Origin of the sequence: Streptomyces sp. NPDC048604, from assembly GCF_043199435.1 — a bacterium.
In the GTDB taxonomy this organism is placed as follows: Bacteria; Actinomycetota; Actinomycetes; order Streptomycetales; family Streptomycetaceae; genus Streptomyces.
In genome coordinates this window covers 56,016-166,643 of record NZ_JBICVX010000009.1, presented here as the reverse complement: position 1 = coordinate 166,643, position 110,628 = coordinate 56,016, and the positions used below count along the sequence as shown (strand labels likewise).

The 110,628-nt window shown below is 73.1% G+C and carries 105 protein-coding genes, 1 tRNA gene and 1 pseudogene (2 of these 107 running past the window's edge); 46 read left to right on the top strand and 61 right to left on the bottom strand.

The window, feature by feature from the left end; genetic code table 11:
• The 3 genes from ACGFMM_RS20160 to ACGFMM_RS20150 all read right to left on the bottom strand — a co-directional run.
• Positions 1-405, bottom strand: partial view of an SCO1664 family protein gene (locus tag ACGFMM_RS20160; RefSeq protein ID WP_393647721.1) — the start only. The gene continues 414 nt to the left of window position 1, outside the view; 405 of the gene's 819 nt are visible here — the first part of the coding sequence; the start codon lies at positions 403-405; the stop codon falls past the left edge of the window.
• Complete coding sequence (locus ACGFMM_RS20155) at positions 369-959, bottom strand: DUF3090 domain-containing protein (protein WP_393647720.1); 591 nt, start codon at positions 957-959, stop codon at positions 369-371. The genes ACGFMM_RS20160 and ACGFMM_RS20155 overlap by 37 nt, the downstream gene beginning before the upstream one ends.
• Before the next feature lie 150 nt (positions 960-1,109).
• Positions 1,110-1,811: a histidine phosphatase family protein gene (locus ACGFMM_RS20150; protein ID WP_393647719.1), complete on the bottom strand. Its 702-nt coding sequence runs from the start codon at positions 1,809-1,811 to the stop codon at positions 1,110-1,112.
• Between the two features lie 51 nt (positions 1,812-1,862).
• Here ACGFMM_RS20150 and ACGFMM_RS20145 point away from each other — a divergent pair, with 51 nt between their 5' ends.
• A complete protein-coding gene (locus ACGFMM_RS20145) occupies positions 1,863-2,867 on the top strand; it encodes a magnesium and cobalt transport protein CorA (RefSeq protein ID WP_393647870.1) in 1,005 nt (334 codons plus the stop codon).
• A gap of 28 nt (positions 2,868-2,895) precedes the next feature.
• Here the strand turns inward: ACGFMM_RS20145 and ACGFMM_RS20140 are convergent, their stop codons facing one another.
• Together ACGFMM_RS20140 and ACGFMM_RS20135 are read right to left on the bottom strand one after the other, a co-directional pair.
• A complete protein-coding gene (locus tag ACGFMM_RS20140; RefSeq protein ID WP_393647718.1) occupies positions 2,896-3,681 on the bottom strand; it encodes a ferritin-like domain-containing protein in 786 nt (261 codons plus the stop codon).
• A 225-nt stretch (positions 3,682-3,906) separates the two neighbouring features.
• Positions 3,907-4,956 carry an LLM class F420-dependent oxidoreductase gene (locus ACGFMM_RS20135; RefSeq protein ID WP_393647717.1) on the bottom strand — a complete coding sequence of 350 codons (1,050 nt, stop codon included), beginning with the start codon at positions 4,954-4,956 and terminating at the stop codon, positions 3,907-3,909.
• Between the two features lie 130 nt (positions 4,957-5,086).
• Here ACGFMM_RS20135 and ACGFMM_RS20130 point away from each other — a divergent pair, with 130 nt between their 5' ends.
• Together ACGFMM_RS20130 and ACGFMM_RS20125 are read left to right on the top strand one after the other, a co-directional pair.
• On the top strand, positions 5,087-6,070 hold the full coding sequence (locus ACGFMM_RS20130) for an aldo/keto reductase (protein WP_393647716.1): 984 nt from the start codon (positions 5,087-5,089) through the stop codon (positions 6,068-6,070).
• Positions 6,055-8,223 (top strand): helix-hairpin-helix domain-containing protein, encoded by a 2,169-nt coding sequence (locus ACGFMM_RS20125; protein ID WP_393647869.1) that lies wholly within the window; start codon positions 6,055-6,057, stop codon positions 8,221-8,223. Before ACGFMM_RS20130 ends, ACGFMM_RS20125 begins: the two co-directional genes overlap by 16 nt.
• 108 nt (positions 8,224-8,331) lie before the next feature.
• On the opposite strand, the gene ACGFMM_RS20120 is transcribed toward ACGFMM_RS20125, so the two are convergent.
• Positions 8,332-8,976 carry a hypothetical protein gene (locus tag ACGFMM_RS20120; RefSeq protein WP_393647715.1) on the bottom strand — a complete coding sequence of 215 codons (645 nt, stop codon included), beginning with the start codon at positions 8,974-8,976 and terminating at the stop codon, positions 8,332-8,334.
• Between the two features lie 47 nt (positions 8,977-9,023).
• Between ACGFMM_RS20120 and ACGFMM_RS20115 the strand changes: the two genes are divergently transcribed.
• On the top strand, positions 9,024-9,212 hold the full coding sequence (locus ACGFMM_RS20115; RefSeq protein WP_010472255.1) for a DUF5703 family protein: 189 nt from the start codon (positions 9,024-9,026) through the stop codon (positions 9,210-9,212).
• Positions 9,213-9,263: 51 nt separating this feature from the next.
• Here ACGFMM_RS20115 and ACGFMM_RS20110 read toward each other — a convergent pair whose 3' ends face one another.
• The 3 genes from ACGFMM_RS20110 to ACGFMM_RS20100 form a co-directional block, all read right to left on the bottom strand.
• Positions 9,264-10,016, bottom strand: coding sequence for a chaplin (locus ACGFMM_RS20110; RefSeq protein ID WP_393647714.1), 753 nt, complete (start codon positions 10,014-10,016; stop codon positions 9,264-9,266).
• A gap of 153 nt (positions 10,017-10,169) precedes the next feature.
• Positions 10,170-10,403, bottom strand: a complete 234-nt coding sequence (chpH, locus tag ACGFMM_RS20105) for a chaplin ChpH (RefSeq protein ID WP_393647713.1) — start codon at positions 10,401-10,403, stop codon at positions 10,170-10,172.
• A 177-nt stretch (positions 10,404-10,580) separates the two neighbouring features.
• Positions 10,581-11,906, bottom strand: a complete 1,326-nt coding sequence (locus ACGFMM_RS20100) for a M20/M25/M40 family metallo-hydrolase (protein ID WP_393647712.1) — start codon at positions 11,904-11,906, stop codon at positions 10,581-10,583.
• 142 nt (positions 11,907-12,048) lie between these two features.
• On the opposite strand from ACGFMM_RS20100, the gene ACGFMM_RS20095 reads away from it, so the two are divergent.
• Positions 12,049-12,136, top strand: a tRNA-Leu gene (locus ACGFMM_RS20095).
• 53 nt (positions 12,137-12,189) lie between these two features.
• A complete protein-coding gene (locus tag ACGFMM_RS20090; RefSeq protein WP_393647711.1) occupies positions 12,190-13,119 on the top strand; it encodes an RluA family pseudouridine synthase in 930 nt (309 codons plus the stop codon).
• On the opposite strand, the gene ACGFMM_RS20085 is transcribed toward ACGFMM_RS20090, so the two are convergent.
• The 4 genes from ACGFMM_RS20085 to ACGFMM_RS20070 form a co-directional block, all read right to left on the bottom strand.
• Positions 13,103-13,732: an MBL fold metallo-hydrolase gene (locus ACGFMM_RS20085; protein ID WP_393647710.1), complete on the bottom strand. Its 630-nt coding sequence runs from the start codon at positions 13,730-13,732 to the stop codon at positions 13,103-13,105. The genes ACGFMM_RS20090 and ACGFMM_RS20085 overlap by 17 nt on opposite strands.
• Positions 13,732-14,817, bottom strand: coding sequence for an S-(hydroxymethyl)mycothiol dehydrogenase (locus ACGFMM_RS20080; protein WP_393647709.1), 1,086 nt, complete (start codon positions 14,815-14,817; stop codon positions 13,732-13,734). The genes ACGFMM_RS20085 and ACGFMM_RS20080 overlap by 1 nt, the downstream gene beginning before the upstream one ends.
• Positions 14,818-14,949: 132 nt before the next feature.
• A complete protein-coding gene (locus ACGFMM_RS20075; protein WP_393647708.1) occupies positions 14,950-16,422 on the bottom strand; it encodes an amino acid permease in 1,473 nt (490 codons plus the stop codon).
• 191 nt (positions 16,423-16,613) lie between these two features.
• Positions 16,614-17,315 carry a FadR/GntR family transcriptional regulator gene (locus ACGFMM_RS20070; protein WP_393647707.1) on the bottom strand — a complete coding sequence of 234 codons (702 nt, stop codon included), beginning with the start codon at positions 17,313-17,315 and terminating at the stop codon, positions 16,614-16,616.
• A gap of 144 nt (positions 17,316-17,459) precedes the next feature.
• On the opposite strand from ACGFMM_RS20070, the gene ACGFMM_RS20065 reads away from it, so the two are divergent.
• Together ACGFMM_RS20065 and ACGFMM_RS20060 are read left to right on the top strand one after the other, a co-directional pair.
• Entirely contained in the window at positions 17,460-17,984 is a 525-nt protein-coding gene (locus ACGFMM_RS20065) for a gluconokinase (protein WP_393647706.1), read from the top strand.
• 51 nt (positions 17,985-18,035) lie between these two features.
• A complete protein-coding gene (locus ACGFMM_RS20060) occupies positions 18,036-19,433 on the top strand; it encodes a gluconate:H+ symporter (protein WP_393647705.1) in 1,398 nt (465 codons plus the stop codon).
• 88 nt (positions 19,434-19,521) lie between these two features.
• On the opposite strand, the gene ACGFMM_RS20055 is transcribed toward ACGFMM_RS20060, so the two are convergent.
• Entirely contained in the window at positions 19,522-21,177 is a 1,656-nt protein-coding gene (locus tag ACGFMM_RS20055) for an FAD-binding dehydrogenase (protein ID WP_393647704.1), read from the bottom strand.
• Positions 21,178-21,271: 94 nt separating this feature from the next.
• Here ACGFMM_RS20055 and ACGFMM_RS20050 point away from each other — a divergent pair, with 94 nt between their 5' ends.
• The 9 genes from ACGFMM_RS20050 (at position 21,272) to ACGFMM_RS20010 (ending at position 27,857) form a co-directional block, all read left to right on the top strand.
• On the top strand, positions 21,272-21,913 hold the full coding sequence (locus tag ACGFMM_RS20050; RefSeq protein WP_393647703.1) for a TetR family transcriptional regulator: 642 nt from the start codon (positions 21,272-21,274) through the stop codon (positions 21,911-21,913).
• A complete protein-coding gene (locus ACGFMM_RS20045; RefSeq protein WP_393647702.1) occupies positions 21,910-22,674 on the top strand; it encodes a glucose 1-dehydrogenase in 765 nt (254 codons plus the stop codon). The genes ACGFMM_RS20050 and ACGFMM_RS20045 overlap by 4 nt, the downstream gene beginning before the upstream one ends.
• Positions 22,675-22,692: 18 nt before the next feature.
• Positions 22,693-23,217 (top strand): NUDIX hydrolase, encoded by a 525-nt coding sequence (locus ACGFMM_RS20040; RefSeq protein WP_393647701.1) that lies wholly within the window; start codon positions 22,693-22,695, stop codon positions 23,215-23,217.
• A gap of 9 nt (positions 23,218-23,226) precedes the next feature.
• Positions 23,227-23,619: a YidH family protein gene (locus ACGFMM_RS20035; protein WP_393647700.1), complete on the top strand. Its 393-nt coding sequence runs from the start codon at positions 23,227-23,229 to the stop codon at positions 23,617-23,619.
• A complete protein-coding gene (locus ACGFMM_RS20030) occupies positions 23,619-23,927 on the top strand; it encodes a DUF202 domain-containing protein (protein WP_393647699.1) in 309 nt (102 codons plus the stop codon). Before ACGFMM_RS20035 ends, ACGFMM_RS20030 begins: the two co-directional genes overlap by 1 nt.
• A gap of 204 nt (positions 23,928-24,131) precedes the next feature.
• Positions 24,132-24,428, top strand: a complete 297-nt coding sequence (locus ACGFMM_RS20025) for a hypothetical protein (protein WP_393647698.1) — start codon at positions 24,132-24,134, stop codon at positions 24,426-24,428.
• 94 nt (positions 24,429-24,522) lie between these two features.
• Positions 24,523-25,434, top strand: a complete 912-nt coding sequence (locus ACGFMM_RS20020) for an MBL fold metallo-hydrolase (RefSeq protein WP_393647697.1) — start codon at positions 24,523-24,525, stop codon at positions 25,432-25,434.
• A gap of 180 nt (positions 25,435-25,614) precedes the next feature.
• Positions 25,615-26,637, top strand: coding sequence for a phosphotransferase family protein (locus ACGFMM_RS20015; RefSeq protein ID WP_393647696.1), 1,023 nt, complete (start codon positions 25,615-25,617; stop codon positions 26,635-26,637).
• Between the two features lie 5 nt (positions 26,638-26,642).
• A complete protein-coding gene (locus ACGFMM_RS20010) occupies positions 26,643-27,857 on the top strand; it encodes an acyl-CoA dehydrogenase family protein (RefSeq protein ID WP_393647695.1) in 1,215 nt (404 codons plus the stop codon).
• Positions 27,858-27,906: 49 nt separating this feature from the next.
• Here ACGFMM_RS20010 and ACGFMM_RS20005 read toward each other — a convergent pair whose 3' ends face one another.
• Genes ACGFMM_RS20005 through ACGFMM_RS19995 form a run of 3 tightly spaced genes read right to left on the bottom strand, consistent with a single transcriptional unit; the run spans position 27,907 to position 30,963 of the window.
• Positions 27,907-28,500 (bottom strand): TetR/AcrR family transcriptional regulator, encoded by a 594-nt coding sequence (locus tag ACGFMM_RS20005; RefSeq protein WP_393647694.1) that lies wholly within the window; start codon positions 28,498-28,500, stop codon positions 27,907-27,909.
• A gap of 43 nt (positions 28,501-28,543) precedes the next feature.
• Positions 28,544-30,199, bottom strand: a complete 1,656-nt coding sequence (locus ACGFMM_RS20000; RefSeq protein ID WP_393647693.1) for an AMP-binding protein — start codon at positions 30,197-30,199, stop codon at positions 28,544-28,546.
• Positions 30,196-30,963, bottom strand: coding sequence for an SDR family oxidoreductase (locus ACGFMM_RS19995; protein ID WP_393647692.1), 768 nt, complete (start codon positions 30,961-30,963; stop codon positions 30,196-30,198). Before ACGFMM_RS19995 ends, ACGFMM_RS20000 begins: the two co-directional genes overlap by 4 nt.
• Before the next feature lie 192 nt (positions 30,964-31,155).
• On the opposite strand from ACGFMM_RS19995, the gene ACGFMM_RS19990 reads away from it, so the two are divergent.
• The 4 genes from ACGFMM_RS19990 (at position 31,156) to ACGFMM_RS19975 (ending at position 35,749) form a co-directional block, all read left to right on the top strand.
• Positions 31,156-32,397 (top strand): exo-beta-N-acetylmuramidase NamZ domain-containing protein, encoded by a 1,242-nt coding sequence (locus ACGFMM_RS19990; protein WP_393647691.1) that lies wholly within the window; start codon positions 31,156-31,158, stop codon positions 32,395-32,397.
• A gap of 105 nt (positions 32,398-32,502) precedes the next feature.
• Positions 32,503-33,774 (top strand): serine-threonine protein kinase, encoded by a 1,272-nt coding sequence (locus tag ACGFMM_RS19985; protein ID WP_393647690.1) that lies wholly within the window; start codon positions 32,503-32,505, stop codon positions 33,772-33,774.
• Between the two features lie 148 nt (positions 33,775-33,922).
• Positions 33,923-34,489: a hypothetical protein gene (locus ACGFMM_RS19980; protein ID WP_393647689.1), complete on the top strand. Its 567-nt coding sequence runs from the start codon at positions 33,923-33,925 to the stop codon at positions 34,487-34,489.
• 186 nt (positions 34,490-34,675) lie between these two features.
• Positions 34,676-35,749: an RNA ligase (ATP) gene (locus ACGFMM_RS19975; RefSeq protein ID WP_393647688.1), complete on the top strand. Its 1,074-nt coding sequence runs from the start codon at positions 34,676-34,678 to the stop codon at positions 35,747-35,749.
• A 65-nt stretch (positions 35,750-35,814) separates the two neighbouring features.
• Here ACGFMM_RS19975 and soxR read toward each other — a convergent pair whose 3' ends face one another.
• Positions 35,815-36,291, bottom strand: coding sequence for a redox-sensitive transcriptional activator SoxR (gene soxR, locus ACGFMM_RS19970; protein WP_393647687.1), 477 nt, complete (start codon positions 36,289-36,291; stop codon positions 35,815-35,817).
• A 111-nt stretch (positions 36,292-36,402) separates the two neighbouring features.
• Here soxR and ACGFMM_RS19965 point away from each other — a divergent pair, with 111 nt between their 5' ends.
• Entirely contained in the window at positions 36,403-36,864 is a 462-nt protein-coding gene (locus tag ACGFMM_RS19965; protein ID WP_393647686.1) for a MaoC family dehydratase, read from the top strand.
• 33 nt (positions 36,865-36,897) lie between these two features.
• Here ACGFMM_RS19965 and ACGFMM_RS19960 read toward each other — a convergent pair whose 3' ends face one another.
• The 3 genes from ACGFMM_RS19960 to ACGFMM_RS19950 form a co-directional block, all read right to left on the bottom strand.
• Positions 36,898-37,524: a TetR/AcrR family transcriptional regulator gene (locus ACGFMM_RS19960; RefSeq protein WP_393647685.1), complete on the bottom strand. Its 627-nt coding sequence runs from the start codon at positions 37,522-37,524 to the stop codon at positions 36,898-36,900.
• A gap of 58 nt (positions 37,525-37,582) precedes the next feature.
• The gene (locus ACGFMM_RS19955) at positions 37,583-37,870 is read right to left on the bottom strand and encodes a YiaA/YiaB family inner membrane protein (protein ID WP_393647684.1); all 288 of its coding nucleotides are present in this window, start codon (positions 37,868-37,870) and stop codon (positions 37,583-37,585) included.
• 97 nt (positions 37,871-37,967) lie between these two features.
• Complete coding sequence (locus tag ACGFMM_RS19950) at positions 37,968-39,119, bottom strand: acyl-CoA dehydrogenase family protein (RefSeq protein ID WP_393647868.1); 1,152 nt, start codon at positions 39,117-39,119, stop codon at positions 37,968-37,970.
• Between the two features lie 87 nt (positions 39,120-39,206).
• Here ACGFMM_RS19950 and ACGFMM_RS19945 point away from each other — a divergent pair, with 87 nt between their 5' ends.
• From ACGFMM_RS19945 to ACGFMM_RS19935, 3 genes are read left to right on the top strand one after another with little or no spacing between them, the layout of a single operon-like run.
• The gene (locus tag ACGFMM_RS19945) at positions 39,207-39,872 is read left to right on the top strand and encodes a TetR/AcrR family transcriptional regulator (RefSeq protein WP_393647683.1); all 666 of its coding nucleotides are present in this window, start codon (positions 39,207-39,209) and stop codon (positions 39,870-39,872) included.
• A complete protein-coding gene (locus ACGFMM_RS19940; RefSeq protein ID WP_393647682.1) occupies positions 39,851-41,170 on the top strand; it encodes a HEAT repeat domain-containing protein in 1,320 nt (439 codons plus the stop codon). The genes ACGFMM_RS19945 and ACGFMM_RS19940 overlap by 22 nt, the downstream gene beginning before the upstream one ends.
• Positions 41,171-41,188: 18 nt before the next feature.
• On the top strand, positions 41,189-41,884 hold the full coding sequence (locus tag ACGFMM_RS19935; RefSeq protein ID WP_393647681.1) for an ArsR/SmtB family transcription factor: 696 nt from the start codon (positions 41,189-41,191) through the stop codon (positions 41,882-41,884).
• A 7-nt stretch (positions 41,885-41,891) separates the two neighbouring features.
• Here the strand turns inward: ACGFMM_RS19935 and ACGFMM_RS19930 are convergent, their stop codons facing one another.
• Positions 41,892-42,494 carry a TetR/AcrR family transcriptional regulator gene (locus tag ACGFMM_RS19930; RefSeq protein WP_393647680.1) on the bottom strand — a complete coding sequence of 201 codons (603 nt, stop codon included), beginning with the start codon at positions 42,492-42,494 and terminating at the stop codon, positions 41,892-41,894.
• A gap of 105 nt (positions 42,495-42,599) precedes the next feature.
• Here ACGFMM_RS19930 and ACGFMM_RS19925 point away from each other — a divergent pair, with 105 nt between their 5' ends.
• Positions 42,600-43,289, top strand: a complete 690-nt coding sequence (locus ACGFMM_RS19925) for a DsbA family protein (RefSeq protein ID WP_393647679.1) — start codon at positions 42,600-42,602, stop codon at positions 43,287-43,289.
• A gap of 7 nt (positions 43,290-43,296) precedes the next feature.
• Here the strand turns inward: ACGFMM_RS19925 and ACGFMM_RS19920 are convergent, their stop codons facing one another.
• The 3 genes from ACGFMM_RS19920 to ACGFMM_RS19910 form a co-directional block, all read right to left on the bottom strand.
• The gene (locus ACGFMM_RS19920) at positions 43,297-44,391 is read right to left on the bottom strand and encodes a zinc-binding dehydrogenase (RefSeq protein ID WP_393647678.1); all 1,095 of its coding nucleotides are present in this window, start codon (positions 44,389-44,391) and stop codon (positions 43,297-43,299) included.
• Between the two features lie 103 nt (positions 44,392-44,494).
• Entirely contained in the window at positions 44,495-45,886 is a 1,392-nt protein-coding gene (locus ACGFMM_RS19915; protein ID WP_393647677.1) for an aldehyde dehydrogenase family protein, read from the bottom strand.
• Between the two features lie 148 nt (positions 45,887-46,034).
• Positions 46,035-46,532 carry a DUF3574 domain-containing protein gene (locus ACGFMM_RS19910; protein WP_393647676.1) on the bottom strand — a complete coding sequence of 166 codons (498 nt, stop codon included), beginning with the start codon at positions 46,530-46,532 and terminating at the stop codon, positions 46,035-46,037.
• A gap of 229 nt (positions 46,533-46,761) precedes the next feature.
• Between ACGFMM_RS19910 and ACGFMM_RS19905 the strand changes: the two genes are divergently transcribed.
• Positions 46,762-47,346, top strand: a complete 585-nt coding sequence (locus tag ACGFMM_RS19905; RefSeq protein WP_393647675.1) for a GerW family sporulation protein — start codon at positions 46,762-46,764, stop codon at positions 47,344-47,346.
• Here ACGFMM_RS19905 and ACGFMM_RS19900 read toward each other — a convergent pair.
• From ACGFMM_RS19900 to ACGFMM_RS19865, 8 genes are all read right to left on the bottom strand, one after another.
• Positions 47,330-47,962, bottom strand: coding sequence for a sortase domain-bontaining protein (locus ACGFMM_RS19900; RefSeq protein ID WP_393647674.1), 633 nt, complete (start codon positions 47,960-47,962; stop codon positions 47,330-47,332). The genes ACGFMM_RS19905 and ACGFMM_RS19900 overlap by 17 nt on opposite strands.
• Complete coding sequence (locus ACGFMM_RS19895) at positions 47,949-48,680, bottom strand: hypothetical protein (RefSeq protein WP_393647673.1); 732 nt, start codon at positions 48,678-48,680, stop codon at positions 47,949-47,951. Before ACGFMM_RS19895 ends, ACGFMM_RS19900 begins: the two co-directional genes overlap by 14 nt.
• 153 nt (positions 48,681-48,833) lie before the next feature.
• Positions 48,834-50,240, bottom strand: coding sequence for a CitMHS family transporter (locus ACGFMM_RS19890; protein ID WP_393647672.1), 1,407 nt, complete (start codon positions 50,238-50,240; stop codon positions 48,834-48,836).
• Between the two features lie 133 nt (positions 50,241-50,373).
• Positions 50,374-52,611 carry a molybdopterin oxidoreductase family protein gene (locus ACGFMM_RS19885; protein WP_393647671.1) on the bottom strand — a complete coding sequence of 746 codons (2,238 nt, stop codon included), beginning with the start codon at positions 52,609-52,611 and terminating at the stop codon, positions 50,374-50,376.
• A gap of 115 nt (positions 52,612-52,726) precedes the next feature.
• The gene (locus tag ACGFMM_RS19880) at positions 52,727-53,368 is read right to left on the bottom strand and encodes a TetR family transcriptional regulator (RefSeq protein ID WP_393647867.1); all 642 of its coding nucleotides are present in this window, start codon (positions 53,366-53,368) and stop codon (positions 52,727-52,729) included.
• A gap of 19 nt (positions 53,369-53,387) precedes the next feature.
• Positions 53,388-54,674 carry a hypothetical protein gene (locus tag ACGFMM_RS19875; protein ID WP_393647670.1) on the bottom strand — a complete coding sequence of 429 codons (1,287 nt, stop codon included), beginning with the start codon at positions 54,672-54,674 and terminating at the stop codon, positions 53,388-53,390.
• Entirely contained in the window at positions 54,671-55,552 is an 882-nt protein-coding gene (locus tag ACGFMM_RS19870; RefSeq protein WP_393647669.1) for a hypothetical protein, read from the bottom strand. The genes ACGFMM_RS19875 and ACGFMM_RS19870 overlap by 4 nt, the downstream gene beginning before the upstream one ends.
• On the bottom strand, positions 55,549-57,669 hold the full coding sequence (locus tag ACGFMM_RS19865) for a right-handed parallel beta-helix repeat-containing protein (RefSeq protein ID WP_393647668.1): 2,121 nt from the start codon (positions 57,667-57,669) through the stop codon (positions 55,549-55,551). The genes ACGFMM_RS19870 and ACGFMM_RS19865 overlap by 4 nt, the downstream gene beginning before the upstream one ends.
• 155 nt (positions 57,670-57,824) lie before the next feature.
• Between ACGFMM_RS19865 and hmgA the strand changes: the two genes are divergently transcribed.
• Positions 57,825-59,168: a homogentisate 1,2-dioxygenase gene (hmgA, locus tag ACGFMM_RS19860; protein ID WP_393647667.1), complete on the top strand. Its 1,344-nt coding sequence runs from the start codon at positions 57,825-57,827 to the stop codon at positions 59,166-59,168.
• A 29-nt stretch (positions 59,169-59,197) separates the two neighbouring features.
• A complete protein-coding gene (locus ACGFMM_RS19855) occupies positions 59,198-59,947 on the top strand; it encodes a GntR family transcriptional regulator (protein ID WP_393647666.1) in 750 nt (249 codons plus the stop codon).
• A gap of 17 nt (positions 59,948-59,964) precedes the next feature.
• Here ACGFMM_RS19855 and ACGFMM_RS19850 read toward each other — a convergent pair whose 3' ends face one another.
• Positions 59,965-60,135, bottom strand: a complete 171-nt coding sequence (locus ACGFMM_RS19850) for a hypothetical protein (RefSeq protein WP_393647665.1) — start codon at positions 60,133-60,135, stop codon at positions 59,965-59,967.
• Between the two features lie 156 nt (positions 60,136-60,291).
• Here ACGFMM_RS19850 and ACGFMM_RS19845 point away from each other — a divergent pair, with 156 nt between their 5' ends.
• The gene (locus tag ACGFMM_RS19845) at positions 60,292-61,446 is read left to right on the top strand and encodes a type ISP restriction/modification enzyme (RefSeq protein WP_393647866.1); all 1,155 of its coding nucleotides are present in this window, start codon (positions 60,292-60,294) and stop codon (positions 61,444-61,446) included.
• A gap of 19 nt (positions 61,447-61,465) precedes the next feature.
• Here ACGFMM_RS19845 and ACGFMM_RS19840 read toward each other — a convergent pair whose 3' ends face one another.
• Positions 61,466-62,182 (bottom strand): TetR/AcrR family transcriptional regulator C-terminal domain-containing protein, encoded by a 717-nt coding sequence (locus ACGFMM_RS19840; RefSeq protein WP_393647664.1) that lies wholly within the window; start codon positions 62,180-62,182, stop codon positions 61,466-61,468.
• 63 nt (positions 62,183-62,245) lie between these two features.
• Between ACGFMM_RS19840 and ACGFMM_RS19835 the strand changes: the two genes are divergently transcribed.
• The 3 genes from ACGFMM_RS19835 to ACGFMM_RS19825 are packed head-to-tail and all read left to right on the top strand — an operon-like array spanning position 62,246 to position 65,291.
• A complete protein-coding gene (locus ACGFMM_RS19835) occupies positions 62,246-63,202 on the top strand; it encodes an ATP-binding cassette domain-containing protein (RefSeq protein ID WP_393647663.1) in 957 nt (318 codons plus the stop codon).
• Positions 63,199-64,026 carry an ABC transporter permease gene (locus ACGFMM_RS19830; protein ID WP_393647662.1) on the top strand — a complete coding sequence of 276 codons (828 nt, stop codon included), beginning with the start codon at positions 63,199-63,201 and terminating at the stop codon, positions 64,024-64,026. The genes ACGFMM_RS19835 and ACGFMM_RS19830 overlap by 4 nt, the downstream gene beginning before the upstream one ends.
• A gap of 47 nt (positions 64,027-64,073) precedes the next feature.
• Positions 64,074-65,291, top strand: coding sequence for a CaiB/BaiF CoA transferase family protein (locus tag ACGFMM_RS19825; RefSeq protein ID WP_393647661.1), 1,218 nt, complete (start codon positions 64,074-64,076; stop codon positions 65,289-65,291).
• Between the two features lie 206 nt (positions 65,292-65,497).
• Here the strand turns inward: ACGFMM_RS19825 and ACGFMM_RS19820 are convergent, their stop codons facing one another.
• The gene (locus ACGFMM_RS19820) at positions 65,498-65,770 is read right to left on the bottom strand and encodes a hypothetical protein (RefSeq protein ID WP_393647660.1); all 273 of its coding nucleotides are present in this window, start codon (positions 65,768-65,770) and stop codon (positions 65,498-65,500) included.
• 365 nt (positions 65,771-66,135) lie between these two features.
• Between ACGFMM_RS19820 and ACGFMM_RS19815 the strand changes: the two genes are divergently transcribed.
• On the top strand, positions 66,136-67,755 hold the full coding sequence (locus ACGFMM_RS19815) for a serine/threonine-protein kinase (RefSeq protein WP_393647659.1): 1,620 nt from the start codon (positions 66,136-66,138) through the stop codon (positions 67,753-67,755).
• Here ACGFMM_RS19815 and ACGFMM_RS19810 read toward each other — a convergent pair.
• Positions 67,739-68,545, bottom strand: a complete 807-nt coding sequence (locus ACGFMM_RS19810; RefSeq protein WP_393647658.1) for an SGNH/GDSL hydrolase family protein — start codon at positions 68,543-68,545, stop codon at positions 67,739-67,741. The two genes, ACGFMM_RS19815 and ACGFMM_RS19810, sit on opposite strands and share 17 nt — an antisense overlap.
• Positions 68,546-69,154: 609 nt before the next feature.
• On the opposite strand from ACGFMM_RS19810, the gene ACGFMM_RS19805 reads away from it, so the two are divergent.
• The 4 genes from ACGFMM_RS19805 to ACGFMM_RS19790 all read left to right on the top strand — a co-directional run bounded on the left by ACGFMM_RS19805 (position 69,155) and on the right by ACGFMM_RS19790 (position 73,003).
• Positions 69,155-69,970 (top strand): glycosyltransferase family 2 protein, encoded by an 816-nt coding sequence (locus ACGFMM_RS19805; RefSeq protein ID WP_393647657.1) that lies wholly within the window; start codon positions 69,155-69,157, stop codon positions 69,968-69,970.
• Positions 69,967-71,001 carry a glycosyltransferase family 2 protein gene (locus ACGFMM_RS19800; protein ID WP_393647656.1) on the top strand — a complete coding sequence of 345 codons (1,035 nt, stop codon included), beginning with the start codon at positions 69,967-69,969 and terminating at the stop codon, positions 70,999-71,001. The genes ACGFMM_RS19805 and ACGFMM_RS19800 overlap by 4 nt, the downstream gene beginning before the upstream one ends.
• Positions 70,998-71,789: a polysaccharide deacetylase family protein gene (locus ACGFMM_RS19795; protein WP_393647655.1), complete on the top strand. Its 792-nt coding sequence runs from the start codon at positions 70,998-71,000 to the stop codon at positions 71,787-71,789. Before ACGFMM_RS19800 ends, ACGFMM_RS19795 begins: the two co-directional genes overlap by 4 nt.
• Positions 71,790-71,893: 104 nt before the next feature.
• On the top strand, positions 71,894-73,003 hold the full coding sequence (locus ACGFMM_RS19790; RefSeq protein WP_393647654.1) for a DUF5925 domain-containing protein: 1,110 nt from the start codon (positions 71,894-71,896) through the stop codon (positions 73,001-73,003).
• A gap of 14 nt (positions 73,004-73,017) precedes the next feature.
• On the opposite strand, the gene ACGFMM_RS19785 is transcribed toward ACGFMM_RS19790, so the two are convergent.
• Positions 73,018-73,392, bottom strand: a complete 375-nt coding sequence (locus ACGFMM_RS19785) for a GntR family transcriptional regulator (RefSeq protein WP_393647653.1) — start codon at positions 73,390-73,392, stop codon at positions 73,018-73,020.
• An 83-nt stretch (positions 73,393-73,475) separates the two neighbouring features.
• On the opposite strand from ACGFMM_RS19785, the gene ACGFMM_RS19780 reads away from it, so the two are divergent.
• Both ACGFMM_RS19780 and ACGFMM_RS19775 read left to right on the top strand, forming a co-directional pair.
• Positions 73,476-74,396: a GNAT family N-acetyltransferase gene (locus ACGFMM_RS19780; protein ID WP_393647652.1), complete on the top strand. Its 921-nt coding sequence runs from the start codon at positions 73,476-73,478 to the stop codon at positions 74,394-74,396.
• A complete protein-coding gene (locus ACGFMM_RS19775; RefSeq protein ID WP_393647651.1) occupies positions 74,377-74,862 on the top strand; it encodes a DUF402 domain-containing protein in 486 nt (161 codons plus the stop codon). The genes ACGFMM_RS19780 and ACGFMM_RS19775 overlap by 20 nt, the downstream gene beginning before the upstream one ends.
• Before the next feature lie 53 nt (positions 74,863-74,915).
• Here the strand turns inward: ACGFMM_RS19775 and ACGFMM_RS19770 are convergent, their stop codons facing one another.
• The 5 genes from ACGFMM_RS19770 to ACGFMM_RS19750 form a co-directional block, all read right to left on the bottom strand.
• On the bottom strand, positions 74,916-75,338 hold the full coding sequence (locus tag ACGFMM_RS19770; protein WP_393647650.1) for a DUF6299 family protein: 423 nt from the start codon (positions 75,336-75,338) through the stop codon (positions 74,916-74,918).
• An 89-nt stretch (positions 75,339-75,427) separates the two neighbouring features.
• Positions 75,428-75,904 carry a GNAT family N-acetyltransferase gene (locus tag ACGFMM_RS19765; protein ID WP_393647649.1) on the bottom strand — a complete coding sequence of 159 codons (477 nt, stop codon included), beginning with the start codon at positions 75,902-75,904 and terminating at the stop codon, positions 75,428-75,430.
• On the bottom strand, positions 75,901-77,397 hold the full coding sequence (locus ACGFMM_RS19760) for a tripartite tricarboxylate transporter permease (RefSeq protein ID WP_393647648.1): 1,497 nt from the start codon (positions 77,395-77,397) through the stop codon (positions 75,901-75,903). Before ACGFMM_RS19760 ends, ACGFMM_RS19765 begins: the two co-directional genes overlap by 4 nt.
• Before the next feature lie 3 nt (positions 77,398-77,400).
• The gene (locus ACGFMM_RS19755) at positions 77,401-77,934 is read right to left on the bottom strand and encodes a tripartite tricarboxylate transporter TctB family protein (protein ID WP_393647647.1); all 534 of its coding nucleotides are present in this window, start codon (positions 77,932-77,934) and stop codon (positions 77,401-77,403) included.
• Positions 77,931-78,914 (bottom strand): Bug family tripartite tricarboxylate transporter substrate binding protein, encoded by a 984-nt coding sequence (locus ACGFMM_RS19750; protein WP_393647646.1) that lies wholly within the window; start codon positions 78,912-78,914, stop codon positions 77,931-77,933. Before ACGFMM_RS19750 ends, ACGFMM_RS19755 begins: the two co-directional genes overlap by 4 nt.
• 123 nt (positions 78,915-79,037) lie before the next feature.
• Here ACGFMM_RS19750 and ACGFMM_RS19745 point away from each other — a divergent pair.
• Positions 79,038-79,703 (top strand): annotated as a pseudogene (locus tag ACGFMM_RS19745) (response regulator); the annotation flags it as partial.
• A gap of 7 nt (positions 79,704-79,710) precedes the next feature.
• On the opposite strand, the gene ACGFMM_RS19740 reads toward ACGFMM_RS19745, so the two are convergent.
• From ACGFMM_RS19740 to ACGFMM_RS19730, 3 genes are read right to left on the bottom strand one after another with little or no spacing between them, the layout of a single operon-like run.
• On the bottom strand, positions 79,711-80,232 hold the full coding sequence (locus ACGFMM_RS19740) for a hypothetical protein (protein ID WP_393647645.1): 522 nt from the start codon (positions 80,230-80,232) through the stop codon (positions 79,711-79,713).
• On the bottom strand, positions 80,229-80,864 hold the full coding sequence (locus tag ACGFMM_RS19735) for a hypothetical protein (protein WP_393647644.1): 636 nt from the start codon (positions 80,862-80,864) through the stop codon (positions 80,229-80,231). Before ACGFMM_RS19735 ends, ACGFMM_RS19740 begins: the two co-directional genes overlap by 4 nt.
• Entirely contained in the window at positions 80,861-83,500 is a 2,640-nt protein-coding gene (locus tag ACGFMM_RS19730; protein WP_393647643.1) for a hypothetical protein, read from the bottom strand. The genes ACGFMM_RS19735 and ACGFMM_RS19730 overlap by 4 nt, the downstream gene beginning before the upstream one ends.
• A 238-nt stretch (positions 83,501-83,738) precedes the next feature.
• Between ACGFMM_RS19730 and ACGFMM_RS19725 the strand changes: the two genes are divergently transcribed.
• On the top strand, positions 83,739-84,755 hold the full coding sequence (locus ACGFMM_RS19725; protein ID WP_393647642.1) for a lytic polysaccharide monooxygenase: 1,017 nt from the start codon (positions 83,739-83,741) through the stop codon (positions 84,753-84,755).
• A 36-nt stretch (positions 84,756-84,791) separates the two neighbouring features.
• Here ACGFMM_RS19725 and ACGFMM_RS19720 read toward each other — a convergent pair whose 3' ends face one another.
• The 3 genes from ACGFMM_RS19720 to ACGFMM_RS19710 form a co-directional block, all read right to left on the bottom strand.
• Entirely contained in the window at positions 84,792-85,649 is an 858-nt protein-coding gene (locus ACGFMM_RS19720; protein WP_393647641.1) for an esterase/lipase family protein, read from the bottom strand.
• Between the two features lie 177 nt (positions 85,650-85,826).
• Positions 85,827-86,831 carry a hypothetical protein gene (locus ACGFMM_RS19715; RefSeq protein WP_393647640.1) on the bottom strand — a complete coding sequence of 335 codons (1,005 nt, stop codon included), beginning with the start codon at positions 86,829-86,831 and terminating at the stop codon, positions 85,827-85,829.
• Positions 86,828-90,388: a DNA polymerase III subunit alpha gene (locus ACGFMM_RS19710; protein ID WP_393647639.1), complete on the bottom strand. Its 3,561-nt coding sequence runs from the start codon at positions 90,386-90,388 to the stop codon at positions 86,828-86,830. Before ACGFMM_RS19710 ends, ACGFMM_RS19715 begins: the two co-directional genes overlap by 4 nt.
• A gap of 155 nt (positions 90,389-90,543) precedes the next feature.
• Here ACGFMM_RS19710 and ACGFMM_RS19705 point away from each other — a divergent pair, with 155 nt between their 5' ends.
• Positions 90,544-91,644 (top strand): DUF3533 domain-containing protein, encoded by a 1,101-nt coding sequence (locus ACGFMM_RS19705; RefSeq protein ID WP_393647638.1) that lies wholly within the window; start codon positions 90,544-90,546, stop codon positions 91,642-91,644.
• Between the two features lie 79 nt (positions 91,645-91,723).
• Positions 91,724-92,593, top strand: a complete 870-nt coding sequence (locus ACGFMM_RS19700) for an alpha/beta fold hydrolase (protein ID WP_393647865.1) — start codon at positions 91,724-91,726, stop codon at positions 92,591-92,593.
• Positions 92,594-92,644: 51 nt separating this feature from the next.
• Here ACGFMM_RS19700 and fxsT read toward each other — a convergent pair whose 3' ends face one another.
• From fxsT to fxsA, 5 genes are all read right to left on the bottom strand, one after another.
• Complete coding sequence (gene fxsT / locus ACGFMM_RS19695) at positions 92,645-96,574, bottom strand: FxSxx-COOH system tetratricopeptide repeat protein (RefSeq protein WP_393647637.1); 3,930 nt, start codon at positions 96,572-96,574, stop codon at positions 92,645-92,647.
• Positions 96,558-97,919, bottom strand: a complete 1,362-nt coding sequence (locus ACGFMM_RS19690; RefSeq protein WP_393647636.1) for a TIR-like protein FxsC — start codon at positions 97,917-97,919, stop codon at positions 96,558-96,560. Before ACGFMM_RS19690 ends, fxsT begins: the two co-directional genes overlap by 17 nt.
• A gap of 76 nt (positions 97,920-97,995) precedes the next feature.
• Positions 97,996-98,790 carry an aminoglycoside N(3)-acetyltransferase gene (locus ACGFMM_RS19685; RefSeq protein ID WP_393647635.1) on the bottom strand — a complete coding sequence of 265 codons (795 nt, stop codon included), beginning with the start codon at positions 98,788-98,790 and terminating at the stop codon, positions 97,996-97,998.
• Positions 98,783-101,014, bottom strand: a complete 2,232-nt coding sequence (fxsBH, locus tag ACGFMM_RS19680; RefSeq protein ID WP_393647634.1) for a radical SAM/SPASM protein FxsBH, inactivated beta-hydroxylase extension form — start codon at positions 101,012-101,014, stop codon at positions 98,783-98,785. Before fxsBH ends, ACGFMM_RS19685 begins: the two co-directional genes overlap by 8 nt.
• 9 nt (positions 101,015-101,023) lie before the next feature.
• On the bottom strand, positions 101,024-101,188 hold the full coding sequence (fxsA, locus tag ACGFMM_RS19675; RefSeq protein ID WP_393647633.1) for an FxSxx-COOH cyclophane-containing RiPP peptide: 165 nt from the start codon (positions 101,186-101,188) through the stop codon (positions 101,024-101,026).
• 269 nt (positions 101,189-101,457) lie between these two features.
• Between fxsA and ACGFMM_RS19670 the strand changes: the two genes are divergently transcribed.
• The gene (locus ACGFMM_RS19670) at positions 101,458-102,333 is read left to right on the top strand and encodes a DUF4231 domain-containing protein (RefSeq protein ID WP_393647864.1); all 876 of its coding nucleotides are present in this window, start codon (positions 101,458-101,460) and stop codon (positions 102,331-102,333) included.
• A gap of 7 nt (positions 102,334-102,340) precedes the next feature.
• Here the strand turns inward: ACGFMM_RS19670 and ACGFMM_RS19665 are convergent, their stop codons facing one another.
• The 5 genes from ACGFMM_RS19665 to ACGFMM_RS19645 form a co-directional block, all read right to left on the bottom strand.
• Entirely contained in the window at positions 102,341-102,832 is a 492-nt protein-coding gene (locus ACGFMM_RS19665; protein WP_393647632.1) for a hypothetical protein, read from the bottom strand.
• A gap of 116 nt (positions 102,833-102,948) precedes the next feature.
• Positions 102,949-103,854 carry a S1 family peptidase gene (locus tag ACGFMM_RS19660; RefSeq protein WP_393647631.1) on the bottom strand — a complete coding sequence of 302 codons (906 nt, stop codon included), beginning with the start codon at positions 103,852-103,854 and terminating at the stop codon, positions 102,949-102,951.
• 183 nt (positions 103,855-104,037) lie between these two features.
• Entirely contained in the window at positions 104,038-104,949 is a 912-nt protein-coding gene (locus ACGFMM_RS19655) for a S1 family peptidase (RefSeq protein WP_393647630.1), read from the bottom strand.
• A gap of 146 nt (positions 104,950-105,095) precedes the next feature.
• A complete protein-coding gene (locus ACGFMM_RS19650) occupies positions 105,096-105,884 on the bottom strand; it encodes a DUF1684 domain-containing protein (protein WP_393647629.1) in 789 nt (262 codons plus the stop codon).
• A gap of 45 nt (positions 105,885-105,929) precedes the next feature.
• The gene (locus tag ACGFMM_RS19645) at positions 105,930-107,210 is read right to left on the bottom strand and encodes a DUF5685 family protein (RefSeq protein ID WP_393647628.1); all 1,281 of its coding nucleotides are present in this window, start codon (positions 107,208-107,210) and stop codon (positions 105,930-105,932) included.
• A gap of 308 nt (positions 107,211-107,518) precedes the next feature.
• Between ACGFMM_RS19645 and ACGFMM_RS19640 the strand changes: the two genes are divergently transcribed.
• Entirely contained in the window at positions 107,519-107,953 is a 435-nt protein-coding gene (locus tag ACGFMM_RS19640) for a cell division protein SepF (RefSeq protein WP_393647627.1), read from the top strand.
• 95 nt (positions 107,954-108,048) lie between these two features.
• On the opposite strand, the gene ACGFMM_RS19635 is transcribed toward ACGFMM_RS19640, so the two are convergent.
• On the bottom strand, positions 108,049-109,251 hold the full coding sequence (locus tag ACGFMM_RS19635; protein ID WP_393647626.1) for an acyl-CoA dehydrogenase family protein: 1,203 nt from the start codon (positions 109,249-109,251) through the stop codon (positions 108,049-108,051).
• Positions 109,252-109,342: 91 nt separating this feature from the next.
• On the bottom strand, positions 109,343-110,628 hold the 3' portion of the coding sequence (locus ACGFMM_RS19630) for an MFS transporter (RefSeq protein ID WP_393647625.1). It continues 427 nt past the right edge of the window; 1,286 of the gene's 1,713 nt are visible here — the last part of the coding sequence; its start codon lies beyond the right edge, outside the window; the stop codon is at positions 109,343-109,345.

Genomic DNA, 110,628 nt, shown 5'->3' with positions numbered 1-110,628 from the left:
CTGGGCGAGCCCGACGGCCTTCCAGCCCTCGCCGGGCTCGTCCCGCTCGACGAGGCCGAGCAGCTCGGCGCCGTCGTCGGCGTCGATCCACAGCTGGACCATGCCCTCGCCGTACGGGCCGTCGCGCAGCACGGTGGGCGGCACCAGGCCCCAGCCGGTGGCCTCGGAGATCTCGTACGCGGCGACCTCGCGCCGGGCCAGGTTGCCGTCGGGGAAGTCCCACAGGGGCCGCTCGCCGGCGACCGGTTTGTACACGCAGTCGGCGGACTCGCCCTCGTACGCGGCGGTGCAGAGCAGGACGGCGTTGGACGCCTCGCGGACCTGGCCCTTGACGGTGAGCTCGCCCTTGGCAAGCAGGTCGAGCACCGTCACGCCCCCCGGCGGTATCCGTTCTGGCGCGGGCATACGTGTCCTTCCGGGTCGAGCGGGAGGCTGCACAGCGGGCACGGCGGGCGGCCGGCGTTGACGACGTCGAGGGCTCGCTTGGCGAAGGCGCGGGCCTGCACGCCGGTGAGCCGGACCCGCAGCATCGGCGGGCCGTTCTCCTCGTCCTGGAGCAGCCGCTCCTCGGCCTCGGCAAGGTCCTCCTCGGACTCGACGTCGAGTTCGACCAGGGCCTGCGCCTCGACGATCATCCGCTGTTCCTCGCCGTCCCAGGCGAGAGCCATGGTGCCGACGCGGAACTCCTCCTCGACGGGCGTGTCGAGCGGAGCGGCGTCGGAGACGTCCGGCGGGGCGACGGCGGGCACCGGGGCGTTGCCGCCGGTGCGTCGCACGACCTCGTCGAGGAGTTCGTCCATGCGCTCGGCGAGGGCCGCGACCTGCGTCTTCTCCAGGGCCACGCTGGTGACCCGGCCCGCGGCGGAGGCCTGCAGGAAGAACGTGCGGCGGCCAGGCAGTCCGACCGTGCCGGCCACGAAACGCTCCGGTGGGTCGTAGAGGAACACCTGACGGGCCACGTCCCTGTCTCCCTTGGGTCTCGGCGGCGGATCTCGCGGTGCGGATCGGCGTGCGGGTCGGCGGTGAACAGCGCCGGCAATCGGGCTACGGGGCCACGGGGTTGTCCCGGCGGCAGCCCTCCGGCCCGTCCACCCTACTGCGCGGAGCGATCACGGTGCGCCCGCGCCGCCGCCGACCTCGGCGGCCCCCGAGTCGCGTCGGGCGGAGTCGCCGGGGTGGCGGGGGACGAGTCCGGTGAGGTCGCCGGTGTCGCCGAGGCGGAGGAGGAAGGGCCGCAGCCGGGTGTAGCGGATCGCGGTGACGGAGCAGGGGTCGACGTGGATGCGCTGGAAAAGGTCCAGGTGCATGCCGAGGGCGTCGGCGACGACGGACTTGATGATGTCGCCGTGAGAGCACATCGCGTAGACGGCGTCCTCGCCGTGCTCGGCCTCGATCCGGGCGTTCCAGTCCCGTACCGCCTCGACGGCCCGCTGCTGCATGCCGCGCATCGACTCGCCGCCGGGGAACGCGGCGGCGGAGGCGTGCGTCTGGACGAGCTGCATCAGGGGCTCGTCGTGGAGTTCGGCGAGTTTGCGGCCGGACCAGTCGCCGTAGTCGCACTCGTTGATCCGCTCCTCGAGGTGCAGCGGAAGGTCCGGGCGGGCGTCCAGGAGCGGGCCGAGGGTCTCCCGGCAGCGCTGGAGCGGGCTGCTGACCACGGCGGCCAGCGGCACTCCGGACAGCCGGCCGGGCAGCGCGGCGGCCTGCGCGGCGCCCCGCTCGTCGAGTGCGACGCCGGGGGTCCGCCCGGCGAGGACCGCGGCGGTGTTGGCGGTGGAGCGTCCGTGGCGGACGAGGATCAGCGTGGCCATGGGGGAAGGGTAAGTGCCCAGCAGGTGCACGGGGCGGACGGTCGGGGAAGAATACGCGGCGTGATCGTGGACAGTGCCATCTATCGGGGCGGGCGCCGTACGAAGGGTCCTGCGGACCTCTCGGACGCGCTGGACGAGGCCAGGGCGACGGGGGACGCCTTCCTGTGGGTGGGTCTGTACGAGCCCACCGAGGAGGAGTTCGACCTCGTCACCGAGGAGTTCACGCTGCATCCGCTGGCTGTCGAGGACGCGCTGAAAGCCCATCAGCGGCCGAAGCTGGAGGTCTACGACGACTCGCTGTTCCTGGTCCTCAAGCCGGTGGTGTACGAGCCGGAGAGCGACCGGGTCTCCACGGACGAGCTGATGGTCTTCGTCGGCGACTCGTTCGTGGTGACCGTCCGGCACGGCGTGAGTTCGCCGCTGGCGCAGGTCCGCCGCCGTCTGGAGGCGGAGCCCGAGGTGCTGCGGCACGGGCCGACGGCGGTGATGTACGCGATCAGCGACGCGGTGGTGGACCACTACATCGACGTGGCGGCGGAGCTCCAGGTGGACCTGGAGGAGCTGGAGACGGCGGTGTTCGCGCCGGACGGCACGCCGCAGCTCGGCGACGCCAAGAGCACCGCGGCCCGGATCTACACGGCGAAGCGGCAGGTGCTGGAGTTCCGCCGGGCGAGCACCCCGCTCACCGCGCCGGTCTCGCGGCTCGCGGCCGGGACGGTGCCGTTCGTGCACGCGGAGGCGCAGCCGTTCTTCCGGGACGTGAGCGACCATCTGGCGCGGGCCAACGAGCAGGTGGAGGGCCTGGACCGGCTGCTGTCGGACGTGTTGTCGGCGCATCTGGCGCAGATGGGCGTGCGGCAGAACGACGACGTGCGCAAGATCTCCGCGTGGGCGGCCATGGCCGCAGTCCCCACCATGGTGGCGGGGATCTACGGCATGAACTTCGAGCACATGCCCGAACTGCGGTGGTGGTGGGCGTATCCCGGGGTGATCCTCCTGATGACCGTCGCGGTGCTGGGCCTGCACCGGACGTTCAAGCGGCGCGGCTGGCTGTAACGCACGGGCCGCGGAACCCCGTGGGCGCTCAGAACGCGGGCGCGGGCGTGGCCGGGCCGCCGAGGGCGTCGCGGCGCTCGGGCATCTCGAGGTCGACCATGCGCCGCCAGCCGCCGGCCCGCTCGTACGCGTACATGGCGTGGATGCCGGCCTTCAGGGCGAGCGACTTGGCCTTCGGCCAGCGCAGCAGCCGGCCCATGTGGGTCATCACGGCGAGGCTGACGTCGCGGTAGATCCGGATCTCGGTGAGGGCGGACTCGCGCAGGGTGCGCTGGATGAGCCGGCCGTGTCCGGCGTACGCCAGGCGCAGCAGCTCCTCGTGGCAGTACGCGAGGTGGTTGTCCTCGTCGTTGCAGATCATCCGGATCGCCTTGCCGAGTTCCGGGTGGTCGCCGAAGTACTTGACCAGCATGTCCATCTGGTCGGCGGCCCGCTGCTCGGTGACCCGGCTGTGCGAGAGGTAGACGATGATGTCGCGTTCGGTCAGCGGCTCGTCGCGCTTGAGCTTCTCGTGGGGCAGGCCGATCCCCTGCTTCTCCAGGAGCATCGTGTAGTCGGTCTCGGGCGGGACCTCGACGGACGGCAGGTCGCGCCTCTTGAGCAGCGCCTGGAAGATCCTGCCGTGCTTGTCCTCGTCGGCGCCGTGCCGGGTGATCTTCGGCGCCAGGTCCCGCATGCCCGCGGGGACGAGGGCGGCGATCCGGCCGTTCTCCCAGCCGCCCTGCGCCTCGCCGCTGGCGGCGATGGAGCAGAAGAGCCGGAACGATTCGTCGTCGTCGATGATTTCCTGGAACAGGCTTCGGGCCGAGAGCATTGCTGCCACCTCCACGCGGACGTCCGCACGCCGCACGCCCGCAGAGAAAAAGTCAAATGCGCTCGGCCGGAAGCGGCAACACGAGGACGGGACGACTCCGCCGAACGGCGGAATCGTCCCGGGCCGTAACCGGCGGCGCGGTGGCGCGTTGTGCTGCGTGACGGCCGTGGCGGGGAAGACCCCCCGAGCCCCCACCACGGCCGCAGACTTCCTTCGGTGCGCCCGCTACGCGAGGCCCGCCCGCTCCAGGGCCTCGACGCCGGTACGGAGGGCGGCCAGCCGCTCGTCGAGGGTGAATCCGGCCGGGGACAGCGTCAGCGTGTTGACGCCGGCCGCGGCGTAGGCGGCCATCCGGTCCGCGATGGCGGCCACGTCGCCCAGCAGCGCGGTCTGCTCGATCAGCCGCTGCGGCACGGCCGCGGCCGCCCCGGCCTTGTCGCCGGCCAGGTACTTCTCCTGGATCTCGGCGGCCTCCTTCTCGTAGCCCATGCGCTGCGCGAGCTGGTTGTAGAAGTTCTGCTTGCGGCTGCCCATGCCGCCGACGTACAGGGCGGTGTACGGGCGGAACATGTCCGCCAGCGCGTCGACGTCCGCGCCCAGCGCGATCGGCAGCGTGGGGTGGACGTCGAAGCCCTCCATGGTCAGGCCGGCCTTCTCACGGCCCGCCCGGATGTGGCGGATCGCCGTCTCCTCCAGGTGCTCCGCGGAGGGGAAGATCAGCAGCGCGCCGTCGGCGATCTCGCCTGTCTGCTCCAGGTTCTTCGGGCCGATCGCGGCGATGTAGAGCGGGATGTGCTCGCGCTCCGGGTGCACGGTGAGCTTGAGGGGCTTGCCCGGGCCGTCGGGCAGCGGCAGCGTCCAGTGCTCGCCCGAGTAGCTCAGACGCTCGCGCGTCATGGCCTTGCGGACGATCTCCACGTACTCGCGGGTGCGGGCGAGCGGCTTGTCGAACTTGACGCCGTACCAGCCCTCGGAGACCTGAGGGCCGGAGACGCCGAGGCCGAGGCGGAAACGGCCGCCGGAGAGCGAGTCGAGGGTGGCCGCGGTCATCGCGGTCATGGCGGGCTGGCGGGCCGGGATCTGCATGATCGCGGAGCCGACGTCGATGCGCTCGGTCTGGGCGGCGACCCAGGAGAGCACGGTCGGGGCGTCCGAACCGTACGCCTCCGCGGCCCAGCACACGTCGTAGCCGAGCCGGTCGGCCTCCTGCGCGACGGCGAGGTTGTCGCCGTCCATCCCGGCGCCCCAATAACCGAGGTTGATGCCCAGTCGCATGCCCAACACCCTCTTTACCGATCAGTAACGTCCCTGTGGGCCGGACTCTAGCGCGGTGCGCGGGATCCGTCAGGAGCCGGTTGTCCACAGGCTCTCTCCGCGTGGTGTCTTGGCCAGTAATCTCGCGCTCATGGAGCAGAGGCATCTCGGCCGTACCGGCCTTCGCGTGTCCCGGATCGGGCTCGGCACCCTGACCTGGGGCCGGGACACGGGCGAACACGACGCCGCGGACCAGCTGAAGGCGTTCTGGGAGGCGGGCGGCACGCTGGTCGACACGGCGGACGTGTACGCCGGCGGGGAGGCGGAGTATCTGCTCGGACAGCTCGTGGGCGGCCTGGTGCCGCGGCGGGACCTGGTGATCTCCACGAAGGCGGGCAGCGTGCCCGACCCGGACCGGCGGTGCGACGGCTCGCGGGGGCATCTGCTGGCCGCGCTGGACGCCTCGCTGGCGCGGCTCGGCACCGACTACGTGGACGTGTGGCAGCTGCACGCCTACGACCCGCACACCCCGCTGGAGGAGTCGCTGCAGGCGCTCGACCTGGCGGTGAGCAGCGGGCGGGCGCGGTACGCGGGGGTGGCGAACTTCTGCGGCTGGCAGCTCGCGAAGGCGGCGACCTGGCAGTTCGGCGGGGCGGGGACGCGGACCCGGCTGGCCGGGACGCAGATGGAGTACTCGCTGCTGCAGCGGGGCGTCGAGCGGGAGGTGCTGCCGGCCGCGCGGGACCTCGGCATAGGCCTGCTGCCCTCGTCGCCGCTGGGCCGCGGGGTGCTCACCGGCAAGTACCGGCACGGCACCCCCGCGGACTCGCGGGGCGGCTCGGAGACCATGGCCCCGTTCGTGGAGCCGTATCTGGACGAGACGGCGAGCCGCGTCGTGGAGGCGGTGGCGACGGCCGCGGACGGGCTTGCGGCGACGCCGCTGCAGGTGGCGCTGGCGTGGGTGCGGGACCGGCCTGGTGTGACGGCGCCGATCGTCGGCGCGCGCGACGCGCGGCAGCTCACCGAGGCGTTGTCGGTGGAGACCCTTAGTCTTCCTGACGAGATCTGCCGGGCCCTCGACGACGTCTCGGCGCCCGTGCACCGCTACCCGGACCACGACTGGAGCACCTTGTGACCGTCCCCGACCCCTCGCGGGTTCCCGCCACCCCCGACGCCCCGGAGCCGGACACGGGCGAGGGCGGGCCTGAGGCTGTCGAGGCGGCCGAGGCTGTCGACGAGGCTGCTGAGGCTGTCGAGAACGGCGAGAGTGGCGAGAGCGGCTCCGAGGACTCCAAGGGCGCCGAGGGCACGGAGGATGCCGCGCAGGTGTCCGAGGCGCAGGCCGAGCTGCTGGCGCAGCGGGAGGAGCGGGCGCGGATCGAGCGGCGGAAGGCGGAGAAGGCCGGGCCGCTCGACAGCGGGGCGAAGCTCAGCGGGACGGCGGCCGATCTGCTCGCGGCGGTACGGGCCGTGGAGTCCGGGGAGAAGTCGGGCACGGCGTTCTACGACCGGCCCGCGCCCCGCCGGCCCGCGCCGCAGCCGGCCGCGCCGGTGCGCCCGCAGCAGCAGCCCGAGAGCGTGGCCGCACCGCGGGCCGCCGCGCCGGAGACCGTCGAAGCGGTGCGCGAGGTGCTCACGGCGGGCGGCGCGCCCGAGGGGCTCGCGCCCAAGGTGGCCGCGCTGCTCGGCGAGGGTGCGGCCGAGGCGCTGCGGGAGGACCCCTGGCAGCTGCTCGCGGTGAGCGGCGTGCAGCCGGACCACGCCGACGGCTTCGCCCGGGCGCTGCTCGGTGCGGAGGCGGGGCCGGGCGACACGCGCCGTACGGACGCCCTGGTGGCCTGGTTCCTGGAGCGGGCCGCGCTGCAGGGCCACACGGCCATGGAGCTTCCGGCGGTGCGCGCCGCGCTCGCCGAGCGGGCGGTGCCCGAGCCGGAGGAGGCGGTGCAGCACGCCGTCGCCGAGGGCGTGGTGCTGGTCTTCCAGGAGGAGACCCCGGAGGAAGAGGCCGCCGAGGGCGAGGATGCCCCGGAGCCCGCAGGGGACGCCGGTCCGGCGGCGCCGGTGCTGCTGGGCCTTGACCGGTACGCCCTCGCCGAGGAGAGCCTGGCCGACGGCCTGGCCCGGCTGGCCCGTACGGTCGCCCCGGCCGAGTGGGACGGCCCCGAGCTCGCCCGCGCCTGCGGGACGCACGGTCTCGTCGCGCACACCGGCGGCGAGGCCGCCCGCGCCGAGCCCGTGGCGCTGGTCCGCGCCGCCCGGGAGCGGGGCCTGCGCGCCGCCGTCGCGGTGCACGGCGAGAACGGCCTGGGGCGGCTCGGCCCGGACGCGGCCGCGGTCACCGTCGCCGGCCTGCTGTCCGGCGCTGCGGGCCTGGACCGCGACGAGGACGGCGCGCTCGCGCTCGACCTGCTCGCCGTACTGGACGCCCCCCAGCTGGACGTGGAGACCGCGGCGATGCTGGTGGAGGCGCTGCCCGACGGCTGCCGGCTGCTGCTGAGCGGCGACCCCGGGGTGCTGGGCCCGGCCGGCGCGGGCCGGGTCTTCGGCGACGTCCTGGCCGCCAAGGTGTGTCCGCAGGTCGCCTCCCGCACGCCCGACCCGGGCCCGCTCGGCGAACTGGTCTCCGGCATCGGCGCCGGCGAGCTGGCCCAGGTCGACGCCCCCGGCAAGGAGCTGGTGATCGTCCCCGTGCGGGACGCGGGCGAGGCCGTGCACCGCACGGTCCAGCTGGTCGCGGACTCGGTGCCGCGGGCCATCGGCGTCCCCGCCGAGCAGACGCAGGCGATCACGGTCGGCCACGGCGGCTCGGCCGGCACCCGCGCGCTGAACACGGCGCTGAAGCAGCGGCTCAACCCCGGCCCGGGCCGCTTCGGCGGCTTCGACCCGGGGGACCGCGTGGCCCACTCCCCCGCGCCCGGGCGTAGCAGGACCGGCACGGTGGTCTCGGCCGATTCCGAGGGCCTGCACCTGGACTGCGAGGGCGAGAAGGTCCTGGTACAGAAGGACCGCGTGGACGCCGAGGTCCGGCACGGCTGGGCGCTGACCGCGCACCAGGCGGCCGGGATGCGCTGGCCGGCCGTGGTGGCGGTGCTGCCCGGCGACGCGGCGCAGGGCCTGAGCCGGGCCTGGGTGTACACGGCCTTCGGCCGGGCCGAGCGGCACCTGTCGGTGGTGCACGGCGTGGACCAGGCGCTGCCCCGCGCGGTCGCGGAAGGCCTCACCCCGCCCCGCACGACCCGCCTGCGCCCCCTCCTGGAGTCGCTGCTGGCGGTCCCCGACGAGGAGTGACCCGACCCCGAGCGCCCAAGGCCGGGGCGCCCAGGGCCGGAGATACGCGAGGAGGGGCGGGACACCGGATGTCCCGCCCCTCCTCGTGTACGCGCCGCGCCGGGTGCCTCAGTCGCGGCCTGCGTCCTCGTCGGCCGCCTCGTCGTCGAAGACCGCGCTGACGTCGAAGCGGCACACGATCCGCTCCGGGTCGGCCTGTTCGAAGGGCGCCTCCAGCCACTCCCCCGGATCCGACAGCTCCTCGGCGGCCGAGACCCAGAGCGTGGAGTCGCCCTCCTCCAGGCCGAACTCCTTGTGCCGAGAGGCGATTTCGTCCGGTTCGTACTCCCCGAACAGCACGCCGATCGCCGCATGGGCACTGCCGCCGACCACCGCCGCGGCCTCCGGCCCGTCCTCGTCGGCCTCCAGGTCCGCGATCCGCTGCGCCTGGGCGAGCAGGCGCTGCGGTTCCACCACGGCGTAGTCGCGCCGGATCATCACACTCAGCGCATGTGGCTCCTCCGGCCCCGCGTACGGCGGCAGCGAGTCCTCGGCACCGGGGATCTCGAAGGGCGTGACCTCGTCGTACCGGTCGTAGAGCCGCTCGTCGTAGGCCTCGGCCGCGGCGGCCAGGGCGTTGAAGGCCTCGTAGACAGCAGGGTCGTCGTCACCGTCGCGGGCTTCGACCGCCTGCAGGTGACGGTCCAGTGCGGCTTTGACCGCCTCGGCGGCGGCACGTACCTCGGCAGCGGTGGGCTGCGCAGCATCAGACATAGGACAGACGCTATCCGTACGGGGCCGGTGCCCGCACAATAGATGCGATGCCGGAATACGAATTTGTCGACGTGTACGTGCCGCGAGGCGTCTCCCGCAGGGAGGCCACCCGGCTCCTGACCGATCATGCCGAGTACGGACACTGGGAGTTGGACCGCTTGAGCCTGCACCGGGACGGCAGTCGCAGGGTGCGGCTGCGCCGGAGGATCATCCGCCAGGTCCGCGCCACCTGGTGACGGAGAAGGGGCCCCGCCGTGCGGGGCCCCTGTGCGTCGCGCCGCCGTGCGTCAGGCGGACACGCGAGCGCGGCGGTACAGGATCGCGCCGCCGATCAGCGCGCCCGCGCCGGCCGGGAGGACCAGGCCGAGCGGAAGGCCGGCTCCGGTCTCGGCGAGCTCCGAGGAGCCCTTCGGCGGGGTGACCGTGTGCGTGCCGGGGGTGTTGTTCCCGCCGGACGTGCCGGGGTTGCCGGGCTGACCCGGGTTGCCGGGGTTGCCAGGATTGTTCGGCTCACCCGGATTGCCCGGGTTGTTCGGCTCGCCGGGGTTGCCGGGCTCGCCGGGGTTGCCCGGCTCCTCCGGCTGACCGGGCGGCGACGGCTCGACGCCGTTGCCGCAGTCGTTGCCGTACGCGCTGTTGCCGACGCCGATCACGTCGACGCTGTTGCCGCAGGCGTTCACCGGCACGTCGACCGGCACCTGGACGTTGTTGCCGGAGCCGACGCCCGGGGAGTTGCCGGTGTGCCCGTCCGCGGAGGAACCGTTGTTCCCGCCGCCGTGCTGGGAGCCCGGCTTCGAGACGTTGGCGCACTTGTTGCCGAACGCCGGGTTCAGCACTCCGACCACGTTGACGGTGTTCCCGCAGGCGTTCACCGGCACGTGCACCGGCACCTGGACGGAATTGCCGGACGCGACGCCCGGGGAATTCTGCGCGGTGCCGCCCGCGTTCGCGTCGGCGTGCGCGTAACCGCCGCCCAGCGCGGCGAATACCCCGCCCGCGGCCGCAACGGTGATCAGGCCCTTGCGCGTGACCTGTCGCATAGCTTGTCCTGCCTTCTCGGCTGAAGCCGTCTCGGCTTCTCGGAATCCTCCCGGCGCCTTGGCGGGGAGGCGGAATGCCCACCGGCCCCGGAGTGCATGGCACGCACTCCGGGGCCGGCCTGGCTCAGACCCCCAGGGGGTCGAGGCTCAACGTCAGGCGTTGACGCAGGTGTTGCCGAAGGTGGGGTTCAGCAGCCCGATCACGGAGATCGTGTTGCCACACACGTTCACCGGGACGTGAACCGGCACCTGGACGACGTTGCCCGAGAGCACGCCGGGGGAGTGCACAGCGGCACCCTGGGCGCCCGCATCGGCAACGGCCATGCCCGCGCCCGCGAGAACGAGACCGCCGGTGGCAGCCGCAGCAGCGACGACCTTCTTGATCATTATTCCTCCTTGTTGGCAAGCGGTCCCATCGCTGAAGACCGCAACACCTGTAACGAGGGGGAAGTAATGAGGCTACGAGCCTATGAGTGCATTCACTCTTTCCGGTCACGGACAAACAGACGGGCGAATCCGATGCTCGAATTCGCCCGTCCTGTCACGACGCGTCGGCCCTTTCCGTCACGAGGCGTCGAGGAACCGGTCGAGCACCCGCACGCCGAACTTCAGCCCGTCGACCGGGACTCGCTCGTCGACGCCGTGGAACATCCCGGCGAAGTCCAGCTCCGGCGGCAGCTGCAGCGGCGCGAACCCGAAGCAGCGGATGCCGAGATCGTCGAAGGACTTGGCGTCGGTGCCGCCCGAGAGCATGTACGGGACGGCCCTCGCGATCGGGTCCTCGGCCTGCAGCGCCGACTGCATGGCGTCCACGAGGCTGCCGTCGAAGCTGGTCTCCAGCGCCTTGTCGGCGTGCACGTCCTCGCGCTTCACACGCGGCCCGAGGATCCGGTCCAGATCGGCCAGGAACTCCTGCTCGTAGCCGGGCAGGAAGCGGCCGTCGACGTGCGCGGTGGCCTGGCCCGGGATCACGTTCACCTTGTAGCCGGCGCCGAGCATCGTCGGGGCGGCGGAGTTGCGCAGGGTGGCGCCGACCATCTTGGCGATGCCGCCGAGCTTGGCGAGCGTGGCGTCCATGTCCTCGGGGTCGAGCGGGGTGCCCAGCGCGTCCGAGAGCTCGTCCAGGAAGGACCGCACGGTCTTGGTGACCCGCACCGGCCAGGTGTGCCGGCCGAGCCGGCCCACGGCCTCGCAGAGCTCGGTGATCGCGTTGTCGTCGTTGGTCATCGAGCCGTGCCCGGCGGTGCCCTCGACGGTCAGGCGCATCCAGTGCATGCCCTTCTGCGCCGTCTCCACCAGGTAGAGCCGCAGGTTCTCGTTGACCGTGAACGAGAAGCCGCCGACCTCGCCGATCGCCTCCGTGACGCCGTCGAAGAGGCCCCGGTGCTTGTCGACCAGGTGCCGGGCGCCGTACGTGCCGCCGGCCTCCTCGTCGGCGAGGAAGGCCAGCACGACGTCCCGCGGGGGCTTGCGCCCGCTGCGCATCCGGTCGCGGACGACCGCCAGGGTCATCGCGTCCATGTCCTTCATGTCCACCGCGCCCCGGCCCCAGACGCAGCCGTCGGCGATCTCGCCGGAGAAGGGGTGGTGGGTCCAGTCCTCGGCGTTGGCCGGGACGACGTCGGTGTGGCCGTGGATGAGCAGGGCCGGACGGGACGGGTCCTCGCCCTCGATCCGGGCGACGGTGGAGGCGCGCCCCTTGTGCGACTCGATGATCTTCGGTTCGAGGCCGACCTCGGCGAGCTTCTCGGCCACGTACTCGGCCGCCGCCCGCTCGCCGGGGCCGGAGTGGTCGCCGTAGTTGCTGGTGTCGATGCGGATGAGGTCGCGACAGAGGTCCACGACCTCGTCCTCACCGGTCACGCCCCGGGTCGTGTTCGACTCGCTCACGCTGCTTCCTCCCACTTCACTGCCCCATTCGCTGCCGGTGGTCCCCCTCATCCTCCCGCGCCCCCAGGGTGGTGATCGACCCCCTCGAATGTTTGCTATGGTTTTCCTCGTCGGAACGGCCCAGGCCGAAAGACACCACCTGGTCCGGGTGGCGGAATGGCAGACGCGCTAGCTTGAGGTGCTAGTGCCCTTTATCGGGCGTGGGGGTTCAAGTCCCCCCTCGGACACCAGCGAAGGACCCCACGGCGTGGGGTCCTTCTTGCATGTGAGGGCGGTGGGACCGGTGAGACGGAGAACGAGACCCCCGGCCGCGCCGTTGCCCCAGCGGGACGGGATAGATCCGGTGCGGGTCAGGCTTCCGGAGGACCCGGCGGGGGCCTGGGCGACCGTGGGCGGGCACCTGCTCGACCGGTACGCGGGGGCCGTCGGGGCCGAGCGCGTGGCGGCCATGCTCCGCGAGGGCCGGTTCGTCGGGGCCGACGGGGTCGCCGTGGACGGGAGCGAGTCGTACGCCGCAGGCCGGTATCTCTGGTTCCACCGGGACTTTCCCGACGAGGAGCGGGTGCCGTTCGAGATCGGGATCGTCCACCGGGACGAGCGGATCGTCGTCGTCGACAAGCCGCACTTTCTGGCCACCATGCCGCGCGGGCGGCACGTCACCGAGACGGCGCTGGCCCGGCTGCGGCGCGACCTGGGGCTGCCGGAGCTGCAGCCCGCGCACCGGCTCGACCGGCTCACGGCGGGGCTGGTGCTGTTCGTGGTGCGGCCGGAGGACCGGGGGGCGTACCAGACGCTGTTCCGGGACCGGGCCGTCCACAAGGCGTACGAGGCGGTGGCGCCGTACGACCCGGAGCTGGCACTGCCGGTGACCGTGCGGAGCCGGATCGAGAAGGAGCGGGGCGTGCTGGCGGCCCGGGAGGTGCCGGGCGAGCCGAACGCCGAGAGCCGGGTCGAGCTCCTGGTCCACGCGGGCGGCCTCGCCCGGTACCGGCTGGTGCCGGTGACCGGGCGGACCCATCAGCTGCGGGTGCACATGAACGCGCTCGGGCTGCCGATCCTGAACGATCCGCTGTACCCGGTGGTGCGGGAGGACGGGCCGGAGGACTTCGGGCGGCCGCTGCAGCTGCTCGCGCGGTCGCTGGTCTTCACCGACCCGTTCACCGGCGAGCCCAGGAGGTTCCTGAGCCGGCGGCCTCTCAGTGGCCTCGGCTGAGCCACTCCTCCAGGTGCGGGGCCTCCTCGCCGATCGTGGTCGGGTCGCCGTGGCCGGTGCGGACCACCGTCTCCGGCGGCAGGGTCAGGAGCTTCTCCCGGATCGAGCCGATGATCGTCGGGAAGTCCGAGAAGGACCGGCCCGTCGCGCCGGGACCGCCCCGGAAGAGCGTGTCGCCGGAGAAGACCGTGCCGAGGGCGGGGGCGTGCAGGCAGACCGCGCCGGGGGCGTGGCCGGGGGTGTGCAGGACGGTGAGGTCGACGCCTGCGATGGTGAGGACCTGGCCGTCGGCGAGGTCGCCGTCCGGGGTGTGGTCGGGGTGGGTGAGCTTCCACAGGGCGTGGTCGTCGGGGTGCAGCAGGATCCGCGCGCCGGTGGCGGCGGCGAGGGCCGGGGCGGCGTCGATGTGGTCGTCGTGCGCGTGGGTGCAGACGATGGCGCGCAGGGTGCGGCCGTCGAGGGCGGCGAGGATCGCCTCGGCGTCGTGGGCGGCGTCGATGACGAGGGCCTCGGAGTCGTCGCCGACGATCCAGACGTTGTTGTCCACCTCCCAGGTGCCGCCGTCGAGCGAGAAGGTGCCGGAGGTGACCAGGCGGTCGATACGGGCGGCCATCAGAGGACCACCACCGAGCGCAGCACGTCGCCCTCGTGCATGCGGGCGAAGGCCTTCTCGACGTCGCCGAGTCCGATGGTCTCGGTGACGAAGGCGGCGAGGTCGATGCGGCCCTGCTGGTGCAGGTCGATGAGCATCGGGAAGTCGCGGGACGGCAGACAGTCGCCGTACCAGGAGGACTTGAGCGCGCCGCCGCGGCCGAAGACGTCGAGCAGCGGCAGTTCGAGCTTCATCTCGGGGGTGGGGACGCCGACGAGGACGACGGTGCCGGCGAGATCGCGGGCGTAGAACGCCTGTTGGTACGTCTCCGGGCGGCCGACGGCCTCGATGACGACGTCCGCGCCGAAGCCGCCGGTGAGTTCGCGGATCGCCTCGACCGCGTCGGTGTTACGGGAGTTGACGGTGTGGGTCGCGCCCATGCCGCGGGCGGTCTCCAGCTTGCGGTCGTCGATGTCGACGGCGATGATCCGGGCCGCTCCGGCGAGCCGGGCGCCGACGATCGCGGCGTCGCCGACGCCTCCGCAGCCGATGACGGCGACGGAGTCGCCGCGGCCGACGCCGCCGGTGTTGATCGCGGCGCCGATGCCGGCCATCACGCCGCAGCCAAGGAGGCCGGCGACGGACGGGGCGACGGCGGGGTCGACCTTGGTGCACTGGCCCGCGGCGACCAGGGTCTTCTCGGCGAACGCGCCGATCCCGAGGGCCGGGGAGAGCTCCGTGCCGTCGAGGAGCGTCATCTTCTGCCGCGCGTTGTGGGTGTCGAAGCAGTACCAGGGGCGGCCGCGCAGACAGGCCCGGCAGGCGCCGCAGACGGCGCGCCAGTTGAGGACCACGAAGTCACCGGGGGCGACGTCGGTGACGCCCTCGCCGACGGACTCGACGACGCCCGCGGCCTCGTGGCCGAGGAGGAAGGGGAACTCGTCGTTGATCCCGCCCTGTTTGTAGTGCAGGTCCGTGTGGCAGACGCCGCAGGCCTGGATCTTCACCACGGCCTCGCCCGGTCCTGGGTCGGGGATGACGATCGTCTCGACGCGTACGGGCTCGTTCTTTCCGGGGGCGACGACCCCCTGCACCTGCTGCGGCATCGTGGACTTCCCTTCGTCGGACGGGATCTTGTAAGGCTCTTGGGTACCACTTTGTCCTGACGTAGCGCGAGACCCCCGCAGGCCACGCCTGCGGGGGTCTCGCGGCTCCCGGGGGGGAATCCGGGCGGAACGTCAGTCCTGCGCGGAGCGGGCCGCGGCACGGACCCGGCCGCGGACCAGGAACCAGCCGCCGACCAGGGCCGCCGCGATGAGCGGCAGGCAGTTGACGGTGGTGCGGCCGACGCCGCCGTCCATCCACATCAGGACCACGACGGAGCCGAGGAAGAGCAGCGTCACGATCTGGGTGTACGGGGCCCAGGGCAGCTGGTAGGCCGGGCGGACCAGCTTGCCCTGCTTGGCGCGGCGGACGAACAGCAGCGAACAGAGCATGATCATCGCCCAGGTGCCGATGATGCCGATGGAGGCGAAGTTGAGGACCAGTTCGAAGGCCTCGCCGGGCATCACGAAGTTCAGGAAGACGCCGGCGACGCCGAAGCCCGCGGTGAGCAGGATGCCGCCGTAGGGGACGCCGCCCTTGTTCATGACGCCGGTGAACTTCGGTGCGGAACCGGACAGCGACATGGAGCGCAGGATGCGGCCGGTGGAGTACAGGCCGGAGTTCAGGCTGGAGAGCGCGGCCGTCAGGACGACGAGGTTCATCACGCCGGCGGCGCCGGGGATGCCGAGCTTGTCGAAGACGGTGACGAACGGGCTCTGGTCGCCGGTGTAGGCGGTGTACGGGAGGATCAGCGCGAGCAGGACGACCGAGCCGACGTAGAACAGGCCGACGCGCCACATGATCGAGTTGATCGCCTTCGGCATGATCTTCTCGGGGTTCTCGGTCTCGCCGGCGGCGACGCCGCACAGCTCGACGGAGGCGTAGGCGAACACGACGCCCTGGATCAGCAGCAGCATCGGCATGACGCCGTTGGGGAAGATGCCGCCGTTCTCGGTGATGTTGGCCAGGCCCGGGGTGTGGCCGCCGACGTCGTGCGAGGTCACGACGAGGAAGATGCCGACGACCATGAAGATCACCAGAGCGGCGACCTTGACGATGGCGAACCAGAACTCCATCTCGCCGAAGTACTTCACGGAGATGAGGTTGGCGGCGAGCACGATCGCGAGGGCGATCAGCGCGAGGATCCACTGCGGGACGTCGCTGAACATCGACCAGAAGTGGGCGTAGGTCGCGGCCGCGGTGATGTCGGCGACGGCGGTGGTCGACCAGTTCAGGAAGTACAGCCAGCCGGCCGTGTACGCGCCCTTCTCGCCCATGAACTCACGGGCGTAGGAGACGAAGGCGCCGGAGGACGGGCGGTAGAGCACCAGCTCGCCGAGGGCCCGCACCACGAAGAAGGCGAAGAGGCCGCAGACCGCGTAGGCGATGAAGAGGGAGGGGCCGGCGTTCGCCATGCGGCCGCCGGCGCCGAGGAAGAGGCCCGTGCCGATCGCGCCGCCGATGGCGATCATGTTGATGTGCCGGGACTTGAGGTCCTTGCGGTATCCGGCGTCGCCGGCGTCCACGTGGGCGGCGGTGTTCGACGCCGTGGACGCCGCCGGACCGGCGGACAGCGGGTCGGCCGCAGTGGAGATGCGGTCACTCATGGAGTTGTTCGCCTTCGTGAGGGGGGAGGGTCTGTGCGGTACCCGGCCGGGCTCGGGGTGGTCGTCCCGTCGCGCGGCCAGCGCACATCGTCAGCCAAGAACCCCTCACTGACAGTGAGCAAGGTCACTGAAGGCCCATTTTTGAGCTACTTCTGAGGTTGCGCAGAGGTATTACCAAGGAATCCGTGGGGCTACGGGGCGAGGACGTCCAGTTCCTTCAGCGCGCCCACGGCGATCTCGCGGGTGAGCCGCTCGGCCCGCTCGGCGTCCCGTTCGCGCACCGCCTCGGCCACCTGGACGTGGAGCGTCACCGCGGCCGGGTCGGGGTCCTCGAACATCACCTGGTGGTGGGTGCGGCCGGTGAGGACCTCGGCGACGACGTCGCCGAGCCGGGCGAACATCTCGTTGCCGGAGGCGTTCAGCACGACCCGGTGGAACGCGATGTCGTGCACGAGGTACGCCTCCAGCTGCCGGCCGCGCGACGTGGCGACCATGCCGAGGGCCTCCTCGGTGAGCGCGCGGCACTGCTCGGGGGTGGCGTGGCGGGCGGCGAGCCCGGCGGCGACGGGCTCGACGGCGGAGCGCAGCACGGTGAGCGAGCGGAGCTGCCGGGGCCGGTCGGCGCCGGCCAGCCGCCAGCGGATGACCTGGGGGTCGTACACGTTCCACGCCTCGGTCGGGAGCACGATCACGCCGACCCGGCGGCGGGACTCGACGAGGTGCATGGACTCGAGGACGCGGACGACCTCGCGGACGACGGTGCGGGAGACGTCGAAGCGCTCGGCGAGCTCGTCGCTGCGGAGCACGGTACCGGGCGGGTACTCACCGGCCGTGATCGCGAGGCCCAGCGTGGCCAGAACCTGCGGGTGGAGGCCCGGGGCCGGTGTCGTCATGGGGCTCAGCCTACGGGCGGGCGAGAGCCGGGAACAAAAAGTATGACTTTAATGTCACAGAGCCTTGAATACGTCGTACCCAATGGGTTTCATGAGCGCGACGGAAATCTGTCGACGAAGACAGCGAAGAACGCGAGGCACCCCATGAGCACCACCTCTCGCACGGCCCCCCGGGTCGTCGTCGTGATGGGAGTCGCCGGCACCGGCAAGACCACGATCGGTCCGCTGGTGGCCGAAGCGCTCGGCGTCCCGTACGCCGAGGGCGACGACTTCCACCCCGCGGCGAACGTGGCGAAGATGTCGGCCGGCATCCCGCTGGACGACGACGACCGCGCCCCCTGGCTCGACGCCATCGGGCGCTGGGCGCACGGCCGGGCCGGCCTCGGCGGAGTGGTGAGCAGCTCCGCGCTCAAGCGGATCTACCGCGACCGGCTGCGGGCCGCCGCGCCGGACGTGGTCTTCCTGCATCTGACCGGCGACCGGGAGCTGATCGAGCGGCGGATGACGGCCCGCCAGGGCCACTTCATGCCGACCGCGCTGCTGGACTCGCAGTTCGCCGCCCTGCAGCCGCTGCAGGACGACGAGGCGGGTGTCGCCGTCGACGTTTCCGGCTCCCCCGAGGAGATCACCGAGCGGGCCGTCGCCGCGCTGCGCGGTCCGGCCGCCTGACGCTCCCCGCCCCCTCGTCCCCGCCCCTCCCCCGTTCTCCAAGGAACCCCCGTGACCAGACTCAGCGTCGAGATGCTGGCAGCGGACGCGACCGAGCCGATCACCTCGGCGGGCAACGCCCAGCTCGGCATCGCGGTGCTCGCCGGAATCGCCGTCATCGTCCTGCTCATCACCAAGTTCAAGTTGCACGCCTTCCTGGCGCTGACCATCGGTTCCCTGGCGCTCGGCGCGTTCGCCGGCGCGCCGCTCGGGGCGACCCTCGACTCGTTCACCACGGGTCTGGGCAAGACGGTGGCGAGCGTCGGCGTGCTGATCGCGCTCGGCGCGATCCTCGGCAAGCTGCTCGCCGACTCCGGCGGCGCGGACCAGATCGTCGACACGATCCTGGCCAAGGCCAAGGGGCGGTCCATGCCGTGGGCGATGGTGCTGATCGCCTCGGTGATCGGCCTGCCGCTGTTCTTCGAGGTCGGCATCGTGCTGCTGATCCCGGTGGTGCTGCTGGTCGCCAAGCGCGGCAACTACTCGCTGATGCGGATCGGCGTCCCGGCGCTGGCCGGCCTCTCCGTCATGCACGGCCTGATCCCGCCGCACCCCGGCCCGCTGGTGGCGATCGACGCCCTCAAGGCGAACCTCGGCATCACCCTGGCCCTCGGCCTCCTGGTCGCCATACCGACCGTGATCATCGCGGGTCCGCTGTTCTCCCGGTACGCCGCCCGCTGGGTCGACGTCCACGCCCCGGAGAACCTGATCCCGCAGCGCCCCTCGGAGGACCTGGACAAGCGCCCCGGCTTCGGCGTGACCGTGGCCACCGTGCTGCTGCCGGTCGTCCTGATGCTGGTCAAGGCGCTGGTCGACATCGTCGTGGACGACCCGGAGAACCCGGTCCAGAAGGTCACCGACGTCATCGGCTCGCCGCTGATCGCGCTGCTCGCCGCGGTGCTCGTGGGCATGTTCACGCTGGGCCGCGCGGCCGGCTTCGGCAAGGACCGGATCGCCTCGACCGTCGAGAAGTCCCTCGCCCCGATCGCGGGCGTGCTGCTGATCGTCGGCGCGGGCGGCGGCTTCAAGCAGACCCTGATCGACGTCGGCGTGGGCCAGATGATCCTGGACCTCTCGAAGAACTGGTCGATCCCGGCCCTGCTGCTCGCCTGGCTGATCGCGGTGGCGATCCGGCTCGCGACCGGCTCCGCGACCGTGGCGACGATCTCCGCCGCCGGTCTGGTGGCCCCGCTGGCCGAGGGCATGTCGACGACCGAGACGGCGCTGCTCGTACTCGCCATCGGCGCGGGTTCACTCTTCTTCAGCCACGTCAACGACGCCGGGTTCTGGCTGGTGAAGGAGTACTTCGGCATGAACGTCGGCCAGACCATCAAGACCTGGTCGGTGATGGAGACGATCATCTCGGTGGTCGGCATCGTGTTCGTGCTGCTGCTGTCGCTGGTGTTGTAGGAACGCCGGTTCGTTGTAGGAACGGGGAGCGCATCAGGGCCGGCCGCCTCGGACGAGGCGGCCGGCCCCTGCGCATTCCTGTACGCCGCTACCCGACGGCCCGCGCCGCGGCCCGCCCCGCCGCCCGGCCGGAGAAGATGCAGCCGCCGAGGAAGGTGCCCTCCAGGGAGCGGTAGCCGTGGACGCCGCCGCCGCCGAAGCCGGCCGCCTCGCCCGCCGCGTACACACCCTCCAGGACCTCGCCGCCCTCCCGCAGGACCCGCGAGTCGAGGTCCGTCTCCAGGCCGCCGAGGGACTTGCGGGTGAGGATGTTCAGCCGTACGGCGATGAGCGGCCCGGCCTTCGGGTCGAGGATGCGGTGCGGGGCCGCGGTGCGGATCAGCTTGTCGCCGAGGTACTTGCGGGCCCCTCGGACCGCCATGACCTGGAGGTCCTTGGTGAACGGGTTGGCGATCTCGCGGTCCCGGGCGGTGATCTCGCGGCGCAGTTCCGCCTCGTCGATGAGCGGCTCGTCGGTGAGCGCGTTCATGCCTCGGACCAGCGCGGACAGGTCGTCCTCGACGACGAAGTCGACGCCGTGGTCCATGAACGCCTGCACGGGGCCGGGGACGTCGGCGCGGGCCCGGCCGATCACGTCCCGGACCGACTTGCCGGTGAGGTCGGGGTTCTGCTCGGAGCCGGAGAGCGCGAACTCCTTGCCGATGATGCGCTTGTCGAGGACGAACCAGGTGTGGTCGTACCCGGTCCGCATGATGTGTTCGAGGGTGCCGAGCGTGTCGAAGCCGGGGAACAGCGGCACCGGCAGGCGCCGGCCGCGGGCGTCGAACCAGAGCGACGAGGGGCCGGGCAGGATGCGGATGCCGTGCCGGGCCCAGATCGGATTCCAGTTCTCGATGCCCTCGGTGTAGTGCCACATCCGGTCGCGGTTGATGTGGTGGGCGCCGGCGTCCTCGGCGATGCCGAGCATCAGCCCGTCGACATGCGCGGGCACGCCGGAGAGCATCCGGGCGGGCGGGGTGCCGAGCCGTTCGGGCCACTGCTTGCGCACCAGGTCGTGGTTGCCGCCGATGCCGCCGGAGGTGACGATCACCGCCTGGGCGCGGAGTTCGAAGGCGCCGGTGACCTCGCGGCTGCTCGCGGTGCCGCGCTCGGCGTCGGACGGCGCCAGGATCTCGCCGGTCACGGTGTCCACGGCGCCCGCGGTACGGCCGAGGCCGGTCACCCGGTGCCGGAAGCGGAAGGTCACCAGGCCGCGGGCGGCGCCTTCGCGGACCTTCGCCTCGAAGGGGGCGACGAGGCCGGGGCCGGTGCCCCAGGTGATGTGGAAGCGGGGCACGGAGTTGCCGTGCCCGTTCGCGTCGTAGCCGCCGCGCTCGGCCCAGCCGACCACCGGGAAGAAGCGGACCCCGCGGGCGTGCAGCCAGCTGCGCTTCTCCCCCGCCGCGAAGTCGACGTACGCCTCCGCCCACTTGCGCGGCCAGTGGTCCGCGTCCCGGTCGAAGCCGGCGGTGCCGAGCCAGTCCTGCAGGGCGAGGGCGTGACTGTCCTTGATCCGCATGCGCCGCTGCTCGGGCGAGTCGACGAGGAACAGTCCGCCGAAGGACCAGTGGGCCTGGCCGCCCAGGGACTGTTCGGGCTCCTGGTCGAGCAGGATCACGCTCCGGCCGGCCTCGACCAGCTCCGCGGTGGCGACGAGCCCGGCGAGCCCCGCCCCGATGACGATCACATCAGCGTCGTACGACATGGACCGCATCTTGGATACAGGACTGTATCCAGTCAACCGTTCGGGCCGAGCCCGCTCACTCCCACTTTCTAATGTCGAGCATTACAATGAGTCCATGGCAAGGACATCGGGGCCCGAGACCCGGGAGAAGCTGATCCGCGCGGCGGAGGAGATCTTCGCCGCCCAGGGCGTCCACGGCGGCCAGCTCAGGGACGTCGTCGCCCTGGCCGGACAGGCCAATCCGTCGGCCGTGCAATACCACTTCGGCTCCCGCGAGGGACTCGCGGACGCGATCATGGCCGGCCGCCAGGACCGTACGAACGCGGTCCTCGCGCCGCTGCTCGCGGCAGCCGCGGACGCACTGCCCGAGCTGCTCACCACCCTGGTCACCGCCGAGGCGAGCGAGCTGCGCACCGATCGCGGCCGGCGCTGTCTGCGGATCTCCACCCAGCTCAGCCACGAGAGCGGGGTCCGCACGCGGACGCCCCATCCGACGCTGGCAGGCACCCCCTACTGGGCCCTGTTCGAACGGATCGAGGCCCGACTGGCCGCCGACGCCCTGCCCGGGCCGCTGCGGCTCGAACGGCTCGACCTGGCGCTGACCGTCGTCGGCGCGGCGATGGCCGACCGGGCCCGGCAGTACCTCGACGGGGTCGAGCCGCTCACCGGCGAACCGCTCTTCCTCGCCGACCTCGTCGCCACCACCACCGCACTGCTCCGGGCGCCCCAGCCCGCCATCCGAAGGGACCCCACATGAACGACCTCAGCAACAAGACCGTCCTCGTCACCGGCGGCGCCCGCGGCCTGGGCGCCGAGGCCGCCCGCCAGGCCGTCGCGGCCGGCGCGAACGTCGTGATCACCGATGTGCTCGACGAGGACGGGAAGGCGACCGCGGCCGGGCTGGGCGAGCGGGCCCGGTTCCTGCACCACGACGTGACCTCCGAGGAGGACTGGGCGGCGGCCGTGGCGTACGCCGTCGCCGAGTTCGGCACCCTGCACGGGCTCGTCAACAACGCGGGCATCGCGACCGGCGCGCTCCTGGAGAGCGAGTCCGTCGAGCACTTCCGCCGTGTCCTCGACATCAACCTGACCGGCGTCTTCATCGGCATGAAGACCGCGATACCGGCGATGAAGGAGGCCGGCGGCGGCTCGATCGTCAACATCTCCTCCGCCGCCGGTCTGATGGGCCTGGCGCTCACCGCCGGTTACGGCGCGTCCAAGTGGGGCGTGCGCGGGCTCACGAAGATCGGCGCGGTGGAGCTGGGCACGGCGCGGATCCGCGTCAACTCCGTACACCCGGGCATGACGTACACCCCGATGACCGCCTCGGTGGGCATCGAGCGGGGCGAGGGCAAGTACCCGAACACGCCCATGGGCCGGGTCGGCGAGGCGGACGAGATCGCCGGCGCGGTGGTCTTCCTGCTCTCCGACGCGGCCTCCTACGTGACCGGCGCGGAGCTGGCGGTGGACGGCGGCTGGACCACCGGTCCGACGGTGAAGTACGTCATGGGCGGATGAGGCTGCTTGGATGGCGGCATGAACCCTGCCGATGAGCTGCTCGACGTCGTCGACGAGAACGACGAGGTGACCGGGCAGGCCCCGCGCGGCGAGGTGTACGCGCGGGGCCTGATCCATCGCTGCACCTTCATCCAGGTCCGGGACGCGCAAGGACGGGTCTTCGTCCACCGCCGCACGCCCACCAAGCTGGTCTTCCCGTCCCGGTACGACATGTTCGTCGGCGGAGTGGTCGGCGCGGGCGAGTCGTACGACGACGCCGCCCTGCGGGAGGCCGAGGAGGAGCTCGGGGTGTCCGGGCTCGACCGGCCCCGGCCGCTGTTCCGCTTCCTGTACGACGGCGACGGCGGGCGCTGGTGGTCCGCCGTCTACGAGGTCCGCTGCGAGCTGCCGGTGCGGCCGCAGGCCGAGGAGGTCGCCTGGCACGCCTTCCTGACCGACGAGGAGCTGACCGCCCGCCTCGGCGAGTGGGAGTGGGTACCGGACGGCATGGCCGCGTACGAGCGGCTCCGGGCGCACCGGGCAGGCGGACAACCGGGCGGATAAAGTGCCCGCGTGAGCGACTTCGTACAGAGCCTGCGCCTGTGGTTCGCGCCGCAGCGGATCCGTGAGGAGGGCGACACCCCGGACTACCGGTTCTCGCTGGCGAACGAGCGGACGTTCCTCGCCTGGGTGCGGACCGGGCTCGCGCTCGTGGGCGGCGGCTTCGCGGTCGACCAGTTCCTGCCGGACCTGCGGTGGGGGGTACGGGTCGGGCTCTCGCTGGCGCTGATCGGCGCGGGCGTGCTGTGCGCGCTGCGCGCGGTCAACCACTGGGTGCGCTGCGAGCAGGCGATGCGGCGCGGCGAGGATCTGCCGGTGTCGCGGTTCCCGACGGTGCTGAGCCTGGCGGTGGCCGTGGTGGCGCTGGCGATGGTGGTGGTCGTGCTGTTCGGCTGGGCCGGCTGATGCCCGAGGGCCGCGATCCGGGGCTGCAGCCGGAGCGGACGCGGCTGGCGTGGCGGCGGACGACGCTGTCGGCGACGGTGGCGGCGGTGTTCGCCGCGAAGCAGTCGATCCACGACGAGGTGACCCCGGCGGGCCTGTTCGGCGCGGCGCTGTCGGTCCTGGTGTGGCTGGGCTTCCTGGCGGTGGCGCACCGCCGCATCCAGGCCCTGGACGCGCCCCGGCCCAGCCCCCTGTCGCACCGCTCCGCCCTCCTTGCGGCGGGCGCGACCGTCGCGCTGGCGGCCTTCGCGGTGGCGATGGTGGTCTGACCACGACCTTGCCGTCGGCGCGGCGACGCCGTAGCCCGTCACCTCGTCGCGGACGGCGAACTCGGCGACGGTGACGCCGGGTTGGACGACGACGCCGGGCCCAGCGGTCCGGCCCCGTACCCCCGCAAACGGGGCTCGCCCGGAAGACCGGGGCGTTTCGGACTAGCCTGAGGGGGTCACCACTCCCTCTCCGGAGGCGACGTCATGACCCTCCTCCACCACGAGCACGCCACCCACGCGCACAGTCACGGACCGACCTGCGGACATCTCGCGGTCGAACACGGCGATCACATGGACTACGCCCACGACGGGCATCTGCACCGCGAGCACCAGGGGCACTGGGACGAGTGCGAGACCCCGAACCACGTGCCGCACACCCACCCCGACCACGTGCACGGACCGGCCTGCGGGCACACCTCCGTGGTGCACGGCGACCACGTCGACTACGTGCACGACGGGCACCGGCACGCGGAGCACGACGGGCACTGGGACGACCACTGAGACACCGGCCGCCGGCCCGCCGGGTCGGCTTCCCCCGGGCCCGTCCCGGCTGGCAGGCTTTCGCCGACCTGTCAGGCGTTCCCGGGGGGACCTCATGGCCGCAACCGATCCGTACACCGTCGAACTCGCCCCGGGGGTGCACGCGTTCGTGCAGCCGGACGGCGGCTGGTGCCTCAACAACGCGGGTTTCCTCGGCGACGCGCGGGAGAGCCTGCTCGTGGACACGGCGGCGACCCAGCGGCGCACGCTGATGCTGCGCGACGCGGTGCTCGCCGAGGGGCTGCCGCTGCCCCGCACGGTCGTGAACACGCATCACCACGGCGACCACACCTACGGCAACGGGGTGTTCGCCCCGGCCGCGCTGATCGTGGGCCACGACAGCTGCCGCGCCGAGCAGCTGACCGCCGGCCGCCAGCTCCATCTGCTGTGGCCGCAGACCGACTTCGGCGACATCCGGGTCACGCCGCCCACACTCACGTACAGCGAGCGGCTGACCCTGTACGTCGGCGGGATCGAGGTGCGGGTGCTGCACCCGGGCGTCGCGCACACCACCGGCGACTCGATCGTCCACCTTCCCGAGCAGGGCGTGGTCTTCACCGGCGACCTGGTCTTCCACGGCGGGACGCCGTTCGTGCCGATGGGGTCCCTCTCCGGTTCGCTGCGCGCCCTGGAGCTGCTGCGGTCGCTGGACGCGCAGACGGTGGTCCCGGGGCACGGGCCGGTGACGGACCCGTCCGCGTACGACGCGACGGAGCGCTATCTGCACTGGGTCGCCGAGCTGGCCCGGGAGGGGCACGCCAAGGGGGCGACTGCGCTGGAGACGGCGAGGTCGGCGGAGCTCGGCGCGTTCGGGGCCTTGCGGGAGAGCGAACGGCTCGTCGCCAACCTGCACCGGGCCTACGCGGAGCTGGACGGGCTGCCGGGCGGCTCGCCGCTCGACGCGGCGGCGGTCTTCGGCGACATGGCGGCGATGAACGGCGGCGTCCCGGTCGCCTGCCACGCGTGACGGCCCCGGTCGCCCGGCGGGCGTGACGGACCGGGTCTTCCGCCGGGCGTGACGGCCCCGTCGGCCGTCGCGCCCGAAGCCGCTGGACAGAGCCTTGCCGCGTCACTCTCTGGACGACATACCGACTGGTCGGTCATGATGGCGGGAGAACGGTCGCCATTCCCCCCGGAGGTACGCACCATGAGTTCCAGCCCCCCGCCCGGCCTCGACCCGGCGCAGCTGCGCGGCCACCTCGACCGCGAGCGGCCAGGGCTCGTGACCGGACCGCTGCGGGCCCGGCTGATCGAGGGCGGCCGCTCCAACCTGACGTACGTCGTCACGGACGGCAGCGGCCAGTGGGTGGTCCGCCGGCCGCCGCTCGGTCACGTGCTGGCCACCGCGCACGACATGAAGCGCGAGCACCGGGTGATCAGCGCGCTGCACCCGACCGCCGTGCCGGTGCCGCGGCCGCTGCTGTTCTGCGAGGACGAGTCGGTGCTCGGCGCACCGTTCTACGTCATGGAGTTCGCGCAGGGCACCCCGTACCGCTCGGCCGAGCAGCTCGCCGAGCTGGGCCCCGAGCGCACCCGCGCCGCGGTCCTCGCCCTCGTCGACACCCTGGTCGACCTGCACGCCGTCGACCCGGCCGAGGCGGGCCTCGCCGACTTCGGCCGCCCCGAGGGCTTCCTCGACCGGCAGCTGCGCCGCTGGGGCAAGCAGCTGGACGCCTCGCGCAACCGCGAGCTGCCCGGCATCGACGAGCTGCACGCGGCGCTCGGCCGCGCGCTGCCCGTCTCCCCGGCCCCGACGGTGGTGCACGGCGACTACCGCCTCGACAACGTGCTGATCGATTCGGACGACCGGATCACCGCGGTCCTGGACTGGGAGATGTCCACCCTCGGCGACCCGCTGACCGACCTCGGCCTGCTGGTGATGTACAGCGCGAAGCTGGAGCTGCCGGACTCCCCCGTCAGCACCACCGCCGCGGCCCCCGGCCACCCCGACCCCGCCGAACTGATCGCGCGGTACGCGGAGAAGTCGGGCCGCGACGTCTCCGCGCTGCCCTGGTACACGGCCTTCGCCTGGTTCAAGCTCGCCGTGATCCTCGAGGGCATCCACTACCGCTACACCCTCGGCCAGACGGTCGGCGCCGGCTTCGACCGCATCGGCGAACTCGTCCCGGTCTTCATCGAGCACGGCCTCACCACCCTCCAGGAAGGCTGACCCGCATGGACTTCGCATTCGACGCCCGCACCGAGGAGCTGCGGGCGAGGCTGCTCGCCTTCATGGACGAGCACGTCTACCCGGCCGAGCAGGTCGCGCACGAGCAGCGCGCCGCGCTCGCCTCGCCGTGGGACACCCCGCGGATCGTCGAGGACCTGAAGGCCGAGGCCCGCCGGCAGGGCCTGTGGAACCTGTTCCTGCCGGACGGCGAGTACGGGGCGGGGCTCACCAACCTGCAGTACGCGCCGCTCGCCGAGATCACCGGCCGCAGCCCCGAGCTGGCCCCGACCGCGCTGAACTGCGCGGCCCCGGACACCGGCAACATGGAGGTGCTCGCGCTCTTCGGCGACGAGGCGCAGCGCAAGCAGTGGCTGGAGCCGCTGCTCGCCGGGGAGATCCGGTCCGCCTTCGCGATGACCGAGCCGGACGTGGCCTCCTCGGACGCCACCAACATCGAGACCCGGATCGTCCGCGACGGCGACGACTACGTGATCAACGGCCGCAAGTGGTACATCTCCGGTGCGATGAACCCGGAGTGCCGGATCTTCATCGTGATGGGCAAGACGGACCCGGACGGCCCGGACATCCGCCGCCAGCAGTCGATGATCCTCGTGCCCCGGGACACCCCGGGCGTCGAGGTGCGGCGGGCGATGCAGGTGTACGGCTACGAGGACCACTCCCACGGCGGCCACGCCGAGGTGGTCTTCCACGACGTCCGGGTGCCGGCGGCGAACCTGATCGGCGACGAGGGCGGCGGCTTCGGCATCGCCCAGGCGCGGCTCGGCCCGGGCCGGATCCACCACTGCATGCGGCTGATCGGCATGGCCGAGCGGGCGGTGGAGCTGATGTGCCGCCGCGCGACCTCGCGTACCGCCTTCGGCGAGTCGCTGGCGCGGCAGGGCGTGGTGCAGAACTGGATCGCGGACGCGCGGGTGACGATCGAGCAGCTGCGGCTGCTGGTCCTGAAGACCGCCTGGCTGATGGACACCGTCGGCAACCGGGGCGCGCACACGGAGATCCAGGCCATCAAGATCGCCACACCGCGCGCGGTGGTCGGCATCATCGACAAGGCGGTCCAGCTGCACGGCGCGGGCGGGGTCTCCCAGGACTTCCCGCTGGCCCAGCTGTGGGCGGCCGCGCGGACGCTGCAGCTGGCGGACGGCCCCGACGAGGTGCACCAGCGCTCGCTGGCCCGTCAGGAGCTGAAGAAGTACCGCTGAGCCGGCTCTGATGCGGCGGCCGCGGGCGCGCGGCCGCCGCATCGGCGTTCTACGGACGCAGCGCGCGCAGCAGCAGGTCGGCCAGGTGGTCGGCGACCTGCTGCGGGGTGAGCGGGCCGTCCGGGCGGTACCAGGTGGACAGGTGGTGCACCGAGCCGAAGTGGTAGTCGACGACCAGGTCGGCGGGGGTGGCCGTGGAGAACTCGCCGCTCTGCTGGCCCTCCTCGATCAGCGCCCGGAACCGCTCGTGGTAGCGCCGGCGCTCGGCGCGCACCTGCTTGTACTTCTCCGGGCTCAGGTGGTGCATGGAGCGGAAGAAGATCGAGGCGTCGTCGAGGTTCTCGATGGTGGTGACCACCACGTCGGCCGCCGCGTCCCGCAGCCGCTCGCCGACCGGCGCGTCGGCGTCCGCGAAGGCGTCCAGGCGCTCCTGCTGGAGGCGCAGCACACGCGCGTAGACCTCCTGGAGGAGGTCCTCCTTGGAGCCGAAGTAGTGGTACAGCGCGCCCTTGGTGACGCCGGCCGCCTCGACGATCTCCTGGACGGACGTCCGGTCGTACCCCTGCTCGGCGAACAGCCGGGTGGCGGCGGCCAGCAGCCTCTGCGGGACGGGGGTGCCGCTCCCGTCCGTCGTCCTGGCCATGCGCCGCCGCCTTTCTCTCGTGTTCACACCGTGTGGTCGGGTTCTACCTGGGGGAACGGAGTTCCCTCCTGAGGATCTTCCCACTTGTGGTCTTGGGCAGCTCCGTCAGGATCTCGACCTCGCGAGGGTACTTGTACGCGGCCAGCCGCTCGGCGCAGAACGCCGTCAGCTCGGCGGGCTCGGCCGTCGTGCCCGGCCGCAGGCTGACGTACGCCTTCACGGTCTCGCCCCGGTAGGCGTCCGGGACGCCGACGACCGCGGCCTCGCGGACCGCCGGATGGGTGTAGAGCACGTCCTCGACCTCGCGCGGCCAGACCTTGAAGCCGGACGCGTTGATCATGTCCTTCTTGCGGTCGACGACGTAGAGCCAGCCGTCGGGGTCCATGAATCCGATGTCGCCGGTGCGCAGTTCGCCGTCCGGGAACGTCTGCGCGGTGGCCTCGGGCAGTCCCCAGTATCCGGGGACGACCTGCGGGCCGCGGACGGCTATCTCGCCGTGCGTGCCGAACGGGACCTCACGGCCCTCCTCGTCGAGGATCCGGACGACGGTGTCGGGCCCGGGCACGCCGACTGACAGGGTGCCGGAGGCCGGGTCGACCGGAGCCTGCTTCTCCGGCGGCACGGCGGCGCAGGGGGCGGTGCACTCGGTCAACCCGTAGCCGTTGCGCAGGTACGGGCCGAAGCCCGCCCGGAACCGCTCCACCAGGGCAGGCGGCACGGGCGCCCCGCCGGAGGCGACGACCAGGAAGGACGCGAAGTGCTCGCGGGTGACGCCGGGGTGGGCGGCCAGCGCCATGAAGGCGGTGGAGGGGCCGACGGTGAAGGCCGGGCGGTGCTCCACGAAGGCGTCGAGGACGACCCCGGGGTGGAAGCGGTAGGCGAGGGCGAGCGTGCCGGCGTTGGCGAAGCAGGCGGCGAGCTCGGCGACCATGCCGGTGATGTGGAAGAGCGGGGCGAGCGCGAAGTAGGTGGCCCCGGCGGGGACGGGGTGGCCGGTGCGCTGGCGTTCGGCGTTGTAGACGATGCCGCTGTGACGGTTCATCGCGCCCTTGGGGGTGCCGCTGGTGCCCGAGGTGTAGCTGATCAGGGCGAGGTCCTCGGTCCCGGGCGTGCGGCCCTCGGGGGCCGGGTGTCCGGCGCGGGCGACGGTGAGCAGGTCGTCGGCCTCGGCGACGGGCACGGCCAGGGGCTCGAAGGCGAGCACCCGCGGGTCGTCGCGGGTCTGCAGCTCGCGCTCGCAGGCGGTGAGCACGGTGCGGACCGGGGTTTGGGCGGCGACGTCCCGCAGATAGGCGTGCCAGGCGCGGTCGGAGCAGACGAGGGCGGCGGCTCCGGAGTCGTTCAGCGCGTGGGTGACCTCGGCGGACTTGTACATGGGGTTGAGCGGGACGACCGTCGCACCGGCCTTCCACGCGCCGAGCAGGGCGAGCACGAAGTGCGGGCTGTTCTGGAGCATGATCGCCACGCGGTCGCCGGGTCGCAGGCCGCGGGCGGCGAGACGACCGGCGACGGAGTCGGAGAGCGCCTCGGTCTCGCGGTAGCTGAGCCGGCCGTCGAAGTAGGCGAGGGCGGTGCGGTCCGGGTGGGCGGCCGCGGCGGCCCGGACGGCGTGCACGACGGTCGGCGGCGGGTCGATCGCCGCCCGCTGGGCGTCGCTGAGCTGGGCCAGCCAGGGTTTGGCCGCGTAGACCGAGGTCACCGCTCCGTCCCCTCCTCCCACTTCCGCTGGATGTGGTTCATGTTGCCGAGCCAGCGCTCGGGGTCGTCCGCACGGGCGCGGTAGAACGCGGCGACCTCGGGGTGCGGCAGGATCAGGAAGCGGTCGGCCCCGATGCCCTCGAAGAGCGCGTCGGCGACGTCCTCCGGTTCGATGGCGGTGGGGGCGAGCACCAGCTCGCCGGCCGAGCCGGCGGCGGTGAGCATGTCGGTGCGGACTCCCTGGGGGCAGATCGCGTGGACCTTGAGGCCGCGGTGCCGGTAGGTGAGCGAGAGCCATTCGGCGAAGGCGTACGCGCCGTGCTTGGAGACGCTGTACGGAGCCGCGCCGACCATGGTGAGCAGGCCGGCGGCGGAGACGGTGGAGACGAAGCGGCCGCTGCCGCGCTCCAGCCAGGCGGGCAGCAGGGCGCGGGCCGCGCGGACGTGCGCCATCACGTTGACGTCCCAGGCGGCGGCCCAGACGGCCTCGTCGGCGAAGGCGTCGCCGGGCGAGGCGAGTCCGGCGTTGGCGCACCAGACGTCGATGTGGCCGCCGAGGGCCTCGCGGGCCTCCTCGACGATCGCGGAGGCGTCGCCCGCGACGGCCGTGGCGCCGATCTCCTCCGCGACGTCCTTGGTCCGGCCGGGGTCGAGGTCGTTGACGACGACCCGGGCGCCCTCGGCGGCGAACCGGCGGGCGAGCGCGGCTCCGATCCCGCCGCCCGCACCCGTGACGACCACGGTCTGTCCCTGCACCGAACTCATCGAGACCCGCCTCTCCGCTGTGACTGTACGAGCAGACTAACCAGTCGGTATGCCCTCGTGGAAGGCCCGTGCACGGGCCGGCAGGGCAGCCGGGGGACCCGCCGGGCGGTGTGTGCACGCCTCGTTCCGCCCGGCCCCGGTCCGCGCTAGCGTGCGTGGCCATGTCAGGAAGGCGATCAAGGAGGTTTCCGTATGAGCCTGTCCAGACGGGGTCTGCTGGCCGGCGGCGCGCTGGGCGCGGTCGCGGTCGCCGGCGGGCCGGCGCGGGCGCAGGAGGAGCGGCACGGCCGGGTGCGCACCGGTTTCGAGCGGCTGGCCGCCGACGGTTTCGCGGCGCTGTCGGGACAGAAGGTCGGTGTGGTCACCAACCCGACCGGGATCACCGCCGACGCCCGGCACATCGTGGACGTGATGCACGCCGACGACCGGGTGGACCTGGTCGCGGTGTTCGGGCCGGAGCACGGCTTCCGGGGCACGGCGCAGGCCGGCGGCTCGGAGGGCCGGTACGACGACCCGGCGACCGGGCTGCCCGTGTACGACACGTATCTGAAGAGCGGTCAGCCGCTGGCGGACGTGTTCACCGCCTCGGGCGTCGACACCGTGGTCTTCGACATCCAGGACGCGGGCGCGCGCTTCTACACGTACATCTGGACCCTGTACGACTGCATGGTCGCAGCGGAGCTGGCGGGCAAGCGGTTCGTGGTGCTGGACCGGCCGAACCCGGTGACCGGCCGGGCGGCCCTCGGGCCGGTCCTGGACCGGGCGTTCGCGACCTTCGTGGGCCGGGAGCCGATCGCGCAGGCGCACGGCATGACGGTGGCGGAGCTGGCCCGGCTGTTCAACTCCGAGTTCCTGGCCCGGCCGGTGGCGCTGGAGACGGTCCGGATGACGGGCTGGCGGCGTTCGGAGTTCTTCGACGCGACCGGGCTGCCGTGGGTGCCGCCGAGCCCGAACATGCCGACGCCGGACACGGCGCTCGTGTACGGCGGCACCTGCCTCTTCGAAGGGACGAACCTCTCCGAGGGCCGGGGCACCACGCGGCCGTTCGAGCTGCTCGGCGCGGAGGGCGTCGATCGGCGCTGGGCCGAGGCGGCGAACGCGCTGGAGCTGCCCGGGGTGCGGTTCCGGGAGGCGTACTTCGCTCCGACTTTCTCCAAGTTCCAGGGGAAGACGGTCGGCGGGGTGCAGCTGATGGTGCACGACCGGGCCGCGTTCGACCCGGTGCGCACGGGCGTGGCGCTGCTGGTGACGGCGAAGCGGTCGTGGAGCGGGTTCGCCTGGCGGGCGGACAACTGGATCGACAAGCTGACCGGCTCGACCCGCGTACGGACCATGATCGACGCGGGCGCGGGGGCGGACGAGGTGGTCGCGGCCTGGCAGCCGGACCTGGCCGCGTTCCGCGCGGTGCGCGAGGAGTACCTGCTGTACAGGTGAGCGCTCGTGAGCCGCTGCGGGTGTGCCGCTGCGGCGGGTATGGCCGTCCCTCCCGTTCCGCAGGATGCTGACGGGGCAGCGATCCTCGACGCGGAGGGGCGGGCCATGGCCGGGATGAGTGCGGAGCCGTACCGGGAGGTCGTCTTCGACAAGGAGGGCGACGGGGCCGCGGGGCAGCGCGATGCGCTGCTGCGCATGGGCGTGACGGATCTGGTGCTGTTCGCGCACGGCTGGAACAGTTCCCGTTCCGTGGCCGCCCGGTTGTATTCGGCCTTCTTCGCCCCCTTCCCGGGGCTGGTGCGCGACGGCGCGCGGATCGGCTACGGGGGCGTGTTCTGGCCGTCCATGTGGTTCACCGACGAGCCCATCCCCGACTTCGAGTCCCTGGCGGTGCAACTGCCGGGCAAGGAGCGGACGGTGGGCCGACTCGCGGGGCTGCTGGCGGAACGGCCGGAGAGCGAGGCCGCGTTCGCGGAGTTCGGCTCGCTGCTGCGGGAGCTGACGGACGTGGACCGGGCGACGGCGGCTTCGGCGTCGGCGACGGCAGCGGCCGGCGGGCCGGACGAGGGTGTGCCGGAGTTCCTGACCGGAGACCCGGTGGAGACCTGCGCGCTGTTCACGGCGGTGCTGGACTCGCTGGACGGGGAGCAGGGATGGGAGCAGGGCGGGGAGCTCATCGGCGGCGCGGACGGGCAGGTACTCTTCGGCGGCGGGCTCCGCAAGCTCTGGAAGGGCGCGGAGGAGGCGCTGCGCCAGGCCGCGTACTACACGATGAAGCGCCGGGCGGGGACGGTCGGCGAGCGGGGCCTCGGCCCGCTCCTGGGCGAACTGGCCTGCTCCGCGCCCGCGTTGCGGATCCACCTGGTGGGCCACAGCATGGGCGCCCGGCTGGTGGCGTTCGCGCTGCGCGGGCTGCCCTCCGGGGCCCGGAACGTGAAGTCGGTGACGCTGCTCCAGGGGGCGTTCTCGCACTATGCGTTCGCTCCCAGCCTGCCGCACGACCGGGACGCCTCCGGGGCGCTGCGGGACATGCAGCGCCGGGTCGACGGCCCGCTGGTGGCCTGCCACTCGCGGCACGACACGGCGCTGGGCGTGATCTACCCGCTGGCCTCGCGGCTGGCCCGCGACGACTCCCGGGCGACCGGCCAGGACCGGCGGTGGTGGGCGGTCGGGTACGACGGCGTCCAGGCCGTGCCGGGCACCCGCTCGCTGAGCCTGGACGAGGCGCTGCGCTCCGGGGTCCCGGCCTCCGGCTGTGTGAACGTGGACGCCGCGTCGGTGGTCCGGCGGGGCGGTCCTCCGTCCGGCGCGCACAGTGACATCTGTCATCCGGAGCTGGCGCGGGTGGTGGCGTCGGCGGGCCGTTTCGGCCGCTGAGCTGCTGCGGAAGGGTGTGTTCCGGCGCGTTCCCACCCGTCTCTTCCGCGCCAATAATGGCCTCCATCGGAATTTCGATGGAACAGGAACGGCCCCTCGTTCGTCCCTCTCATGACGCCGAAGCACCAGCGACGGAGGTGGCGGAGCGATGGCCGGTTTCCGGAGTCTCGCCAGACAGGTACGTGACCCGGGGTGCGATCCCGCGCTGCGGAGGTACTCGCTGCGCAAGTGCCTGGAGCGGTTCGCGCCGTACGGGCACCGGGCGACCTGGGCCCATCTGTGCCGCAGGCACGGGTTCGGGCCCGAGGACCGGGAGCTCGATCCGGCGCGGCTGGTGGCCGCGCTCGACGAGCTGGAGGAGGCGCGGGCGGTCTGGCTCGCGTACGAGCAGGAGTTCGCCGAGCGGCGGCGGCGCGAGAAGCACGACGGGCTGCGCCGGCCGGCCTCGGTCGACGACTGGCACCGCCGCACCTGGGGCGGCAACGGGGTGGCGCGGTGCGACGATCCGGCGGTGCATCCGTCGGAGCCGCTGGCGGAGGTGCTGCGCCGGCTGATAGCCGCGCTGCGCGCCGCACCGGGCGCGCACTGCCCGGTCTGCGCGGGGACGCGGATCCAGCACCGTCCCGAGCCGGTCTGCGGGACGTGCGGGGTGACGCTGCCGGCGGCGGTCCTGGCGCCGCGGGCGGACCGGGCACGGCTGCTGACGGTGGGCTGACTTCGCCGCACGCCGGTCTCGACGGGGGCCGGGGGCCCGGGTTTTCGCGGGTCCCCCGGGACGGCGGCGCGCGACACCAGGGCGTCTCGCTCCCTAGCAGAGCGAAAAACCCGTGGCCCAGAGGTTTTCCGGATCGGCAGAGTGACGGTCGATGACACGGAGACCCGAGCTACCGGAGCCCTGAAGATGTCCACCCTGCGCGTGACCGCCGAAGTACTGACCGTCCATCCGCATCCCGACGCCGACGCGCTGGAGCTGGCCCAAGTCGGCCTCTACCGCGCCGTCGTGGCCAAGGGCGCCTACCGGACGGGTGACATCGCCCTGTACATCCCCGAGCAGGCCGTGCTCCCGGCGGAGCTGATCGAGGAGCTGGGGCTGACCGGGCGGCTCGCGGGGAAGGCGAAGGACCGCGTGAAGGCGGTGCGGCTGCGCGGCGAGCTGTCGCAGGGCATCGTCTGCCGGCCGCGGGCGCTCGCCGACGACGAGCTGGCGCGGGCGGCGGCCGACGGCGGGGACTTCGCGGAGCGCCTCGGGATCACCAAGTGGGCGCCGCCGATCCCGCCGACGATGGGCGGAGAGGTGGAGTCCGCGCCCGAGCTGCTGCCCTGGACCGACATCGAGAACATCCAGCGCTACCCGGACGTGTTCGAGCCCGGGGAGCCGGTGACGGTGACCGAGAAGCTGCACGGCACGGCCTGCCTGGTGACGTACGCCGCGGCGGACGGCCGGGTGCGGGTGTCGTCCAAGGGCTTCGGCGCGAAGGGCCTGGCCCTGAAGGAGGACCCGCGCAACCTGTACTGGCGTGCCGTCCACGGCCACGGCGTCCCCGCGGTCGCCGCCGCGCTGGCGGAGCGGCTCGGCGCGCGCCGGGTGGGGATCTTCGGCGAGGTGTACGGCGCGGGCGTGCAGGACCTCGCGTACGGCGCGAACGCCCGCGCCGAGGACGGACTCGGCTTCGCGGTCTTCGACGTGTCCGCCGAGCTCGACGGCGCGGTCGTCTGGCTGGACCCGGCCGAGGTGCTCCGGGACGGCGAACTGCCGCTCGTCCCACGGCTGTACAGCGGCCCGTACGACCTCGCGAAGGTGCTGGAGCTGACCAGCGGCCGGGAGACGGTCTCCGGCAAGGACCTGCACCTGCGCGAGGGCGTGGTCATCCGCTCCGCGACCGGCCGGTACAGCCCGGTGGTCGGCGGCCGGGCGATCGCCAAGTCCGTCAGCCCGGCGTATCTGACCCGCAAGGGCGGCACCGAGTACGAGTAGACCGGCCCGAGGACCGGCAGGGGACCCGCGCGGGGGGCGGGTCCCCTGTCCTGCGTCGGCGGCCTTCAGCCGCTCTGCGCGGCGGGTCGGCCCTCGGCCATCAGGCGGGAACCGGTCATCCGCTCGCCGATGACGTCGTCCGGGTTGGAGAGCACGCAGTTCTCCAGGGAGAGGCAGCCGCAGCCGATGCAGTCGGTGAGGTGGTCGCGGAGCCGGCCGAGCTGCTTGATCCGCTCGTCCAGCTCGGAGCGCCAGGCCTCGGAGAGCCGGGCCCAGTCCTCGCGGGTGGGGGTGCGTTCCTCGGGCAGTTCGGCGAGCGCCGCGCGGATGGTGGCGAGCGGGATGCCGACGCGCTGCGCGGCGCGGACGAAGGCGACCCGGCGCAGCGCGTCTCGGGTGTAGCGGCGCTGGTTGCCTGTGGTCCGGCGGCTGGAGATGAGCCCTTTGGACTCGTAGAAGTGGAGGGCGGACACCGCCGCCCCGCTGCGCGCGGACAGCTGGCCGACGGTGAGTTCGTGGATCTTCTCTGGAATCTGCGGCACTCCCCGAAGCCTACTGGTCCGCCCATTGACAGAAGCCCGCGCACCGAACATGCTAAGCAGTCGCTTAGACATATGCCGTGGAAGCGTGAGAGCGTCAGAGGGAGCAGGGACATGGCCGAGCCGAGGATCTTCACCTCCGCCGAGGAACTGACCGCCGCCGTGGGCGAGCAGCTCGGGTACAGCGCATGGCTGGAGATCGAGCAGAAGCGGTTCGACCTCTTCGCCGAGGCCACCGGGGACCACCAGTGGATCCACGTGGACCCGGAGCGCGCCGCGGCCGGACCGTTCGGCAGGACCATCGCGCACGGCTATCTCACGCTGTCGCTGCTGCCCACGCTGGTCCCGCAGATCATGCGGGTCGAGGGCATGAAGATGGGCCTCAACTACGGCACGAACAAGGTCAGGTTCCCCTCCCCCGTGCCGGTCGGCTCGCGGCTGCGCGCCTCCGCCGTGCTCACCGAGGTGACGGAGGCCGGCGGCGGCGTGCAGGTCACCGCGACGGTGACGGTCGAGCGCGAGGGCGGCGACAAGCCGGTCTGCGTCGCCGAGTCGGTGTCGCGGTACTACTTCTGAGCCCGGGCGCCACTGCCGCTCCGGGCGGGGGCGCTACTGCCGCGCGCCCACCATGCGCAGCACGAGGTCGGCGTAGAGCGCGCCGACCTCGTCGGGCGTGCGGCGGCCCTGCGTCTTGAACCAGCGCGAGACGTCGATGCACAGCGAGAGCACGGCGACCGTGGTGCCGGCCACGTCGGGCACGTCGAACTCGCCCGCCGCGACGCCCTCCTCGATGATCCGCCGGACCGCCGCGTCGCTCCTGCGCCGCAGGTCCACGATCTCGGTGCGGTGCTCGGGGCCGAGCGCGTCCAGCTCGTACTGGACGACGTGCGCGGTGGTGTGCCGCTCGGCGTGCCAGCGGACGAAGGAGCGGACCGCGTCGGCGAGCCGCTCGGCGGCCGTCCCTGGTCCGGCGGCCGCCTCCTCCAGGATCTCCAGGGCCCGGTCGTGACCGATCCGGCTGATCCGGTGGAGCAGCTCTTCCTTGGTCTTGTAGTGGATGTAGAGCGCCGCCGGGCTCATGCCGGCCCGGCCGGCGATGTCGCGTGTGGTGGTGGCGTGGTAGCCGCGCTCGGCGAACGCCTCGACGGCCGCCACCAGCAGCTTGCGCGCCGCCTCGGGGGTGACCTCACCCCACGGCTTGTCCTCGTCGAGGACCGTCTCCTCCGCCGCGGTCATGGTTCGCCCTTTCTCCCGCCGTCAGGACGAACACTGTACAACGAAGCTGAGCAAGCGCTTAGAGCTTCGTGAAGGGGTCGTGGTCGGCGAGCAGCTTCTCCAGGCGCGCCTGGTCGACCCGGCTGACGATCTGCCCGGCCTCCTGGCGGTCTCGGACCACCTTGGCGAGGGTGAACGCCGAGGTGGTGAGGTACAGGACCGCGATGCCGAGGAAGGCCCGCACCCAGACGTCCGCGTCCAGGTTGAGGATGCCCAGACCCACGGCGCCCAGGGCGATCCCGAAGGAGATCACGGCCTGCATGTAGTAGGCGGCGGTGTTCTGCTGCTTGATGGGTGTGTCGCTCATGCCGCACAGGATCGGGCGGATGTGCCCCGCGCCACATCCGCCCGCGTACTCAGGCGGGTACTCATTCGGAACGCGCGCCGCCCGCAGGCCGCGCCGCTCAGAACGCGGAGACGCCCGTGAGCGCCCGCCCGATGATCAGCTTCTGGATCTGGCTGGTGCCCTCGTACAGCGTCATCACCCGCGCGTCCCGCAGCAGCTTGCCGACCGGGTACTCGTCGATGTAGCCGTAGCCGCCGAAGACCTGGAGCGCGTTGCTCGCGCAGCGCACGGCGGCCTCGGAGGCGTACAGCTTGGCCTTGGACGCGGCGGTGGCGAAGTCCTGACCGCGGTCGACCAGGTCGGCGACCCGCCAGGTCAGCAGCCGGGCCGCGTCCACGTCGACGGCGATGTCGCTGATGAGCTCCTGCACCAGCTGGTACGAGGCGATGGGCTTGCCGAACTGCTCCCGCTCCCCCGCGTACCGCACCGCCGCGTCGAGCGCGGCCTGCGCGATGCCGACGCAGCCCGCGGCCACCGACATCCGGCCCTTGGCCAGGGCCGACATGGCGACGGCGAAGCCCTTCCCCTCGGGCCCGAGCAGTGCGGAGGCGGGCACCCGCACGCCCTGGAGGACCAGCTCGGCGGTGGCCTGGCCGCGCAGGCCGAGCTTGCCGTGGACGGGACGGCGGGTGAGACCGGGGGTGTCGGCCGGGACGAGGAAGGCGGAGACGCCCTTGTGGCCCGGGGCGTCGTTCGTGCGGGCGAAGAGCAGGACGACGTCGGCCCAGGTGCCGTTGGTGATGAACATCTTCGCGCCGTCGATCACGTACGCGTCGCCGTCGCGGACCGCGCGGGTGGCGAGGTTGCCGGCGTCCGAGCCGGTGCCGGGCTCGGTCAGACCGAAGCAGCCGAGGGCCTCGCCGGAGGCGAGCCGGGGCAGCCAGGTCCGCTTCTGCTCCTCGTCCCCCCAGGCGGCGACGGTCTTGGCGACCAGGCCGAGCGAGACGGAGACGATGCCGCGGACGGACGAGTCGCCGCGCCCCAGCTCCTCGGTGACCAGGCAGTACGCGAGGTGGTCGCCGCCGGAGCCGCCGTACTCCTCGGGGATCGTCAGGCCGAGGAAGCCGACGTCGCCGAGCTTCTTCACGATCCCCCGGTCGACCTCCTCGGCCCGGTCCCAGGCCGTCGCGTACGGGGCGACCTCGCGCGCGACGAAGTCCGCGGCGAGCCGCCGTACGGCCTCCTGCTCCTCGCTGAGCTCCAGGTTCATGCGCCACCCCAACTCGGTCACCGGGGGCCGACCCCGGGGATTTAATTACCACTGCTAGTTTTATGCGTCCCGCCTACTATGTGCGCCATGGCCCGACCGCGCAAGCCCCTCCTGAGCAGAGACCTGATCGTCGAGAAGGCGGCGGCGCTCGTGGACGCCGAGGGCCTCGCGGCCCTCTCCACCCGGCGGCTCGCGGCGGAACTGGGCGTCAGCGGGCCGTCCCTCTACAACCACTTCCGCACCAAGGACGAGATCCTGGACGCGGTCGCCGACGCGGTCAGCGGACAGATCGACTTGTCGATGTTCGACGAGACGGACGCCCGGGACTGGCGCACCGCCCTGCACGACTGGGCGCTGTCCTACCGGTCCGCCCTCGCCGACCACCCGCATGTGGCGCCCCTCCTCGCCCAGGGCCCGGGCCGCCGCCCCGCCGGCCTGCGCGTCGCCGACGCGGTCTTCGGAGCGATGGTCCGGTCCGGCTGGCCCCCCGCCCAGGCCACCAGCATCGGCGCGCTGATGCGGTACTTCATCACCGGCTCGGCGCTCGGCTCGTTCGCCCGCGGCTTCGTCGACGACGCGTCCGCGTACGACCCGGCCGACTACCCTCACCTGGGGCAGGCCCATCTCCTGGCGGAGCGTCAGGAGGCGGTCGACGAGCGGGCGTTCGAGACGGGCCTGAGAGCGCTGCTCGACGGGCTGGCGCTGCAGTACGAGACGGGGGTACGGGGGCAATGGGCGGCGCGGAACTCATAGCGGCGGTACGGGACGGGGACGCGGAGGCGATCCGTCGGCTGACGGACGCGGGCGCGGACCCGGACACGGCGGCGGAGGACGGACTCCCGTTGCTCTGCGCGGCGATCGCGGCCTACGACGCGGAGGCCGCCGAGGCGTTGGTCGAGGGCGGCGCGAACCCGGACCGGCCGCTGCCCGACGGGACGACGCCGCTGCTGCGGGCGATCGAGGCCGGGTCGCCGGCGGTGTTCGGGTCGGCCCTCGGCCGTGATCCCGGCGTGCGGCTCCGCGGGCCGCAGGGCGAACGAGCCCTGGCGACCGCGCGGAACTGGTACGAGAGGAGCCGGTCGGCGCCCGGCGAGCGGATCCGGATCTCGGACGGGGAGTACCGGGACGTCGACGAACTCACGCTGGACGGACGGACCGTACGCGCAGGCCACGGCGCGATCCTGACCGAACTGGAGTGGGCGCTGCGCATCCTGACTCCGGTGGACGAGCTGGCGGCACGGGCCGTGGTGCACCCGGACCCGTCGCACACGGACTGGTGGGCGGCGCTCTACGTGCTCATCCAGCGGCCCAGTCAGCAGACCTGGTCCGCCGTCGCGGCACTGCGGCACCACCCCGACCCCGCGCACCGGCGGTTCGCCGCGGACGTCCTGCGGAGCCTGACGCTGTTCCGGGGCAGCAGCATGCACACGTACGAGAAGGAGACGAGCGAACTCTTCGCGGTCTGGGCCACGGAGGAGACCGACGGTCGGGTCCTCGCCGAGGTGCTCGAGGCGTGGGCGGGCGAGTACGACCACCCGGACATGGTGACCGTCGGGCTGGCGTACACGGAACACCCGCATCCGAGCGTACGCGGCGCGGTCACCTCGTGTCTGTACACGAAGCCCCTCGACCCACGGGCCCGGGCCGCGCTCCTGGCCCTGGCCGGAGACGTCGACGTCGAGGTGCGCGCCGGTGCGTGCCGCACCCTCGGAGAGAACCACGACGGCTCGCCCGAGGTCCGGGAGGCGCTGCTCGCACTGGCCCGTGACGCCGACGCGGGCGTGCGGGCGGTCACCGCGGACGTGCTGTCCGAATGCGACGACCGCGATCCGGCCGTGGCGGACGCCCTGTTCGCGCTGCTCGACGAGGAGAACCAGCTCGTGCGGGTGATCGCCGCGTACGGCCTGTCCCGGCACGACGATCCGCGCACTCCCGGGGCGATCGAGCGCGTCGGACCGCTCGAAGCGGGACTCGAGCACGATCACCGCTGGTCGCGGCTGTGGCAGTGGAACTGGAACCGCCGGAACAGTTCGGCCGCCACCGAAGAGTGACTGCGGCATCCTGGGGCCATGGCCTCCCGTGAGTTCGCCGCCCTCGCCTCCCTGTTCGCCGACGACACGCGCGCCGCGTTCTGTCTCGCGCTGCTCGACGGGCGGGCCTGGACCGCCGGGGAGCTGGCGCGGCACGCGGGGGTCGCGGCGTCGACGGCCAGCGAGCACCTGGACCGGCTGGTCGCCGGCGGGGTGCTGGCGGAGGAACGGCAGGGGCGGCACCGGTACGTACGGCTGGCCGGGCCGGGGGTCGCGCAGCTCGTCGAGGACCTGGCAGCGGCCGCGGCGCCCGCCGCCGGAGAGCCTCGGCGGTCACTGCGGGCCGTAAACACTGGGCGGGCGCTGGCGCGGGGGCGGACCTGCTACGACCACCTCGCCGGCCGGCTCGGCATCGCGATCACGGACGCACTGACGGAACGCGGACTGCTGCGCCAGGACACCGGGTTCGCGCTCACGGACCGGGGCGTGGCCTGGTTCGGCGAGCTCGGGATCGTGCTGCCCGCGCGGGGGCGGCGGCCGATGGCCCGCGGCTGTCTCGACTGGACCGAGCGCCGGCCGCACCTCGCCGGGTCCGCGGGCGCGGCGCTCTGCGCGCACGCGCTGGACGCGGGCTGGTGCGTGCGGATCGGCGCCGAGCGGGCGGTGAAGGTCACCGCGGACGGCGAGCGGGCGCTGTACGAGACGCTGGGCATCGGCCCGGCGGTACTGCGCTGACGCGGCGTCACCCCGCCGTCAGGCTCCGGGCGAGCCGGGTGAGGGAGTCCGCGATCCGCTCGTGCGTGAGCCCGCGCTCGAAGCGCTGGAAGCGGTAGAGCTCGGGGGCGAGCGGCGCGAGGACGACGTCGATCAGCGCGTCCGGGTCGGGCGCACCGGCGTCGACCAGCAGCGTCCGGACGTGCACCCGCCAGAATCCGTACGCACCGGTCTCGAACCGGGCCTGCCCGGTCTCCGCTCCCAGCGCCAGCGGCAGGTGATGCCGCAGCAGGTCGAGCATCGCGAGGTAGAAGGCGGCGAGCCGTTCGGCGGGCGGCGCGCCCGGCCCCAACGGGGGTGGCCCGTACACGAGTTGCTGCTGGATCCGGCGGTCGTGCTCGTCGAGGAGGGCGACCGCGATGGACGGCGGGTCGGGGAAGCTGCGGTACAGCGTGGCCCGTCCGACGCCGGCCGCCTTCGCGACGGCGTCCATGGTGACCGTGCCGGGATCGCGTTCCGCGAAGAGGCGTTCGGCGGCGGCCAGGATCTGCTCACGGTTGCGCACCGCGTCCGCGCGCCGGCGCGGTGCGGCGGCCGCCCCGCTCCGGCCGGACTGCTCTTCCTCGCTCATGGCCCGAAGCTTACGTGCCCGCCGGGATCAAGTGGACACCTTGTCCGCTTGGCTCGAGCATGGCAGTCTAAGTGGACACAGCGTCCACTTTCACGGGAGTACTCCATGCCCCTGACCGTCTCGGCTCCGCCCGCCGGAGTCGTCGTCGTCCACTCCGACATCTGGTGCTCGTTCGCGCACATCGCCGTGCACCGGCTGCACGCCACGCGCGCCCGGCTCGGCCTCGAGGACCGGGTCCGCTTCGATCTGCGCGCCTTCCCCCTGGAACTGCTGAACGACGCCCCGAGCCCGCGCCCCGGAACGGACAGCGAGGTGGCCCGGATGGCGAGCCTGGAGCCCGGTGCGGGCTGGCAGCTGTGGCAGGCCAAGGACTGGCTCTACCCGTCCACCACGCTGCCCGCCCTGGAAGCCGTGCTGGCCGCCAAGGACCAGGGCCTGCACGCCTCGGAGCAGCTCGATCTGGGCCTGCGCCGCGCGTTCTGGGCCGAGTCCCGGTGCATCAGCAACCGGAAGGTGATCCTCGACGTGGCCGCCGCGACCGGCGCGGTCGACGTCACGGCGCTCGCCGAGGCGCTGGACGACGGCCGGGCGCGCGCGGAACTGTCGTCCCACGCCGCGCTGTCCGCCACCGACGCGATCACCTGTAGCCCGCACCTGTTCCTGCCGGACGGCACGGACCACGCCAACCCGGGCATCGACGTGGGCTGGGAGGGGGCGTACGGGGTCGGCTGGCCGGTGATCAAGAGCGACGATCCGACCGTGTACGAGGACCTCCTGCTGCGGGCGGCGGTCTGATCCCTGCTCAGGCCCCCTGGCGCGGGAAGACGACCAGGGCCCGGCCGCCCTTGCCGGCGAGCATGTTGTCGAACGCGCCCGGGATGCCGTCCAGGGTGATCCGCTCGGTGACCAGCGCGCCCGGGTCGAGGCGGCCGGCCCGGATGTGCTCGGCGAGGACCGGCAGGTCGCGCGCCGGATCGGAGTTGCCGTACACGCAGCCGGAGAGGGTGCGCCCCCAGTGGAACAGCTCCAGCGCGTGGAAGGTGACCTGCTGGTCCTTGCCGCCGATGCCGACGACCGTGGTGCGCCCGCCGCGCCGCGTGGAGTCCCATGCGGTACGGATGGTGGCGGCGCGGCCGACGCACTCGACGGCGACGTCCGCGCCCCGCCCGCCGGTCAGCCGCCGCACGTCCTTGGCGGTGGCGTCGGAGGCGAGCACGAACTCGGTCGCCCCGGCCGCCCGCGCCAGGGCCTCCTTCTCCGGCGAGACGTCGACCGCGACGATCGGGCCCGCACCGGCGATCCGGGCGGCCTGCAGGGTGGCGAGCCCGACGCCGCCGACGCCGTAGACCACGACCGACTCGCCCTCCCGCACCCGGGCGGAGTGGTGCACCGCGCCCCAGCCGGTGAGCACCGCGCAGCCCAGCAGGGCGGCGTCCTCCAGGGACACGCCGTCCGGGGCCGGGAGCACGCAGTTCGCGGCGACCACGGTCTCCTCGGCGAAGGCGGCGACGTTCAGGCCGGGGTGCAGCTCGGTGCCGTCCTCGGTGACCGCGTACACCCGGCCCGCGCCGGTCAGCGCGTCGGAGCAGAGCCACACCTCGCCGATCGAGCAGTGGTGGCAGACCCCGCAGGACGGCGCCCAGTTGAGGACCACGGCGTCGCCGGGTGCGACGTGCGTGACGGCCTCGCCTACCGAGACGACCGTGCCGGCGCCCTCGTGGCCGAGGACCGCGGGGACCGGCACCCGCATCGTGCCGTTGGTCAGGGACAGGTCGGAGTGGCAGACCCCGGCCGCGGCCAGGCGCACCCGCACCTGACCGGGCCCGGGCTCGGGCAGTTCGACGCCGGTGATCTCCAGCGGGGAACCGACGGCGGGCAGGACGGCGGCGCGGACCACGGGCGTACTCCTCAAGCTAGGCGACGGAGAGTCGGGGCGGGCAGAGCTGGCGAGAACCGGACAGAACCGGAATGACTCGCCCTGCTCAGAACTCGCTCTGGGCTCAGAACTGGAGCGACTTGGTCTGCAGGTACTCGGCGAGCCCGTGCGCGCCGAGCTCCCGGCCCACGCCGGACTGCTTGTAACCGCCGAAGGGCGCGAGCGGGTTGAAGCGGCCGCCGTTGATGTCGACCTGGCCGGTGTCCATGCGGCGGGCGAAGGCGACGGCCTCCTCCTGCTCGCCCCACACCGCGCCGCCGAGGCCGTACACCGTGCCGTTGGCGAGGGCCAGGGCGTCTGCCTCGTCCTCGTACCGCAGGATCGAGACCACCGGGCCGAAGATCTCCTCCTGGGCGATGGTCATGTCGGGGGTGACGTCGGCGAAGACGGTCGGGGCCACGTAGTAGCCGGTCTCCAGCGGGGCCTCGGCGCCGCCGGCGACGAGCCGCGCGCCCTCCTCGACGCCCCGGGTGATGTAACCGCGCACCCGCTCCCGCTGCTTTGCACTGACGAGGGGCCCGAGGCGTTCGCCGGGCACGTACTTGGCGGCCGCCTCGGCGGCCAGGGCCACGGCCTCCTCGTACCGTTGGGCCGGGACCAGCATCCGGGTCCAGGCGCTGCACGTCTGGCCGGAGTTGGTCATGACGTTGGCGATGCCGACGGAGACCGCCTTCGCCAGGTCGGCGCTCGGCAGGATCACGTTGGCGGACTTGCCGCCGAGTTCGAGGGCGACCCGCTTGACCGCGCCGCCCGCCACCGCGCCGATCCGCCGGCCGACGGCGGTCGAGCCGGTGAACGAGACCATGTCGACGTCGGCATGCTCGGCCAGCGCCTGGCCGGCGACCGGGCCGAGGCCGGTGACCAGGTTGAAGACGCCGGCCGGGAGCCCGGCGGCGTCGACGATCTCGGCGAACAGCTGGGCGGTCAGCGGGGTGTCCTCGGCCGGCTTGACGACGATCGTGCAGCCGGCCGCGAGGGCGGGGGCCACCTTGGCGACGATCTGGTGCAGCGGGTAGTTCCAGGGCGTGATCGCGCCGACCACGCCGACCGGCTCGGCGTACACCACCGAGTTGCCGACCTTCTCCTCGAAGGGGTGCGCCGCCGCCAGTTCGGCGTACGAGCCGGCCACCGCGATCGGCAGCCGCGTGTGCACCAGGTCCGCAAGCTTCGCAGGGGCGCCGAGCTCGGCGGTGACCGTGGCGGCGATCTCCTCGGCCCGCTCCCGCAGCCCGTCGCGGATCGCGCCGATGTGGCGGGCACGCTCGGCGGGCGGGGTGGCGGCCCAGCCGGGGAGCGCGGCGCGGGCGGCCCGCACGGCGGCGTCGACGTCCTCGGCGCCGCCGGCCGGGACGTGCCCGACGACCTGCTCGTCGGCCGGGTTCAGCACGGCGAGGGTCTCGGCCGAGGCGGCGGGGCGCCAGGCTCCGTCGATGTACAGGGCGTCGTGGGCCTTCATCCGCTGCTCTCCTTCGTCGCGTGCCGGCGTGCGCTGCCGTGTGCCGTCCGCCCGCCGTCGTGGGCCGCCGCGTCCGTCCGGCGGGCCGAGCACCCAAACTAGCGCTGTTAGTTTTCCGGCGCCAGAGCCTCCGGACGTGCCCCGGGTCTCAGAAGTCGGCCCGGACCGGCCCGTCGAGCCTGCCCACCGACTCCTGCGCGTACGCCGTCTCGTACGCCTCCCGGATTCGCTCGATGAGCGCATCGCGCACCCCGGTCTCCGACTGCGGGTACAGCAGGATCAGCTCGTAGCTGCGTTCCCGCTCGATCGTGCCGTTCCGGTCCCGCCACTGTCCACGGCCGTCCTGGACGGTCAGGCCGTCCGGGAAGCGCGGCGTGACCTCCTGGTCGACGAAGGCCATGAACTGGGCGTCGGTCACGGCCGGGCCGCCGTCGGGGCGCTCGGTGCCGAACAGTAGCCGGGTCTCCCGGTACGTCTTGCCGCGGACGGTGGCGGCCGAGACCGCGCCGCCGGCCCCTGCCGGGGCGGCCGGCTCCTCGCCGAGGGTGGCGTACGCGGCGGGCGCGCCGCCGAGCAGCAGCAGTCCGCCGGCGACGGCGAGGGCGAGGCGGGTGCGCGGGCGGACGGACGGGAGGGAGCGAGCCATGGCGGATCCTTATGTGACGGTGTGGTGGCGGAACGTCACACACTGTGTCAGCTCGCGGGTTCCGGAGGGGGTGCCCCACGCCTTGTGACCGCCCGAGGGGTTGCGGCGGGAGCGTTGGTGGGCGGCATGCTGGAGGGGTGGCCGGCCGCCCTCCCGGTCGAGGCCGGGCGGCCCGGCCGGCGGCCGCCGCGTACCCGCCGCGTACCCCCAGTCGACCCCGGAGGCCCTGATGACCGGACACGACAACAGCGCCGGACTGCCCGACAAGGCGGCGCACGAGGCTCCCGGCGAGGCGATGGCCGGGGTTCCCGAGGACGCGGCCGCCCAGGTCCCGCACCGGGCCGCCGAGACGGCCGCGGCGATCCTGGACCGGCTGGCCGAGCGGCTCGGCGGAAGGGCCTCGGTCACCACCGTCTTCGGCGAGCCGGTGACCCGCGACGGGATCACCGTGATCCCGGTCGCCGAGTCCGCCTTCGGCTTCGGCGGCGGCACGGGCCGCGAGCTCGGCCCGGAGAAGGACGGCGAGGGCGGGGGCGGAGGCGGCGGCGCGGCCGCGAAACCGGTGGGCTACATCGAGATCGGCGAGGGCGCCGCCGTGTACCGGCCGATCCGCCGGCCCTGGACCGAGGCGGCCGGCCCGGTCGCGGCCGTTCTCGTGGCCCTGATCGTCTCGCGGACGGTACGCGCCCTCGCCGGCCGGCACACGACGGGGCACTGTCGGCACTGGGCGGCGAAGCACGCCCTGCGCGCGGCGACGCGGCACCGCCTGCGGACGGCCGCGGGGCGCGGCCGGCAGCTCATCGCTCGCGGCTGACCTCCGTCAGGCGCCCGCGTACGTCGACGGCGGAACCGGCGTCGACGGCGATCACCCGGACTCGCGGGGCGCCCCGGCCGGTCTCCCCCGCGGGGAGGTGCTGCAGGGCGTGGGCGCGCACCTCGTCGACGGTGAAGACGGCGGTGAGCCCGTCGGCGCGGGTGACGCGGACGGTGTTGCCGCGCTGCAGCGCGCCGAGTCCGTGCAGCACGGCGGTCCCGGTGCCCCCGCCGCGGCCGACCACGACGGCGGTGCCCGGCTCGCCGGGGCTGGGGCCGTGCGCGTACCAGCCGACGACCTCGGGGTCCCGCAACTCCGGCGCGCCGGGCGGCCGCCCGGCGGCCGAGCGGGACAGGGCGACGACGCGGGCCTCGACGGTGATCCCGGGGAGGGCGAGGACCGTGGCACGGGAGCGGCCGAGCGGCCGTACGCCGGACTCCGGGGCGCCGGGCTTGTGATCGGCGCGGACGGCGGCGGCCGGGGCTGCCACGTCCGCCGGGTCCTCCGTCACGGACCACCACACGGCGGCGGCGAGGACGGCGCCGAGCGCCGCGGTGCGGGCGAGCCGGAGCCGGCGGCGCCGGCCGGACGCGAGCCGGGCGTTACGCGGGCTCATCGTCGCGGCGCCGGGTGCGGTGGGCGAGGACGAGTCCGGCGATGCCGGCGAGCAGGGCGGCGATGCCGGAGCCGAGACCGAAGAGCGTGCTGTCGTCGGCCGGTTCGTCGGCGGCCGCGGCCGGACCCCGGTCCTCCAGGGAGCCCGCGAGTTCGACGGGCGCGGGCGCGGCGGCGGCCCGGGCGTGCGGCGGGGCGACGTTGCCGTTCTTGGCGTCGCCGCCGGCGGCCCCGGTCCGGGGGCAGGAGACGGTGAACGCCTGGTGGGTGCCGACGCCGCGGGCGCCCTCGCGGGCCCAGCCGAGCCGGTAGGTCCCGTCGGGGAGGGCGAGGCGGCTGGACTGGCCGCTGCCGCCGGCCAGGCCGATGCGGCCGGCGACGGTGTGCCCGTCGGTCTCGTGCGGCTGCGGGGCGATGGTCCAGTTCACCGAGTCGAGGGCGCCGAAGTCCGTGGCGGTGAGGTAGAACGCGCAGACCGTCGCCTCGGTGCGCGGATCGTCGTACGGCGTGCCCACCCGGTGGATCCGTACGTCGCCGCCCTCGCCCGAGACGGGCGCGGGGGCGCCGGTGGCGGGGGCGGGGACGGCCGCACACAGGGCGAGGGCGGCGGCGGAGGCCGCGGTGGTGAGCACACGGCGGGACCGCAGGGGGCGCGGGGACCAGAGGGGACGCGGGGGCTTCACGGGGCGGGCGAAACGATGCGGGGGACGGACGGACATGCGGAATTCCTCCAGCCGTGGGGACGTCGGATGGATCAACCGGTGATCTGACTATCCGTCACAAAATTGTTACGGAGGGTGGCCGCAACGCGTGCCAGCCTCCGTAGTCCGCCCGTTCGGCCGATGACCGCACAGGCGTTCCCCTCTGTGAGGTCAGATGATGCCGAACACCAGACCGGCCGCGAGCACCACCAGCGAGGTCAGCGCCGCCCACTTCACGGTGAACCGGGTGTGGTCGCCGAACTCCACCTTCGCCATGCCGACGAGCACGTACACGGCGGGCACCAGCGGGCTCGACATGTGCAGCGCCTGACCGACGAGCGAGGCCCGGGCGATCTCCAGCGGCGAGACGCCGTGCGCGGCGCCGGCCTCGGCCAGGACCGGCAGCACGCCGAAGTAGAAGCCGTCGTTCGACATGAAGTACGTGAGCGGCAGGCTCAGCACACCGGTGACGAGAGCCATGTGCGGGCCCATGCCTTCGGGGATGGCGCCGACGAGCCAGTCCGCCATGTGCTTGACCATGCCGGTGCCGGTGAGCACGCCGGTGAAGACGGCGGCGGCGAAGACCATGCCGGAGACGTTGAGGACGTTGTCCGCGTGGGCGGCGATCCGCGCCTTCTGGTCGGCGACCTTCGGGAAGTTGACGGTGAGCGCGAGGGCCGCGCCGATCAGGAACAGCACCGGGATCGGCATGAGTTCCAGGATCATCGCCGCCAGCAGGGCGACGGTGAGGCCGGCGTTGAACCAGTACAGCTTGGGGCGCAGGGTCGGACGGTCGGGGTCGAGGCCCTGGAAGCCGTCGTCGCCCTCGCCGCCGCGGCCCTGCCCGGGGGCTTCGGGGAGCCCGGCGCCGCCCTTGGCGGGCTTGCGCTCGCCGCTGTCGCCACCGCCGGCCGCGACCAGGACGGTCTCCGACTCGGTCTCCAGCGCCTCGTCCAGCGTGAGGTAGCCGATGCGCCTGCGCTCCCGCAGGCCCAGGACGTACGCGAGGACGAAGACGAACAGCAGGCCGACGCCGAGGGCCGGGATCATCGGTACGAAGATGTCGGCGGCGTCCAGCTTGAGCGCCGTGGCCGCGCGGGCGGTCGGGCCGCCCCACGGGAGCGTGTTCATCACGCCGTTGGCGGTGGCGGCGACGCCCGTCATCACGACCAGGCTCATCCCGAGCCGCTTGTACAGCGGGTACATCGCCGAGACGGTGATCATGAACGTGGTCGAGCCGTCGCCGTCCAGCGAGACGACCGCCGCGAGCGCCGCCGTACCGACGACGACGCGCATCGGGTCGGCCTTGCAGAAGCGCAGGATGCCGCGGACGACCGGGTCGAAGAGACCGACGTCGATCATCACGCCGAAGTAGACGATCGCGAACATCAGCATGGCCGCGGTGGGCGCGAGCTTGCCGACGCCGTCGATGACGTAGTCACCGAGCTGTGCACCCTGTCCGACGACGACGCAGAAGAGCGCGGGGACGAGGACGAGCGCCGCGATCGGCGACATCTTCTTCATCATGATCAGGACCAGGAAGGTCGCGATCATGCCGAAACCGAGGACGGTCAGCATGGAGGACACCTCACGTTCACCCTTGAACACCGCCGGAGCGGCGGTCCGGATGACCGTAGGTGCCCTCTTCTTGCGTTAACAAGACGTTGACGCGTGAGCAATAAGAGCAAAACCCCAGGTCACACGGGGGGTGCTAGGCGAGCGGGGTCACCTCGACCGGGAAGCCGTTGAGCACCGCGGTGCCGGACAGCGGGTCGAGCCGGCTGCCGTCGAGGAGCTGGTTGACGTTGACGCCGGGGCTGGTGCGGGCGACGCCGAGGCGGGTGCCGGTCCGGTCGTGGCCCCAGCCGTGCGGCAGGCTCACGACGCCCGGCCGCACCGCGTCGGTCACCTCGACCGGGACCTCCAGCGCGCCGCCGTCGCCGGCGATCCGGGCGGACTTCCCGTCGTCGAGGCCGAGCCGGACGGCGTCCTCGGGATGCACCTGGAGGGTGCAGCGGTTGGTGCCGCCGATCAGTACGGGCACGTTGTGCAGCCAGCTGTTGTTGGAGCGCAGATGGCGGCGGCCGACCAGCACCAGCGGCGCGGGCGGCTCGGTGAGGGCGCGGCGCAGCCGGGGCAGATCGGCGGCGATCGGCGCGGGCAGCAGCTCGACGCGGCCGCTGCGGGTCTTGAGCAGCTGCGGGATCCGGGGCCGCAGCGGGCCGAGGTCGTAGCCGTGCGGGGACCGGCGGAGGTCCTCCAGGGTGAGGTCGTACGGGCCGAGGCGCAGCATCAGGTCGAGGCGCCGTTCGGCGCCGGTGCGGCCCGTGAGCAGCCCGGCCAGCTCCTTCGGGTCGGCGCCGTACACCGGGGAGTGCTCCTGCGTCACCGCGCGGGCGAGGGTCGTGTCGATGGCGAGGTCGTCGACGGCCTCCGGCGGCGCGCCGTGCTTCCCCGAGCTCTCGGCTTCGCTCGAGCAGGGGAGACCCCAATCGGAGACCGCGAGGATCAGCCGGGCGTGGATCTCGCACTCGTCCATGCGGCCGTCCTCCAGGGGGACGGCGGGCGGCGAGTAGCGGGCCTGGTTGCGCACGGCGAAGCCGTTGAAGGCGAAGTCGAAGTGGCCGCTCTGGGAGGGCGGCGGCGGGGGCAGGACGACGTCGGCGTGGCAGGAGGTCTCGTTGAGGTACGGGTCGACGGCGACCATGAGGTCGAGCGAGCCGAGTGCCCGGGCGAGGCGGTCGCCGTCGGGGGCGGACAGGACCGGGTTGGCGGCGATGGAGATCAGCGCGCGAATCTGCCCGTCGCCCGGGGTCTCGATCTCCTCCGCGAGCGCGGCCATGGGCAGTTCGCCCTTGGCCTCCGGGTGGCCGGAGACCCGGCTGGTCCAGCGGCCGAGGGCGAAGCCCTTGCCGGGGCCTTCCGGGCGGGGCGCGGGGGCGGTGGCGGAGAGCGGGAACATCGCGCCGCCGGGGCGGTCGAGGTTGCCGGTGAGCACGTTGAGGACGTCGACCAGCCAGTTGGCGAGGGTGCCGTGGGCGACGGTGGAGCTGCCCATGCGGCCGTACACGGCGGCGGTGGGCGCGGCGGCCAGTTCGCGGGCGACGGCGCGTATCGCGGCGGGGTCCGCCTCGCAGGCGGCGGCGACGGCTTCCGGGCTGAAGTCCCGCAGCGCCTCACGCACTTCGTCGACCCCTTCGACGTGCTCCGCCAGCCGGCCGAGGTCGGTGAGCCCCTCCTCGTACAGGGTGTGCGCCAGGGCGGCGAGGAACAGCGCGTCGGTGCCGGGGCGCAGGGCGAGGTGCCGGTCGGCGAGCCGGGCGGTACGGGTGCGGCGCGGGTCGACGACGGTGAGCGTGCCGCCGCGGCGGCGCAGCGCGCGGAGCCGGCCGGGGAAGTCGGGGGCGGTGCACAGACTGCCGTTGGAATCCATCGGGTTGGCGCCGAGCATCAGCAGATGGTCGGTGCGGTCGAGGTCCGGCACGGGGACGGCGAGGGCGTCGCCGAACATCAGGCCGCTGGAGACGTGCTTGGGCATCTGGTCGAGCGTGGAGGCCGTGAAGACGTTGCGGGTGCGCAGCGCGCCGAGGAGCAGCGGCGGGTAGAGCGCGCCGGCCATGGTGTGGACGTTCGGGTTGCCCAGCACGACGCCGACGGCCTGCGGGCCGTACTGCTCGATCAGCGGCCGGACGCGGGCGGCGATGGTGTCGAAGGCCTCGTCCCAGGTCGCCTCGCGGAGTTCGCCGTCCCTGCGGACGAGCGGTGTGCGCAGCCGGTCCGGGTCGGAGTCCACCGCACCGAAGGCCGCGCCCTTGGGGCAGACGAATCCCTGGCTGAACACGTCGTCCCGGTCGCCGCGGGCGCCGGTGACCTCGCCGCCGTCCAGGGTGAGGACGAGGCCGCAGGTGGCCTCGCAGAGGGGGCAGACACGCAGAGCGGACGTGGACATGAGCTCTCCCGGGGTTCCCTGGGGGCGGACAGCCGGAGCATACCGACCGGTAGGGACGGTGGGGAGGGGGTGCGCGGCGCGGGGTCGGTCGAGGCGGGGTGAGGCGCGGCGCGCGTCAGCCGCGGTCGAGCACGGGGCCGAGGTACGCGTGCAGCAGCAGCCGCGTCTCGGAGATCAGCGCCTGGTCGCCGGCCGGGTCGGTGCGGAAGGCGAGGTGGAGCAGCGCGTCGGTGGCCTCGACGCCGACCAGGACCTGGCGGCGCAGCGTGGCGTCGGCGGTCCGGCCGAGGTGCTCGGCGAGCAGGTCGGAGAGCCGGTCGGCGACCAGCCGGTTGGGGTCGGCGGCGCCATGGGGGTCGCCGGCCTCGGCCGGGGCCGGGACGCCGAAGTCGACGAGCCCGAAGCCGGGGACGGAACGCTTCATCGCGATGTACTCGTCGAGGACGGTGTCGATCAAGTCGGTCGGGCAGGTGCTCGGCCGGGCCGCGAGGCGGGCGGTGATCCGCTCGCCGTAGCTGTCCAGATTGCGGTGGGCGAGGGCGTCGGCCATGGCCCGCTTGTTGCTGAAGAAGCGGTACACGGAGCCGATCGGGACGCCGGCGCGGACAGCGACCGCGCGGGTGCTCAACTGCTCGTACCCGGTCTCGTCGAGGAGTTCGGCGCAGGCGTCGAGGATCCGGGCGAGCCGCTCGGCGCTGCGCTGCTGGACGGGGGCGCGCCGGAGGGCGGGGGTGTTCGGCTGGGACACGGGGTCCATCATGCCCCTCCCGTCGGGGTCAGGCGATGAGCAGCCCGATGCCGCCCAGGGTGTACGCGATCATCAGCACGAACAGCGGGAGCTGGCCGGCCACCGCCCGGGCGGGCGGGAAGAGCCGCACGGCGCGGTCGTGCGCGGCGACGACGCCGAGGACGTGGCCGGTGACGATCGCGGTCACCTGGAGGGCGGCGAGGCCGCCGGGGGTCAGGGGCGGGGCGGGCGCGGCGGCGTTGTCAGTGCCGAGTGCCACCATGACTGTGCGTGGTCCTTCGGTGACGAAGAGCGAGAAGTAGTGCGCGACGAGATAGCCGAGCGCGATCGGCAGGAGGGAGTGGGCGAATGCGGTGAGGGGGTGGTCGATCCGGCGGTTGAGCAGGCGCAGGGCGCCGGCGCTGAGGCAGTACAGGACGGCGACGAGGGCGACGGCGGCGAGCAGGCCGAGGGTGGCGGCGGCGGTGCGGCCGAGAGGGGAGGTCTGGACGGCGGCGATCCAGCGCGGGGAGTCGGAGAAGCCGTCGTAGGCGGTGGAGCCGAGGAGCACGCAGACGGTGGCGACGAGACCCGGGACGGGCGGGGTGGAGTCGAGGCCGTGCAGGGGGTTGCGCAGGACGAGTCGGCCGTCGGCGCGGCGGCCGAGTGGGGAGAGCCGGGCGAGCAGTGCGGAGTAGACCTCGAAGGGGTCGGCGCGGGCGAACCATTCGGGGCCGTGGCGGGCCGCGCCGAGGAGGTGGACGGCGGTGTGGGCGGCGAGGAAGACGAGGAGGGCGGTGGCGGACGCCCGTTCGGGGGCGACGAGTTCGAGCCAGGTGAAGACGAGCAGGCCGGCCGCGGCCGGGCGGATTCCGAGGCCGGCGGGGAGCGGGCGCGGCGGCCGGGGAGGCCGGCGGCGCGCGGGAAGGAGGGAGCGCAGGGAGTAGAGGGCCCGCAGGGGGCTGCAGAGCCGGCCGACGGGGCCGAGGAGGAGGGAGGCGGGGACCAGGCCGACCCAGAGGAGGACGTAGACCGCGCCCGGGGCGGGATTGTGCTCGGGGCCGGCGGGGCCGAGGAGCAGAGCGAGTACGACGGCGAGCAGCCCAGCCGCGCCGAGCGCCCGCAGGGCGGTGCGGGTGGCGCGGGCGTCGGCGAGACGCTGGAGCGCGGCGGGCAGGGGGCGGCCGGAACGGTCGCCGCGGAAACGGGAGTCGGACCAGAGCAGGCCCAGGGCCAGGAAGGAGACGAGCAGGGCCGCGAACGCGCCGGCATAGGCGTAGAAGGGCGAGATCGGCAGGTCGTGCTGCGTGCCGACGCCGTGCGCGAGAGCGGTCACCGCACCACCAGCTGGGTCAGCAGGAGACCCGAGTCGTGGGTCTCGACCTCGAAGAGACCGGTGCGGTCGGCGGTGAGGGCGAGGGTGGCGGGCTCGCCCGCGCGGAGCGGGAGTTCGCGGTCGTAGCCGTGGACGTGGAGGGTGTCGGCGCGGTCACTGGTGACGCGGAGGGTGAGGCGCTCGCCCTTCTTCAACTCGATGCGGGACGGAGGTGGTTGGACGGAGGTGCCGGAGACGGTGATGGCGACGGTGCGGCCCGGGGCCGGGATGCCGGGGGCCTTGGCGGAGGGGGAAGCCGTCGCGCCCGGGGTCAGGGCGACGGTGGTCTCGACGGGGCGGGCGGCGACGGCCCAGACGGTGTGGTCGTCGGCGTGCAGGCGGACGGTGAGGGTGCGCGCGCCGGGCGGGACGTACGCCCAGGGGCCGTAGAGCCGGGCGGTCTCCTTGCCGTCGACGAGGAGACGGGCGTGACCCCGGCCGTGGACGGCCGCGCCGCCGGCGCTCTCGGGGGTGAACCGGAAGCGGCTCACGTCGAGCCGGAGGTTCCAGCCGCCCTCGCTGTCGGGCAGCACCTCGGCCCGTACGGCGGGCGCGCCGGCGGCCGGGACCTCGCGCAGCCGGTGCCCGCTGCCGTCCCGGGCGGGCAGCAGGGTGCCGGTGCTCCCGGCGGCCTCCTGGTGGCTGGTGCCGGGCTTGTGATGCGTCGTGGCCCGGCCACCGCAGCCGGCGGCCAAGAGGACGGCGGAGAGCGTGACGGCGACAGCGGCTCCGCGCCGCCACGCCCGCCGGCCCCCGCCGGAGGGGGCCCGGCGGACCGGGGCGGCCGGGCCTGCGGCTCGGGCGGGGGTGCGCGCGGCCTGCTGCGCGGGGCGGCTCATGAGGCGGCCTCGTCCGTCGCCGGGCGGGCGGACCGGGCTGTCGCGCCGGCGGGCTCGGCAGGGTCCCCCGGCCGGTCCGGGGCGTCGGACTCCGCCTCCGCCCGCGGCGCGGGCTTCGCGGCGGCGGTCAGGGCCCACAGGGTCCAGACGACGGCCAGCAGGGCGCGGAGCCAGGCCGGGCTGAGCGGGATGCCGGGGACCATCAGGACCGCCTTGTCGAAGGCGTCCAGGAGGGTCAGCGCGCCCAGCACCACCGTCGTCCGGCCGAACCAGGGGCGGGCGGCGTGCAGGCGGAGGCCGAGGACGGTCCACCAGAGGCCGGCGAGGAGGAGGCCCAGGGCGGGTACGGGGCCGGCGGCGAGGTCGCGGGTCGAGCCGGCCACGTCCAGCGCCAGGCCGGCCAGGCCGGCGGCGGTGGCGAGGGCGGCCGCCCGGTCGCCGCGCAGCCTGCGCCGCCACAGGGCGACGCCGACCAGCGCCAGGACGGCGGCGCAGCCCAGGGACAGCTGGGTCTCGACGCGCGCCAGGCCCCGTGCGCCGTACCAGTCGCAGCCGGCCGGGAGTCTGCGGGCCTGGACGTTGTAGTCGGCGCAGACCAGCAGGTGGGCCAGTTTGGCGGGTTCGCCGACGAGCCGGTCGGAGCCGCCGGACACCGCGCCGAGCCGCGTCCCGCACTCGGGCAGGGTGAGCGGGGCGGTGGGCCCGGCGTCGCCCTGCCAGCAGTTGCCGCCGCCCTGCCCGTCCCACCACACGTCGGTCCGGTTGGGCCGGGGGTTGCCGGACTTGTCGACGCCGAGCCGGTTGCCGGCGTACCGGTTGTGGTGGGAGGTGTCGGTCTGCTTGCCCCAGGCGGACTCGCCGCGGAGGTAGGCGGGCACCGCGCTGAGGAAGAAGGCCGCGTTGCTGTGCCCGTAGACCCAGTTGTCCTCGTACCGGTTCCAGTTGCCGCCCGCGGTGATGATGCCGGTGCCGGGCGGCATGGAGATCTGCGGGCAGACCACGCCCTGTTCGTAGCCGCGCTCGGCCGGCGGCTCGGCGCAGGTGCCGTCGGCGACGTACCGGTAGTAGTTCTGGTTGTTGTCGTGGATGAGGTTGCGCTCGAACCGGGCGTGGTTCTGCGGGAGTCCGGGGTGCCCGGGGAAGGCGGAGTCCATCGACGCCCCGCCCATGTTGTGGTCGAACTCGTTGTCGTGGACATAGACGGAGTCCCCGGCGGTGCCGGAGTAGCCGACCATGTTGTGGTGGCTGCGGCAGCCGGTGATCTCGATGGAGTAGCGGGGCACGTCGTAGCCACGGCCGTCGTTGATGTCGGAGGCCGAGCCGGGGTAGATGCCGGAGTCGCCGTTGCCGTACGACTCGCAGTTCTTGTACAGGCCGCGGTCGGAGGCGAAGGTCAGGAAGCCGTACTCGTCGTTCCAGCGGGTGAGCACGTCGTCGATGACGAAGCCGTCGGCGGCCAGCACGTACAGCGAGTTGAAGGTGGTGCGCTGGGCGGTGAAGTTGCGGAAGTAGACGCCGTCCGAGCCGTCCGCTCGGATCGCGTTGAGCTTGGCGTACTTGGCGTCGATCACGACGTCGAGGCGTGACGCGCCGGTGCCCTCGATCTGGAGGTTCTTCTTGCCGAGGATCGCGACCAGGTTCTGGTTGTGCGGGCACTGCTTCTGCTGGGCGTAGCTGAGGATCTGGTAGCCGAGCGCGGACTTCGGGGCCTTGAGCGCGGCGCAGGCCCCGGTGGGCGCGGGCAGCGAGGGCTCCTCCTCGTACAGGCCGGGCAGCACGGCGATGGTCATGCCGGGCCGGTCCACCGCGTCCACGGCCTGCTGGAGGTGGCGGTAGCCACTGCGGGCGCAGCGCTCGTACAGCGCGAGGTTGCGGGCCTTCAGCGGGGCGGGGAAGGCGGCGATGCGGCGTTCGAAGGCGGGCCGGTCGGTCTTGCAGACCAGCAGATCGGGCTCCCCGGTGCGCAGCGCGGGCACGCTGCCGGAGCCGTCGGGGAAGGTGACCGGGCGCTCCTCGTGGGCCTGGGCCACGGGCGCGGCGAAGGCCAGGGACAGTGCGGCGGCCAGGGCGGCCGCGGGCGCGAAGAGGAGCCTGCGTATCCACGGGGAGCGCGACATGGGCGTGAGAGTAGAGCAATGTTCATCTTTTGGAACCCCTCGTGCACGGGATTCGTCCAAGCCCTCCCCGTTGACGCGGCGCGCGCGGAATCCTACGGTCATACATAGGAATGCAGGAATGCGGTTTCCCGAGGGTTTCCAGAGCAGGAGCGGGCATGACAGGCACGGCCGGCACGGCGCACACGGAGCAGGCACGCAAGACCGCGGAGGCGCTGGCGTACTCCCACGGTTTCGGCAACGAGCACAGCTCGGAGGCCGTCCCGGGCGCGCTGCCGACCCGCGGCAACTCGCCGCAGCGGGCCCCGCTGGGCCTGTACGCGGAGCAGCTCAGCGGCAGCGCGTTCACCGAGCCCCGGGCGCACAACCGGCGCTCCTGGCTCTACCGGATCCGCCCCTCTGCGGCGCACCCGCCTTTCACCCGGACCGACAACGGCGCGGTCCGCACCGCGCCCTTCACCGAGACGGTCCCCGACCCCAACCGGCTGCGCTGGAACCCGCTGCCGGACCCGGCCCCCGGGACCGACTGGCTGGCGGGCCTGTGGACGCTCGGCGGCAACGGCGACGCGGCGCAGCGCGCCGGCATGGCCGTGCACCTCTACCACGCCAACGCGCCCATGCAGCGGGTCTTCGGCAACTCCGACGGCGAGCTGCTGATCGTCCCCGAGCAGGGCGGTCTGCTGGTCCACACCGAGCTGGGCCTGCTCTCCGCCGGCCCCGGCGAGGTCGTGCTGATCCCGCGCGGCGTGCGCTTCCGCGTCGAGCTGCTTGAAGACACCGCTCGCGGCTACGTCTGCGAGAACTACGGGCAGCCGTTCCAGCTCCCCGACCTCGGCCCGATCGGCGCGAACGGACTGGCGCACGCCCGCCACTTCCGCGCCCCGGTCGCCGCGTACGACGACGCCGAGGGCCCGGTCGAGGTGGTCAACAAGTACTGCGGCAACCTGTGGTCCGCCACCTACGACCACTCCCCGCTGGACGTCGTCGCCTGGTTCGGCAACCACACCCCGTACGTCTACGACCTGCGGCTCTTCAACGTCATCGGGACGATCTCGTACGACCACCCGGACCCGTCGATCTTCACGGTGCTCACCTCTCCGTCCGACACCCCCGGTCTCGCGGGCGTGGACTTCGTGGTGTTCGCGCCGCGCTGGCTGGTCGGCGAGGACACGTTCCGCCCGCCGTACTTCCACCGCAACGTGATGAGCGAGTACATGGGCCTGATCGAGGGCGCGTACGACGCCAAGACTGCCGGAAAGGGGGGCTTCGTGCCGGGCGGCGGCTCGCTGCACAACATGATGTCCGCGCACGGCCCCGACCGGGAGACCTTCGACAGGGCCAGCGCCGCCGAGCTGAAGCCGCAGAAGATCGACGACGGTCTGGCCTTCATGTTCGAGACCCGCTGGCCGGTGATCACCACCGCGCAGGCCGCCGGGGCGGACCACCTGCAGAGCCGCTACGACGACGTATGGCAGGGTCTTGAGCGCCACTTCCGGCCGTAGTGTCCCGTAGTCGTCGTACGGAGTCCCCCGTGACCGCCTTCTCCCCCGACTCGCTGATCCTGAACCGCAAGCTGCCGCTCTGGTATCAGGTCTCGCAGTCGCTCCGCGCCTCGATACTCGGCCGCGCGCCCGACGCGTCGCTGCGGCTGCCGACCGAGGAGCAGCTCGCCGGCCACTACGGCGTGAGCGTGCTGACCATGCGGCAGGCTCTGAAGGAGCTGGAGGAGGAGGGCCTGATCAGCCGGCACCGGCGGCGCGGGACCTTCATCGAGCCGGGGGCGCGGCGCAGTGCGCCGCGCCGTCTGCTCGGCTCGATCGACGCGATCGTGGCGCAGCAGTCCGGCGAGCGGACGACCGTGCTCGGGCACGGCCCCGCGCCCGTGCCGGGCGAGCTCACCGAGCATTTCCCGGACGTGGCGGAGGTGGTCGCATACCGCAGGCTGCGCCGCGACGGCGAGACCGGCGAGCCGACCAACTGGGCGGAGAACGCGGTCCGTCCGGACGTGGCGGCCCTGCTCGACCCGGCCGACCTGGAGCGCTGGCCGATGACGAAGGTGCTGCGGGACGTGGTCGGGGTGCGGATCAGCCGCATCACGGACACGGTCGAGGCACGGCTCGCCGACCCCGAGACGGCGGCCCTCCTCGAGGTGCCGCTGCTGTCGCCGATCCTGCACTACACGGGTGTGACGTACGACGAGGACGGCCGCGTCGTGGACGTGGCCCGGATCCGCTACCGGGGCGACCGCTTCTCCTTCACGGTGACCGTCGAAGCGCAGTGAGCCGCCCTGGGGGCGGATCACTTCTCGGGGAAGTCCGCGCCGCGCTCGCCCTCGGCCTGGGAGGGGGTGGTCCGCGCCGTCTGCGGGTGGTGGACCTGCTCCTTCTGCTGGGCGTCCATGTCCTCCTCGAGCCGTTCGCCTTCGGCCTGCGAGGGAGTCGTGTAGTCGTACTGGCTGTACCGGTTCATCGCCCGCCTCCCGGGTCGGTACATAACCCCACAGAAGGAGCGTAGCCCCTCTGTGGCCGGAAGGACCGGCTGGCTAGCATCTGCTGCGTGACCCAGAGCCCGCGCACGAGCCCTGCCGAGTCGGCCGCCGAGGAAGCGCCGCTGCTCGACGACCTCATGCCCTGGTCGGCGGCCCCGCTGCGGCTCGGCCGGTCCTGGATCGTCGCGCCGGACGTGCGCACCCTGCGGGCCCGCTGGGACCGGCTGGTCGGGGCGGCGGGCGAGGATCGGACGGCGCTGTTCCGGCCGAGCCGGGCGCGGACCCCGTCGACCTCGGTGGCCGCGCTGCCCGGGCAGCGCACCGGCACCGTCCGGTTCGCCCGGGAGACCGGCCGCTGCCCCGAGCCGGTGCGCCTCGCGCACGGGCCGTTCGACGAGCAGTGGCTGCTGCCGGACCACCGGCTGATCGACACCGGCCGCCCCGAGCTGTGGCGGGTCGCCGACGACGCCCAGCTCTTCGCGGTCGAGCAGGGGTACGTGCCCGGCGCGCCCGGCCCGGCGCTCCTGGTCACCGCGGTCCTGCCGGACGGCCGCTCGCCGGCGGGCCGGCCGGGCCGGATCCGCCCGCTGTACCGCCGCCCCGGCGGCGCGGAGCCCAATGTCGCGCCCGGTCTGCTCCCGTTCCTGAGCGTGCGGTACGGGCACGAGGTCACCGCCCCGGACCTGCTGGCCTGGGCCATGGCGTCCGCCCGCCCCTCCCCCGCCGGCTGCCGGGTCCCGCTGCCCGCGGACCGGGACCGCTGGTCGGCGGGCGTGGCGCTCGGACGGCGGCTGACCGGCGTCCAGCTGCGCGGCGCCCGCGGCGGTGAGAAGCCGCGGCTGCCGGGCGGGCGGCGGCCCTATGTGCGCGCGCCGATCCCCGCGCGGCCGGCGGAGCTCGCGTACGACGCGGCGGAGGAGACGCTGGCCGTGGACGAGGGCCGGATCGCGCCGGTGCCGACGGAGGCGTGGGAGTACACCGTCGGGGGCGTGCGGATGCTGGAGCAGTGGTTCGCGCACCGGACCGCGCCGGCCGAGCCGGGCAGCCTGGAGGCGATCGGGCCGGCCGCCTGGCCGCAGGAGTGGACCTCGGAACTGCTCGAACTGATCACGGTCCTGGCCCTGTTGGGCCAGAGCGAGCCGGAACGGGCCGCGCTCGACGAGGGCCCGCGGCTGACCCGGGCCGCGCTGCGGGAGGCCGGCGTCCTGCCCGTACCGGACCGGGCCCGCCGGCCGGCGACGGTGCTCGACCATCAGGAGGAGGGACCGGAGGGCCAGTTCGCGCTGCTGTGAGCAGGCCGCCGGACGGGCCCTAAGCGGGTGCGAACGAGTCGAGGACTCGCAGGAGCGTGCGCTCGAAGACCTCTTCGGGGTCGAGCGGCCGGGCCCCCGACTCGGCGATCACCGCGGCCAGTCGCGGAAACCCGCCGCCGGCGAGCTGCCCCATCAAGTACGCGCCGCGCACGGCCTGTTCCTGCTCCTCCGACCAGGGCAGCCCGCGGGCGCGCTCGGCGATCGCCAGCTCGTTGGCGACGATGGTCATGACCGTGCCGTTCACGTTGGCGAGCAGCTCCATCTTGACGCCGCCGGGCAGGTCGAGGCCGTCGAGGCAGGCCAGGCCGTGCTCCAGGAAGCGCAGGGCGTTGGGGCCGAAGGCGTAGCCGGTGGTCATGAGGCGGATCACCCAGGGATGCCGCCGCATGATGGCCCGCGCCTGGCGGGCCAGGTGCAGCATGTCCGCGCGCCAGTCGCCGCCGGGGCCGGCGGCCAGCTCGTACTCGCCGCTGACGGCGTCGACCATCAGCTCGTACAGGTCCTCCTTGCGGGGGACGTAGTTGTACAGCGACATCGTGCCGCAGCCGATCTCGGCCGCCACGCGCCGCATGGAGACCGCGTCCATGCCGTCCGCGTCGGCCACGCGTACGGCGGCCGCCACGATGTCGGCCCGGCTGTACGCGGGCCTGGGGCCGCGGCCGGTGCGCTCGGGGCGCGCCCAGATCACTTCGGGTTCGGCCGCTCGGCCCGCCATGGATCATCACCTCGCCCACCATCGTAGTTACGTACACCGTACGTAGTGCGCTATGGTCACGGCATGACGACTACGTACGCTGTACTTAGTGAGGGTCTGCGGAAACGCTATGGAGACGTCCACGCCCTGCGCGGGCTCGATCTGGCGGTCCCCGAGGGCACGGTCTGCGGGATCCTCGGCCCCAACGGGGCGGGCAAGACCACGGCGGTACGGGTGCTCACCACCCTCACCTCCCCGGACGCCGGCAGCGCCCGCGTCGCCGGCCGCGACGTGACGCGCGAGCCGGCCGAGGTGCGCCGCAGGATCTCCGTCACCGGCCAGTACGCCTCCGTCGACGGCGACCTGAGCGGCGCGGAGAACCTCCGGCTCTTCGCCCGGCTGCTGCGCGCCCCGCGCTCCCGCGCCGGCGAACTCCTGGAGCGCTTCGGGCTGACCGAGGCGGCCGACCGCCCGGCCCGCACGTACTCCGGCGGCATGCGCCGCCGGCTCGACCTCGCCGCCAGCCTGATCGTGCCGCCGCAGGTGCTCTTCCTCGACGAGCCGACCACGGGTCTCGACCCGCACAGCCGGAACGAGATCTGGGACGCCGTACGGGGGTTGGCGTCCCGGGGCACGACCGTGCTGCTCACCACCCAGTACCTGGAGGAGGCGGACCAGCTCGCGGACGAGATCGTGCTGATCGACGAGGGCCGGGCCGCGCACCGCGGCACGCCCGCCGAACTCAAGGCGCGGATCGGCAGCTACGCGGAGGTCGTCGTCGCCGACGCGGCGCTCCTTCAGGCCGCCGCGGCCGTACTCGACCGGCTCACCGGCTCGCAGCCGGCCCTCGACCCCGAGCGCCGCACCGTCGGCGCGGTCACCCTGGACGGGACGCTGACCCTGCCGCGGATCGTCCGCGAGGTCGACGCGGCCGGGGTGCACCTCGTGGACGCCTCGCTGCGTCCGCCCACCCTCGACGAGGTGTTCCTGCGCCTCACCGACCGCACACCGCCCGCCGACCGCAAGGGAGTCGCGGCATGACCGCCCTCGTCCACGACGGAGAGAAAGGTGCGCGCGAAGCGCTCTCTGCAAGGGCGGTGGTGGGAGACGGGTGGGCTGTCCTCGGCCGTCATCTCCAGCGCATCCGGCGCGCCCCGGCGCTGATGATCATGACGCAGACGATGCCGATCGTCTTCCTGCTGTTCTTCGGGTACGTCTTCGGCAGCGCGCTCGCCATGCCGGGGGCCGAGTACCGCGCCTTCCTCGTGCCAGGCCTGCTGGTCGCGACGGCCGCGGGCGGGCTGATGACCGGGATGTTCCAGGCGGCCCAGGACTCCCACCGGGGCGTGATGGACCGCTTCCGGACCCTGCCGATGAGCCGGGCCGCCGTGCCGCTCGGGCAGTCCCTCGCCGATCTGGTCACCAGCGCGGCCGGCATGGTCCCGATGATCCTGATAGGGCTCGCCATGGGCTGGCGGATCGAGGGCGGCGCCCTGGAGGCGCTGGCCGCCTTCGGGCTGCTGCTGCTCTTCCGCTCCGCCATGACCTGGGTCGGGATCCTGCTCGGTCTCGCCTCGCAGAGCGAGGAGGCGGCGGGCCAGCTCGGCAGCGCCACCTTCATGCTGCCGCTGCTGTCGAACGCGTACATCCCGACCGACGGCATGCCGGGCTGGCTGCGCACGGTCGCCGAGTGGAACCCGATCTCGGCCGTGACCACGGCCGTACGGGACCTGCTCGGCAACGCGCCCGTCCCGGCGGACGCGGCCTGGCCGGTGGCGCACCCGGTGGCCGGGGCGCTGCTGTGGTCGCTGGCCCTGCTCGCGGTGTTCGCGCCGCTCGCGGTGCGCCGGTACGCGAAGGTGTGACCCACCCGCGGATGACAAACGGGGCGCGGGCGCGATAGGCACGCGGGATGAGTACCCGCCCCTCCCCCGCCGGCCCACAGCCGCTCCCGCTGGACGGGATCACCGTCGTCGCCGTCGAACAGGCCGTCGCCGCGCCCTTCGCCACCCGGCAGCTCGCCGACCTCGGCGCCCGCGTGGTCAAGATCGAGCGCCCGGACGGCGGCGACTTCGCCCGCGGTTACGACACGGCCGCGGCCGGCCTCGCCTCGCACTTCGTCTGGTGCAACCGCGGCAAGGAGTCCGTCGCGGTGGATCTGAAGGACCCGCGCGGCCTCGCCCTGGCCCGGCGGCTGATCGCGGACGCCGACGTGTTCGTGCAGAACCTGGCGCAGGGCGCGGCGGCCCGCCTCGGCCTGGACGCGGCCACGCTGTGCGCGGCGCATCCGCGGCTGGTCGCGGTGGACGTCTCGGGGTACGGGGCCGAGGGGCCGTACGCGCACAAGCGGGCCTACGACATGCTCGTGCAGTGCGAGGCCGGTCTGGTGTCGGTGACCGGGACGACGGAGCAGCCGGTCAAGGCGGGCATCCCGGCGGCGGACATCGCGGCCGGGATGTACGCGTACTCGGGCGTGCTCGCCGCGTTGGTGCGGCGCGGGACGACCGGCCGGGGCGGTCCGGTGGAGGTCTCGCTGCTCGACTCGCTGGCCGAGTGGATGGGGCATCCGCTGCACCACGGGATGCACGGGGGCACGACCCCGGCGCGCACGGGCCTGGCCCACGCGGTGATCGCGCCGTACGACGCCTATCCGACGGCGGACGGCAGTCTGGTGCTGTTGTCGGTGCAGAACGACCGGGAGTGGCGGCGGCTCGCCGAACAGGTCCTGGGCCGACCGGAGTTGGCGGACGATCCGGACTTCGCCACCAACACCGCCCGGGTGGCGCGGCGGGCGGACACCGACGCCGCGGTGGCCGCGGCGCTGGCGCCGCTGCGGGCGCCGGAGGCGCTGGCCCGGCTGGAGGCCGCGGGGATCGCCTGCGCCCGGCTGAACACGGTGGCCGATCTGGCGAAGCACCCGCAGCTGGAGGCGCGGGACCGGTGGCGGACGGTGGACTCGGCGGTGGGCCCGCTGCGGGCGATGCTTCCGCCGGTCGTCTTCCCGGACGGTCCGGAGCCGGCGATGGGCGCGATCCCGGCGCTCGGCGAGCACACGGAGCCGGTGCTGGCCGGGCTCGGCGTCGGCGGGGCGGAGCGCGACGAGCTGCGGAAGGCGGGCGTGATCGCCTGAGCGGGAGACCGTGGGCGTGAGTGCCCGAGCCGGAGTCCGTGCGCGTGATCACCTGAGCGGGGGACTCCGGTTCGGGCCGTACGCCCTCAGGCAGCACGAAGCCCGGACGGGTGGGGAACACGTCCGGGCGGTGGCGACGGCGGTCGGCAGAGTGAGCGGGAGGGTGCGCCGGGCAGGCGGGCCCGGCCGACCGGTCGGGTGCGGTCCTAGTGCCGGCTGCCGAAGAGCGAGCGGCGCAGGCGGCGCAGGGGCGCGAAGAGCGAGACCCGGGCGCTGCGGCTGCGGTGGCCGTGCACGGGGGCGGCGGCTTCACGCGTCGTCAGTTCGCGCATGAGCAGCGTCGCCTCCGCGGCCTCGCGCTGCGGTATGGCGGGTCCGCCGAGGACCGCGAGATGGCGGTCGAGGCGCGAACTGGTCGCGCTGCTCCCGCAGGTGATGGCAGGTACTCGCGCCCTGCTGCGCATCGCTATCTGTTCCATGTCTCTCCCCACCCGTACAAAGGGCACCCGGCCCGGGCAGGTTAACCCTATCGCCCCACACTGACACCCGGGTATCCCGGCCGCAGGATTCACCGCACTCTGACGGGGATTGACGGTCACCGTCCGAATCCGACTGATTCCAGGGTGAGTTGGACAGCGAACGAACACCTGCCGAACCGTCACGAACCATCCTGCACACAAGGAGGTCAGCGGCGGACATCTGACGGTGTGTGATCTCCACCACCAAGATCATCGCTGTCCGAAGTGGTCCCGAGGTGGGGGCAGAAGACCGTTCCTGAGCTAACTTGGAAGGGTTTCTGCCGTGTTGCCTCACCCAAGCAGACACCGACGGAGGGGACCCGTCCATGAGCGGAGCGACGCCGGGGGCCGCCGGGCGGCCCGACCGCCTGATCGCGGGCCGGTACCGGCTCCTCGACGCCCTCGGCGAGGGCGGCATGGGCGTCGTCTGGCGGGCCCGCGACGAGGTCCTGGACCGCGAGGTCGCGGTGAAGGAGGTCCGCGCCCCGGCCGGGCTCTCCGCCGAGGACGTGCGCCGGATGTACGCCCGCCTGGAACGCGAGGCCTGGGCGGCCGCCCGCATCCCGCACCGCAATGTGGTCACCGTCTACGACGTGGCCTCCGAGGACGGCCGGCCGTGGATCGTGATGGAGCTGGTCCGGGGCCTCTCGCTCGCCGAGGTGCTGGAGGCGGAGGGCCCGATGCCGCCGCGGCGGGCCGCCCGGATCGGCGCGGAGGTGCTCGCGGCGCTGCGGGCGGCGCACGAGGCGGGGGTCCTGCACCGGGACGTGAAGCCGGGCAACGTGCTGCTCGCCAACGACGGCCGGGTGGTGCTCACCGACTTCGGCATCGCCCGAGTGGCGGGCAGCTCGAACCTCACCATGACCGGCGAGCTGGTCGGCTCCCCCGAATTCCTCGCGCCCGAGCGGGCGTTGGGGCGCGAGGCGGGACCCGAGTCCGATCTCTGGTCGCTCGGCGTGCTGCTGTACGCGGCGGTCGAGGGCGCCACCCCGTTCCGCCAGGACACTCCGCTGAGCACCCTGCGCGCGGTCGTGGACGAGGAATTGCCGCCGGCCCGGCGGGCCGGTCCGCTGGCCCCGGTGATCGAGGGCCTGCTGCGCAAGGAGCCCGCCGAGCGCCTCTCCGCGCCGGAGGCGGCCGACCGGCTGCGCCTCGTCGCGGCGGGCGGGGAGCCGCGCACGGAGCCGATGGCGGCGGGGGCGTACGCGCCGCCGCCCCCGGACGGCGGGGACGGCGGACCGGCCTCGGGAAGTCCCCAACCGCCCCCGCCCGAGGGACCGACGGCGCCCGTGGCCGGCGAACCGGAGCGTTCGCGGCGCGCCGGGGCGGTGCTGGTCGCGGGGCTCGCGGTGCTGCTGCTGGCAGTCGGCGCGCTGACGTATGTGCTGCTGCGCGAGAAGGAGCCGGACGGCGGCGGGGCTCCCACGGGCGTGAGCGGCGCCACGACGGGCGGCGCCACGACCGCGCCGCCGAGCACGCCCCCGCCGAGCGCGACGACGACCGGGCCGACGAGCACCCCGTCCTCCTCCGGGCCCGCCACGGCGACGCCGCCGCAGACGGTGGGCGTGTGGGCGAAGGCGGTGCGCGGGAGTTACCACGGGCGGTGCCCGGCGCCGGAGGGCGAGGCCCCGGCGTTCGCGGCGACGGTCTCGGTCGGGCGGGTCCCGGCGACCGTCGAGTACCGCTGGGCGACGGAGAGCGGCGAGACGTCGGCGGCGGACTGGGAGACGCTGCGGTTCACGGCGGACGGGCCGAAGCAGCGGCAGGTGGAGCACACGGAGCTGACGTACCGGAAGGACGCGACGCACCACGACCGGGTCCGGGTGGAGATCCGGAGCCCGGCCGGGGCGCGCTCGAACTGGGTGGCGTTCTCGGTGACCTGCGAGGAGGAGAGCCCGACGGGCGGGACCCCCTACCCCACCGGCTCGGTCACGCCGCGTTCGTGAAGGTGGGCAGGTAGCCGCCGGACTGGCCGGAGGCGGTGGGGTGGTACGACTCGCCGATGTTCAGCCAGTTGACGCTGTGCAGCCAGGCCGAGCCGGAGCAGATCTCGTGGCCGGTGAAGGCCGGGACGACGCTCGCGAAGGTGAAGCCGTGGTCGGCGGCGCGCTTCGCGACGGCGGCGTTGAGGTGGTCCGATCCGCCGTTGATGGCGGCCCGCTCGTTCTCGCTGAGGCCGGCGACGCAGCTGCCGGAGAGCTTGTAGAAGCGGGGGTAGCCGAGGACGACGACTCTGGCGTTGGGGGCCTTGGCTCTGATCGCGTTGTACACCGAGTCCAGCCGGCCGGGCAGGGTGTTGGTGACATAACTCTTGGCTTGATTCACTCGGTTGATACAGGTGGCCTCGGACTGGAGGACACAGGTGGTCATGACGTCGGCGAAACCGGCGTCATTGCCTCCGATGGTGATCGAGACCAGGTCGGTCGCGGTGGACAGGGGGCCGAGCTGACCGGCCGTGACATCGCTCGTCACGGCGCCCGAGCAGGCGGTGAAGGCGAACGACGAGGGGGCGTTCGCGTTCTTCCAGAGGACGGGGTAGGCCTTGGTGGATCGCTTGCAGGAGCCGCTGGCACTGTCGTAACTCCCGGCGCCCACGCCGGAGGAGTACGAGTCGCCCAGGGCCACGTAGTCGAGCGCGGCGCTCTCTGCCGCCTGCGCCGCCCCTGCCCCGGTGAGGGCGAGGACGGCGCCGAGGAGCAGCGACGAGGAAAATGCCGCGAAACGGGTCAGTTTCATGCAACCTCCCTTGAGCAGGATCTCTGCCTACTCCGTGGTAGCAGCGCGCGTAGACCTCTGGAAGTGTCCATGCCAAGTCTGTTGATCTGACGCATCGTCATCATGGGCTGGAGCGAGCGAATCCGGCCAGTCCGACACTCCGCGGCTCCGACCCCCGACTACGGCCGACCCGGCCCGAACAGACTCGAAATCAATTCGCACAGGAATTCACAGGAGTTCCCGGTGAACTCGCGTGTCCCACCATTCAAACGGATTGGAAAAATCCGACCCAAGTAAGTGAATTGACCTGTCCCGAGCCAGGACTTGCCATACAGTCGCATTCATCAATACCGTCGTACATCTCACCCGCATCCGACCCTTCGGACCACGGCTCAGGGGAGGGCCACACCATCACGAAGGAGCGGACGCGGGGCGCGGTTGGGGGGTGCCGTCCTCGGTGGCCACAGGGTTGCCGAGCGTCGGGCCGCGCATGCAGCAACTCCAGCTCACCCATGCCGTACGGAGCGCGATTCCGTGCGTCCCAGGGGTGAGAACCCCCCTTTCGTAACCGGACAGACAACCGGACCGCCCGGGGGCGGGCGGTCCACCGGACGAGAGGGAAACACCACCATGAGCTCTTTCCTGCGACCGCCGGCAACCGGACGGGAAATATCCGCCGAGTACCGCGCCATCACCTCGCATCTCGCCATCACTCCGCCCGTGAGCGTCGTCATCCCGGCGATGAACGAAGCGGAAAATCTGCCCTACGTTTTCAAGTCACTTCCGGAATGGATTCATGAAGTCGTCCTCGTCGACGGCAACTCCACCGACGACACCGTCCGGGTCGCCGAGGAGCTGTGGCCGGACGTCAAGGTCGTCAAGCAGGCCGGCAAGGGCAAGGGCGACGCCCTGATCAGCGGCTTCGCCGCCTGCACCGGCGACATCATCGTCATGGTCGACGCCGACGGCTCGGCGGACGGCCAGGAGATCGTCAGCTATGTCTCCGCGCTCGTCGGCGGCGCCGACTTCGCCAAGGGCTCCCGCTTCGCCAACGGCGGCGGCACCGACGACATGACCCCCGTCCGACGGCTTGGCAACTGGGCCCTGTGCGCCCTGGTCAACCGCAAGTTCGGGGCCCGCTACACCGACCTCTGCTACGGCTACAACGCCTTCTGGCGGCACTGCCTCGACCAGATCACGCTGGACTGCACCGGCTTCGAGATCGAGACCCTCATCAACATCCGGGTGGTCAAGGCCGGTCTGAGAGTCCAGGAGGTCCCCAGCCACGAGTACCTGCGCATCCACGGCGTCAGCAACCTCAACGCCGTCCGCGACGGACTGCGGGTGCTGCGGGTCATCCTCAGCGAGAAGGGCGTCCGGCGCGGCGCCCGCCGGCGCGCCGCCTCGTTCTCCGTGAACGTCCCCCGCCGGGGAGAGGTCTCTTGAACGAGCGCGTGTTCTCGGTCGTGATCTGCGTCTACACCGAGGAGCGGTGGCAGGACATCCTCGCCGCCGTCGACTCGGTGCGGGCGCAGACCCGGCCGGCCCTGGAGACGCTCCTGGTCGTCGACCACAACGAGCGGCTCCGGGCCCGGCTCGCCGAGACCTACCGGGACGATGTCGCACACGGGGAGGTGCGGGTGCTCGCCAACGCGGGCCCCCGCGGCCTGTCCGCCGGCCGCAACACCGGAATCGCCGCCGCGCGCGGCGCGTTCGTCGCCTTCCTCGACGACGACGCGGTGGCCGAACCGGACTGGCTGCACTGGTTCGCCGCCGCCTACGACGACCCGCGGGTCATGGCGGTCGGCGGCCGGACCCTGCCCGCCTGGGCCTCCGGCCGCCGGCCGGCCTGGTTCCCGGAGGAGTTCGACTGGGTCGTCGGCTGCACCTACCGCGGCCTGCCGCCCGGACGGGTCCGCGTCCGCAACGTGCTCGGCGGCAACGCGTCCTTCCGGCGCACCGCCTTCGACGCGGCGGGCGGTTTCGCCACCGGCATCGGCCGCGACGGCGACCGGCGGCCGCTCGGCTGCGAGGAGACCGAACTGTGCATCCGGCTCTCCGGCGCGCTGCCGGAGGCCGTCCTGCTCATCGACGACCGGGCCGTCATCCACCACAAGGTTCCCACCGCCCGGGAGCGGTTCGGCTACTTCCGCACCCGGACCTACGCGGAGGGCCTGTCCAAGGCCCTGGTCGCCCGCAGCGTCGGCGCGTCCAAAGGCCTGGAGGCCGAACGCCGGTACACCACACGGGTCCTGCCCGCGGGCGTGCTGCGCGGGCTGCGCGACGCGGTACTCGCCCGGCCCGGCGGCGCGGGCCGGGCGGGCGCGATCGTGGCCGGCGTCGCCACGGCGGCGGCCGGGTACGTACGGGGCTCCCTGCGCGCCCGCCGGGGCGGCACCACGTTCTCGTCGGGCCCGATCCAACGGCCGGCCGCTCCGGCGCAGGCGCACGACGCCCTCCCGGAGGCCGCCGTATGAACGGGCCCGTGCCGATCCTCATGTACCACGACATCGACCAGGCCCCCTTCCCCGAGACCCGTCGGCTGTCCGTCTCGCCCGAGGCGTTCGCCGAGCAGATGGCGGTGCTCGCCGACCGGGGGTTCACCGCGCTGACCACGGCGGAGCTCGGGGCGGCCTGGCGGGACGGGCGGCCGCTGCCGCCGCGGCCCGTGCTGATCACCTTCGACGACGGATACGAAGGAGTCCACCGGTACGCGCTTCCCGTGCTCGCCGCGCACGGGTTCGCCGCCACCGTCTTCGTCACCACCGGCTGGCTGCGCGGCCCGTACGACGAGAGCGGCGCGCTCGGCACCATGCTCGACTGGGACCAGGTGCGCGAACTTGCCGCCGCCGGGGTCGAGATCGGCGGACACGCCCACACCCACCCGCAGCTCGACCAGCTCGACGACCACCGGCTGTGGTCCGAGACCGTGCGCTGCAAGGAGATCGTCGCCCAGGAACTGGGCACACCGCCGGTCTCCTTCGCGTACCCGTACGGCTACTCCAGCCGGCGGGTGCGGGCCACGGTCCGGGCCGCCGGTTTCGCCCAGGCCCTCGCCGTCGGCAACACGGCCGCCCGCCGCCGCCAGGGCCCGTACGCCCTGGAACGGCTCACGGTGCGCCGCTCCACCCGTGTCGAGGAGTTCGCCCGCATCGTCGAACTCCGCGCGCTGGGGCGGACGTTCGCCGCCGACCGGGCACTCACCAAGGGGTACGCCGTGCTGCGCCGCGGCCGCGCGGCACTGCGCGAGGTGCGCCGTCCCTGACCACCGCGCCGGGCGTCGCGGTTCCTCCGAACGCGACGTCCGGCGCGGGCCACACGGAGCATCCCGGTCAAAACACCGTGCGCCGCCCGTCCGGTTGCCGGATCATGGGCGCCATGCCCGACACCCCAGCGGAACCGCACCGCGTGCTGCCGATCCGGCTCACCGTCGACGACAGCGACTCGCCCTCCGACGTCGTCGACGCGCTCTTCCTCGGCCGCTTCGCCACCGGGGAGCAGCCGCACGCGCACAGCACCACGCTGGACCGCGTCAAGCCCGGGGCGACGCTGCTGCCGCCCGGCGCCCGGCTGCTGCGCGCCGCCAAGGACGACGACCGCAGCGCCCTGCTCGCCGAGGGCGAGGGCTGGACGCTGCTGGTGTCCCGGTGGAACCGCGGCGCCGACGTCACCGTCACGGCCACCGGACCGGAACTCGCCGAGCGGATCCTCGCCGAGGCGACGGAGGGCGCGAAGGACGAACCGGAACCGCAGCCGGAGAACGTGACCATGGGCTTCTGGTACGTCTCGCCCCGGCGCGGCCCGCACCGCACCACCCGGCAGATCAGCGCCGGCACCTGGGACGAGGTCCGCCCCAACTACACGGCCCCGGTGGCCGAGGCGATGGGCCGGCTGATGAAGGTCACGCCCGACGACATCGCCGGCCGGCTGCTGCTGCTCCACGGCCCGCCCGGCACCGGCAAGACCTCGGCGCTGCGCACCCTGGCCCGGTCCTGGCGGGACTGGTGCCAGGTCGACTGCGTCCTCGACCCGGAGCGGCTGTTCAACGACGTCGGCTACCTCATGGACATCGCCATCGGCGAGGACGAGGGCACCGCGAAGGGCCGCTGGCGGCTGCTGCTCCTGGAGGACTGCGACGAGCTGATCCGCGGCGAGGCCAAGCACACCGCGGGCCAGGCCCTGTCCCGGCTCCTCAACCTGACGGACGGGCTGCTCGGCCAGGGCCGCAACGTGCTGGTCGGCGTCACCACCAACGAGGACCTGGAGCGGCTGCACCCCGCGGTCGTCCGCCCCGGCCGCTGTCTGGCCCGGATCGAGGTCGGCGCCCTGACCCGCGAGGAGGCGGTCCGCTGGCTGGGCCGCGACGAGGGCATCGGCCGCGACGGCGCCTCGCTCGCGGAGCTGTACGCGCTGCGCCGCGGCACCCAGACCGCCTCCGTCCCGGAGTCCCGGACGCCGGACGCGGGCCTGTACCTGTAGACCGGGTACGGGCGTCAGGCCTCGTACGCCGCCCGCAGGGCCTCCTCGGAGGCCGCCCGCGCCTCGTCGCGCGTCGCGCCCAGTCGGTGCGCCTCCTGCGCGAACGCCGCCGCGGCCGCCGCCAGGCGGCGGGCCGCCGCATCGCCGGCCGCCGCGACGAAGGTGCCGTTCCGGCCGCGGGTCTCGATCACGCCGTCCGCCTCCAGCGCCTTGTACGCCTTGGCCACCGTGTTGGCGGCCAGGCCCAACTGCTCGGCCAGGCCGCGTACCGTCGGGAGCTTGTAGCCGACCGGCAGTACCCCGGAACGCGCCTGTTCCGAGATGCCGGAGCGCAGTTGTTCGTACGGGGCGGTCGACGAGTCCGTGTCCACGGAGATCTTCAGGGTCACGGACGGATTGTCGCAGGCCGCCCGCCGCAAGCGGCGGAAAATGGGAGGCGGCCCCGGCGGGCGCGCACGTAGCGTGCGGAATCATGACTGTGATCGTCCGTGACGTCCGGCCCGAGGACGCCGAGGGCTTCGCCCGCGTGCGCCGCGCCGCTCTCCCCTTCATGCTCGCGACCGCCGAACAGGTCGCCTTCGACTGGGCCCACGCTCATCCCGACGCCCGCTACCGGCCGCTCGTCGCCGAGGCGGACGGCCGGATCGTCGGCACCGCGCAGGTCGGCCTCGCGTACGACAGCCCGCAGGAGAACACCGGCTACGCCAACGTGTACGTCCACCCGGAGACGCGCGGGCGCGGCGCCGGAACGCTGCTGGCGCGGACCGCCGAGGAGTATCTGGCGACGCAGGGCGTGACGGACCTGTACACGTGGGTCCTGGACGAGCCGGGCAACCGGGCCTTCGCCGAGCGGCACGGCTACGCCTCTCGCCGCTCCGCCCACTTCCTCCGCCTCGACCTGGCCGCCGCGCCGCTGCCGCCGCTCCAGGAGCCGCCCGTCGGCGTCGAGCTGCGTACGGCCGCCGACTTCGCGGCCGACCCGCGGCCGCTGTTCCAGCTGGACGCGCTGACCACGGCCGACGAGCCGGGCGATGTGGGCGCGGAGCTCGACGACTACGAGCACTGGCTGGCGACGACCTGGAACCACCCGCTGTTCAGCCCCGAGCTGACCACCGTCGCCCTGGTCGACGGCATGCCCGCCGCGTTCTCCGCCGCGCAGACCGACGGTTCGGGAAGGTACGGCACCGGCATGACCGGCACCGCGCCCGCGTACCGCGGCCGGGGCCTGGCGAAGCTCGCCAAGAACGACGCGCTGCACCGGGCCCGCGCGGCCGGCTGCACCGAGGCGTACACCGGCAACGACACCCGCAACGGGCCGATGCTGGCCGTCAACAAGTGGTTCGGCTACGAGATCTGCGCGACGGAGGTCAGGTATGTCCGCACGCTCGACTGAGGTGGAGATCGTGCTCGTCAAGGCGGGCCGGACCAAGATCCGGTATCCGGCCGAGGTCGTCGCCGACGACGGCGTGCGGCTCTCCGTCCGCGCGCCCTGGGCGGCCGAGGGAGTGCGCGACTTCGGCTTCGTGCGCTTCGAGCCGGGCGACGTGTTCACCGAGCACTACTGGCGGGACCGGTGGTACGCGGTGAAGGAGGTCCGGTCCGGCGGCGGCACGCTCAAGGGCTGGTACTGCGACGTGACCCGGCCGGCCGTGGTCGACGGGGGCCGGGTGGTGGTCGAGGACCTCGACCTGGACCTGTGGGTGTCCGCGGACGGCGGCGAGGTGCTCCGGCTGGACGAGGACGAGTTCGCGGCGAGCGGCCTGGCCGCCGCCGATCCGGAGGCGGCCGAGAGCGCCGTCGTCGCACTGGACGAGCTGGCGGCCCTGGGCCGGGACGGCCTGCTCGCCCTGCTGGGATAGGGGATGTCTGACAATTCCCCGCAGCGCCGTCGCGAGGAATTGTCAGACACCCCCTACCCCAGCGTCACGTCCGAGTTCTCGACGGCACGGAAGCCGGGCAGCGGGAGTCCCATGGCCTCGGTGGTCAGCTGCATCAAGGTGGCCTGTACCTGCGCCGCGCCCGGCCGGTAGACGGGGTCGTGCACGACGGAGGAGTTGGTCCAGCTGTGCACCTGCCCGTCGCAGACGGCGCGGGTGCCGCCGATGCCCTGGGAACGCTCGCCCTGGACGAGGGTGCTGCTGACGAAGACCGGGCCGGCGCTGTCGTCGAGGCAGCGGTAGGTGCCGGTGAGCGTCACGGTGCCGTCGGCGGCCAGTCCGCCGGCCGGGTCGACGCTCACGCCGTCGCCGGCCGCGAGCGGGGCGGCGTGGGCGGTCGCCGCGCCGGCGAGCAGCAGCGCCGCGGCGACGGTGCCGAGGAGGTGACGTACGCGCATCTGGGGTTCCCTTCGAGGGTGGGGCGGGTGCCGGGGCGGCACCGCTGCCCGCCAGGGATACCCGACCGGCCGCCGGTTCCGTCCGACCCTCACTCCATCGGTGGCGTGCCCAGGACCTTCCGGTAGTGAATACGGTCGTACGGTCCTTCCACGCCGTGCTCGACGACCTCGTAGCCGTAGCGGGCGTACAGCTTCTGGTTCTCCCACATCAGCGCGTTGGTGAGCAGCCGGACCTCGGGGGTGCCGAGGTCGCGGGCGTGCCGCTCCACCCAGGCGAGCAGGGCCCGGCCGAGGCCGGTGCCCCGCGCGTCGGGGTGGACGGCGACGATGTCCAGGTACAGGTGGTCGGCCTCCGGGATCACCACCACGAGCCCGGTGACGGGCTCGCCGCAGACGAACACCCGGCCCGCGGCGACGTTCGCCGCGTGGTCCGCCTCCATCGGGGCCGGCACGCGGCCGATCCGTTCGATGTAGGGCTGGAAGGCCGCGTCGATCACGGCCTTCACGGCGGGTACGTCGGCGGCCGTCGCGGGCCGGGGTGCGTCGTGCGTCGTACGATCCGTCATTCCGCCACGGTACGGCGGGAGTTCACCGCCCTGCGGACCAGGGGCCAGGCCAGCAGGAGCAGGATCACCGCGTACACGGTGACCGCGAACGGGGTGTTCACCAGGCCGCTGAGCGAGCCGTCGCTGATCTGCAGGGCGCGGCGCAGTTGCTGTTCGGCGGCCGGGCCGAGGATGACGCCGATGACGGCGGGCAGCACGGGCAGCCCGTAGCGGCGCATGCCGAACCCGATGAGGCCGATGATCAGCAGCACGACCAGGTCGAACGCCTCGCCGCCGATCGCGTACGCGCCGACCGCGGCGAAGAACAGGATGCCGGCGTACAGGTACGGCCGGGGGATCCGCAGCAGCTTCGCCCAGACCGGCGCGAGCGGCAGGTTGAGGGCGAGCAGCAGCACCATGCCGACGAACAGCGAGGCGATCAGGCCCCAGACCAGCTCGGGTTCGCGTTCGAAGAGCAGCGGGCCCGGCTGGATGCCGTACTGCTGGAACGCGGCGAGCATCACGGCGGCGACGGCGGTCGTGGGCAGGCCGAGGGTGAGCATGGACACGAGCGTGCCGGCCGCGGAGGCGGAGGCGGCGGACTCGGGTCCGGCGACGCCCTCGATGGCGCCCTTGCCGAACTGCTCCTTGTGCTTGGAGAGCCGCTTCTCGGTGACGTACGACAGGAAGGTCGGGATCTCCGCGCCGCCGGCCGGGATCGCGCCGAACGGGAAGCCGATCGCGGGGCCGCGCAGCCAGGACTTCCAGGTGCGCTTCACGTCGTCGCGGCCGAGCCAGGGGCGGCCGACCGGGATGGCCTCGCCGGCGGTGCGGCGCAGGTGGGCGGCGACCCACAGGGCCTCGCCGATGGCGAAGAGGCCGACCGCGACGATGACGACGTCGATGCCGTCGGCGAGCTGGAGCGAGCCGAAGGTGAGCCGCTGCTGGCCCGTCATCTGGTCGAGCCCGACCAGGCCGAGGGTGAGGCCGATGAGCAGGGAGGCCAGTCCGCGGATCCGGGAGGAGCCGAGGACGGAGGTCACCGCGATGAAGGCGAGGACCATCAGGGCGAGGTAGTCCGGTGCGCCGATGTCGACGGCGAGCTTGGCGACCGTGGGGGCGAGGACGACGAGGAGGATCGTGCCGATCATGCCGCCGGCGAAGTGGCCGACGGCGGCGGCCGCGAGGGCCTGCGCGCCGCGGCCGGCCTTGGCCATCGGGTTGCCCTCGATGGCGGCGACCACGGCGGCGCTCTCGCCGGGGGTGTTGAGCAGGATGGACGTGGTGGAGCCGCCGAACATGGCGCCGTAGTAGATGCCGGCGAACATGATGAACGCGCCGGTCGGTTCGAGCCCGTACGTGACGGGCAGCAGCAGTGCGACGGCCATGGCGGGGCCGATGCCGGGCAGGACGCCGATGGCGGTGCCGAGGAGCACGCCGAGGGCGGCCCACAGCAGGTTCACCGGGGTGAGCGCGGTGCCGAATCCGTCGACGAGGGAGTTCAGGGAATCCATGGGTCAGAGCACTCCCATCAGCGGGCCGCCGGGCAGCGGGACTCCGAGCAGGTTGTTGAAGACGACATAGGTGACGAGGGCGAGCACCGCGGCGATCAGCGGGTCGCGCCGGGGGTGCCGGCTGCCCAGCGCGTACGCGGCGCCCCAGAAGAGCAGCGCGCCGGAGACCGGGAAGCCGAGCGGGCCGACGAGGACGGCGAAGCCGAGGAAGACGCCGGCGAGGAGGAGGACGGTGTGGTGGTCGCCGGGCTCGGAGAGGTCGACGTCCTCGCCGGCCTCGGACTCGCCGCGGCCGCCGCGGAGCACGTCGACGGCGAGCAGGACGGCGACGAGGACGAGCCCGGCGCCGACGAAGAGCGGCACGGTCCTGGGCCCGACGGGCCCGCGCCCGCCGATGTCGACGGTCATGGTGAGGGCGTCGCCGAGCACCAGGACGCCGAGCAGCAGCAGGATCAGGCCGACCCCGAGTTCGGAGTGCTCGCGCAGCCAGGAGGCGCGTGTGGGGGTGGTCGTCGTCGGATCGGTCGTGGTGGTCACAGCCCCAGCTCCTTGAGTACCGACCCGACGCGCGAGTCCTCTCCTGCGAGAAAGTCGCCGAACTCGTCGCCCGGCAGGAAGGCGTCGTTCCACCCGTGCGTCCTGAGCGACTCCTTCCACTCCGGGGAGTCGTGCAGGGCGGTGACGAGGGCGACGAGCTTGTCGCGTTCGGCGTCGGTGAGGCCGGGCGGGGCGACGATGCCGCGCCAGTTGACGAACTCGGTGTCGAGTCCGGCCTCGCGCAGGGTGGGGGCGTCGAGGCCGGGGACGCGTTCGGCGCCGGTGACGGCGAGAAGCCTCAGTTCGCCGGACTTGATCTGGTCGAGGTACTCGCCGACGCCGGAGACGCCGAAGGCGACCTTGTCGCCGAGGATGGAGGCGAGGAGTTCGCCGCCGCCGTCGAAAGGTACGTAGTTGACGGACTTCGGGGCGATGCCGGCGGCCTTGGCCATCAGCATGGGGGCGAGGTGGTCGGGCCCGCCGGGCGAGGAGCCGCCGCCGACGGGCAGCTTGCCGGGGTCCTTCTTCCAGGCGGCGAGCAGTTCCTGGATGGTCTTGTACGGGGAGTTCCTGCCGACCACCACGATGTCCTGCTCCATGGTGAGCCGGGCGATCGGGGTGGTGTCGGCGAGGGTCTTCGGGGTCTTGTTGGTGTGGACGGCGCCGACGACGCCGAGGCCCATGGACATGGCGAGCCGGCCGTTGCCGTGCTCGCCGACGAGCCGGGTGAGGCCGACGGTGCCGCCGGCGCCGGGCAGGTTGAAGACCTCGACATCGCCGGTCAGGCCGGCGTCCTCGGCGTTCTTGGCGGCGGTGCGGGCGGTGATGTCGTAGCCGCCGCCGGGGGTGTTGGGGACCATGACGCGCAGGCCGGGTATGCGGGTGCCGGTGTCGGAGCCGCTGCCGGGGGTGAGCAGCGGCGGCCCCACCAGCACCAGCAGCGCGGCCCCGAGCAGGGCGAGGGGGGTGCGCAGACGCACGTGAGCCGCCTCTCGGTTCGGGAATGTGAAGTGGCCCACATGTTGCCCGCGCGTTAAGAAGCTGTCTCTCTTCCGCAATCAACGGACGTTGTGGTCCTTGTGGTCGCGACCTAGCGTGTCCGCGTGACGAAGGTGCTGGTGGTGGACGACGACTTCATGGTCGCGAAGCTGCACGCCCGGTTTGTCTCGGCCGTGGCGGGTTTCTCCGTGGTCGGGGTGGCGCACAACGGCGCGGAGGCGCTGCGCGCGGCGCGGGAGCTGCGGCCGGACCTGGTCCTCCTGGACATCTTCCTGCCGGACATGGACGGGATCGACGTCCTGCGGGAGCTGCGCGCGGCGGGGCTGGGCGTGGACGCCCTGTTCATCACCGCCGCGCGGGACGCGGGCACGGTCCGCTCGGCGCTGCGCGCGGGCGCGCTGCACTATCTGATCAAGCCGTTCAACCAGGCGGCGCTGCGGGAGCAGCTGCTGCATGTGGCGTCGTTGCGGGCCCGCCTCGACGGCCTGGAGGAGGCCCGCCAGGAGGACGTCGACCAGATCTTCGGCGCCCGCCCGCGCGGCTCGCGCGAACTCCCCAAAGGCCTCGCGGCCCATACGGCGGACCTGGTGGAGGGCATCCTGCGCGCCCACCCGGAGGGCCTGTCCGCCACGGAATGCGCCGAGGCGGGCTCCCTGTCCCGGGTGAGCGCCCGCCGCTACCTGGAGTACTTCGCGGAGACGGGCCGCGCGGAGGTCACGCTGAAGTACGGCGGGACGGGTCGGCCGGAGCGGCGGTACCGGAGGGCGGGGGCGGGGGCTAGCGAGCCGGGAGGGCGTCCTGGGCCGCCCGGACGGCCATGCCGCGCGCGACGTACCGCTCGACGACGTCCACGAGCCAGGGGGCGAGATCCGGCTCGTGCTCGACGACGACGCCGACCCAGCCCAGGGTCTCCTGGGCGAGCCAGGCATGCACCAGGAGCAGCGTCCGCTCGGTGAAGTCCGTGGTGTCGACGCCCTCGGCCGCGCACTCCGCTTCCGCCTCGGCCATCCGCCCCACGGTCATGTCCCACGTGTACGGCATGTGGTTGCGCACCACACGCCGGACGACGACCCAGTCGGGCACGTCGTCCCAGTCGGGAAGGCCGTCCCTGTCGAACTCCTCAGGAGGCAGCGGCTCGGCCAGCGGCTCCGGTGGCAGGCAGGCCTCGAGCACCGCCCGCGCGTACGCCAGGTTCTCCCCGCTCCCCTCCGTCCCCGGATCCCAGGCGAACCCCCGGCTCCAGGAGTACGGGTAGGCCCGGAGCACCTCTGGCAGCAGCGGCGTACCACCGACCGTCACGAGCCCTCCCGGGCCGCCTGCTCCAGGGCTCCCTCGACGAGCGACCTGACCTCGTCGGGAAGGCCGTCGACGGTGGCGAGACGGCCGAGGGCTGCGACGCTCGCCGGAACCCGCCACGTGGTCTTCAGCGCCCAGGCCGCCTGCTCCGCGGCCATGCCACGCAGGACGAACTGCTCGGCCAGGTCCATGAGCCAGGGGGTCATGGCGGCCTCGTCGTCCACGTAGAGGCCGCACCAGTGGAGCGTCGCCTCGGCGATCCACGACGTCATGAGGCGAACCGAGCGCGCGGCGAAGTCCGTGGTGTCGCGCCCTTGCCGCGCCCACTCCGCCTCGGCCTCGGCCATGCGCTCGACCGTGACGTCCCGGGCGGACGGCATACGCTCCAGCAACACGTCCCGCCGGACCACCCATTCCGGCCAGTCCGCCTCAGGCAGGTCCTTGAGCCGGATCTCCTCGGGAGGCAGCGGCTCGGCCAACGGCTCCGGCGGCAGGCAGGCCTCGAGCACCGCCCGCGCGTACGCCAGGTTCTCCTCGCTCTCCTCCGTCTCCACGGGCCAGGCGCGTCCGTCCCACCACGCGTACGGGTACGCGCGCAGCGCCTCCGGCAGCAGCGGGGTGTCGTCGGCGGTCACTTGACTCCCAGGTAGTCCATCGCGCTCTTCGGGTCGTTCATCTTGCCCGAGTCGAGCGCCGCCCGCTTCTCGGCGTCGGACTTGGAGTTCCACGCGGTGTCCATGGCCTTGATCTGCTGCGGGGTGAAGTCCTGGCCGGCGATGCGGACGTTGAGTCCGTTCTCGGCGAAGGTCTTGGCCGGAGTGCCCTCGGGGGTGAAGTTGTTCTTCCGGTCCGTCTGGTAGCCGTCGAAGATCTTGTGCCAGTCCTTCTGCTGCTCGATCTCGTACCGGGCGACCCGGGGCGGCGTGGCCCCGTCCTGCTTGGCCCAGTCGGCGAGCTTCTTCGCCTGGGCGGGAACGGTGTACTTGGTGGCGGCGTTGCCGGTGTTCTTCACCTCGACGACGTGGATGTTGCCGTCCTTCCCCTTGTAGACGACGTCGACGTCGTCCACCCCGGTGGCGTCGACGACGGTGCCGTCGCCGAGGTCGACCTTCTGCCGCCCCTTCTTGTCTCCGATCGCGCCGTAGACCTTCGTGCCGTCGGCGGCCTCGGCGACCGAACGCTGGGCGGTGCGCACCTCCGCCATCGACTCGGCCAGCTTGTGGCGGTCCTGGGCCTTGAGGACCTCGGAGCCGAGGGAGCCCCTGGTCTGGTTGTCGATGCGCGGGTTCTGGATCATCTCGTCGAGTTCGTTCAGCGCGGCGGCCAGTTCCTCCTTGCTGTACTCGCCCTTCCGGGGATCGGGGTCGTCCTTGGCCTTCTTGACCAGGTTGTCGATGCCCTTCTCGTTGAGCTGGACACGCTCCGACTTGGGCGTCTTCTGCTTGTCGCTGGCGTCGATGATGCGCTGCTTGACCCGGGCCGCCACCTCGCCGAGCTCCGCCGCGTCCGCGACCTTGTCGGCCTCGTCGGCCTGCTGCTGGGCCTCGCGGGCGTCGTCCGCCTCCTTGCCCTTGCAGAGTTCGTCGTCCTGCGCGGCGAAGGCCACCGGGATCACGGCCGGGGCGGCGGCGATGACACCGGTGCCTGTGCCGGGGACGCCGAAGGCGGGGCGCGGGGCTCCGCCGCCGTACGGGACACGCTGCAGCGCGCCGAGTGCGATCTTGCACTCGCCGGCCTCCTCGACCTTCTCCTTCGCGTCGTCGGCGACGTCCTGCGCCTCGTCGGCGGCGTCCCGCGCGCCCTTGGCGTCGCCCGCGTCCGCGGCCTTCTTGGCCTTGCCGAGGGCGCCCTTGGCCTTGCCCGCGGCCTCCGAGACCGCGCTGGCGATCTTGCCGAGGCGGCCGAGCTTGCCCAGCTTGGCCGCGGCCTTGACCTCGCCGTAGCCGGGGATGAAGAGCGAGCCGATGTTCCAGACGACGTTGGTGGTCGCCTGGGTCTTCTCGCCGTTGTTCCACTTCTCGCGGACCTCGTCGCCGATGAACATGTCGTCCAGCGGCTTCTTTACGACGTCGACGGCGCCGCCGCCCCAGTCCCCCAGGGCGCCGAGGTAGTCGCCCTTGTCCCACTTGCTGCCGGCGTCCTTGGTGCTCTCGGTCCAGACGTCACCGAGCAGGCCGCCGTAGTCCCCGAGACCCTTCACGCTGTCGATCGGGTGGATGATCGTGTTCCAGGTGTCGGTGACATCGCCCCAGATGCCGTCGACGAAGAGGCCCTCCAGGACCTGACCGCCGTAGTCGAGGGTGCAGCCCCAGAAGCCCGAGCAGTCGTTCTTCTCGCCGCCGCCGTCTTCGTCGCCGCCCTTGTCGCCGTCGCCCTGGTCTCCGGGCTTGACGTCGCCGATCGGCTCGTACGGGTCGGTGGGGTCGCCGCCCTCGTCGTCCTCGGAGGCGCCGGGCAGGGTGGCGCCGGGACCGTCCTGGGTTCCGCCGTCCGGGTCTCCGTCGGTACCGCCGCTCGCGCCGCCGTCGGCGCCGTCTCCGGCCCCGCCGTCGGCGCCGTCGCCGGCGCCACCGTCCGCACCGTCTCCGGCGCCGCCGTTCTCGCCCTTGCCCGCCTGGGTCGTGTCGCCGCCGCCGTTGTCGGCGGGGCAGGACTGGCCGACCAGTGAGCAGACGGCCTCCTTGAACTCGCCGGCCATCCGGCCGCCGACGTTCGTCATCAGCAGCGCCGCGATGATCCCGACGACCAGGATGATCATGCCGGTGTACTCGAGCGCCGACTGGCCGCGGTCCCGCTTCCACGTGATCATGTGGGCCAGCGAGAACGGCGGCTGGTCGCTGCGCTCGGACGGGTCCGATTCGAACCAGTCCCGCGTGTCCCGCATGCACAGGAACGCCAGGATCACCACGGGCAGCAGGAGTTGGGTGAAGCCCTGGACCGAGCCGTCGCGCAGGTTGTTCAACCCGCCCAGGATCAACCAGATCTGAATGGCCATCAGGCCCCAGCGGATCCTTCTCCCGCCCGTCCATGCGCGGCGCGCGAGCAGCCAGCCGGCGACTCCGGGCGCCGCCGCGTACAGCAGCATGCCGAGCACCAGGCCGTCCAGCGCGCCGACCTGCACGGCGGACAGCATCAGGCCGAGACCGCCGAAGACCGTGGCCCCGAACAGGAAGAAGACGAGCCAGCGCGCGACCACCAGCGGTGTCGGCATCGACCGTCGTGCGGATCCGCCCGGTCCGGCGAGTCCGGCGGTGTTGACGTAGAAGGACATACTCGGTCCACCCCCCGGCGGCCGAGAATAGGCCATGCGACTGACAGACACACATTCGATACGCGCTCAAGTCCGCCGTCGAGCCGCCGGTTTGCGCCCGTACCTCAGCCCGCGCTTACCCCCGCCTTAACGCCGCCCTAAGGATCCCGCCGCGCCCGTTCCGACGGCCCGATCCGGGGTTTCGTAGGGGCCGGACCACCGGTCCCGCACCCTCGAACCCTCCAAGGAGACCGTCGTCATGACCGCTCGCCGCAAGGCCGCCGCCGGAACCCTCGCCCTCGGGCTCGCCTCGCTCGCCCTCGCCGGGCCGGCCGCCTCCCCGGCCGCCGCGCACGGATCGATGACCGATCCCGTGAGCCGGGTCTCCGCCTGTTACGCGGAGGGGCCCGAGAGCCCGGACTCGGCGGCCTGCAAGGCGGCCGTGGCGGCGAGCGGGACGCAGGCGTTCTACGACTGGAACGAGGTCAACATCGGCGACGCGGCCGGACGCCACCGCGAACTGATCCCGGACGGCAAGCTCTGCAGCGCGGGCCGGGACAAGTACAAGGGGCTCGACCTGGCCCGCGCCGACTGGCCGGCCAGCCCCCTCGCCGCCGGAAAGCACACGTTCCGGTACCGGGCTACCGCCCCGCACCGCGGCACCATCGCGCTGTACGTCACCAAGGACGGCTACGACCCGGCCAAGCCGCTGAAGTGGTCCGACCTGGAGGCGAAGCCCTTCGCCACGGTCACCGACCCACGCCTGGAGAACGGGGCGTACGTGTTCCAGGGCACCGTTCCCGCCAAGTCCGGCCGGCACCTGGTCTACTCCGTCTGGCAGCGGTCCGACTCGCCCGAGGCCTTCTACACCTGCTCCGACGTCGTCTTCGGGAAGGACACGGGGAAGGAGGCGGGCGGTGGCAAGGACGACGGCAAGGACACGGGGAACGGCGCGGGCACGGGCCCCGGCACCACCGCCCCCGCTCCCAGCGCCCCCACCGACCAGCAGATCGAGGACGGCGCCGGGAAGTCCACCGTCGACCACGGCGGCCACGGCGGCGACGACCACACCGACGCCTCCCCGACCGCCCCCGCGACCGCCCAGGCGCCGAACGCGCCCGCTCCGGCCGGCGCTCCGGCCGGGGACGAGAAGCTCGCCGCCACCGGTGGCGACGCCGCCACCCCGTACCTCGCCGTCGCCGGCGCCGGGGTCCTCGCCCTGGGCGCCGCCGTGGTGTTCACGGCCGCCCGGCGGGCCGCCGGCCGCCGTTCCTGACCCGGAACGGTGGGCGGGCCGGATTGCCGCGGACGGTCAGCCGATCACCGACGCGCAGGTGGTGCGGGTGGCGTGGGCCGGGTCGAGGGCGTTGGCCACCTCGTGGAAGGCGATCCGGTCCACCGTGCCGATCGCGACGTGCTCGGAGAGGTCGAGGGCGCACTTGTCCTGGATGAGGACGTTGGTGACGTGCTCGCCGCTGAGGAACTGGGAGCGGTACGGGGTGACCACCTGGTCGTACTTCGTGGCGATCACGGTGTACGTGACTCCGGGGACGGTGTCGCCGCCCTCGTTGAGCCGGGTGAGGAAGGGCGAGCCGGCGATCTGGTCGGCGAGGCCCGGGGTGTGTGCGCTGATCAGGTCCTCGGCGCCGGGGAAGTACGGCAGCAGCTTGGTGAGGCCGAGCAGGGTGGTGCCGTGGTTGTCGGGGGCGATCCCGACGAGCGCGTTCACCTTGTCGGCCCCGCCGAGGAACTTGAGGTAGTGACGGGGCATCATGCCGCCCTGCGAGTGGCCGACCAGGTCGGCCTCCTCGGCGCCGGTGGCGGCGAGGACCCGGTCCACGTACGCGTCGAGCTGCTCGGCGGACTTCGCGATGGGGCCGAGGCCGTGGAAGAAGGGCACGCCGGGCAGCTGGCCGTAGTCGAGGGAGTAGACGCAGTACCCGCGGTGGACCAGGTACGGCGCGAGACCGAGCCAGTTGTCGACGGAGTTCCCGAGCGTGCCGTGGACCAGCACGACGGGGCGGGGGTGGGCGGCGGAGGGCTTGCAGGAGTAGTCGTTCCAGCCTCGGCTGGGGGCGGCGGCCTGGGCCGCGGCGGTGGGGGCGAGGGTCGCGGCGACCGTGAGCAGAAGCACGGTCACCGCTCTGAGCAGGTTTTTCCAGGGCAGCATCGATCGATCTCCTTGCGGCTCAAGGGAAATCAGGGGATGAACGCCGGCAGAGCCCTGCGGGAGGACCGCAGGTGGGGATGCTCCGCTCATGCCAAGCTACGCACGGGTAGCCTCAGGGGGAAGCAGCGCGGCAGGAAATATTGACTCCCCGTCAACAAGGCCGTTCCGGCCGGTGCGTCACGCCGCTTCGGACCCCGGCCCGTGCGGTGGCCGGCGGCGCGGGCCGCGCCGGGCCAGGGCGCCCGGGACCACCGCGCCGGGGCCGTACTTGGCCCGGGCCCGGTCCGCCACCGCCTCGATGCGCCGGACCTTCTCGTCCACCGGGTCGAAGGTGAGCTGGTGCCCCGCCCCCTCCGCCGGCCCCAGTCCCTCGGCGCGCAGCGCCACGGCCCGGACCCGGGCGCGCTGCAGGCCGAACGAGGCCAGCAGCGCGTACGCCGTCTCGGTGAGCGCCGTCGTGTGCGCGGTCGGCTCGCGCAGGGTGCGGGTCCGGGTGGTGACCGTTCGGTCCGCGTACCGCACGGTCACCGCGAGCGCCCGGCACACCTGGTGCTCCCGCCGCAGCCGGACGCCCAGCTCCCCGGTCAGCGCGAGCAGCGCCCTGCGCTGCTCGGCGGGGTCCAACTCGTCACGGGAAAAGGTGTGTTCGGCCGCGATGGAGCGCGCGGCGGCGTTCGGCACGACGGTGCTGCGGTCGATGCCCCGGGCCCGTTCCCACAGCTCCCGGCCGACCCGCGCGCCGATCAGCCGCTGGACCACGGCGAGCGGGGCGGCGGCGAGCCGGCCGACGGTGTCGAGTCCGTAGCCGCTCAGGGTGCGGGCGGTGCTGCGGCCGACGCCGTCGAGTTCGGCGACCGGTCGGTCCCGCAGGAAGGCCGCCGCGTCCTCGACGACCAGGGTCGCTCCACGGCCGGCCGCGCGGGCGGCGATCCGGGCGGCCATCGGGGTGGGGCCGACGCCGATGACGCACTCCGTGCCGTACAGGGCGAGCGCCCTGACCCGTACCACGGAGGCGAGTTCGGCCGCGGTCCAGCCGAAGTAGCGCAGTGCGCCGCGCACGTCGGCGAGCGCCTCACCGGGGGGCACGGCCTGCACGACTGGGGTGAACTCGGTCAACAGCCGTACCAGACGGGGAAGTTCCACGTCGGCGGTCTCGGACCTGAGCCGTACACAGAGGATCATCCCGCGCTCCCCGGACTCGAGTGCCACAGTTTCTTCGGCGGGGTCGCCGCGCCTTCGCCGGCCGGTTTCAGGTCGGCCCAGGGGTTCATCTCGTACCCGGTGGACATCCGGATCCGCCGCCCGTCGTCGGCCCGCTCCCCCTCCCCGGCCTCCGCCGCCGGCGGCTGGGCCAGCCGGGCCGCGACCGCGTCGAGCCCGCCCTCGCGGCGCAGTTCGATCAGCTCCGCGAGGTCCCAGGCGGCCGCGCCGACCACGCTGACGCTGCGCGGCCCGCGCCGCTGCACGACGCCGCGGACCAGCAGCAGCCAGGAGTGGAACACGGTGTGGGCGCAGGCGTCGTGGGAGTCGTCGAAGAAGGCGAGGTCGACCAGGCCGGTGCCGTCGTCGAGGGTGGAGAAGATGACCCGCTTGCCGGAGCGGATCGGCGGGGTCTGGGTGGCCGCCTTGGCCCCGGCGACCAGCACAGTCCGGCCGTGCGCGGCGGCCCGCAGCTGCTGGGCGGAGACCACGCCGAGTTCGCGCAGGAAGCCGTCGTGGTCGCTCATGAGGTGGCGCGAGGCGTCCATGCCGAGCACACCCAGCTCGGCGCTGAGCCGCTCCGACTCGTCGAGGTCGGGCAGCCCGACGGGGGCCGTCTTCCGCCCCTGGGCGAGCGGGAGCTGGCCGCCGTACGAGGCCGCGCCGCGCTGCACGCGGTGCAGTTCGGAGAGGTGCAGCAGCAGATCGCGCCGGTTGGCCCCGAACGCGTCCAACGCCCCCACCTGCGCGAGGCGTTCGGCGATCGGCCGGCGCGGCCGGGCCCGTTCCCAGAAGTCGAGCAGGGAGGCGTACGGCTGTTCCGCCTCGATCCGGGCGCACTCGGCCTCGCTGATGCCGTGGACGTCGCAGAGCGCGAGCCGCAGCCCCCACCGCTCCGACCCACCAGACACCAGTTCGATTCTGTGTGCGGCCCCGGACCGGTTGACGTCCAGCGGCAGCACCGGCACCCCGCGCCGCCGGGCGTCCGCGAGCAGCAGCCGCTTGGGGTACATGCCGGGGTCGTGGGTGAGCAGCCCGGCGTAGAAGGCGGCCGGGTGGTGCGCCTTGAGCCAGGCGGACTGGTACGTGGGCACGGCGAAGGCGACCGCGTGCGCCTTGCAGAAGCCGTACGAGCCGAACGCCTCGACGATCTCCCAGGTGCGGGCGACGACCTCCTGCGCGTAGCCGCGCCGCGTCGCCTCCTGGGCGAACCAGGTCTTGATCTTCCCCTGCGACTCGGGGTGGGACAGCCCGCGCCGCACCTGGTCGGCCTCGTCCCGGCGGCAGCCGGTCATGATGCTGACGATGCGGATGATCTGCTCGTGGAAGACGACCACGCCGTAGGTCTCCTTCAGCGCCTCCTCCAGATCGGGGTGCGGATAGCGGGCCGGGGTCCGGCCGTGCCGGGCCTCGATGAACGGGCGCACCATGTCGGCGGCGACCGGTCCGGGCCGGAACAGCGAGATGTCGACGACGAGGTCGTGGAAGTTCGCGGGCTGGAGCCGGCCGACGAGGTCGCGCTGGCCGGGCGACTCGATCTGGAAGCAGCCGAGCGTCTCGGCGGACCGGATGAGCCGGTACGTCGCGGGGTCGCCCGCCGGGACCGCGTCGATGTCGACGCGCTCGCCGGCGGCCCGTTCGAGCTCGGCGACCGCGTGCGCCATCGCGGACTGCATCCGCACCCCGAGCACGTCGAGCTTGAGCAGCCCGAGGTCCTCGACGTCCTCCTTGTCGAACTGGGACATCGGGAGCCCCTCGCCGCTGGTGGGCACCACGGGGGTGCGGGTGAGCAGCGAGGCGTCGGAGAGCAGGACGCCGCAGGGGTGCATGGCGATGCCGCGGGGCAGCGCGTCGAGCCCCTCGACGAGCTCCCAGAGCTTGCCGTACCGCTGCTTCTCGCCCGCGAGCGCGCGCAGTTCGGGCAGTTCGTCGAGGGCGGCGCGGGCGTCCCGGGCGCGGATGTGCGGGAAGGACTTGGCGATCCGGTCGATCTCGGCCGGGTCCATCGACAGGGCGGCGCCCACGTCCCGGACCGCGTGGCGGACCCGGTAGGTCTCCGGCATGGAGACGGTGGCGACCCGCTCGGCGCCGAAGCGGCCGATGATCGCCCGGTAGACCTCCAGTCGGCGGGCGGACTCGACGTCGACGTCGATGTCGGGCAGGGCGGTGCGCGCCTTGGACAGGAAGCGCTCCATGAGCAGGCCGTGCTCGACCGGGTCGGCGTGCGCGATGCCGAGCAGATGGTTGACGAGGGAGCCGGCGCCTGAGCCCCGGGCGGCCACCCGGATGCCCATCCGGCGGACGTCGTCGACGACTTGAGCGACCGTCAGGAAGTAGGTGGCGAAGCCGTGGTGGGCGATGATGTCGAGCTCGCGGTGCATCCGGTCCCAGTAGTCCCGGCGGTTCTCGTAGCCGCGCAGGACCATGCCGGCGGCGGCCCGGGAGGTCAGCACCCGTTGGGCGCTGCGGTGCGCGGCGCCGACGAGCTGCGGTTCGGGGAAGTGGGCGGAGCCCATGCCGAGGTCGTCCTCGGGGTCGACGAGGCACTGCGCGGCGGTCTCCTCGGTGGCGGTGAGCAGCCGGTGCGCGGCGTCGCGGCGGAAGCCGGCCGCCTCGGCGACCCGCTCGGCGTTCCGGGCCATGGCGGCGGGGTCCTTGAGCCAGCGCTCGCCGCTGTCGAGGCCGCCGAGCGCGGTGACGGGGACGAGCCGGCGGGCCGCGTCGAGGACGTCGGCGACCGGGCCCTGGCCGGCGTCGGCGTACCGGACGGCGTTGCTGAGCACGGCCCGTACGCCCTGGTCGGCGGCGAGTCCGAGGGTACGGGCGGCCTGGCGCAGCGAGCCGGGTCCGGTGCCCTCGCGGCCGTGGTGGACGACCTCCAGGCGCAGCGCGTCGCCGTACCGCTCGCGCCAGGGGGCGAGCAGCCGGGCGGCGCGGTCGGGGCGGCCGGCGGCGAGGGCGCGGCCGACCTCGGAGTCGGGTCCGAGCAGCACGGTGAGGCCCTCGCCGTGGTTCGCGTCCCAGGCCAGCAGGGGGCCGGGTCCACCGGCGGAGCGGGGCCCGGCGGCGGAGGGCCGGGCGCCTGGGGGCCGGCCGCCGCCGCCCGGGACGGTCCCGTCGGCCACGGTCCCGTCGCCCGCCGGCACCGGCCCGCTCCCCGCGTGGGCGGCGGTGACCAGCCGGCAGAGCTCGGCCCAGCCGGTGCGGGAGCGGGCGAGGAAGACGGCGCGGGGCGCGGACTCGTCGAGGAAGACGCCGCCGCGCACGGGGGACCGGCGCGCGGAGGTGCGCCGGTCCCCCGGCTCGGGGCGGCCGGCGGCCGCCGTCGCGACGGCCAGGTCGACGCCGAACAGCGGCCGGACCCCGGCGGCCGCGCAGGCCTTGGCGAACCGGACCGTGCCCGCGAGGGAGTCGCGGTCGGTCAGGGCGAGGGCGTCCATGCCCCGCTCGGCGGCGCGCTCGGCCAGCCGGTCGGGGTGCGAGGCCCCGTAGCGCAGGGAGAAGCCCGACACGGTGCGCAGATGCGTGAAACCGGGCACCCGCACCTCCTGATCCTTCCGTTCTCACCTCCCCCTCCTCCACCATAGACCAAAGTTCGAACGCATGTACGAGCATGCGCACGGCCGCGACGCCGATGCCGCCATTCGGCCGCTCCCCGCCTGCACGGACCCCCGCGGGCCCGGAGCGTGGAGGCATGAGTTTCGTCGACGAGGTGAAGAACGCCGTCACCCCCAGGGCCGCCCTCCTGGTCATCGGGGTCCTCGCACTGCAGCTGCTGTTCATCACGTCCTACGTGGGCGCCCTGCACCATCCGAAGCCCCACGACATCAAGGTCGCCGTGGTCGCCCCCGAACAGCTCGCCGCGCCGGTCGCCGACCGGCTCGACACACTGCCCGGCTCCCCGCTGGACCCGCGCACCCTCACCGACGAGCGGGTCGCCCGCGACCAGATGCTCAACCGCGAGGTCGACGCCGCACTCGTGGTGGACCCCCGCTCCACCACCGACACCCTGATGATCGCCTCGGGCCAGGGCACGTCCGAGACCCAGGCGATCGTGCGGATCTTCACCGAGGTCGAACGGCAGCAGCAGCGCACCCTGCGCCTGGACGACGTGGCACCCGTCTCCGCCCAGGACGCCGGCGGTCTGACCTCGTTCTACCTGGTCGTCGGCTGGTGCGTGGGCGGCTACCTGTGCGCGGCGGTGCTCGCCATCAGCGCCGGCGCCCGGCCCGCCGACCGCAAGCGCGCCTCGATCCGGCTGCTCGTGATGGCCGCGTACGCGGTGGTGGCCGGCCTGTTCGGCACGCTGATCGCCGGCCCGGTCCTGGACGCGCTGCCCGGCAGCATCGGCGCCCTGTGGGGCCTGGGCGCGCTGACCGTGTTCGCGGTCGGGGCGGCCACCCTCGCGCTCCAGTCCGTCTTCGGCATCGTCGGCGTCGGCGTGGCGATCCTGCTCGTGGTGATCGCCGGCAACCCCAGCGCCGGCGGCGCCTACCCGCCGCCGCTGCTCCCGGAATTCTGGCGGACCATCGGCCCGGCCCTGCCGCCCGGCGCGGCGACGTGGACGGCCCGCTCCATCGCGTACTTCCGCGGCAACTCCGTGGCCGGCCCGACGCTGGTCCTCGCCCTGTGGGCGGCCGTGGGCACGATCGTCACCCTGGTCTTCTCCTCCTTCCGCCGCCGGGACGAGATCGACGCACTGGTGCGCCGTGGCGGCACTCCGCTCCCGGTCGCGCCCCCCAATGCGCCGGATCGCACCTCGTACATCCGCACGGAGCGGCTGTCGGAGGGATGATCAGCACTCCCAGAGGGAATGGGGGAGGTCGATTCCTGTAGACGGCATCGACTGAGGAGGCGGCGGGTTGCGAGGGCACATGCGGGTGTCGGACGGACGCCGGCTGATGGTGGAACGGCTCGGGGACCCGCAGGGCAGGCCGGTGTTCCTGCTCCACGGCACGCCCGGCAGCAGGCTCGGCCCGGCCCCGCGCGCCATGGTGCTGTACCAGCGCGGCATGCAGCTGATCGCGTACGACCGCCCCGGCTACGGGGGCTCGGACCGCTTCGAGGGCCGCAGCGTCGGCGACGTGGTCCACGACGTGACCGCGATCGCCGACGAACTGGGCCTGGAGCGGTTCGCGGTGGTCGGCCGATCCGGCGGCGCGCCGCACGCGCTGGCCTGCGCGGCGCTGATCCCGGAGCGGGTGACCCGGACCGCGGCGCTGGTGGCGCTGGCCCCGCGGGACGCGGACGGACTCGACTGGTTCGAGGGCATGACGGCCCACAACGTCAGGGAGTACACCACCGCCTCCCAGGACCCCGGCGGGGTCGCCGCCCGGCTCACCCCGCGCGCCGACGAGATCCGCAAGGACCCGATACGGCTCCTGGACGACCTGCGCCGGGAGCTCACCGAACCTGACCGGATGGTCGTCGCCGACGCCGGCGTCCGCTCCATGCTGCTGCGCAACTACCAGGAGGCGCTGCGCACCTCGGCCTGGGGCTGGATCGACGACGCGCTGGCCTTCTGCAGCCCCTGGGGCTTCGACCCGGCGGACATCCCCGGCGAGGTGATGCTCTGGCACGGCGAGCAGGACGTCTTCTCGCCGGTCGGCCACTCCCGCTGGCTGGCCGACCGCATCCCGGGGGCGACGGCGGTCCTCGAACCGTCCGCCGCCCACTTCGACGCGCTGCACGCGCTGCCGCGGGTGCTCACCTGGCTGCTGGACGCCGACCCGACGGACGCCTGACCCGGCAGCGCTGCGGCGACGGGGGCTCCCGGTCGGGAAGCCCCCGTCCCGTCACATCGCCAGCGGCTCCAGGTCGCGGTGCACCCGCCGCTCGTCGCGGGCGACCCGGGTGAGCGAGTGCTCCTCCCCCAGCTGCCGCGCCAGCTCGTCGACGGTCTCGTGGTGCAGCCGCGCCGCCTCCTCCTTGCGGCCGAGGCCGCTCAGCGTCACCGCCATGTTGGAGCAGACCGCGAGCACCTCGGGGTGCAGCGACCCGAGCCCCTCGCGCAGTCCGGTCACGGCCCGCCGCTCCAGCTCCAGGACCTCGTCCAGCTTCCCGAGGTCGGCCTTGGCGTTGGCGAGGTTGACCGTGCAGAACAGGACGTGCGGATGCGCGTCGCCGAGCACGTCGCTCAGAGACCGCAGCGCCCCGGCGAGCAGCTGCTCGGCCAGCTCCGGCGCCCCGCAGCCCCACTGGTAGATGCCGAGGTTGTTGATCGCGGCCAGGGTGTACGGATGCCGCTCCCCCGGCACCTTCATGTACTGGTCCACGACCTCCTGCGCCATGTCGCGGGCGGCCACCGGCTCGCCGGAGGCGAACAGGTCGGCGGCCAGGTTCAGGTCGCAGGCGAGCGTGTCCGGGTTGGCCTGGGTGTACTTCTCCCGGTACCGGTTGCGGGTCGCCGTGGTCAGCCGGCGGGCGTGCTCGACCTGGTCGGCCCTGCGCAGCGACACCGCGAGCGACTTGGCGGCCGCCAGGGTGCCGGGGAACGCCCTGCCCAGGGTCTCCTTGTACACCTCGTAGGTGCGGCTGAGCAGGCTGACCGAGTCCTCGTAGCGGCCGACCTCGCGCAGGTCGCGGGCGAGCGAGGCGGCCGAGGACAGGGTGTACGGGTGCTCCGCGCCGAGCACCTCGGAGCGCCGGTCGAACACCTCCTGGTCGATCTCGCGGGCCCGCGCGTACTGCCCGACCATGCGCAGGTTGAGCGCCAGGTTGTTGGCCGCGGCCAGCGTCCTCGGGTGCGAGTCGTGGAAGATCTCGCTGAAGCCCTCGTGCGCCTCGGTGGCCAGTTCCATGGCCCTGCTGTACTCGCCGAGCGCGCCGAGGTCCATGGCGAGGCCGGAAGTGGTCATGTACGTGTGCGGGTGCGAGTCGCCCAGCACGTTCCGCTGCCGGATCAGCGTCTCCTCGCCGAGCTCCCGGGCCTCCACGAACCGGCCCTGTGTGCGCAGGATGTTGGCGAGGTGGAAGCGCAGGTAGAGGTACTGGAGATCGTCGTTGCCGAGCATCTCCCGCCAGGCGTCGCGCAGATCGCTGGCGAGCGCGTACGCGGTCCGTACGTCGCCGCGCTTCCACAGGTAGCGGACCCGGTCGATGAGCAGCCGGCGGGTCTCCGGCTCGATGCAGTACCGGGCCTCGGACGGGCCGAGGTGCGGCCAGATGGTGTTGAACCGCGGCCAGCTGTCCGGGTTGTCGATCGGCTCGTTGTCCTCAGGCCGGGCGCCGGCGAGGATGCGGTGCACGGCGTGCCGGGCGTCCCGCTGCTCCTCCTCGCTGAGCTGGGCCCGGATCACGGCCTGGACGAGCCGGTGCACCTGGATGGACTCGGAGACCTGGTCGACCTTGGCGAGGGCGAACCGGCCGATCTCGCGGATCACCTTGCCGAGGACCAGCTTCTCCTGGAGCGCCGGGTCGTAGGGCTTGAGGGCGTCGATCATCTCCTTGCTGTAGAGCAGGTTGGAGTGGATCGGCTCGGGCGCGAAGAAGGCGCAGAGCTGCAGCAGCCGGACCGCGGCGGGCGAACGCTGCTTGAGCCGCTCGATGGACACGTTCCAGGTGGCGGCGACCGGTTCGGGGTAGCCGACGGGCTGGTTGAGGCCGAGGGTGCGGGCGGCCTGCTGCTCCAGCTGCTCCAGGTAGGCGGTGACCGGGGTGGCGGTCTCCGCGATCCAGGCGGCGGCCTGTTCGACGGCGAGCGGCAGGTCGCCGACCGCGGCGGCGACCCGGTCGGCGTCCGCGCCGGTCAGTCCGGGGGCGCGGCGGCGCAGGTGCTCGACGGACTCCTCGCGCAGGAAGACGTCGACGGGCAGCGCGTTGCCGTGCTGGGACCAGCTCTGGTTGCGGGAGGTGACCAGGATGTGGCCGCCGGACGGGAAGTACCGCCTCAGCTGGTCGGGGTCGTCGGCGTTGTCGAAGACCAGGAGCCAGCGGTTGGTGGGCACGCCGCGGCGCAGCAGGTCGACGGCCTCCTGGGAGGCGGCCGCCATGTCGTCGCCGCCCTGCGCGCCGAGCCGGCCGGCGAGTTCGGCGAGGGCGGCGACGACGTCGTCGGTCTGCTCGGCGGAGATCCACCAGACCAGGTCGTAGTCGGCCATGAAGCGGTGCACGTACTCCAGGGCCACCTGGGTCTTGCCGACGCCGCCGAGGCCGTACAGGGTCTGCGGCTGCGGCAGCACGACGGCCATGCCCGCGCCGAGCTGGTCGCGCATCCGCTCCAGGACGACGGAGCGGCCGGTGAAGCCGGAGTTCCGGGGCGGCGCGTTCCAGATCTTGGGGACGGTGCCCGGGAAGCGGGGGCCGGGGGCCTGGCCGTCGGGCAGGGTGACGGGGCGCTCCAGGGCGCGCAGCAGCGCGCTGGTGGCGTGGTGCTCGTCGAGCCGGTAGAGGTCGACCGGGTTGCGGTCGATGTACGGGGCGGTGAGCCGGACGTCGCCGACCCGGAGCGCCAGCAGATGACGGCGGCTGCCGGCCGCGTCCTCGGCCGAGGCGCGCTGCCACACCTCCATGGCGCGGGTGGACTTGAGGTAGGCGCTGGACAGCAGCACGACGGTGCGGGCGGCGTGCTCGCCGGGGTGCACCGCGGGCTCGTCGGGCCCGGGTTCGGCGGAGACGTCGCGCGGGACGACGCGGAAGCCGGCCCGGGTGAGCACGGACTCGATCCAGTCGGCCCACATGCGGTTCTCGGCCACGTACGACAGGAACAGGTCGGCGGGCAGGGCGGGGCGCCGGCGGGTGAAGGCGTCGCGGATCCGCAGCCGCGGCTCCTCGGCGACCGGCGGCATGCCGGTGATCTCGCCCTCGGTGACCACGGAGGTGAGCCGTTCGAAGGCGGAGAGCAGCGAGGTGGTGAGCCCGGCCTCGTCACCGAAGGCCGCGAGGGTCTCCTCGTAGGCGTAGTAGGGGCGGTACGGGATCTCCACGGCGCCCCAGTAGGCGGTGAGCTCCTCGCCGCCCAGGCCGCTCGGGAAGCCGTCGAACTTGAGCCGGGCGAGGGCGCGTCCGGCGTCGGCCTTCTCCTTCTCGCCCTCGTCGATCCGCATCGGCACCGGGTAGATCTTGATGCCGCGGCCGCTGTACTGCTCGTGGATCTGGCGGGCGATGGAGGCGGCGCCGTCGATGGACTGGTCGCTGAGGGTGAAGCAGTCGACGAGGACGTCCGGCAGGTGGACGGTGCAGATGTCGGCGATGTCGCTGAGGCCGGTGCGGCTGTCGATGAGGACGTAGTCGTAGTTGGCCTTCATGTCGTCGCGGAGCGCGTCGAAGAAGTGCCCGCCGCCGAGCCGGTTGTAGAAGTCGTCCCAGTCGAAGGTGGAGGCGGTGGTCGAGTACTCGCGGTTCTGCTTGCCCGCGGAGACGAAGTCGAGGGTGCCGCCGGCGGGGAACTCCCAGCCGAGGGCCTCGGGCCGCAGCGAGACGGCGTGCGGCTGGATCCGGGCGTACTCCAGGTGCCAGTCGTCCGGCCGTCCGGCGGCGTTGGGCGCGGCCCAGGCGTACTCGGTGATCATGTCGATGACGCCGGTGGTGGCGCCGAGGGTGGCCGGGTCGAGGAAGGGGTGGAAGAAGCGGTGCAGGCCCGGTGCTTCCAGGTCCCAGTCGACGGCCAGCACCCGCTTGCCGTTGGCGGCGAGTATCCAGGCGGTGTTGGCCAGGGCCATGGTGCGGCCCGTTCCGCCCTTGTACGAGTAGAACGTGACGATGCGTCCGTCACGGCTGGCTGTCATCCGGGTCCTCCGCATCGGGCGCTGAGAGCGTGTCGGGGGCGTACTGGGTGATCGCGAGATCGGTGGGCATCGGGCCGCGCAGCCGGGGCCGTTCGGTGTGCCGGCCGCCGGCGGGCGGGTAGACGGTGGCGTGCCTGAGGTACTGCTGGGCGGCCGTCTCGACGACCTGGGGCAGGAGCTGGCTGAACAGGTCCATGCTGGGCACGCCGCGGGCGGCGGCCCAGACTGCGGCCCGCGCCTGGCCCATCCTGACGGGCATGGTGCGGGCGAAGATCTCGGTGAGCGCGTCCTCCTCGGCGAGGCTCTCCCGGTCCGTCCGGCTGAAGGGCACGATCACGCTGACCCAGGGCCGGTGCTCGCTGTCGAAGGCGGCGAGCCGCTTGCGTCTGGCCTCGTCCTTCAGGGCCCAGCGGTCCACGATCAGGATCTCCGGGCGGGTGGGCGGCTGCTTGGAGTCCAGGTGTCCGCCGTCCAGGTCGAACGAGCTGAGTCTGACCTGGTAGTTGAGGGAGCGGATGAGGTCCTCGGCCACATAGGCGAGGGGCCGGGCGGCGTCCGGGTAGTAGGGGTTCCAGTCGTGCGGGGTCTCCCCGTAGTAGTCGGCCGAGCGGCCCGGGGGGAGGTCGTGCCGGGTGGGGGCGGCGATCGTCACCTGGATGGGCCGGGGGCCGGAGCTGCCCTTGGTCCCGAAGGCGCTGGGCGCCTGACGGTAGTCGAGCGGGCGGCTGGGCGCCACCGCTGCCGAATCGGCCACCGAGACGATGCGCCGGGCCAGTTCGTAGACCGCGCGCTCGTACTCCTCGGCGAACACCCGGAGTTTGATCAGTCCGTAGAGCCCGTCGGTGACATAGCGGTCCCCGAAAGCCCGGTGGTTGAACTGCAACCGCTCGGCGGGGCCGGGCAGTTGTTCGGGCGGCACCGGTACCCACAGCGCGGGCACGATGGCCTCGGCGGGCTTGTTGTGCTTGGCGTGATGGTTGATGGTCCGCTGTTCGAAGGCGAACCACTCCTTGCCGCACATCTCGCTGGCGAAGTAGCGGGGCGAGAAGAGCGGGACGAAGACCCGGCAGGTGGCGAGCACTTCGCCGAGCCGTTCCGACCAGCCCTCGCCGGAGCGTATCTCCCGGTCCATGAAGCCCGGGGGCGCCCCGGCCGGGAGATCCGTCATGGCCATCACATGGCCGCATAAATCACGGAAGAGCCGTTCCACCCACATGTCCGGGTCCTGGCCGCCCGGTCCGTACCTCGGCGTATGCGCGTAACTCAAGAAGAAGTACGGGCGATGGTCCGCCGCTCGCGCTAGCGATGACGCTGTCACACGACCCCCGTCCTGTGTGTGTCCCACCCACGATGCGAAAGGACGTGAGCGAATTAATCAATACCGGAGCAGACCTTGCTCCATCCCCATGACCTTCAGTCAATCAACGCCGCTTTTCAGTCATCCATTGCACGGCATGGTCGACCGCATCCCTCAACGAGAACAGTCGCGCGAACGTTCCCCCCAGCCGCCCCTCGTGTTTCAGCCGCCAAGGAAAGGACGCGCCGACCGCCGCGAAATCGCTGTCGTCCAGGGCGGCGTCGCGGTACTCGGCCCATTCCGGCCCGCCGTCCGCCCCGCGGATCACACAGCGATAGCTCCGCTCCGGGGCTCCGGTGCGGTATTCGGCGAGGTGGAACGCGGTGCACACGTCGAATCCCACATTGATCATCAACACCTTGGCGTCCGCCCGCCACAGCGCCCCCAGCGGCGACTCCTCACCGAGGTGGCTGTCCAGCGGATGGTTCGCCATCAGCCGCTCCGCGTCCCGGCCGACGGCCGCGAACGAGGTCTGCGGATGGACGCTGCGCACCGCCCCCGGCGCGGTCCGCACCGACTCCGCCAGCCGCCCCATGCCCGGGCAGGGGGTGTGCAGCGGGTCGAAGGCCGGCATCCCCGCCCGCACGGCCGCCGTCCCCGCGGGGGTCAGGCCGGCCACCAGGTCCCGGTACTGGGGCGAGGTGTCGGAGTTCTCCGGGGTGAACGCCGGGACGACGAGGGTCCCCCCGGGACCCAGCACCGCCCGCAGCGCCTCGCGCAGCAGGCCCGCCTCCAGGCCCGTCCCGGACAGGGAGGCGTGGACGAGCAGGGTCCACCCCGGCCGCAGCCCTAATCGGACCAGGCCTGCGACGATCCCTTCCGCGGGCCCGGACCGGGGCACCGTCGTGGAGTCAGTCACGGCTCAGCTCCTCGCGCATCGCGGTCAGCAGCGCCCTGCCGCTGACGGTCGTCTCGGCGGCGCGCTCCAGGGTGTCGAGCGCCCGCGCCGCGTGCTCGGCGTGCCGTGCGTCGCCGGGCTCGTACCCGGCGAGCCCCACCCGCTCGTACGCCCCCGCGAGGAGCCGGGAGTACGGGACCGGCGTGTCCTGCCAGGGCGCGGGGTGGCTCCACACGCCGTCCTGCGCGTGGAGGTCCGCCACTTCGTGAAGTGCCCGCAGCCTGGCCCGCCGGAACCCCACGAGCAGTGCCCTGGCCAGATCCGGCACCGTGCCGCGCAGCGGGAGCCCGAGGGCCCCGTAGCCGTGCCGGCCGACGGACGGCTCGGTTCCGGCGAGCGGGGTGAGGGTGTGCAGCGCGGCGGCCGCCTCGTCGGCCTGGCGCGGGGCGCGTTCGCGCAGCAGCGCCCAGGCGCGGGCGAGCCGTCCGCTCCAGCGGGCGGCCTCCTCCAGGGAGAGCCGGTGATGCGCGGGGGCGCCGAAGCAGTCGCGGTACGGGTCGAGGTCGTCGATCGCCGCGTCGGGCGCCCCGTCCCGGCCGAGCCCGCGCACCGGCCGCCAGCCGGGGACGGTCTCGTCGAGCCGGACGATCCGCCGCTCGGCGCCGCCCACCTCGACCAGGAAGCCCTTCTCGGCCACCCGCACCCGGGCCTCGCCGCGTTCGGGCGCGCCGGGCAGCTCCAGCTCGCCGAGCGTCGGCAGCAGCAGGGCGCCCTTCTCGTACGGGACCCGCACCGGCAGCTCCAGGCCTCCGCGGACGGCCGCGGCGGCCACGTACCGGGCGAGGCGCAGCGCGGTGGCGGTCGCGTCGGGGCGTCCGGCCCGCAGGGCGTGCAGGGCGTCCAGGAGCCAGCCGCGGGTGTACGGGTGGACCAGGACCTCGTCGAGGCCGTCGGAGCGCGCCTCGACCAGGCAGGCGAGCTCCCAGGCCTCCTCCCAGTCCTCGCCGCCCCGGCCGTCGAGTGCGCGGTGGAGCTCGGCGAGCAGCCCGCGGTCGAGCTCGTACTGCTCGACGGCGAGGGCGGGGGCCGGGCCGGCGACGGCCGGGGAGACCAGCCGGGCGGCGGTGCGCTCCTCGACGCCGCGGACCAGCGCCTCCAGGTCCGCGCAGTACACGGAGGCGTTGGCGAAGGGGTCCTTGCCGCTGACGTCGGGCCGGTAGCGGTGGGTGTAGAGGCCGCCTCCGCAGGAGCGGACCACCGGGCAGGAGCGGCAGACGGCGGCGACGCCGGCGAGGCCCGACTGGCGGGCGCGGATGCCGGGGTGGGCGGCGACCTCGTCGAGGGAGTGGGTGAAGACGTCGAACCCGGTGGCGGCGGCGCCGTCGTAGGCGCTCTTGAGCGAGTCGACCTGTTCCAGGGTGCCGTCGGTCTCGACCACGACGAGGTCGGCGGGGGCCAGGCCCAGGGACTCGGTGAGGCTGGGGCCGCCCGCGAGGGTGGAGAGCACGGACTCGAAGAACCGGACGGGGACCGGGCGGCCCTGGCCGTCCCAGCGGTCGAAGACCGCGAGCAGCCAGTCGGCGTACGCGGTGGGCGAGCCGTCCGGCCGGGGCGGCGGGTGCTCCCAGGTGGCGTGCGGGAGCAGGAAGTCGATCCGGGGCGGGGCGAGGGCGAGCAACGCGTCGTACACGGCGACGGGGTCGTTCGCGAGGTCGATGGTGCACAGCAGGCCGAGGTCGAGGTGCTTGTAGCGGTCCTGGTGCAGGAGTTCGACGGCCCGGAGGACCTTGGCGTGGCTGCTGCGGCCGTCGGCGTAGCGCCGGTGCCGGTCGTTGGCGGCCCGGTCGCCGTCGAGGGAGATGCCGACCCGGACGCCGAACTCGTCGAAGACATCGAGGTGACGGGGGCTCAGCTGGATCCCGTTGGTGTGGATCCGGAGGTCGAGCCGGGTGACGGGGGCGAGGGTCCGGGTGAGTTCGGCACAGACCTCGCGCAGCCGCGCGGGCCCCGCCAGTAATGGCTCCCCTCCGTGCAGGATGACTGACACGGAGGTCAGAGCATGTTTCTCGGCATGCTCCGCCAGTCGCAGAGCAGTCCGGGCGACCGCTTGTTCAGAGATCACCCTGGGTCGGGTTTGCCAGCTCTGATCAGCGTGTTCGTAGATGTAGCAGTGATCACATGCAAGATCACAACGACTGTGGATCTTGAGAACTACTTCCTGGAAAGGGACCAGGGGTTCTGTCATTCCGCCAGTCTAGAGGGCGGAATTGAAGCTCGACGCACGCTCCGCACGGTCCGCCGACACCGGCAGAAGACGACCGATCTTCTTTGCGGTTGCGGCCTCTCGCACGTCGATCTCGGCGAGGGGCACCCGGTTCTTCTTCGCGGCAGCGAAGGTGACAGAGGTCTGAAGGCTCACGATGGCCGTCCTAGGTCATCCAAATGTGCTCATTACTGAGGCGGCGCCATTGCGGTGCGCGCGCGCACGACTTTACCCTCAGTCCCACCAGCGGCAAGTCAGCCTGCAGCGATCAATTCCGAAGTGGCGGAGGAGGTGGACCGGCCTCCACCGACAGGTGACCGAAGGGTGACCGGCAGGTGTGAATTCAGCCATTCCATCGAAAGAGTGAAGCCACAACCGCAAAGACGGGGGTACGCATGAGCGGGCTCGGCGGTCCTCTCCAGAGCATGGTCTTCCGCAACGCCGATCTTCCGGTGCTCTTCCACCGGACCGACGAGATCGCGGTGACGCGCCAGCGGGAGGCCGTCACGGACACCCGCCTCCAGCTGCTGCTTCTCGTCCTGGGCTCCTGTTTCGCCCTCGCGCCATACCAACTCACCAGCGCATTAAGCGCGTTGACGTTCGCGGGGGTACTGGCCGTGACCTACCGCGCGTCCCGCCGGCGCGCAAAGTCGCACTGGCAACTCAACCGCTCCGCAGCCGAGTTCATCAAGTCGACCTGCTGGCGGTATTCGGTCCACGGCGCCCCCTACGACGCCGACTTCCCCGACCCGGACGCCGAGTTCACGGCCCGGCTCGAGGAGGGTCTGGCGGAGCTGCGCAAGGTGGGCTGGCAGGATCCGCGCGAGCTGGAGTCGGGATCGGGGGCCGAACTCATCACCGGGCCCATGCGCATGCTGCGGGCCAAACCGTTCAGCGTACGCAAGGAGACGTACGTCCGTGACCGGCTGATCGAGCAGCGGAACTGGTACCACCGCCGGACGGTCGTCTCCCGCCGGGCGACGACCTTCTGGTCCGTCACCATCGCGCTGCTCACCCTGTTGGCTCTGTTCTTCGGCGTGCTCCACACCCTCGCCGTGGCCGAGTCCTTCGATCCGGCCGGGGTGCTGGCCGCCGCGGCCGCCGCCTGCGTGGCGTGGGGCGAGGCGCGCCGGCACCAGCCGCTGATCGCGGCGCACTCGCTCGTGGAGGAGGACCTGGCCGCCATCCAGACGGCGATGCAGACCACGGTCGACGAGAGCCGCTGGCCCGCCGCGGTCTACGAGGCCGAGCGGATCGTCTCGCCGCAGCACACTGACTGGCTGGTGCGACATAGGAGTTGACTGCCAGTCAGGAGCGGCGGACGCCTTCGCGCCAGATCACGGTGACCGGCCGGCCGCGCTCGCGCGCGTAGGCCACGATGTCCCCGGTGCCGCCGAGCCCGCGGGCCGGCTCGCCGTCCCAGACGGCGAGCAGGGCGTCGCAGTGGTCGGCGATATAGGTGCCGGCGGCGAAGTACGCCTCGTCCGTGGAGTGCGCGAAGGCCATTCGGACCTCCCGGCTGGCCCGCTCGCGCAGCACCTGGTAGCGGGCCAGTTCGCCGGGCTCTTCGAAGGCGTCCTCGTAGTCCCCGCTGGGGATCACCACGGTGAGCCGGGCCCCGCAGTCCAGGGCGATGTCCGCGAACAGCTGGTCCGCGCCGACGGCCAGGCTGGAGTACACCTCCAGGCCGCCGCCGTCGCCGCAGCCCGCGGCCTTCAGGGCCGCCTCCAGTTCGGCGCGGACATGCGCGTACGCCGCAGGGGGAATGTCTCTGTGGCCGGTCACTCCGATGCGCATCACTGACCCGTAACCCCCCGTCACACGGTGCCCGACCCTGTGCACATCCTCCCAGAAGCGTGGATAAGGTCGAGCCCCTGCCCGGAATCCGGGCAGGGGCTCATCGGAGTGCGGGAGGATCAGTAGACGCTCACGCCATAGGCGTTGAGCGCCTCCACGACGGGCTGGAAGAAGGTCGTGCCGCCCGTGCTGCAGTTGCCGCTGCCGCCGGAGGTGAGGCCGATGGCGCGGCTGCCCGAGTAGAGCGAGCCGCCGGAGTCGCCCGGCTCGGCGCACACGTTGGTGCGGATCATGCCGTAGACGATGTCCCCGCCGCCGTAGTTGACGGTGGCGTTGAGGCCGGTCACGGAGCCGCTGTGGGTGCCCGTGGTGGAGCCCCGGCGGGTGACCGACATGCCGACGGTGGCGTTGGCGGCGCTGGTGATGTCGACGCCGCCGACCGTGCCGGACTTGGACACGGTGGAGTTGGTGTACCGGACGATGCCGTAGTCGTTGGTCGGGAAGCTGGAGCCCGCGGTGGAGCCGAGCACGGTGGTCCGGCCCGAGTTGGAGTACCAGGTGCCCGCGCCGTCGGTGCAGTGACCGGCGGTGAGGAAGTAGTAGTTGCCCGCGCTGTCACGGACGTTGAAGCCGAGCGAGCAGCGCCAGCTGGACGCGTAGATCGCGTCGCCGCCGGAGATCAGCTTGGTGAACCTGCCCGGGGTGCGCTCGACGCGGATCGCCCCGGCGTTGACGCCCGCCTCGCGCTTGATCTTGGCGATCTCGGCCTTGGAGACGGTGGAGTCGGCGGTGACGACGACGGCTCCGGTGGCCTGGTCGAGATGCCAGGCGGTGCCCGGGACGTCGGCCTTCAGGACAGCGTCGTTCGCGGCGGAGAGCTGCGTGGCGCTGAACGTCGCGGCGGAGTCCGCGTTCGCGGTGGGGACGGCGAGCACGGCTGCGGCGGCGGCGAGACCGGTGGTGACGGCGAGGAGGCGGGTACGTCTCGTCGCTCCGCTGCGGGGGGTGGTGCGCTTGATCCTCACTTCTCGTTCCTCCAGAGGGGAATCGGGGGCCCGCCGTGGGGGGTCGGGTCCGGTGAGGCGCGGCCAGGGGCCGGCGCTGTGGGGGAGTCTCGGCCCGCCCGGGCCGGTGCCGCAAGGGCGCCTTTCGGCCGTACCGTACGGCGCTCAACTATCGGGCGGGCAGGGAGGGTTGGGGCGTTCCGGCTAGTAGAGGGAGACCTTGTACTTGGCGAGCGCCTCGGTCACCGGCTGGTAGAACGTGGTGCCGCCGGAGCTGCAGTTGCCGCTGCCTCCGGAGGTGATGCCGAGGGCCTTGGAGCCGTCGTAGAGCGGGCCGCCGGAGTCGCCGGGCTCGGCGCAGACATTGGTCTGGATCATGCCGCGGACGGTGCCGCCGCCGGAGTACCGGACGGTGACGTTCAGGGCGGTGACGGTGCCGCTGTGGGTGCCGGTGGTGGAGCCGCGGCGGGTGACGGACTCGCCGACCTGGGCGTCGGCGGCGGTGAAGCCGCCCGGGTGGGTGAGGGAGGCGTTGTCGTAGCGGACCAGGGCGTAGTCGTTGCCCGGGAAGCTGGAGCCGGCGGTGGAGCCGATGAGCGTCGTCTGCGCGGAGCTGGTGTACCAGGTCGCGGCGACGTCGCCGCAGTGGCCCGCGGTGAGGAAGGAGTACGTGCTGCCGCTGCGCACGTTGAAGCCGAGCGAGCAGCGGTAGCCGCCTCCGTAGATGGCGTCGCCGGCGGCGAGCAGCGGGGTGAAGACGCCCTGGTCGCGCCGGACCGTGAGGGCTCCGGCGTCGGTGCCCGCGCTGCGTCTGATCGTGGCCAGCTCGGCGTCGGAGACGGTGGAGTCGGCGGTGACGACGACCCGGCCGGCGGCCTTGTCGACATGCCAGGCGATGCCGCCGACGCCGGCGTCGAGCACGGCGGCGTCGGCGCGGGCGAGCTGGGCGGCCCCTGCCGGGGCGGGGGCGGGCGCGGCCTGGGCGCCCGGGAGGGCGAGGGCGGTGGCGGCCGCGAGGCCGGCGGCGACGGCGAGCAGTCGGGTGCGCTTGTTCCTCACTGTGCTCCTCCTGGGAGAAGGGAGGGCCCGTTGGGTGTCGGGCCCGTGAGGCGCCATCAGGTGTCGTGTCCCTGACATGCACCGCCAGTGATGGTGGCCCGGAGCGGCACGGCGCACAAGACCGCGGTACGGACGGGGTCGCAGGGGCCCCGGGGACGGCCGCGCCACCGGTCGTCCCCTGCGCCACCGGCCGGGGCGGCGGCTCAGTCCGTCAGCACCCGACGCTCCCCCGCCGGCACCGGAACCGGCAGGGTGTTCCCCGGCGGCGGGAACGGGCAGATGAAGTGGTCCGCGAAGGCGCACGGCGGCAGCAGCGCCCGGTTGAAGTCCACGGTGACCGAGCCGTCCTCGGCCGGGGCGGCCGGCCGCAGGAAGCGGAAGCGGTAGCTGCTCGTTCCGCTGGTCGCGTCGGCGAACACCGCCCACAGCGAGCCGTCGTCCTCGACCGCCACCCGCAGGCTGTGCTCCGCTCCCCCGATCGCGAAGACCAGCTCCCCCGAGAGCCCGAGCCCGCGCTCGCGCCCGTCGGCGTTCTCCACCCGGAGGCTCTGCGCCTCCTCGTACGGCCGGAAGACGCCCGGCAGCGACCAGCCCGCGTCGTACGGGGTCGCCTCGATGCCCCGGTAGGCGCGGCGCGCGGCGGACTCGGGGTCGAAGTCGCGTACCGCCCAGAGCCCTTCGCGGCGCAGCACGACCAGCCGGCGGCCCGCCGACTCGACCCGGGACTCCGGGATGGGCCCGTGGTCGGCGGTGAGCCGGACCGTGCCGATCAGGGGCACGCCGTCGACCGTGACGGCGTCCTCGGCACCGGCGCTGAGGACCACCTCGTCGCCCTCTTCCCGCCACTCCCCCGGAACGGCCGGAATTCGCCCCTCCGGGTAGTCGGCGAGCCAGTAGGTGCCGCTGAGGGAGAGCGGCCCATGCGGTGCGGCGACCGAAGCGGTACGCCGCTCGTGCCAGTGCTGCCAGTCCTTCTGTGGATCGGTGCTCATGGGCTCACCTTCGCACACGGCCCCGCCCCGACCGCTGAGGCGGTGTCAGCAGCCGCAGTCGCACCCGCAGTCGCAGCCGTCGCAGCAGCCGCCGTCGCCACCCTCACCGCCGCCACCGCAGCAGTTGCAGTTGCTGCAGCAGTCACAGCAGTTTCCGCAGTCTCCGCAGTCGTTGCAGAGGCTCTCCTTGCGCTCGCCGCTCCACGGGTCCTCGTACGTCCCGCAGCACATCTGGCAGGTGCAGGCGAGGCCCATCCAGACCGCGCAGCCGGCGATCAGCCCGCGCCGGCGGTTCGGCGGCTCGGGCGGCAGCGGTGCTCCGGGCCCGCCGGGCGCGTACGGGTTGCCGGGCATCGGCCCGTACGGGCCGGGCTGCTGGGGGGAGTACGGACCGGGCTGGTACGGACCGGGCTGGTACGGGCCCGGCTGGTGCGTGCCCTGAAGCCGGTCGCCGCCCGTGTGCGAGCAGCCGGTCGTGCCGAAGGCCCGGTCGACGGAGCGGCCCAGTTCGTGCGCGAGCAGCACGTGCGTGAGCCTGCCGTTGACGAACTCGGCGTCCTTCAGGGCCAGGCGTATGCCGTGCAGCGCGTCGTCGGCGAGCCGGCGGGCCTCCTCCAGGGAGGTGCCGGTGGCGGTGAGCGGGTTCCACGCGCCGGCCGCCTCGTCGGCGGTGCGGTCCTCGACCGCGTCGAGGAGATGGGCGAGCCGGCCGAAGAGCCGCCCGGCCTCGGCGAGCGGTTCGGCGTTGCCCAGCCGGCCGGCCAGCACCGCGGTGTGCGCGAAGGCGGCGGCGGTCGCGGTCTCGGTGGGCTCGGTGACGGTGAGCAGGGAGGTGCCGGGGCCGGCCAGCGCCTCGATGCCGGCCTGCCGGTCCACCGCGTCGACCAGGACGGCGGTGTCGAAGCCGAGGTCCCGGCCGGTCCGGGCGCCGGCCCGGTCCCAGGACTTGGCGACCCGGCGGGCCGCGAGGGCGACCGGCTTGCGGGCCAGCAGCCCGTCCCGGTCGGTCACGTGGTCCCGCACCTTGGCCGAGGCGAGCACGAGGGAGACGGCGGCGGCGAGCCGGGCGCCCTCGCCCTTGGCGACCGGAGCGCTGCGCATCGCGCGCAGCGGGCAGGGACCCGCGGTGCGGCGGTCGGCGGCCGAGACACCGGTCTGAGCCTCCGTCAGAACCGAGACGATCAGGCCGTCGTAGTTGGTGGCGACGCGGGCGAACTGCCCGTGATCGGCCCTCAGCGCGAGGCAGAGACCGCAGAGATGGGCCATCCACTCGGTCTTGAGTCCGTCGGTGAGACGGTGGGTGCAGGGCCTGACGATTCCGAACAACAGATTCCCCCGGGCTTCGAGCGTCAGTGCGGCAGGCATCGTATCGAGCCGCGCCCGTTCACCCGTACGTCGCTCCGCTCACCCGTCCGGACCTTCACGGTCGGACTTTCCCATTTTGTGCGCTGTACGACACGTTCGAGGCCCCGTCAGGCTCCATATATGGGAAGAACATTGACGTATCGCCACATCTTCTGCACCAGGTCCGTCACGAATCCCCTGCACGGTGCCTATCCACTTGGCGCACGATCCGCATGATGGACGACCATAGGGATGCGGAACCACGAGTGACCGCGTGAAAGGAGGCGTCCATGGGATCGGTGCGCAAGGCGAGTGCATGGCTGGGACTCGTCGAGGAGAGCGACGAGCGTTACTACGACGACGAGTACGCCGAGGGAGCCGAGAGCGGCGACGCCTGGGTGACGGACCCGCGGGTGCGGGTGGCCTCCGACTCGGCCCACGAGCAGGGCCGCCGGATCGCCACCGTCTCCCCCGACGGCTTCCGCGACGCCCGGACGATCGGCGAGCTGTTCCGCGACGGCGTCCCGGTGATCGTCAACCTGACGGCGATGGAGCCGACCGACGCCAAGCGCGTGGTCGACTTCACGGCCGGCCTCGCCTTCGGTCTGCGCGGCTCCATCGAGCGCGTGGCGACGCGGGTCTTCCTGCTGACCCCCGCCGACACCCGCATCGTCAGCGGCGACCCCGCGGCCCGCTCGCAGGACGGTTTCTTCAACCAGAGCTGAGGCCCGTGATTCTGCCGGGGGTCCGGGGGTTGCCCCCCGGGAAAGCACAGCAACCAGAGCTGAGGCTTGGCGCTCGCGCGGCCTCGTTCCGCGGTCTAGCGGAACGCGTCGAGGCCGGTGAGCGCCTTGCCCAGCACCAGCTGGTGCATCTCGACGGTGCCCTCGTAGGTGAGCACGGACTCCAGGTTGGTGGCGTGCCGCATCACGGGGTACTCCAGCGAGATGCCGTTGGCGCCGAGGATCGTGCGCGAGGTGCGGCAGATCTCGATCGCCTCCCGCACGTTGTTGAGCTTGCCGAAGCTGACCTGCTCCGGCCGCAGCCGCCCGGCGTCCATCCGGCGGCCGAGGTGGTGCGCCAGCAGGATGCCCTTGTGCAGCTCCACCGCCATGTCGGCGAGCTTGCCCTGGGTGAGCTGGAAGCCGCCGATCGGCCGGCCGAACTGCTCGCGGCTCTTCGCGTACTCAAGCGCCGCCTCGAACGAGGCCCGCGCCGCGCCCATCGCGCCCCAGACGATGCCGTACCGGGCGTGCGACAGACAGCTCAGCGGGCCCTTCAGCCCCTTCACCCCGGGCAGCACGGCGTCGGCCGGCAGCCGTACGTCGTCCATCACCAGCTCGCTGGTGACGCTGGCCCGCAGCGACCACTTGTGGTGGATCTCCGGGGCGGAGAAGCCGGGGGCGTCGGTCGGCACCGCGAAGCCGCGGATGCCCTCGTCGGTCTGCGCCCAGACCACGGCCACGCCGGCGACCGAGCCGTTGGTGATCCACATCTTGCGGCCGTTCAGGACCCAGTCCGCGCCGTCCTTCTTGGCGTGGGTCCGCATGCCCGCCGGGTCCGAGCCGTGGTCGGGCTCGGTCAGCCCGAAGCAGCCGATGATCTCGCCGGCCGCCATCCCGGGCAGCCAGCGCTGCTTCTGCTCCTCGGAGCCGAACTTCCAGATCGCGTACATGGCGAGCGAGCCCTGTACGGAGACCAGCGAGCGGATGCCGGAGTCGGCGGCCTCCAGTTCCAGACAGGCCAGGCCGTACTGGACGTTGCTCGCGCCGGCGCAGCCGTAGCCGGTCAGGGACATGCCCAGCGCACCGAGGGAGCCCAGCTCACGGGCGAGTTCGCGGATCTCGGGCAGCTCGCCCTTCTCGTACCACTCGGCGACGTGCGGCAGCACCCGGTCGTCGGCCCAGCGGCGGACGGTGTCGCGGACGGCGAGGTCCTCGGGGTCGAGCAGGTCGTCGAGGCCCAGCGGATCGGCGGGGTCGAACGGCGGCAGCGTCGACGGGGCGGGCGAGGGGGCGGACATGCGGGGCCTCCGGCGGATCGCACTCGGGACGGCGTCGCGCCCCCGGTCGGGTGCGGCGCCACTGGTCACGGACCGGCGCCGACGTTACGGATCAGTGCGCCGCGCGTCCAGACCCGGCCGTCTCGACCGGCTCGCGCCGGTGCGGCAGCCGCGCCTCGACCGGGCCGGCGACCTGCTTGGTGAGCGGCACCTTGGGCGGGGTGGTCTGTGCGGCGGAGGCCTCCGCGGTCACCGCGGTCTCCCCGGCGGCCTCGTCGGGCAGCTCCTGCGGGCACTCCATCATCCGCGGCAGCCGCAGCGCCATCAGCGCGCCGACCAGCAGCAGCCCGGCGCTGACCACGAGGGTGACGTGCAGGCCGTCGACGAAGGAGTGCCGGGCGGCGGCGTGCAGCGCCCGGCCCGCCGGGCCGCCGAGCCGCTCGGCGACCTGGTACGCCTCGCCGAGCGAGTTCGCGGCGGCCTTGGAGGCGGCCGCGGAGACGCCGCGCACGTTCTCGAGGCCGGGCGCGTAGGCCGCGTTCATCACGCTGCCGAGCAGCGCGATGCCCATGCCCGCGCCGAGCTGGTAGGAGGTCTCGCCGATCGAGGCCGCGCCGCCGGCGCTCTCCGCCGGGGCCTCGCTGAGCATCGACTCGTACGCGCCGAAGAGGGTGGTCTGCAGGCCGAAGCCGAGCAGGACGAAGGCGGTGGTGAGCAGCAGCGGCCGGTCGTGCTGGCCCATGAGGACGAGCAGCAGCACGGCCGAGGCGGTCAGCACGAAGCCGCCGCACACCATCCGCCGGGGGCCGATCCGGCGCAGCGTGGAGGAGCCGGTGGCCCCGGCGGCCATCGCGGCGAAGGTGAGCGGGAGCAGGCGCAGCCCGGTCTCCATCGGGCTCAGCTCCAGGATCAGCTGGAGGTACTGGACGGCGATCAGCTGCAGTCCGACCAGCGCCAGCATGGCGAGCACGACGCAGCCGACGGAGGTGGTGAACCCGGCGCGGGAGAACAGCCCGATGTCGATCAGCGGGTGCGGCCGGCGTTTCTGCCGGCGGACGAAGAGGATCAGCAGTGCGCCGCCGAGCAGCAGGGGTACGAAGGTGGCCGGGTCGACGAGGGAGTGGCCGGAGCCGACCCGCTTGACGCCGAAGACCATGCCGAGCACGCCGGCCGCGGCCATCAGCGCGCCGAGCACGTCCCAGGGCCCGTCCGCGCTGCCCCTGCTCTCGGGGAGCAGCAGGCGGCCGAGCAGCAGCATCAGCGCCATCATCGGGATGTTGAGGAGGAAGACCGAACCCCACCAGAAGTGCTCGACGAGGAAGCCGCCGAGCACCGGCCCGGTGGCCGCGCCGACGGCGGCGGTCGCGGTCCAGATCCCGATGGCGGTGGCCCGCTCGC

Bases quoted from the DNA above. Each gene is read 5' to 3' on its own strand.
- ACGFMM_RS20150 (WP_393647719.1), bottom strand. From the start codon at position 1,811: ATGGCCACGCTGATCCTCGTCCGCCACGGACGCTCCACCGCCAACACC.
- ACGFMM_RS20080 (WP_393647709.1), bottom strand. From the start codon at position 14,817: ATGCCGCAGCAGGTGCAGGGGGTCGTCGCCCCCGGAAAGAACGAGCCC.
- ACGFMM_RS19825 (WP_393647661.1), top strand. From the start codon at position 64,074: ATGAGTACCCGCCCCTCCCCCGCCGGCCCACAGCCGCTCCCGCTGGAC.
- ACGFMM_RS19915 (WP_393647677.1), bottom strand. From the start codon at position 45,886: ATGAAGGCCCACGACGCCCTGTACATCGACGGAGCCTGGCGCCCCGCC.
- ACGFMM_RS20140 (WP_393647718.1), bottom strand. From the start codon at position 3,681: ATGCTCTCGGCCCGAAGCCTGTTCCAGGAAATCATCGACGACGACGAA.
- ACGFMM_RS19790 (WP_393647654.1), top strand. From the start codon at position 71,894: ATGGGCGCCATGCCCGACACCCCAGCGGAACCGCACCGCGTGCTGCCG.
- ACGFMM_RS19885 (WP_393647671.1), bottom strand. From the start codon at position 52,611: ATGTCCACGTCCGCTCTGCGTGTCTGCCCCCTCTGCGAGGCCACCTGC.
- ACGFMM_RS19850 (WP_393647665.1), bottom strand. From the start codon at position 60,135: ATGAACCGGTACAGCCAGTACGACTACACGACTCCCTCGCAGGCCGAA.
- ACGFMM_RS19840 (WP_393647664.1), bottom strand. From the start codon at position 62,182: ATGGCGGGCCGAGCGGCCGAACCCGAAGTGATCTGGGCGCGCCCCGAG.
- ACGFMM_RS19975 (WP_393647688.1), top strand. From the start codon at position 34,676: ATGTCCACCCTGCGCGTGACCGCCGAAGTACTGACCGTCCATCCGCAT.
- ACGFMM_RS19925 (WP_393647679.1), top strand. From the start codon at position 42,600: ATGCCCCTGACCGTCTCGGCTCCGCCCGCCGGAGTCGTCGTCGTCCAC.
- ACGFMM_RS19775 (WP_393647651.1), top strand. From the start codon at position 74,377: ATGTCCGCACGCTCGACTGAGGTGGAGATCGTGCTCGTCAAGGCGGGC.
- ACGFMM_RS20020 (WP_393647697.1), top strand. From the start codon at position 24,523: ATGGCCGCAACCGATCCGTACACCGTCGAACTCGCCCCGGGGGTGCAC.
- ACGFMM_RS19900 (WP_393647674.1), bottom strand. From the start codon at position 47,962: ATGAGCCCGCGTAACGCCCGGCTCGCGTCCGGCCGGCGCCGCCGGCTC.
- ACGFMM_RS20135 (WP_393647717.1), bottom strand. From the start codon at position 4,956: ATGCGACTGGGCATCAACCTCGGTTATTGGGGCGCCGGGATGGACGGC.
- ACGFMM_RS20115 (WP_010472255.1), top strand. From the start codon at position 9,024: ATGCCGGAATACGAATTTGTCGACGTGTACGTGCCGCGAGGCGTCTCC.
- ACGFMM_RS19865 (WP_393647668.1), bottom strand. From the start codon at position 57,669: ATGTCGCGCTCCCCGTGGATACGCAGGCTCCTCTTCGCGCCCGCGGCC.
- ACGFMM_RS19795 (WP_393647655.1), top strand. From the start codon at position 70,998: ATGAACGGGCCCGTGCCGATCCTCATGTACCACGACATCGACCAGGCC.
- ACGFMM_RS20045 (WP_393647702.1), top strand. From the start codon at position 21,910: ATGAACGACCTCAGCAACAAGACCGTCCTCGTCACCGGCGGCGCCCGC.
- ACGFMM_RS20065 (WP_393647706.1), top strand. From the start codon at position 17,460: ATGAGCACCACCTCTCGCACGGCCCCCCGGGTCGTCGTCGTGATGGGA.
- ACGFMM_RS19640 (WP_393647627.1), top strand. From the start codon at position 107,519: ATGGGATCGGTGCGCAAGGCGAGTGCATGGCTGGGACTCGTCGAGGAG.
- ACGFMM_RS20075 (WP_393647708.1), bottom strand. From the start codon at position 16,422: ATGAGTGACCGCATCTCCACTGCGGCCGACCCGCTGTCCGCCGGTCCG.
- ACGFMM_RS19990 (WP_393647691.1), top strand. From the start codon at position 31,156: ATGAGCCTGTCCAGACGGGGTCTGCTGGCCGGCGGCGCGCTGGGCGCG.
- ACGFMM_RS19890 (WP_393647672.1), bottom strand. From the start codon at position 50,240: ATGCTGACCGTCCTCGGTTTCGGCATGATCGCGACCTTCCTGGTCCTG.
- ACGFMM_RS20130 (WP_393647716.1), top strand. From the start codon at position 5,087: ATGGAGCAGAGGCATCTCGGCCGTACCGGCCTTCGCGTGTCCCGGATC.
- ACGFMM_RS19765 (WP_393647649.1), bottom strand. From the start codon at position 75,904: ATGACGGATCGTACGACGCACGACGCACCCCGGCCCGCGACGGCCGCC.
- ACGFMM_RS19635 (WP_393647626.1), bottom strand. From the start codon at position 109,251: ATGTCCGCCCCCTCGCCCGCCCCGTCGACGCTGCCGCCGTTCGACCCC.
- ACGFMM_RS19715 (WP_393647640.1), bottom strand. From the start codon at position 86,831: ATGATCCTCTGTGTACGGCTCAGGTCCGAGACCGCCGACGTGGAACTT.
- ACGFMM_RS19945 (WP_393647683.1), top strand. From the start codon at position 39,207: ATGGCCCGACCGCGCAAGCCCCTCCTGAGCAGAGACCTGATCGTCGAG.
- ACGFMM_RS20025 (WP_393647698.1), top strand. From the start codon at position 24,132: ATGACCCTCCTCCACCACGAGCACGCCACCCACGCGCACAGTCACGGA.
- ACGFMM_RS19950 (WP_393647868.1), bottom strand. From the start codon at position 39,119: ATGAACCTGGAGCTCAGCGAGGAGCAGGAGGCCGTACGGCGGCTCGCC.
- ACGFMM_RS19940 (WP_393647682.1), top strand. From the start codon at position 39,851: ATGGGCGGCGCGGAACTCATAGCGGCGGTACGGGACGGGGACGCGGAG.
- chpH (WP_393647713.1), bottom strand. From the start codon at position 10,403: ATGATCAAGAAGGTCGTCGCTGCTGCGGCTGCCACCGGCGGTCTCGTT.
- ACGFMM_RS19930 (WP_393647680.1), bottom strand. From the start codon at position 42,494: ATGAGCGAGGAAGAGCAGTCCGGCCGGAGCGGGGCGGCCGCCGCACCG.
- ACGFMM_RS19655 (WP_393647630.1), bottom strand. From the start codon at position 104,949: ATGGCGCCTCACGGGCCCGACACCCAACGGGCCCTCCCTTCTCCCAGG.
- ACGFMM_RS19985 (WP_393647690.1), top strand. From the start codon at position 32,503: ATGGCCGGGATGAGTGCGGAGCCGTACCGGGAGGTCGTCTTCGACAAG.
- ACGFMM_RS19725 (WP_393647642.1), top strand. From the start codon at position 83,739: ATGACCGCTCGCCGCAAGGCCGCCGCCGGAACCCTCGCCCTCGGGCTC.
- ACGFMM_RS20085 (WP_393647710.1), bottom strand. From the start codon at position 13,732: ATGGCCGCCCGTATCGACCGCCTGGTCACCTCCGGCACCTTCTCGCTC.
- ACGFMM_RS19895 (WP_393647673.1), bottom strand. From the start codon at position 48,680: ATGTCCGTCCGTCCCCCGCATCGTTTCGCCCGCCCCGTGAAGCCCCCG.
- hmgA (WP_393647667.1), top strand. From the start codon at position 57,825: ATGACAGGCACGGCCGGCACGGCGCACACGGAGCAGGCACGCAAGACC.
- ACGFMM_RS19835 (WP_393647663.1), top strand. From the start codon at position 62,246: ATGACGACTACGTACGCTGTACTTAGTGAGGGTCTGCGGAAACGCTAT.
- ACGFMM_RS19935 (WP_393647681.1), top strand. From the start codon at position 41,189: ATGGCCTCCCGTGAGTTCGCCGCCCTCGCCTCCCTGTTCGCCGACGAC.
- ACGFMM_RS20030 (WP_393647699.1), top strand. From the start codon at position 23,619: ATGCCCGAGGGCCGCGATCCGGGGCTGCAGCCGGAGCGGACGCGGCTG.
- ACGFMM_RS20050 (WP_393647703.1), top strand. From the start codon at position 21,272: ATGGCAAGGACATCGGGGCCCGAGACCCGGGAGAAGCTGATCCGCGCG.
- ACGFMM_RS19705 (WP_393647638.1), top strand. From the start codon at position 90,544: ATGAGTTTCGTCGACGAGGTGAAGAACGCCGTCACCCCCAGGGCCGCC.
- ACGFMM_RS19880 (WP_393647867.1), bottom strand. From the start codon at position 53,368: ATGGACCCCGTGTCCCAGCCGAACACCCCCGCCCTCCGGCGCGCCCCC.
- ACGFMM_RS19980 (WP_393647689.1), top strand. From the start codon at position 33,923: ATGGCCGGTTTCCGGAGTCTCGCCAGACAGGTACGTGACCCGGGGTGC.
- ACGFMM_RS19730 (WP_393647643.1), bottom strand. From the start codon at position 83,500: ATGTCCTTCTACGTCAACACCGCCGGACTCGCCGGACCGGGCGGATCC.
- ACGFMM_RS20005 (WP_393647694.1), bottom strand. From the start codon at position 28,500: ATGGCCAGGACGACGGACGGGAGCGGCACCCCCGTCCCGCAGAGGCTG.
- ACGFMM_RS19905 (WP_393647675.1), top strand. From the start codon at position 46,762: ATGACCGGACACGACAACAGCGCCGGACTGCCCGACAAGGCGGCGCAC.
- ACGFMM_RS20015 (WP_393647696.1), top strand. From the start codon at position 25,615: ATGAGTTCCAGCCCCCCGCCCGGCCTCGACCCGGCGCAGCTGCGCGGC.
- ACGFMM_RS19805 (WP_393647657.1), top strand. From the start codon at position 69,155: ATGAGCTCTTTCCTGCGACCGCCGGCAACCGGACGGGAAATATCCGCC.
- ACGFMM_RS19650 (WP_393647629.1), bottom strand. From the start codon at position 105,884: ATGAGCACCGATCCACAGAAGGACTGGCAGCACTGGCACGAGCGGCGT.
- ACGFMM_RS20055 (WP_393647704.1), bottom strand. From the start codon at position 21,177: ATGTCGTACGACGCTGATGTGATCGTCATCGGGGCGGGGCTCGCCGGG.
- ACGFMM_RS20010 (WP_393647695.1), top strand. From the start codon at position 26,643: ATGGACTTCGCATTCGACGCCCGCACCGAGGAGCTGCGGGCGAGGCTG.
- ACGFMM_RS19810 (WP_393647658.1), bottom strand. From the start codon at position 68,545: ATGAAACTGACCCGTTTCGCGGCATTTTCCTCGTCGCTGCTCCTCGGC.
- ACGFMM_RS20070 (WP_393647707.1), bottom strand. From the start codon at position 17,315: ATGACGACACCGGCCCCGGGCCTCCACCCGCAGGTTCTGGCCACGCTG.
- ACGFMM_RS19700 (WP_393647865.1), top strand. From the start codon at position 91,724: ATGCGGGTGTCGGACGGACGCCGGCTGATGGTGGAACGGCTCGGGGAC.
- fxsBH (WP_393647634.1), bottom strand. From the start codon at position 101,014: ATGACAGAACCCCTGGTCCCTTTCCAGGAAGTAGTTCTCAAGATCCAC.
- ACGFMM_RS19830 (WP_393647662.1), top strand. From the start codon at position 63,199: ATGACCGCCCTCGTCCACGACGGAGAGAAAGGTGCGCGCGAAGCGCTC.
- ACGFMM_RS19815 (WP_393647659.1), top strand. From the start codon at position 66,136: ATGAGCGGAGCGACGCCGGGGGCCGCCGGGCGGCCCGACCGCCTGATC.
- ACGFMM_RS20040 (WP_393647701.1), top strand. From the start codon at position 22,693: ATGAACCCTGCCGATGAGCTGCTCGACGTCGTCGACGAGAACGACGAG.
- ACGFMM_RS20110 (WP_393647714.1), bottom strand. From the start codon at position 10,016: ATGCGACAGGTCACGCGCAAGGGCCTGATCACCGTTGCGGCCGCGGGC.
- ACGFMM_RS19670 (WP_393647864.1), top strand. From the start codon at position 101,458: ATGGTCTTCCGCAACGCCGATCTTCCGGTGCTCTTCCACCGGACCGAC.
- ACGFMM_RS19995 (WP_393647692.1), bottom strand. From the start codon at position 30,963: ATGAGTTCGGTGCAGGGACAGACCGTGGTCGTCACGGGTGCGGGCGGC.
- ACGFMM_RS19770 (WP_393647650.1), bottom strand. From the start codon at position 75,338: ATGCGCGTACGTCACCTCCTCGGCACCGTCGCCGCGGCGCTGCTGCTC.
- ACGFMM_RS19780 (WP_393647652.1), top strand. From the start codon at position 73,476: ATGACTGTGATCGTCCGTGACGTCCGGCCCGAGGACGCCGAGGGCTTC.
- ACGFMM_RS19820 (WP_393647660.1), bottom strand. From the start codon at position 65,770: ATGGAACAGATAGCGATGCGCAGCAGGGCGCGAGTACCTGCCATCACC.
- ACGFMM_RS19870 (WP_393647669.1), bottom strand. From the start codon at position 55,552: ATGAGCCGCCCCGCGCAGCAGGCCGCGCGCACCCCCGCCCGAGCCGCA.
- ACGFMM_RS19955 (WP_393647684.1), bottom strand. From the start codon at position 37,870: ATGAGCGACACACCCATCAAGCAGCAGAACACCGCCGCCTACTACATG.
- ACGFMM_RS19910 (WP_393647676.1), bottom strand. From the start codon at position 46,532: ATGGCTCGCTCCCTCCCGTCCGTCCGCCCGCGCACCCGCCTCGCCCTC.
- ACGFMM_RS19845 (WP_393647866.1), top strand. From the start codon at position 60,292: ATGCCCTGGTCGGCGGCCCCGCTGCGGCTCGGCCGGTCCTGGATCGTC.
- ACGFMM_RS20120 (WP_393647715.1), bottom strand. From the start codon at position 8,976: ATGTCTGATGCTGCGCAGCCCACCGCTGCCGAGGTACGTGCCGCCGCC.
- fxsT (WP_393647637.1), bottom strand. From the start codon at position 96,574: ATGACAGCCAGCCGTGACGGACGCATCGTCACGTTCTACTCGTACAAG.
- ACGFMM_RS19960 (WP_393647685.1), bottom strand. From the start codon at position 37,524: ATGACCGCGGCGGAGGAGACGGTCCTCGACGAGGACAAGCCGTGGGGT.
- ACGFMM_RS19965 (WP_393647686.1), top strand. From the start codon at position 36,403: ATGGCCGAGCCGAGGATCTTCACCTCCGCCGAGGAACTGACCGCCGCC.
- ACGFMM_RS19760 (WP_393647648.1), bottom strand. From the start codon at position 77,397: ATGGATTCCCTGAACTCCCTCGTCGACGGATTCGGCACCGCGCTCACC.
- ACGFMM_RS19720 (WP_393647641.1), bottom strand. From the start codon at position 85,649: ATGCTGCCCTGGAAAAACCTGCTCAGAGCGGTGACCGTGCTTCTGCTC.